Origin of the sequence: uncultured Jatrophihabitans sp. (genome assembly GCF_964252635.1) — a bacterium.
GTDB lineage: Bacteria > Actinomycetota > Actinomycetes > Mycobacteriales > Jatrophihabitantaceae > Jatrophihabitans.
Genome location: NZ_CAXUNP010000011.1, coordinates 1 through 102311 on the forward strand (window position 1 = coordinate 1; position 102311 = coordinate 102311).

Genomic DNA, 102311 nt, shown 5'->3' on the forward strand with positions numbered 1-102311 from the left:
GTCCTGGGGGTGGGTGGTCTCAGTCGTTCTCCACCTCGAAGTCCCACGAGGCGACGGTGCGGCGCCCGCCCGCCGTCCAGCGCATCAGCCCCTCGCCGGTCGGCATCACCGTCCGCAGCGAGAACGTGGTCGTGGCCCCGGGGGCGAGCTGCGCCGGCGGGGTGCGGCTGCCGGGTGCGAGACGGGTCCGGTAGACGGTGCCGAGATGATCGAGCGTGGTGAAGTCACCCAGCCGGATCGGCGTGGTGGCCGTGGCCCCGCGCAGCGTCACCGTCCAGGTGCACGTCGTGGCCTCGGTCTGTTCGGGCAGCCCCTCACCCGGGACGACCGGGCCCGTCACCGTCGCGCGTACCGTGCCGCCGGCGAGACTGACGTCGACGCTGTCGCCCTCGGTGGTCAGCGCCGGTCGTCCGGCGCTGCCGGTCAGCACGCTGTCCGGCTCGACGGTGGAGGTGGGCAGGTAGCTGGGCAGCGAGCCGTAGCTGGCGTCGGCCGCCGAGCCGCTCGCCCCACCGCGCGGTGCGGATGACGAGCTGCTGCAGCCGGAGACGACGCCGAGCACGACGCACGCACCGGCGAGGAAGGCGACGGCGCGCCGCCCCGCACGCACGGGGCGTGACGGGGCGGCGTCCGGTCCGAGGTGGGCCGTGTCGAGGTCGGCCACTCAGTGCTTCTTCTTGTGGTGCTTCTTGTGGTGCTTCTTGGGGTGCTTCGGCTTCGGGTGGTGCACGGCCCGCGGCAGGTTGTTGAACACGTCCGTGCCGAAGGGGGCCAGACCGCTCTCACCGGCGAAGCCGAGGTGGCCGTGGCCGTCGACGCCGCCCGAGACCGTACCGGCCGGCAGCGCCGCGTGGTCGTGACCCTTGCCGACCTGGAAGATGTCCTCCATCGTCCGCAGCCAGCTGTAGTGGTCGTAGAAGCGGCTGCTCGTCGTGCCCGGCTTGATCAGCGGGCTGATCAGCACGCTGCCGGTGTCACCGCCGCCCGGCGTCGCGTCCGTCGCGTCGTAGAGCGGGTCCGCCGTCTGCCCCGCGGTCAAGTAGCCCGGCGCACCTTCGGCGCTGAGCGTGATGCTGCTGACCGGCCCGGTGGGCGTCACCGGGCTGCCGGACTTGTCGACGAGCTCGAAGGAGCCGTTGACCACCGAGCCGCTGGAGCTGGTGGGGAAGTTCGGGCCGGTGTCGCTGACCGTGCCGACGAACGTGTCGGCCGGGATCGGGCTCTTGCCGCCGCTGGAGTCTGCGGTGTCGGTGACCCCGCGGCCCGTGTCGATCGCGGTGATCGACTTGTCCGAGACGAACGGCGAGCTGGTGCCCGCCGCCGCGGGGTCGGTCCGGGCACCGGGGGTGTTGCCCGAGCCGGCACGCACGATGCCCGGCACGCAGTTCGCCGGCACGTTCGGCGACGTCGAGGTGCACGTCGGCGGCCGGTCGATGAACGCGTTGTTGCCCGGACCGGGGAAGAGCTGGTTGCCCTGCGCGTCGGTCTTCAGCGTCGAGTTGACGCCGGTGGGCTCCCGGTGGACGTTGCGCCCGTTGATGTTCTCGCCGGCCGCGTCGGCCTTGATGCCCGCTGCGGCGTTCGGCTGGTCGTGCAGCGTCGGGCCGTAGGCGTTCGCGTTGTTGAAGCTGTTGCCGGTGTAGGTGAACGGCGGGTTGCCCTCGTCGAAGGTGATGTCGATCAGGCCGCCGTCCTTGAAGGCCGGGGACTTCTCGATCATCGGGATGTAGTACTTGAGGAACAGGTCGGAGGCGTAGAGGCCACCGGTCTGATTCTTCGGGGTGGTCGACTCGGGGTTCGGCGTCCCCGTCTGGTAGATCGGGGCGCCGGACGAGGTGAACGACCCGGACAGGTTGTTGCCCTTGCAGATCGCGTCGTGGGCGTCGCTGCAGTTGTTCGGCGTGATCCAGCTGAAGGCCGGCGTCGACGACGAGTGCTGCAGGTCGTGGTAGAGCCCGGTGCTCGAGCTGTCCAGGTTGGCGATGTGCTTGGCGTCGCAGTCGCTGCCGCCGCCGACCGGCTTCGTCAGACCCGCCGAGACGGTCTTGCCCGACGCGTCCTGTGTGCCGGTGATGCCGTGGAACCACGGGAACGGGAAGTGCTTGGCCACGTACTGGTCGTTGGCCTGGGCGCCGGTCAGGCTGGTGGTGCCGGCGGGCAGCGGATGGTCGGCGGTGGCGCTCATGTACGTCGGGTTGGTGGTCGGGTTGTTTGCCGCGCCGCCCGGCCCGCCGCAGACCGCGTCCTCACGACCGGGCTGGTTGTGCAGGTCCTGCGCGTAGCCCTTCCACGTCTTGCCGGCCGCGTCGAGCTGGTTGAACAGGGTGGGCGCGTCGGTGGGGTAGGTGCAGCCGTTCAGGCCGTTGGCCGCGTTGGCGCCGGCCTTCGAGGCGACCTGGCCCTTGTTGACGCCGCGCGTCACGATCGTCGAGTTGGCGCCGAAGTCCGAATCCTCGACGCTGCAGTCGGACTGCACGTCCTCCTCGGGCGCCTGGCCCGACACCATGGACAGGTAGTTGTCCTGGCTGGAGTGCCCGGTGCCGTAGTAGTTCTTCAGCAGCACCCCCTGACTCGGCAAGGTCTTCCAGAGGTAGCTGTTCTGGTTCAGCCCGGTGAAGGTCGCGTCGTAGGACTTGTTCTCGAGGATGATCAGCCAGACGTGCTTCACCTGCCCCGGCTTGAGGCCGGTGCTGGTGATGGTTAGCCCGGAGCGGCTGGCGGACTCCGGGGTCGCGGTGGCCGCGGTCGTGCCCAGGACGCCGGCGAGGAGCACGCCGGTCGCGAGGGCCGCGGTGGTCAGACGCGTACGCCGCGTCGAGGGTTTGGGGATTCGCACAGCTCATTCCTAATCGCCCGTTGCCAACCGGGCGGGCGAGTCGGGTGAACGGGAGATTGCCGACGGGCGACGTGCGGACGTCCGCCTCAGCGTTTGATCATCTCGGGTTATGCCAGGCCGGAGACCTGCACAACGCGAGTCGATGGGTCCAGAGCGTCCGATCGGTCTCGATTCGTCACAGAGCACCGGCACCGCGGGCCGGTTGTGGTCGAATGAGCCGGTGCCGATGCGTAGCGCGTTCCGCGACCAGCTCGAGGGTCTGTGGACGCAGATGACCGAGCTCGCACAGCTGCAAGTGGTGGCCATCGAGCGCGCCTCGTCGGCGTTGCTCGACGCCAACCGGCAGCTGGCCGAGCTGGTCATCACCGAGCAGGACGTCACCGAGCAGCTCCAGGCCGACCTCGAGATCAACGCCATGCAGTTGCTGGCCAAGCAACAACCGGTCGCCACGGACCTGCGCCTGGTGCTCGCCACGCTGCCCGTCTCGACCGCCCTCGCGCGGATGGGTGGCCTGGCGCAGCACGTCGCCAAGGCGACCCGGCTACGGGCGCCCGAGTCGGCCGTGGCCGACAAGGTGCGCCGCACCATGACCGAGATCGGTGGCGCGGCCACCGAGATCGCCGGCACGCTCACCCGGGCCATCCAGGAGCGTGACGCCCAGCTCGCGGCCGAGGTCGCCGCGTCCGACGACGGCATGGACGCGCTGCACCGCCAGTTGCTCACCCAGCTGCTGGCCGCCGACTGGCCGCACGGCGTCCCGGCCGCGGTCGACGCGGCGCTGCTCGGTCGCTACTACGAACGGTTCTCCGACCAGGCCGTCAGCGTGGCCCGCCGCATCCGCTACGTGATCACCGGGGCCGTCGAGGACCGGTGATCACGCACCGGCCGGCGCTGGGTACACCTGCGGGGTGACTGCCGCCGATTCGATCGCCGACCCGATCGCCGACAAGCCCAGCGCCGCTGCCCTCGTGGCCGCCCTGTACGACGACCCCGAACAGTGCGCCAAGGTGGCCAAGCTGCGCTACGTGAGCCCCGACCAGCCCGGCCTCACCCGGCTGCGCAAGGGCAAGGGCTTCACCTATCGCGACGCCAAGGGCGTCACCGTGGTCGACGTCGAGCTGCGCGACCGCATCCGCAAGATCGCCATCCCGCCCGCGTGGCAGCAGGTGTGGATCGCCACCTGGCCCGACGCGCACCTGCTCGCGGTCGGCGAGGACGAGAAGGGCCGCAGGCAGTACATCTACCACGAGCGCTGGCGCTCGATCCGCGACCAGCTGAACTTCTACCGGCTGCTCGGCTTCGGCGACGCCATGCCCAAGATCCGTGCCGACGTCGACGAGCAATTGCGCCGGCGCAGCTTCGACACCGACCGCGTGCTCGCGGCCATGCTGCGGATCATCGACCTCGCCGGCTTGCGTGTCGGCAACGAGGTGTACGCCGAGGAGAACGACAGCTACGGGCTCAGCACGCTCACCCGCAAGCACGTGCGGGTCCGTGGCGACTCCGTCGAGTTCGACTTCCCAGCCAAGTCCGGCAAGCAGGCCGACACGGCGATCGAGGACGCCGGCGTGGCCCGGGTCGTCGAGCGCCTGCTCACCCAGCGCACCCGCCGGCTGTTCACGGTCGACGGCGAGGTGATCGGCTCCGACGAGGTCAACCACCGGCTCTCCGACCTGACCGGTGCGCACTTCACCGCCAAGGACTTCCGGACGTGGAAAGGCTCCACGGTCGCGTTCGCCTACCTGCGCGCCCATCTCGACGGGCGCGCCTCCGGCGAGAACACGGTCAACGCCGCCATCGACGCCGCCGCAGAGAAGCTGAACAACACACGGACGGTCTGCCGCGCGCACTACGTCCACCCGGACGTCGTCGACGGCTACACCTCCGGCCGGCTCGCCGAGTTCCTGCAGGGCAAGCGGGTGCGGCGGACCAAGTGGCTCGATGTCGACGAGCGGCTGTTGCTGGCGTTCCTGGCCGAGACCCTCGACGAGCGGGCCGGCAACCTCGCGGTCATGTGAACGGGCGACCACGCCGTCCCGAACGCATCCAGCTGCGCCGGACGAAGGGCTGGCGCAAGCCCGCGGGCGTGATCGTCGTGGCCCGGCCTTCACGGTGGGGCAACCCGTTCCGGATCGGGTCCGACGGGATGACGAGGGCGGAGGCGGTCGCCGCGTACCGGACGTGGGCGGCCACCGCCCTCGACGCCGAGGAAGTGCGACGGGAGCTGGGCGGGCACGACCTGGCGTGCTGGTGCCCACTCGCCGAACCGTGCCATGCGGACGTCCTGCTCGAACTCGCGAACCCGTGTCGGGTATGAGGCGTGCGTGCCATGCTGGGACCTTCGTCGTGCAGAGGAGAGATCGGGATGAGCACCATCGACCACTGGGTCGCCGGGAAGCCGTCGGCACTGGCCTCGACCCGTTCCGCGCCGGTCTACGACCCGGCCACCGGCCGCCAGACCGGCGACGTGCTGCTGGCGAGCGCGTCCGACGTGGACCAGGCCGTCGCAGCCGCCCGCGACGCCTTCCGCGAGTGGTCGCAGGCGTCGCTGACCGCGCGCACGAAGGTGCTGTTCGCGTTCCGGGAGCTCGTCAACGCCCGCGCGGACGATCTCGCCGCGCTGATCACCGCCGAGCACGGCAAGGTGCTCTCGGACGCGCGCGGTGAGGTGCAGCGCGGCCTGGAGGTCGTCGAGTTCGCCTGCGGGATCCCGCAACTGCTCAAGGGCGACTACTCCGACCAGGCGTCGTCGGGCGTCGACGTGTTCTCCTTCCGCGAGCCGCTCGGCGTCGTCGTGGGCATCACCCCGTTCAACTTCCCGGTCATGGTGCCGATGTGGATGCATCCGGTCGCCATCGCGTGCGGCAACACCTTCGTGCTCAAGCCCAGCGAGCGTGACCCGTCGGGCTCGCAGCTCGTCGCCCGGCTCTGGCAGGAGGCCGGCCTGCCCGACGGCGTCTTCAACGTCGTCAACGGTGACGTCGAGGCGGTCGACGCGCTGCTCGACCACGACGACGTCGCGGCCGTGTCGTTCGTCGGGTCGACGCCGATCGCGCGCTACATCCACGAGCGGGCGTCGGCCAACGGCAAGCGGGTGCAGGCCCTGGGCGGGGCCAAGAACCACGCCATCGTCATGCCCGACGCCGACCCCGCGTTCGCCGCCGAGCACCTGGCCGCCGCCGCGTTCGGCTCGGCCGGTGAGCGCTGCATGGCCGTCTCGGCCGCCGTGGCGGTCGGCGCCGCGGGCGACGCCCTGATCGACGAGGTGGTGGCCCAGGCCGGTGCCGTCCACGTCGGGCCGGGTAACGCCGACGGCAGCGAGATGGGGCCCGTGATCACCGCCGCGTCCCGTGACCGGATCGTCGGCCTCATCCAGTCCGGCGTCGACCAGGGCGCCACCCTGGCCGTCGACGGCCGTGGGCTGGTCGTGCCCGACCACGAGGACGGGTTCTGGGTGGGCCCAACCGTCATCGACCACGTGCGCCCGGCCATGGACGTCTACACCGAGGAGATCTTCGGGCCGGTGCTCAGCGTGCTGCGCGCCGACACCGTCGACGAGGCCATCGCCCTGATCAACGCCAACCCGTACGGAAACGGGACGGCCATCTTCACCTCGAGCGGCGAGACGGCACGTCGCTTCCAGCGGGGTGTGCAGGTGGGCATGATCGGGATCAACGTGCCGATCCCGGTACCAATGGCGTACTACTCCTTCGGCGGCTGGAAGGACTCGCTGTTCGGCGACAAGCACGTCCACGGGCCCGAGGGCGTCTCGTTCTACACGCGGGCCAAGGTGATCACGTCGCGGTGGCCGCACGTCGAGATGCCCAGCGGTGCGAGCCTGCAGTTCCCCACCATGACCTGAGCCGACGACCGGTTCGACCGGTCAGGACACCAGCGCCAGGTCGAACCAGACGCCCTTGCCGGGCCGGTCGGGCGCGGTCGAGATGCCCCAGGCCGCCGCGATGGAGGACACGATGATCAGCCCGCGGCCGCCGCCGGCCGCGGCGTCGGGCGGCCCCGGCGGGCCGGGCATGGCCGGGTTGCTGTCCTCGACGACGACGCGCAGGCGACCGCCGTTCTGGGTCAGCACCATGCGGGCCGGCAGCGCACCGTGCCGCACGACGTTGCTGACCAGCTCGCTGACCAGCAGCACCGCGTCGGCGCGGGTTTCGAACGGCACCGTTTCGAGCCATTCGGCGACGAAGGCTCGGGCCCGTGCCGGCTCATCGATGGACTGACTGAGCTCCATCGTCAGCTCAGCCACCACCGTTCTCCGAGTCGGCGGCACCCTCGGGGGTGCTGTGGATGGCGAAGCGGTCGGTCAGGCCGGTGATCTCCAGCAGCCGCACAATGCGCTGCTGCGGGCAGACCAGCGCGATGCGCCCGTCGGCGTCGGCCGCGCGCTGCTGCATCTCGTCCAGGACCTTCAGGCCCGAGGAGTCCAGGAAGCTCACCTGCGAGAGGTCGATGACGACGAGCCCGGCCCGCCGGGCGATCAGCTCGTCGGCCGCGTCGCGAAGCTGCGCCGCCGTGGCCAGGTCGACCTCGCCGCTGACCTGCAGCACCGGCACGTCGCGCATGGTCTCGGCCTCGGACAGCTCCACCGGTGCCTCCTTGCAAACCGTGTCGGCGGTCGGTCACTCTCGGTCAGGCGCGCCGTGGTGGTCGCGCGCCCCGTCGTCGTGCGACAGCATGGCACACTCCCGGGGACACGCGGGTAGGGCGAGCAGAGGGGCAGGTCATGACATCGGCGCACGATGACCAGAGCGAGGCGCAACGCGCACGGGACTTCGGCGACCTCGTCAACCGCCGCGGACCCGAGATCCTGCAGGCCTGGGTGCGGCTCCAGACCGAGGGCGGCGGCGCACGCGGAGCGACCGGTGACACCAACCAGGTCACCACGCAGAGTAAGGCCATCCTCCAGGCGCTGGCCCGCGCGGTGACCTCCTCCGGCCGGATCTATGACCCGGTCGGCCGCGACTTCGAGCAGGTACGCGAGCTCGTCGCCGAGAGCTCCCGGCGCGGTGCCCGCGAGGGTGCGACGCCGGGCGAGACCGCCCACGGCGTCCTCGCGCTGCGGGAGGCCCTGCTCCAGGTGATGCAGACGGAGTACACGGACCCCATCGCCCTGAACGGTGCAGCGGTGGTCTCGGGCCGCCTGGTCGACGCCCTGGCCCTGATGACGTTCGAGACGTTCGTGCAGGGACGCGAGGAACTGATCAACCGGCAGAACCAGCAACTCATCGAGCTGTCGACGCCGGTCGTGCGGGTCTGGGACGGCATCGTGGCCGTACCGCTCATCGGCACGCTGGACAGCGTCCGCGCCCAGGTCGTCATGGAGACGCTGCTGCAGTCGATCGTCGAGGAGCACGCGGAGATCGCCATCCTCGACATCACCGGCGTTCCGACCGTCGACACGCTGGTCGCCCAGCACCTGCTCAAGACGGTCACCGCCACCCGGCTCATGGGTGCCGACTGCATCATCAGCGGCATCCGTCCGCAGACCGCGCAGACCATCGTGGCCCTGGGCATCGACCTGTCCGAGATCCCGACACGCGCGACGCTGGCGGACGCTCTCGCCACTGCCATCCGCCGGGTCACCGCCCAGACGTCCGGCAGCTGAGACGTGGACCGCGCCCACATCGTCCAGGTCGGCACGACCCTGGTCGCCACCCTGGCCGACGAGCTCGACGACCGTGCCGCGGTGACCATGCAGGAGGAGGTCGCGGACCTGGTCGTCCGGCGCCGCGCCCACGGGGTCCTGCTCGACGTGTCCGCCCTGGAGATCGTCGATTCCTACATCGCCAAGGTGCTCGGCGACACCGCGAAGATCGTCACCGTCCTCGGCGCGCAGGTCGCCATCGTCGGGATGCGTCCGGCCGTCGCCATCACCCTCGTCGAGCTCGGCCTGTCCCTCGACGGCATCGCCAAGGCCGCGAGCATCGATGCCGGGATCGCCATGCTCACCGCGGCACTGGCCCAGGCCACGGCCGCCGAGCTCGACCAGGCCGCACGACTCCGGTGACATCGTTCGTCGGGACCCAAGCCGACACCCTGCAGGTCCGCAGTGAGGGCGACGTGGTCATGGCCCGCCGACGGGTCCGTGACCGCGCCCGTGACCTGGGCCTCGACCTCGTCAACCAGACCAAGATCGTCACCGCGGCCAGCGAGCTGGCCCGCAACACCCTCGTCTACGGAGGCGGGGGTGAGGTCGTCATCGACGTGGTCGAGGACGCGTCGACCGCTCGGACCGGGCTCCGGCTCGCGTTCCGTGACAACGGGCCGGGGATCACCGACATCGAACGGGCGTTGGCCGGCGGTTGGACCACCGGACAGGGCCTGGGCCTGGGGCTGTCGGGGTCGCGCAACCTGGTGTCGGTCTTCGAGCTGACGAGCTCGTCGGAGGGCACCGAGGTCGTCGTGGTGGTCTGGCGGCGCAGCCCGTGACCGAGGTCCTCGGCGAGCGCACCCCGGTCCTCGACTCCTCGCAGGTCTCGCCCGCCCGCGCCATGGTCGGACGCGTGGCGCAGCGCTGTGGCTTCGACCAACGGCGCGTCGACCGGATGGCACTCGTGGCGACCGAGCTCGCCGAGAACCTGCACCGGCACGCCGAGCAGGGCGAACTGCTCGTGCTGCCGTCGCACGTCGGGGGAGCGACCCGTCTCAGCATCATGGCCATCGACCGCGGGCCCGGGGTGGCGCGCTTCGAGGACTGCCTGGTCGACGGTTACTCGACGGCCACCAACAGCCTCGGGGCCGGGCTGGGCGCCGTGCAGCGGATCGCCGACGACTTCGACGCCTGCAGCGAAGCGGGCCGCGGCACCGTCGTCGCGGCCGGGTTCGTCGCCGACGGCCCGGCCGGGCCGGGGCATTTCGACGTGGCCGGGGTGGGTTTCCCGATCACGGGCGAGACTCGGAACGGGGACGCGTTCACCGCCGTCCGCCGCGGGTCCAGCATCGTCGTCGCGCTCGCCGACGGTCTTGGCCACGGGCCGGGTGCCGCCGACGCGAGCGGCGCGGCCGTCGCAGCCGTGCAGGCCATGGCGGACCGGCCCCCGGCCGAGCTCGTGCGCGCCGTCAGCGAGCAGATCGCCGGCACCCGGGGCGCAGCGGTCACGGTGGCCGAACTGACGATCGACGCGGCCCGGGCGGGCGGTGACCTGGTGTCCGCGGGGTTGGGCAACGTCAGCGTCGCCTCGGTGCGACTGGACGGGGAGACGCGCCGTATCGCCACCTCGAACGGCACCGCGGGGACGGCGCTGCGCGGCTCGGTCGTCGAGCAGCGCACCGCGTTCCCTCCGCGGGGGCTGGTGGTCCTGCACAGTGACGGCCTCACCACCCGATGGAATCTCTCCGGCCGACGGGAACTGTTGCGCCATGGCGCCGAGGTGGTGGCGGCCGCGCTGTGGCGCGACCACGTCCGCGGGAGCGACGACAGCCTGGTGGTGGTGGTGCGGGCGGCACCGTCGTGACCTCGCCGTTCACACTCCTCGAGCTGGCCCACTCCGCGACGGGCGACACGGCCGCGTTACGTGCGGTCGCGTTACGGGCGGCCCGGCTGGTCGGCTGTGACGACGTCGACAGCACCCGGGTGGCCACCTCGGTCTCCGAGCTGGCCCGGTTGGCGCCGGACGGCGTGGCCGTGCAGGTGCGGGTAGCCGTGACGTCGCCGCGGCAACGGGCGGCCGGGACCACCCTCACGATCAGCTTCGCCTTCCCCGGCGCCGGTTCGGCCCTGACCCTTGCCGTGCAGGCCGCGGTCAGCCGGCTCATGGACTCGGTGCACATCGCCGCCGACGAGGTGGCCGTCAGCCGCGACCTGCCCCGGGCGCTCTCGCCCGGGCAACTGGTGGACGCCCGCGAGACCCTGGCGCGCGAGAAGCCGCAGGAACCGGAGTCGCTGCTGCAGGGCATCAACGACGAGCTCGTGGCCACCCTCGTCGAGCTGCGCGAACGCGAGGCCGACCTCGTGCAGCTCAACGGTGAGCTGGGCGAGACGAACCGCGGTGTGGTGGCCCTCTACGCCGAGCTCGAGGCCCGGTCGGCCGAGGTGCGCGCAGCACAGCGCAAGGTGTTCGAGGAGCTGTCCGACGCGCTGCGGCCACCCTCGCCGAGCGTGCAGGGTCTCGAGCTCGCGGTCACCTACCTGCCGGCGCAGGAGAACTCACCCACCGGTGGTGACCTGTACGACTGGTTCGTGCTGCCGGACGGGCAGGTGCACGTCAGCGTCATCGACGTGCGCGGGCACGGTGTGGTCGGCACCCGCGACGCCCTGCACGTGACGCACACCGTGCGCACCCTGGTGCTCGACGCGCGGCCGATCGGCGACCTGCTGGCCCAGACCCACGCCCTGGTCAGTGGCGCCGCCCAGCCGGTGGTGGCCACCGCACTGGTCGCCCAGCTCGACCCGGTGACCGGCCTGCTGCGTCTGGCCGGGGCCGGGCACCCGCCCGCGCTGCGCGTGTCGGCGGCGGGGGTGACGACCTACCTCGAGGCGCCGGGCCGTCCGGTCGGCTACGAGGGCGGTGGGAGCCGCACCGTCTCGGTCACCGCGCTCGACCCGGGCGACACCGTGCTGCTCTACACCGACGGCCTCATCGAGGTGCGGCACGACGTCATCGAGGGGATGGACCGGCTGGCGCGCGTGGCCACCGAGCTCCGGCACCTGCCCCTGCCCGAGCTCGTGCCCGCGATCGTGCACACCTGCGCCGACGGTGTGGAACTGTCCGACGACACCCTGTTGCTCGGGCTGCGCTGGCCGGGTCTGCGAACCGACACCTGACGGCGTCGTCGCGCTCGCCGTTGTCAGGGCGAGGGGCCAGGATCGACGGCATGGCACCGACCTTCCTCGAGTTGCACCGCCCCGGCGAGCCGTTGCTGCTGCCCAATCCCTGGGACGTCGGTTCGGCCACGATGCTGGCCACGATGGGTTTCCGGGCGCTGGCCACCACCAGCAGCGGTTTCGCCGCCACCCTCGGCCGACCGGACATGTCGGTGACGCGGGACGAGGCGCTCGCCCACGCGGCCGCCGTCGTGTCGGCCACCGACCTGCCCGTGTCCGCGGATCTGGAGAACGGGTTCGCCGACGATCCCGATGGCGTTGCGGCCACCGTCCGGGCCGCGGTCGAGGTCGGCCTGGCCGGGTGCTCCGTCGAGGACGCCACGGGCCGCCCCAACGACCCGATCTACGAGCCGGCTCTCGCGGCCGAGCGGGTCGCTGCCGCGGTCGAGGCCGCGGCCGGGCGGCTCGTCGTCACTGCGCGGTCCGAGAACTTCCTGCACGAGCGCCCCGACCTCGGTGACACCATCGAGCGGTTGCAGCGCTACCAGCAGGCCGGCGCGCACGTCCTGTACGCGCCGGGCGTCGTCGAGCGGGGGCAGCTGCGCAGCCTGCTCGGTGCGGTGGATCGCCCGGTGAACGTACTGGCCCTGCCGCAGGCCCCTCCGGTGCCCGAACTCGCCGAGCTCGGCGTCGCCCGCGTCTCGGTCGGCGGCGCGTTCGCGTTCGCCGCCTACGGTGGCCTGGTCGCCGCCGCGCGCGAGCTGCGCGAGCAGGGGACCTACGGGTTCTGGGCCGCGGCGGGAGAGGGTCGTCGCGTCGCCGGCCAGGCGTTCGCCGACGGCTGACCGCTCGCTCGTCAGAGCATCAGGTGCGCGCCCATGATCACGGTGCGCTCGTCGGGCAGCTTGAAGCTGTCCGCCGGGTTGGCGGCGTTGTGCGCCAGCCCGATGAACACCCGCTTGCGCCAGGTGGCCATGTCCGTGCTGTGGCCGCCGCGCAGCAGCGACAGCCGGGACAGGAAGTAATACGCCTGGTCCGGGTCCAGGTCGAGTTCCGGGCTCAGGCCGACGGCGCGGCACAGCGCGTCCGGTACGTCCCGGACGTCCTGGAAGCCGAACCGCAGGTCGAGGTGGACGATGCCGTCGTCGCTGAAGCCCAGGTCGTCGACCTCGATCTGCTCCTCCGGCGGCACGTGCGGCACGTTCTCGGTGTGCACCGAGACGAGCACGACGTGTTCGTGCAGCACGTTGTTGAAGTCGACGTTGGCCTTGAGGGCCAGCGGCGTCGTCTCCTTGCTGGGATGGGGGAAGACCGCCGTGCCGGGCACCCGCGGCAGTTTGCGCTCGTGCAGGTCGTCCACGAAGTCCTGCAGCGGCCCCTCGAGCGCGATGCGGCGCCGGGTGACGATGCGGCGGCCCAGCTGCCAGGTGGTCATCAGCACGATCAGCACCGCGGCGATCCCCAGCGGCAGCCAGCCGCCGGCCAGCACCTTGACGATGTTCGCGCCGAAGTAGGCGACCTCGATGGTGCCGACGACGACCGCGAACGTGACGATCTTCCACCGGTTCCACTTCCACACCACGGCGGCGACGATGAGGAACAACGACGTCGTCGTCAGGAACACACCGGTGTCGGCGAGGCCGTAGGCCGCGGCCAGCCGGTTCGACGACCGGAACACCAGGATCAAAATCAGCACGCCGCCGAACAGCAACCAGTTGACGGCCGGGACGTAGATCTGGCCGCCCTCCTCCTTGGACGTGTGCCGGATCGTCAGGTTGGGCAGGAAGCCGAGGCGCATGGCCTGGCGCGACACCGAGAACGCGCCGGAGATCACCGCCTGAGAGGCGATGACGGTCGCCGCGGTGGCCAGGATGACGAGGGGGATGCGCGCCCACGACGGCCCCAACAGGAAGAACGGGTTGCTGATCGCCGAGCTGTCGCGCAGCACGAGCGCGCCCTGGCCCAGGTAGTTCAGCACCAGCGCGGGATAGGCGAGCACGAACCAGGCCAGGCGGATGGGGGCTCGGCCGAAGTGGCCCATGTCGGCGTACAGCGCCTCGGCGCCGGTGATCGCCAGCACGACTGCGCTGAGCGCGACGAAGGCCAGGTACGGGTGGTCGGCCACGAACGCACCGATGTAGGTCGGCGAGAGCGCCCGCAGCACGTCCGGGTGTTTGATCACCTCGGGCAGGCCCGTGACGGCCAGCACGAGGAACCAGAGCACCATGATCGGCCCGAAGAAGCGGCCCACCACGTGCGTGCCGAACCGCTGGACGACGAACAGCACGGTCAGCACCGCGATGCCCAGCGGCAGCACGGCGTCGGTCAGGTCGGGGGAGGCGACCTTGAGGCCTTCCATCGCCGACAGCACGGAGATGGCCGGCGTGATCACGCTGTCGCCGTAGAACAGGGCTGCGCCCACGACCCCGAGGATCAGGGACACGGCCAGGAGCTTGCGGCGTCCGGACAGGAACCGGCTGACCAGCGCGGCAAGGGCCATGACCCCACCCTCGCCGTCGTTGTCGGCGCGCAGCACGAACAGGATGTACTTGCCGGACACCACGAGCGTGATGGACCAGAACACCAGCGAGATAACGCCGTACACGTCGCCCTGGTTCGGCTTGACGGCGTGCCCCTCGATGGCGAAGACGGTCTGCATCGCATACAGCGGGCTGGTGCCGATGTCGCCGAAGACGACCCCGAGCGCGCCGACGGCCACGGCGACCAGGCCGGCGCCGCGTACCGCTGGGTGCGAGGCCAGCCCCGGCTCGCACCCGGCCGGCGGGTCGGGGTCCTCGGACTTCAGCGGGGGCTGGTTGCTGTCGGGCAGGTCGTCGGCCGAACCGGCGTCCTGCTGCCCGGCGGTGCGCGCGTCGCTCATGCCCTCACTCCGTTCGGGCATGCGAAGACGCCATGCTGGCCAATCGCTCCGCAAGCGTCGCTCATGCCCTCACTCCGTTCGGGCATGCAGAGCCGCCATGCTGCCAAGTCGCTCCGCAAGCGTCGCTCATGCCCTCACTCCGTTCGGGCATGCAGAGACGCCATGCTGACAAGTCGCTCCGCAAGCGTCGCTCAAGCGATGACTCCCGTCTCGGACCCGACGGGCCGCCGTGTCACTCCGTGCTCCAGGGTCCCCAGGGATCGGTAACCGCTCACGCGCGGGGGTAGAGCGCGTCGATCCGGTCGGCGTACTTCTCGGCCACGGGACGGCGCCTGATCTTCATGGTGGGCGTGATCTCGTCACCGCCCGGTTCCCAGACCTCGGGCAGGATCACGAAACGCTTGATCTGCTCCACCCGGGCCAGGCGCGTGTTGGCCGCGTCGACACCCTCGGAGACCGCGGCCAGCACCGCCGGGTCCTCGGCCCACGTGGCGGGCGCGTCCGGGGGCAGGCCGTGGGCCTGCGCGAAGGCCGCCGCGGCGTCCGGGTCCAGGGTGATGAGCGCGACGACGTACGGCCGGTCGTCGCCGATCGCCACGACCGAGCCGACGAGCGGGCACGACACCTTGACGATGCCCTCGATGTTGGCCGGCGACATGTTCTTGCCCGAGGCGTTGATCATCAACTCCTTCTTGCGGTCGACGATGCGGACGTAGCCGTCGTCGTCGATGCTGGCGATGTCGCCGGTGTGCAGCCAGCCGTCGGCGTCGATCGTCTCGGCCGTCTTCTCCGGATCGTTGCGGTAGCCCTTCATGACGAGGGGCCCGCGGACGAGGAGCTCGCCGTCGTCGGCCAGGCTGAGCTCGGCGACGTCGAGGGCCGTGCCCACCGTGCCGATGCGGATGGCGTCAGGCCGGTTGACGGTCACCGCGCAGGTGAGCTCGGACATGCCCCACATCTCGCAGCACGGCAGGCCGAGGGCCAGCACGAACTCCAGGGCCTCGGGGTCGATGGCGGCGGCGCCGGTGGCCGCGAAGCGGACGCGGTCGAGGCCGAGCCGGGCGCGGATGGTGCCGAGCACGATCCGGTCGGCGATCCGGTGCTGCACGGCCAGGCCGCGGGGGACCGGCTGCCCGTCGGACAGCAGCCGGGCACGGCGTCGGCCCACCTCGATCGCCCACTGACCCAGGCGTCGCTTCACCGTCGAGCTCTCGGCCGCGAGTTGTGCCTCGATGCCGGCCTTGAGCTTGTACCAGACCTGCGGCACGGCGCCGAACAACGTGGGGTGCACCGACGGCAGCACGCTGATGAGCTGCTTCATGTCCGGCAACGGGATGATCTGCATGCCCCGGTACAGGCTCGTGTAGTGGGCGCCCCAGCGGTTCGCGATGTGCGCGTCGGGCAGGTAGGAGATCACCGAGTCGCGCTCGTCGAGCGGCACGATCCGAGCCGTTGCCCCCAGCTCGGTGAGCATGTTGCGGTGGGTGATCTCGACGCCCTTGGACGGCCCGGTCGTGCCGGAGGTGTAGATGATGGTCAGCACGTCGTCGGGCGTCACCGCGCGCCAGCTGGCCTCGAAGTCGAAGTCGGTGGCCGGCGTGGTCTCGACGTGGCGCAGGCTCACCGTGCCCGCGACGTCGGCGTCGACGCACACGATGGTCTCCACCGCGGTCTCGTCGACGGCCGCGGCGGCCCTGATCTGCTCCAGGAACTGCTCCTCGCACACCACGACGCGGTTGCCCGCGTTCGCGAACAGGTGCGCGATCTGCTCGGGCGCCAGGGTGTTGTAGATCGAGAACGGGGTGGCGCCTGCGTGCAGGGCGGCCGTGTCGACCAGGTGGAACTCGACCCGGTTGGTGAGCATGATGCCGACGGTGTCGCCACGCCGCACACCCAGGTTGGCCAACCCGGCCGCCAGGGCCCGGACCCGCGTGCCGTACTGCCGCCACGTCAGCCGGGTCGTACCGTCCGGCGTTGCGAGGGCGATCGTGTGCGGGGTGCGCCCGGCGGTGGCCTGGAACGCGGCGGTCAGCGTCGTCGGTGGCGTGCTCACCGGGCCAAACTACGGGTGCGGCCGCCGGCGGGCGCGTTCAACCTACGGGTGTGGCGTGCTCAGTCGACGATGAGCGGCCGGGTGTCGTGCTCGGAGCGGCGTCCACCCAGGAAGAGCACGTCGTCCAGGGCGGTCAGGTGCAGCACCCGCTCCACCAGCGCCCCGACGCCGGTGACCACCAACGTGCCACGAGCGATCAGCGCCTCGTCGTGGATCTCGCGCAACGCGGCCAGCGCGGACGCGTCGACGAAGCCCAGCGCGGAGACGTCGAGGCGCAGGAAACGGCGACCCGACCGCAGGTGACTGCGCAGCACCGCCCACAGCGGGGGCGCCGTGCCCAGGTCGAGGTGGCCGCGCGCCTTGACGGTGGCGCCCTGCGGGTCGGCGGCGATGGTCTCCACGGCCAGGGCGGTGTCGCGGCGGCGGTGGTCGAGCCAGTCGCGGTTGGGCAACGCGGAGGCAATCTTTCTGGCGTTCGTGCGGGGGACGTTCGGCGTCGCCGTTGACACGTGTTCTGCTCCCGACGGTCGGACGTCCCGCTCGCTGAGACGTCTTCGCCACCGTACCCACCCGATCGAACAAATACCGCACGATCGTTGCAGGGGCAGCTATCCGGGACGAACCGCCCGTCCGATCGCGTCGAGCACGTCGTCCGCCAGCTCGGGACGGCAGATCAGCAGATCCGGCAGGTAGGGGTGCGCGAGGTTGTACTGCAGCGCGCTGCCGTCGATGCGCGAGGCGTGCAGGCCGGCGGCCTGGACGACCCCGACGGGCGCGGCCGAGTCCCACTCCCACTGCCCGCCGTCGTGCAGGTACCCGTGCGCCTCGCCGCGCAGCACGGCCATCGCCTTGGCACCGGCCGAGCCCATGGGCACCAGCTCGGCGCCGAGTTCGGCCGCGACGGGAGCGGCCCACGCCGGCGGGCGGCTGTCACTGACCAGGAACCGCAGGCCGGGGCCGGGGTCGGCGGCCACCGCGTCGTCGCTGGCGTAGACGGCGCCGAGGGCGGGCTGAGCCACGGCGGCGTCGGTGATCGCGCCGTCCGGAGTGTCCCCGCGCTGCCAGAGCGCGACGTGGACGGCCCAGTCGGGTCGCCCCGTCATGCGGTACTCCCGTGTCCCGTCGAGCGGGTCGATGATCCACACCCGGTCGGCCGAGAGCCGGGCGGGGGAGTCCGCAGACTCCTCCGAGAGCACGGCGTCGCCGCGCCGCTCCGCGGCCAGCTCGCGCAGCAGCCACTCGTTGGACTGCCGGTCGCCGGCGTCGCCCAACTCCTTGCCGGTCAGGCTGCTCGTCCGTTGCAGGTCGAGCAGCAGCGCGCCGGCACGTTCCGCGAGCCTCGCCGCCAGCCGTGCGTCGGTCTCGCTCATTCGGCCCTCGCTCCGCAAGCGTCGCTCATTCGATTTCTCTGTTCGCTCCGCAAGCGTCGCTCATTCGGTGATGCGCTCGACGAGGTCGAGCACGAGCGTGGCCTGGGCGGCCGCGTCGCCGTCCTCGGGGCGCAGCCGCAGGTGCGGCGACTCGGGCGCCTCGTAGGGGTCGTCGACACCGGTGAAGTGGGTGATCTCGCCGGCGCGGGCCTTCGCGTACATGCCCTTCGGGTCACGGGCCTCGCAGACGGCCAGCGGGGTGTCGACGAAGATCTCGGCGAACGGCAGGCCGGCCTCGGCGTGGGTCGCGCGGGCCCGCTCGCGGTCGGCCGCGTACGGGCTGACCAGCGACACGACGGCCACCACGCCGGCGTCGGCCAGCAGCTTCGCGACCTCGCCGACACGGCGCACGTTCTCGGCGCGGTCCTCGGCCGAGAAACCCAGGTTGCTGTTGAGCCCGTGCCGTAGGTTGTCACCGTCGAGCAGGTAGGCGGGGCGCCCGGACGCGACCAGACGGCGTTCGAGCTCGGCCGCCACGCTGGACTTCCCGGACCCGGACAGCCCGGTGAGCCAGACCGTCATGCCCTGGGTGGCGCGCTCCTGGCGTTGCACCGAGCCCGAGTGCCAGACGACCTGCGACTCGCGCTGCGACGGGCCGGTGATCATGCCGGCAGCGACCGTGCTGTTCGTGGCCTCGTCGACCAGGATGAAGCTGCCGGTCTCGCGGCTGCGTCGGTACGCGTCGAACAGCAGGGGCTGCTGGGTGCGCAGCCGCACCCGGCCGATCTCGTTGAGGCTCAGGCCGTCGGCCGTCTCGTCGCGGTGCAGGGTGTTGATGTCGAGGCGGTAGTCGAGCTCACGCACCACGGCCCGCGTCGAGCGGGTGGTGTGCTGGATCGTGTACCGCGCGCCGGGCGTCAGGCGGGCCTCGGAGGACATCCACGACACCATGGCGTCGATGTCCTGGCCGACGTGCGGGCGGTTGTGCGGGCGGCAGATCAGGTCGCCGCGGGCGATGTCGATGTCGTCGCTGAGCTCGACGGTGACCGCCTGACCGGCGAAGGCCTCGTCGACGCCGACCCCGCCGGGCTTCCAGATCGCCGTGATAGACGTGGTGAACCCCGACGGCAGCACGGTGACCTCGTCACCGTTGCGGATGACGCCGCTCGCGATGGTGCCCGCGTAGCCGCGGAAGTCGTGGAGGTCGCCGTGGGCGGCCTGCTGCGGGCGGATGACGTACTGCACCGGCAGCCGGACGTCGATCAGGTTGCGGTCGGACGCGATGTGGATGTCCTCGAGATGGTGCAGCAGCGAGGCGCCCTCGTACCAGGGCATGGCCTGGCTGCGTTCGACGACGTTGTCGCCGGTCAGCGCCGACATCGGGATGAAGGTCAGGTCGCTGACCTCGAGCTTGGTCGCGAAGCGGCGGAAGTCGTCGCGGATCTCCTCGTAGCGCTCGCGGGAGAAGTCGACGAGGTCCATCTTGTTGATGCAGACGACCAGGTGCGGGATGCCGAGCAGCGCCGCCAGGAACGCGTGCCGACGCGACTGCTCGAGCACGCCGTTGCGCGCGTCGATGAGGATCAGCGCGACGTCGGCCGTCGAGGCGCCGGTGACCATGTTGCGGGTGTACTGGATGTGGCCCGGGGTGTCGGCGATGATGAACTTGCGCTTGGGGGTCGCGAAGTACCGGTACGCGACATCGATGGTGATGCCCTGCTCCCGTTCGGCGCGCAGGCCGTCGGTCAGCAACGACAGGTCCGGGGCGTCGCCCCCGCGCGACTGGGTCGTCTTCTCGACCGCGGACAGCTGGTCCTCGAAGATGGCCTTGGAGTCGAAGAGCAACCGGCCGATGAGGGTGGACTTCCCGTCGTCGACAGAACCCGCGGTCGCAAGCCGCAGTAACTGGGACATCAGAAATAACCTTCCTTCTTGCGGTCCTCCATGCCGGCCTCACTGATCCGGTCGTCGGCGCGGGTGGCGCCGCGCTCGGTGAGGCGGGCGGCGGCAACCTCGACCACCACGGCGGCGGCATCCGCGGCAACGGACTCGACACAGCCGGTGCAGGTGGCGTCGCCGATCGTCCGGAAGCGCACCGTCGCGCGGTACGGGGTCTCGTCGGGCTCGGGCGTGATGAAGCGGTTGACGGCCAGCAGCATGCCGTCGCGCTCGACGACCTCGCGCTCGTGCGCGTAGTACAGCTCGGGCAGGTCGATGCCCTCGGCCTCGATGTAGGACCAGATGTCGAGCTCGGTCCAGTTCGACAGCGGGAACACCCGGATGTTCTCGCCCTTGCGGTGCCGGCCGTTGTACAGGCTCCACAGCTCCGGACGCTGGTTGCGGGGGTCCCACTGGCCGAACTCGTCGCGGAAGCTGAACACCCGCTCCTTGGCGCGGGCCTTCTCCTCGTCGCGCCGGGCGCCGCCGAAGACGGCACCGAACCGGTTCTCGGTGATGCCGCGCAGCAGCGTCACCGTCTGCAGCCGGTTGCGGGTGGCTCGGGGGCCGGTGTCCTCGACCGAGCGTCCGGCGTCGATGTCGTCCTGGACGCTGGCCACGATGAGCCGCAGGCCGTACTTCTCGACCGTCCGGTCGCGGAACGCGAGCACCTCGTCGAAGTTCTCGCCGGTGTCGACGTGCATCACCGGGAACGGGACGGGCGCCGGCCAGAACGCCTTGACGGCCAGGTGGAGCATGACCACCGAGTCCTTGCCGCCCGAGAACAGCAGCGCCGGCTTCTCGATGGTGGCGGCCACCTCACGGAAGATCTGCACGGCCTCCGACTCGAGCTTGTCCAGGTGGGACAGCTCATAGGACACGGTCATGGTGCGCGGTCTCCTCGTCAGAACGGTCTGGTGGGCCGGGTCGGGTGCGTCCCTGGGCCAACGTCCGGAGCCGCGATCGTATTGCCTCCACCTCGGTGCCCGGCCCGTCACCTCCGGGATTCGGCGACGGGGACGCTGGGCACGCTGCTGCCGTGACGTCCGCAGACCAAGAGGCACCGCCCCTGCAAAGCCCCGTGGCCCCCGCCGGCGAGGGCGAGGGTGAGAGCAGTCTCACCGTGCTGCTCGCCCTGGGCGCCAACCTCGGCGTGGGTGTGCTCAAGCTCGCCGCCGGGCTGATCACGGGTTCGGCGGCGCTGCTGTCCGAGGCCGCCCACTCGGCCGGTGACTGCACGACCGAGATCTTCCTGCTCACGGGGCAGAAGCGCTCCCAGCGCCCGGCCGACCGCACGCACCCGTTCGGCTACGGCAAGGAGCGTTACTTCTACTCCATGCTGGCCGCCGTCGCGATCTTCGTCTCCGGCGCCGCGTTCTCCTTCTACCAGGGCATCTCGACCATCATCGACGGCGAGGAGTCGAAGATGGTGTGGATCAACTACCCGGTCCTGCTGTTCGCCGCCGTGCTCGAGGGCACCTCGTTACGACAGGCCGCGAAGCAGATGCAGGGGGAGACGCGACGGCTGCGGCAGACCGTCCTGCAGTACCTGAAGACGCCGCGGGACCCCACCGTCGAGAGCGTGCTGCTCGAGGACAGCGCGGCCATCATCGGTCTGCTGTTCGCCGCCATCGGCGTGGCCCTGCACCAGCTCACCGGCTCGGCCGTCTACGACGGTGCGGCGTCGATCGCCATCGGGCTGCTGCTGCTGACGGTCTCGGGCACGCTGACCCGGGCGTGCAAGAACCTGCTGGTCGGCGTGCAGGCCGACCCCCGGTTCGTCCGGGAGATCGAGGCCTGGCTCGAGGAGCAGCCCGAGGTCGACGACGTCGTCGACCTGTTGACCATGCTCACCGGCACCGACAGCGTCCTGCTGTGCGCCCGGGTCGACTTCATCGACGCCACCACGGGCAGCGAGCTGGAGGAGGCCTGCGTGCGCCTCGACACCGAGTTGCGCCAGAAGTGGTCGACCCTCGACGAGATCTTCATCCAACCCGCGCCACGGCTGGACGTCGGCATGCGGGAACGGGTTCAGGAGCGCTACGGACGTGCCCTCGCCGAGGAGTGAGGCGTTCCCGTCCGGGAGTGTGCGCGACGTCGGGCACCATGGGTGGGTGACCACGACCGGCCTGGCGACGCAGCTCGACGAACTGCGTGAGCGGTTGCGGCTGGGCGGCGCGGTGGTGCTCAGCGGCGCCGGGCTGTCGACGGAGTCGGGGATCCCGGACTACCGCGGGCCGACGGGCGCGCAGCGCACCAACAGCCCGATGACCTACCAGGAGTTCGTCGGCTCGCCCGCGGGCCGGCACCGCTACTGGGCGCGCAGCTTCCTCGGCTGGGCGCAGATGGCCGAGGCGCGCCCCAACGCCGGCCACCGAGCGGTGGCCGAGCTCCAGCAGCTCGGGGTGCTCGACGGGATCATCACCCAGAACGTCGACGGCCTGCACCAGGCGGCCGGGGCGCACGGCGTCATCGAGTTGCACGGCGGGCTCGACGTCGTCGTCTGCCTGGAGTGCGGCAAGCGCGAGGCGCGGCGGACGCTGGACGGCCGATTGCGCGTGCTGAACCCGGACTTCCACGCCCGCGCCACCCGGGTCAATCCGGACGGAGACGCCGAGATCGCCGACGACCAGCTCGACGGCTTCGTGATGGCGCGGTGCCGGTACTGCGACGCCGACCTGGTCAAGCCCGACGTCGTCTTCTTCGGCGAGAACGTGCCCAAACCTCGCGTCGAGGCTTGCTACGCCCTGGTCGAGAACGCCCGCTCGCTGGTCGTGCTGGGCTCGTCGCTGACCGTCATGTCAGGGCTCCGGTTCGTCCGCCGGGCCGCCAAGCTCGGCATCGACGTCACGATCGTCAACCAGGGCGAGACCCGGGGCGACCCCCTGGCCGACCGCAAGCTCGAGCTACCGCTCGGGGATTCGCTCACTGCGCTGGCCGACGCCCTGCGCTGAGGCCCGATCGGGGCTGTCCGGTATTCGGTGTCGGCGCGGAGCAGGCGCGATCTAGGGTGACGCCTGTGCTGGTGTCGATGCTCGCGTTCCTCCTCGCGGCCGGGGTGATCGTCGTGCTCCCCGGGCCGGACACCCTGGTCGTGGTGCGCAGCATCCTGGTCGGCGGACGTCGCCGCGGGGTGGCTGCGGTGGCCGGCATCCAGTCAGGGCTGGTGGTCTGGATCGTGGCGGCCGCGTTGGGCCTGGCCGCCCTGCTCCGCGCCAGCGAGATCGCCTTCGACGTGCTGCGGGTGGCCGGTGCCGTCTACCTGGTCTGGCTCGGGGTGCAGAGCTGGCGCGGCAGAGGCGACGACAGGCTCGCGGCGACCAGGGGCGGGCTGCTGGGCACCGGCTTCCGTGGTGGGCTGCTGTCCAACCTGCTCAACCCCAAGATCGGCGTGTTCTTCGTGACCTTCCTGCCCGGGTTCATCCCGCGGGGCTACCCGGTGGCGGCCACGACCCTGCTGTTCGGTGCCGTGTTCGTCGCGATCAACATCGCCTATCAGGTGCTGCTGGTCGTCCTCGCCACCCGCATCACCGGCCTGATGGGGCGCCGATCGGTGCGCCGGCGGCTCGAGCGCGTCACCGGGGCCGTGTTGATCGGGTTCGGCGTGCGGCTCGCGACCGAGGGCTGAACACCCGGCCCCGGGGCCCGAATGTCGGTGGTCACTGGCGCAACAGGCGTCTCATAGGCCACAATGACTTAACACACCCGCTGTGCGGACGGAATCGCTGGGGAAGGCGTCGCCGTCGAATCAGGGAGGTGTGCGATGTCCGATACCCGAACGGGTGTCACCGGCCACGGTCAGGGTGCTGCCCGTGGGGGTCCGTCGACCCGTGGTGTGGTGTTCATGCACTGCTGCCCGTCGGCGCTCGCCCCACACGTCGAGTGGGCGCTGGCCGGTGTGCTGTCACGCCCGGCGCGCCTGCAGTGGAGCGCCCAGCCCGCTGCCCCGTCGCACCTGCGCGCCGAGGTGGCCTGGTCCGGTCCGATCGGTACCGCGGCGGCCCTGTGCGCGGCCTTGCGCGCCTGGCCGATGCTCGTGTTCGAGGTGACCGAGGACGCGACGTCGGCCAGCGACGGCGAGCGGCTCGCCTACGTTCCCGGGCGGGGCTTCCACCGCAGCCTCGTATCGGTCAGCGGGGACGTGCTGATCGGTGAGGAGCGGCTGCGCGGGCTGCTGTCCCGCGCGCGCACCGTCGAGGACTACCAGCACGGGGTCGCCGAGCTGCTCGGCACCGCGTGGGACGCCGAACTCGAGCCCTACCGGCAGGGCGGCGACGGCGCCCCCGTCACGCTGCTGCATCAGGTCGTCTGAACGACGTCGTCTAGATCCTTCCTCTGACGCGTGGATCTTCCTGCGCCGGTGTCGTGGTGACGTACGGCACGCAGGAAGATCGTTATTCGAGCCCGCCGACGCGTGGATCTTCCTGCGCCGGTGTCGTGGTGACGTACGGCACACAGGAAGATCGCTACTCGAGTGCGCGACGTAGGCAACCGCGCAACGGGATCGCCGTCACAGCGGGATGTTGCCGTGCGCGCCGCGGCCGCTGGGCGCCTCGGCCAGGGCCTGGGCCAGCGCGGCCCGGGTGTGCCGCGGCTCGATCAGCTCGTCGACGACCCCGAGTTCCATGGCCCGACCGACGCCGCCGGCGATGCGCTCGTGCTCGGCGGCCAGCGACGCGTGCAGCGCCTCCCGCTCACCGGGCGGTGCCGCGGCGAGCTTCTTGCGGTGCAGGATGCCGACCGCGGCCGACGCGCCCATGACGGCGACCTCGGCCTCCGGCCACGCGAAGACCTTCGTCGCCCCGAGCGAGCGCGAGTTCATAGCGATGTAGGCGCCGCCGTAGGTCTTACGGGTCACCAACGTCACCCGCGGCACCACCGATTCGCCGAACGCGTGCAGCAGCTTGGCGCCGCGACGCACGATGCCGTCCCACTCCTGGCCGACGCCGGGCAGGTAGCCGGGGACGTCGACGAGCACGACCAGCGGCACACCGAACGCGTCGCACATCCGCACGAAGCGGGCCGCCTTCTCGGCCGACGGCGAGTCCAGGCAGCCGCCGAGCCGCAGCGGGTTGTTGGCGATCACGCCGACCGTCCGGCCGGTCAGCCGACCGAGCCCGGTGACGATGTTGGGGGCCCACTTCTCGTGCAGCTCCAGGAAACCGCCCTCGTCGAGCAGCGCCGCGACGATCGGGTGCACGTCGTAGGCGCGCTTGGGGTTGTCGGGCAGCAACGACTTGATGTCGTGGTCGGGGCCGAGCTGGGTGAGGTCGAAGCTGCCCTGCCGCGCCAGCAGGGAGGTGACCGACTGCGCCGCGGCGTAGGCGGCCTCCTCGTCGTCGGTGACGACGTGCACGACGCCGGAGCGCCGGCCGTGGGTGTCGGGGCCGCCGAGGGACTCCATGTCGACGTTCTCGCCGGTGACCGACCGGACGACGTCCGGGCCCGTGACGAACACGCGCCCGCCCGTCGACATGATCACGACGTCGGTCAGGGCCGGGCCGTACGCCGCACCGCCGGCGGCCGGGCCGAGCACGACCGAGATCTGTGGGACCCGGCCGGAGGCGCGGATCATGGCCTGGAAGACGAGGCCCACCGCGTGCAGGGCCAGCACCCCCTCGGCCAGGCGCGCGCCGCCGGAGTGCCAGAGCCCGATGACCGGCACCCGCTCGCGGACGGCGGTGTCGATCGCGTCGACGATGTGCCGGCACCCGGCCTCGCCCATCGCGCCGCCCATAACGGTGGCGTCGGTGCAGTAGGAGATCGTCGGGTTGCCGTTGATGCGCCCGCGGGCGGCCACCACGCCGCTGTCGTCACGCGGACGCAGCAGCTCGGTGGTGCCGACGTCGAACAGGTGCTCGAGGCGCAGGACCGGGTCGCGCGGGTCGCGTTGCTCGACGGCCGGGGGAGTGGCGAGGGCGGTCATGGGTTCTCCTGGACTCAGGCCTTGCGGAACACGAGGGACGCGTTGTGGCCGCCGAAGCCGAAGGAGTCGTTGACGGCGGCGGTGACGCGCATCTCGCGGGCCTCGCGCGGGACGTCGAGCTTGAGCTCGTCGTCCGGGTCGTCGAGGTTGATGGTCGGTGGCACGACGTCGTGGAACACCGAGAGCACGGTGGCGACCGACTCGATGGCACCGGCGGCGCCGAGCAGGTGCCCGGTCATCGACTTGGTGCCGGTGACGACGGTGTCCTCACCGAACAGATCGGCGACGGCGCCCGCCTCGCCCATGTCGCCGACGGGCGTCGACGTGGCGTGGGCGTTGACGTGGACGATGTCGTCGAAACCGAGCCCTGAACGGCGGATCGCGAGCTCGAGCGCGCGCACCTGTCCGGACTTGTCGGGCTGGACGATGTCGTAGGCGTCGGAGGTGATGCCGGCGCCGGCGAGCACCGCGTACGGCGTGCGGCCCCGTGCGGCGGCCGACGACGCGCGCTCGAGTACGAGGGCACCCGCGCCCTCACCGAGGACGAAGCCGTCGCGGCCCTTGTCCCACGGCCGGGAGGCGGCCTGCGGTTCGTCGTTGCGGGTCGACATCGCGCGCATCTGCGCGAACCCGGCGATGTTCAGCGGGTGGATGCAGGCCTCGGTGCCGCCGACGAGCACGACGTCGGCGCGGTCGAGCTGCAGCAGGTCCAGGCCGTACGCGACCGCCTCGGACCCGGACGCGCAGGCGCTGACGCAGGTGTGCACGCCGGCCTGGGCGCCGATGTCGAGCCCGACGTAGGCAGCCGGGCCGTTCGGCATGTTCATCGGGATCAGCAGCGGGGAGACACGGCCGGGTCCCTTCTCCAGCATGGTGTCGTACTGGGCCAGCAGGCTGGTGACGCCGCCGATACCGGTGCCCATGACGACCGCGACGCGGGTGGGTTCGAGCCCGGCCTCGGAGGCGGTGCCCTCGAACCCGGCGTCGGCCCAGGCCTCGTGGGCGGCGACCAGCGCGGCCTGCTCGCTGCGGTCGAGCCGGCGGGCCTGCTTGCGCGGCAGCACCTCGGCCGGGTCGACGGCCATCGGGGCGGCGATGCGCACGGTCAGGTCGGTGGCCCAGTCGTCGGTCAGGGCGACGGCGCCGGACCGTCCTTCGAGCAGGCCGGACCAGAACGTGGCGACGTCGCCACCGAGCGGCGTGGTGGCGCCGAGCCCGGTGACGACGACGTCCTCATGCGTGGCCATTGTCAGGCGTTCGACTCGATGTACTTGACGGCGTCGCCGACGGTCTTGAGCTTGGGCAGCTCGTCGTCGGGGATCTTGACGCCGAACTGCTCCTCGGCCGCCATCGCCACCTCGACCATCGACAGCGAGTCGACGTCGAGGTCGTCGACGAAGCTCTTCTCGTCGCTGACGTCGCCGGGCTCGACGTCGGCGACGTCGTTGAGGATGGAGGCGAGGCCGGAACGGATCTCGTCGGCACTGGGCACTGGGGTGGTCCTCTCTCATCGGGTGGTGCTGTCGGGTGGTGCTGGTGATGCGGGTCGGTGACGCCGTACCCGGCGGGTGCCGCGGACGTCAGGGGGCGAGCACGACCTGGCCGGCGAAGGCCAGGCCGGCGCCGAAGCCGAGCAGCAGCACGGGCGCACCGGAGGGCACCTCGCCGCGTTCGACCATGCGCGAGAGCGCGAGCGGGATGGTGGCGGCCGAGGTGTTGCCGGACGTCTCGATGTCGCGGGCGACGACGGCGTTCGGCAACCCGATGCGGCGGGCCAGTGCGTCGATGATGCGCAGGTTGGCCTGGTGCGGCACGAAGGCGGCGATGTCCTCGATGGCGACGCCGGCCCGCTCGCAGGCCTCGAGCGCGACCGGGGCCATCTCTCCGGTGGCCCAGCGATACACGGCCTGGCCCTCCTGGCGGAAGAACCGGCTCTGCTCGTCGATGGTGACCGTGTCGTACTGCGCACCGTCGCTGCCCCACACGACCGGGCCGAACCCGGGGGAGTCGGACGGGCCGACGACGGCCGCGCCGGCGCCGTCGCCGAGGATGATGCAGGTCGAGCGGTCGGCCATGTCCAGCCAGCCGGAGAAGCGTTCGGACGCGATGACCAGCGCGTGCCGGGCCTGGCCGGTGAGCACGGCGGCGGAGGCGGCGTTGACCGCGTAGACGAAGCCGGAGCAGCCGGAGTTGACGTCGTAGGCGCCCGGGGAGTCGATGCCGAGGCGGGTGGCGACGTTCGGGGCGGCGCCCGGCACCGGCGTCGGCATCGTGCAGGTGGCGACGATGACGAGGTCGACGTCCTCGGGGGACACGCCGCTGGCGGCCAGCGCCTTGCTGCCGGCCTGCTCGGCCATGTCCACGACCGTCTCGTCGGGGTCGGCCCAGCGGCGTTCGGCGATGCCGACCCGGCTCTTGATCCACGCGTCGTCGGTGTCGACGCCGCGCGCGATGAGGTCGTGGTTGGTGACGACGTTGGTCGGCCGGTAGTGGCCCAGGCCCAGGATGCGGGTGCCGGCCGGGCCGGTGGTCAGCGAGAGCGTCATGACGCCTCCGTCCCCGACGACAGCCGGGCCACGGGTAACCCCGCGGCGACGATGTCCCCGTCGTGGCGCAACCACTCGTCGAGCACGCCACTGGCCCCGGCCAGGATGACCTCTTCGGACCGGTTGGTGCGCACCGTCCCGATCTGCGTGCCGCGATCGACCTTCGTGCCCTCGTCGAGCGCGTCGGCGCGGGTGAACACGCCCTTGGACGGCATGACCACGACGCGGAAGTCGGGGGTGTGCTCGCCCTGGCCGTGCTGCGGGCGGCTGGCCACGAGCGTGCGTGCGGCGTCGAGGTCGTCGGGGGTCTTGACGGCGACCAGCTCGACGCCCTTGAGCTCGCGCTTGGCGATGCCGGTCAGCACGCCGGCCGGCGCCAGTTCGATCGCGGCGGTGACCCCGAGGTGCGCGCAGGTGGCCAGGCAGAGGTCCCAGCGCACGGGCAGGGTGACCTGACGGACGAGCCGGGCCAGCAGCTCGCGGCCCGAGGTCAGCGCCGAGCCGTCGGCGTTGGACAGCAGGATCGGGTGCGGGTCGGCGATGTCGATCGTCTCGGCGTAGGAGCCGAGGGCCTGCTCCGCGGGGGCCATGAAGTGGGTGTGGAACGCCCCGGCGACCTTCAACGGTCGGACGGCGCGGATGCCTTCGGGCGGGTTCGCGGCGAACGCCTCGAGGGCGTCGAGCGCGCCGGCGGCGACGATCTGGCCGGCGCCGTTGCGGTTGGCGGGGGTCAGCCCGGCCGCCTCGATGGCGGCCGCGACCGCGTCGGGGTCGCCGCCGCCGAGCACCGCGGACATGCCGCTGGGCGTCAGCGCGCAGGCTGCGGCCATCTCGGCGCCGCGACGGCCGGCGAAGGTGACGGCGTCGACGGGTGACAGCGCGCCGGCGACCGCGGCGGCGGTCAGTTCGCCGACGCTGTGGCCGGCGACGACCCGTTCCTCGGCGTCGGCGAGCCCGAGCTGCTCGGCGGCGATGACGCCGAGCGCCACGAGCAGCGGCTGGGTGACGGCGGTGTCGGTGATCTCGTCGGCGTCGGCGGTGGTGCCGAGCCGCTCGAGGTCGAGCCCGGTGGCCTCGGAGAATGCGGCGACCTGCTCACGCACGCCGTCGAGCTCGAGCCACGGGCTGAGCATGCCGGGCGACTGCGCGCCCTGCCCCGGGGCGAATACGGCTATCACGACCTACAGCTTCGTCCTGGTCGGGCCCGGATGGCGACCGTGACACTCACAGCGTTCCGGGGCCAGGTTTGTAGGACATCGACAGTCGTGACGGGTGGATTGCCGTCCTGTGGCCGGTCGGCGTCCGATCGGGTTGTGGATTACCTCAGCATCACGCAGTGCTCAGACAACCGCGTCGTCGAGGCGCCCGAGGACCAGGGCCACCCGCAGGGTGAGTGCGCCGCGGGCGTCGGTGGGTGCCTCGCCGCAGATCTCGGCGACCCGTCGCAGCCGGTACCGCACGGTGTTGGCGTGCACGAACAGCACCCGGGCGGTCGCCTCGAGCGCCCCGCCGGCGTCGAGGAAGGCGGCCACCGTCTCGACGAGCCCACCCCCCGCGGCGACCAGTGGGCGGTACACGTCGGTGACCAGCTGCTCGCGGGCCTCGACGTCGCCGGCGAGCGCGCGCTCGGGCAGCAGGGCGTCGGCGTCGACGGGCCGGGGCGCCCCCGGCCAGGCCGACACGGCGCGCAGCCCGCTGAGCGCGGCCCGGGTGACCCGGCCGGCCGCCGCCAGGTCGGGGGCGACCGGCCCGATCACGACAGGCCCGTCACCGAACACCGGCAGCAGCCGGGTGGCAATCTCGTGGGCCCCGGCCGCGCCGTCGGTGACGCCGCCGACGACCACGACGAGGCGGTCGGCGTGCAGGCCGGCCATGGCGTCGAGGCCGCGGCGCGCGGCGCGGGTGTGCACGGCGGTCAGGGCGACGTCGGTCGGCCCGCTCGGCGCCGGGCCGACGATGCTGACGATGGCCCCCGAGTCCTGCCAGCCCAGCGCGGCCAGCTGGCTGGGCAGCGGGTCGCCGACCAGTGAGCCGCTGACCAGGTTGTCGATGACGAGCGCCTCGAGCCGCCGGTCCCAGGACCCGCGGTTCTCGGCGGCGGTGGCGTAGACGCGGGCAGCGGCGAACGCGATTTCGCGGCTGAAGCGCAGCAGCTCGTTGCGGACCAGCGCCTCGTCGGTGGGCCCGGCGAGGTCGGGCACGTGCGCCTCGGCGACGGCGATGGCCTCGCGGACCAGCTCGACGGTCTGGGCGAGCGTGACACTGCTGGCCATGGCCTGCGGCGCGGCGGCGAACACCTCGCCGGTCAGGCGCAGCACGTCGTCCGGGGTCCGCACCCACTCGACGAACGACTGCAGGCCGGCCTGGGCCACCAGGGTCACCCAGGAGCGCTGGTCGGCGGGCAGCTCCCGGAACCACGGAAGCTTCTCGTCCATGCGGGCGACGCTCTGGGTGGCCAGCCGCCCGATCGACTGTTCGATGCGCCGCACCGTCTCCACCTCGAGACCGGCACGCGGCATCAACTCGCTGACCACGCGACCAGCCTTTCATGCCGCACTACGGTCGGGATATGCCAGATGCACGGGACCCGGTCGCCGACCTCAAGCAGATCGCCTACCTGCTCGAGCGGGCCCGCGAGCCGTCCTTCCGGGTGAAGGCGTTCCGCAACGCGGCCGACGTCGTCGAGGACCTCGGCCCGGACGAGGTCGCGGCCCGGGTCGAGGCCGGCACCATCGGCAAGGTCAAGGGCATCGGCAAGACGACGGCGCTGTGCGTCACCGAGTCGGTACGCGGCGAGGAGCCGGAGTATTTGCGTCGCCTGGAGGCCGCGCAGGCGTCGGAGAACGACCCGGCCGACGACGCGACGGCGGCGATCCGGCAGGCGCTGCGCGGTGACTGCCACCTGCACTCCGACTGGTCCGACGGCGGCTCGCCGATCCCCGAGATGGCGGCGGCCGCCCGGCGCCTCGGCCACGAGTACATGGTGCTCACCGACCACTCCCCGTCGCTGACCGTCGCCAACGGGTTGTCGGCGGAGCGGCTGGAGAAGCAGTTGGACGTGATCGCCGGGCTGAACGAGGGCTACGCGAACGACGGCGAAACGCCGTTCCGCATCCTCACCGGCATCGAGGTCAACATCAACGACGACGGCACGCTGGACCAGAAGCCGGCACTGCTCGCTCGGCTCGACCTGGTGGTGGCCAGCGTCCACGGCAAGCTGCGGATGCCGAGCGACGAGATGACCCCGCGCATGGTGGCCGCGATCGCCAACCCGAACACCGACGTGCTCGGCCACTGCACCGGGCGCCTGGTGACGGGTGAGCGCGGCACCCGCCCGGAGTCGGAGTTCGACGCCGACATCGTGTTCGCGGCGTGCGAGGCGTTCGGCGTCGCCGTCGAGATCAACTCCCGTCCCGAGCGGCTCGACCCGCCGACGCGGTTGCTGCGGCAGGCCGTCGAGGCGGGGTGCTTGGTCAGCATCGACACCGACGCGCACGCACCCGGGCAGCTCGAGTGGCAGGGCAACGGGTGCGAGCGGGCGGCCCGGTGCGAGGTGCCGGTCGGGTCGATCGTCGACACGTGGACGGCCGACGACCTGCTCGCCTGGACGGCCGATCACGACCACCGACCCGCGTGAGCGACGCTTGCGGAGCGAACGAAGGACGTCATTGCTCGGCCGCCCGAACGGAGTGAGGGCGTGACCTACGAGAGCGTGCAGCCGGGCATCGTCTCGAAGCACACCTTCTCCGCCGGCGCGCACTACGACCCCGACAACGTCGCGTTCGGGCCGATCGTCGGGCTCGACGAGCACACGGTCGACCCGGGCGCGGGGTTCGACTGGCACGGGCACCGGGGCGTGCACATCGTCAGCTGGGTGCTGGCGGGCACGTTGCGCCACGAGGACTCGAACGGCGTCGAACGTTTCGTCCGGCCGGGTGTGCTGCTGGTGCAGTCGACGGGCGGCGGCATCCGGCACCGTGAGACGAACGCGTCCGACACCGAGCCGCTGCGGTTCGTGCAGATCACCCTGCTGGGGGACGGGCCGACGTCCGTTGGTACGACGACGCCGCCGGCGACCGTGGGTGGTGTGCGGATCACCGTCGAAGCCGTGCCGAAGCGCGCCGCGCACGAGTTGGTGCACGAGCTGGGCGGCGGCCGGTATCTCGTCCTGACACTGCTCGACTGAGGCCTCGTACGGTGGACGCATGGAGCGAACGAACCTCGGCGGACTGACCACCTCGATCCAGGGCCTCGGCTGCATGGGCATGAGCCAGAGCTACGGACCCGGCGACTGGGACGAGTCGATCTCGGTGATCAACCGCGCCGTCGAACTCGGCGTCACGCTGATCGACACCGCGAACGTGTACGGCGCGGGGCACAACGAGGTGCTGGTCGGCCGCGCACTGCACGACCGTCGCGACCAGGTCGAGCTCGCCACCAAGTTCGGCATCGACAACACGCTGGGCTGGGACCGTCGCACGGTCCACGGGACCGCCGCGTACGTGAAGCAGGCCTGTGCCGATTCGTTGACGCGGCTCGGGGTCGACCACATCGACCTGTACTACCTGCACCGCCCGCCGCAGGACGCCGAGATCGAGGAGACCGTCGGCGCCATGGCCGAGCTCGTCGACGAGGGCAAGGTCCGTCACCTCGGCCTGTCCGAGGTCGACGACGACCTGCTGCGGCGCGCGCACGCCGTACACCCGATCGCCGCGGTCCAGAGCGAGTACTCGATCTTCACGCGGGACCCCGAGACGACGGTGCTGCCGGCCCTACGGGAGCTCGGGGTCGGGCTCGTGCCGTTCTCGCCGCTGGGCCGCGGGTTCCTCACCGGCGTCCTCGACCGGTCGTCCTTGGGCAACCAGGACTTCCGTGCGCGTAACCCGCGCTTCCAGGGTGACGCCGGCGACGCGAACCAGCGCATCGTCGACGTCGTCGTCTCCGTCGCCGAGCGCAAGGGTGCCACCGCGGCGCAGGTGGCGCTGGCCTGGGTGACGCAACGCGCGTCGGCGCTGGGGGTACCGGTGGTGCCGATCCCGGGCACCAAGCGGCGGACGTGGCTCGAGCAGAACGTAGCCGCCCTGGACGTCGTTCTCGACGAGTCCGACCTCGCCGAGCTCGACCCGCTCGGCGACCAGGTGGCCGGCGCGCGCTACTGAGCCGCCCCGCCTGCTGATCGGGAAAGTGGGCAGACCCAGCACATGAGTGTGCTGCAGTCGCCCCCGTCCGTGGCCGACGGCGCCGAGCAGGAGGACGTCGTGCGGTGGGTGGCCGAGCACCTCGGACATCTCGCCAGGGAAGGCGCCGACGGGATCCGTCCCGGTGCCTTCGCCGGTGGTCAGGCCGCGGCCGACGCCGCGCTGGCCACGCTCGACATCACGAACTACGCCCGCCGTCGCAGCGAGGTGCTGCCCGAGTCCCGTCGCGGCGCGTCGCGGATGTCGCCCTACATCCGGCACGGGCTGCTGCAGCTGCCCGAGGTGTGGAAGGCCGTCGGCGACGCGCCGCCCAACGACCGCCGCCGCTACCGCGACGAGCTGCTGTGGCAGGAGTACGCGCGACACCTGTACGCGCGGGTGGGCCCGTCGTTGGGGGCTCCGTTGCGCAACGAGCAGCCCGCTGCCGCCGCGTGGGAGGGCGAGCCCTGGCCGTCCCGGATGCGCTGCATGGAGCACGTCGTCGGCGAGCTGCACGAGAACGGCTGGCTGGTGAACCAGACCCGGATGTGGCTGGCTTCGCAATGGTCGGTACGCGCCGGGGCGGAGTGGCGGGACGGCGAGGACGAGTTCTTCGTCCACCTGCTCGACGGCTCGCGCGCTGCCAACCGGCTCGGCTGGCAGTGGACGGTGGGCACCGGGAGCGGCAAGCCGTACGGGTTCAGCCGCTGGCAGGTGCAGAAGCGGGCGCCGCAGCTGTGCCGCGAGTGCGCACTGTCGGACGCGTGCCCGATCGAGGATTGGCCCGACGGGTCCCGGGGGCCGTCGGTCGACGGGCCCGAGCTCGGGCGTGCGGAGACGCCGGCGGGCCCGGCCGCGGTCGACGGCAGCGGCGGCGCGACCGTCTGGCTGACCGCCGAGTCGCTGGGCACCGGCGATCCCGCGCTGGCCGCCGACCCCGACCGTCCGGCCGTCTTCGTGTTCGACGAGCCGTTGCTGCGTCGGCTGCGGCTGTCGGGCAAGCGCCTGGTGTTCCTGGCCGAGACGCTGGGCGAGCTCGCGGCGACGCGCCGGCTCGAGGTCCGGCTCGGCCGGGTCGTCGACGAGCTGGCCGACTACGAGCTGGCGACCACGTGGGCGCCGGTGCCGGGGTGGGCGACGCGCGCCGGCGCGTTGCGTCCCGTCGAGGTGCACCCCTGGCCGTGGCTGGCACGGCCGAACGGCGGTCCGGTGCGGTCGTACTCGGCCTGGCGCAAATCGCTCAAGGTCTGACGGGTCAGTTCGTCACGGCGATCTCGTAGTTCCAGACCTCGCTGTGGACGCCGACCGGTTTCGCGGGCGCGGCCTCGCCGTCGGAGCGCTCGGCGGCGCTGCGGTGTCCATGCGCGAACGCGGGTGAGTTCACCCAGGCGTCGAAGGCCTGCTCGTCGCGCCAGCGGGTGATGACGAGCCAGGTGGTGCGGTCGTCGACCGGCTTCAGCAGCTCGAAGCCCTCGAACCCGTCCTGGTCGTCGACGGCGCCCGCGCGGGCCGCGAAGCGGTGGGCGAGCTCGTCGCCGCTGCCGGCCTCGACGGTGATGGCGTTGATCTTGATGATGGTCACGCCCCCCATTCTCGCCCTTCGCGGCGCTTGTCAGCTGAGATGGTCACGATTCGAGCGCGATCAGCGACCATCTCAGCTGACAAGCTGCGCGAATCGGGGGTGTGGACAACGGCTGTCTGCGGTCGAGGATGTCCGATGCTGACGGCATGGTCGAGCTGCTGCAGGCCCGCGAACACGAGCGCTACCCCCGGACCGGGAGCACGACGCCCATCGCGGACTGGGGCCGGTTCTGGTGGGAATTGGCCGACTCGAGCGAGGTCGTCCGAGCCGCGAGTGTCCACGGATTCGTGCTCCGCGTCGCCGACCTGCGGGCGTTGGGGGTGACGCGCAGCAGGTACCGCTGGGCTGTCCGTAGTGGGGCGTGGGCGGCACCCGCATACGGGGTCGTCGCGCCGGTCGACCTGCGGCACGGGCCGGACGTCGGCAACTCCGGCGCGCATCTTGCGGCACGCCGCTACCACGCTGTCCAGGGCACAGCGGCCGCGCTGGTCCGCCCGGACGATGCCGTCTCCGGCCGAACCGCCGCGATCCTGCACGGGCTGCCCACCCTCATGGTCCCGCGACTACCGGAGCTGACGTCCCGGGCGCCGGACAGCATCGGTGTGCGACGCACCGTGCACCTGAAGGCCGCGACCCTCGACAGCTGGCAGATGAGTCGATGGTGGGGCGTCGAAGTCAGCGACGTCGCGCGCACTCTGGTCGACCTAGGACGAGAAGACGGTCGGGACGCGCTGATGGCCGCAGACGCAGCGTTGCGGGAAGGCGTTGTCACCGTGTCCGAGCTCGAGCGCGCGTTGCAGCTCGCCCGGGGATGGCCTGGAACACGTCGAGCCCGAGAGGTCTTGGACCTGGTTGACCCGCGCGCCGAGTCGCCCCTTGAGTCGCTGGTCCGGCTTGCTTTGCACGACGACGGGTTCCCGCCGCCCGAACTCCAGGTATGGCTCGGTGGCGACCGCGTCGACCTCTGCTGGCCCGACCACGGCGTGGTGCTCGAGGCGGACGGGCGGGAGAAGTACACCGCTGACGAGCGCTGGGCGGAGAAGAAGCGCGAACAGCGCCTTCGTCGACGGACGGAGGTCAGGACTGTCGAGCGGGTCACCTGGTCGGACGTCACACGAGGCTGGGCGCAGACCAGCGAACAGCTCTGGGCGTCGCTGGGCTTGGCCCCACCGCCGCCGGCTGAACCGAACAGTAGCCGGCTTGTCAGTCGAGATGGTCGTGATTTCGTGGCCGATCACGACCATCTCGACTGACAAGCGCTGCCCCCACAACGATGGGGAAGGCCGAGAATGTGAAAAGGCAAGAAAGCTACGCGGAGCCTTCCGTGTTGCCGGCCCCGGCCGCGGTCACCGAGCCGAGCTGGTAGCGGTCGAACGCCTCGCGGGGCGCCTCGCGCTTGACCTCGCCGCGGCGGGCCAGCTGCTCGAGCGTGGCGACGACGATCGACTGCGCGTCCACGTGGAAGAACCGCCGGGCCGCGCCGCGGGTGTCGGCGAAGCCGAAGCCGTCGGTGCCGAGCGAGGTGTAGTCGTTGGGCACCCACCGCGAGATCTGGTCCGGGACGGCGCGCATGAAGTCCGACACCGCCACCACGGGCCCGGTGGTGTCGGCGAGCGCGGACGTCACGAACGGCACCGGCGCGTCCTCGCCCGGGTTCATCAACGCCTGCTCCTCGCAGTCGATCGCGTCGCGACGCAGCTCGTTCCACGACGTCACCGACCAGACGTCGGCGTCGACGCCCCATTCCTCGCCCAGCAGCCGCTGCGCCTCGAGGGCCCACGGCGCCGCCACGCCGGACGCGAGCAGCTGCGCCCGCGGCCGGCCCTGGTCCTGCAGCCCGGGGGAGAACAGGTACATCCCGCGCAGCAACGCCGAGACGTCGAGGTCGGCGGGTTCGGCCGGCTGGATGATCGGCTCGTTGTAGATCGTCAGGTAGTAAAAGATGTCGTGGTCGCTGACCTCGGTGCCGGAGAACGCCCCCACGCCGTACATGCGGGCCAGGCCGGCCCGGACGATGTGCGCGATCTCGTAGGCGAAGGCCGGGTCGTAGGCCACGCACGCCGGGTTCGACGCGGCGAGCAGCAGCGAGTGCCCGTCGGCGTGCTGCAGCCCCTCGCCGGTCAGCGTCGTCCGGCCGGCCGTCGCACCCAGGACGAACCCGCGGCCGAGCTGGTCGGCGAGCTGCCAGAACTGGTCGCCCGTGCGCTGGAACCCGAACATCGAGTAGAAGATGTAGAACGGGATCATCGGCGTCGCATGCGTGGCGTACGACGTGGACGCCGCGATCAGCGAGGCCATCGAACCGGCCTCGGAGATGCCCTCGTGCAGGATCTGCCCGGTGGTCGACTCCTTGTAGGACAGCAGCAGGTCGCGGTCGACGGCCTCGTACTCCTGCCCGTGCGGCGAGTAGATCTTGGCGGTCGGGAAGATCGCGTCGAGGCCGAACGTCCGCGCCTCGTCGGGGATGATCGGGACGAAGCGCGCCCCGATCTCCTTGTCCTTCATGAGGTCCTTGAACAACCGGACGGTGGCCATCGTCGACGCCACCTGCTGCTTGCCGGACCCGCCGCGGAACTCGCTGTAGACCTTGTCACCGGGCTGCGCCAGCGGCTTGGCCCGCACGACGCGTTTGGGCAGCGCGCCGCCGAGGGCCGCGCGGCGCTCCTTCATGTACTGGATCTCGTCGGACTTCTCGCCGGGGTGGTAGTACGGCGGCAGGTCGGCCTCGAGCTCCTTGTCCGAGATCGGCAGGTAAAGCCGGTCGCGGAACGCCTTCAGGTCGGCCGCGTTCAGCTTCTTCATCTGGTGCGTCGCGTTGCGGCCCTCGAAGGACTCGAGCGTCCAGCCCTTGACGGTGTGCGCCAGGATCACGGTCGGCTGCCCGGTGTGCGCCCGCGCGGCCTCGAACGCCGCGTACACCTTGCGGTAGTCGTGCCCGCCGCGTGAGAGCTTGCGCAGCTCGTCGTCGGACAGGTCCTCGACCATCTTGCGCAGCCGCGGGTCGGTGCCGAAGAAGTGCTCGCGGATGTAGGCACCGCTCTCGACGGTGTAGGTCTGGAACTGGCCGTCGGGCGTCTGGTTCATCTGGTTCACGAGCGCGCCGTCGCCGTCACGGGCGAGCAGCGGGTCCCAGTCACGGCCCCAGACGACCTTGATGACGTTCCACCCGGCGCCCCGGAAGTACGCCTCCAGCTCCTGGATGATCTTGCCGTTGCCGCGGACCGGGCCGTCCAGGCGCTGCAGGTTGCAGTTGACGACGAAGGTCAGGTTGTCGAGCTCCTCGCGGGCCGCGACGCCGATGGCGCCGAGCGACTCGACCTCGTCCATCTCCCCGTCGCCGAGGAACGCCCAGACGTGCGAGTTCGCGGTGTCGGCCAGCCCGCGTGCGCTGAGGTAGCGGTTGAACCGGGCCTGGTAGATGGCGCCGATCGGGCCCAGGCCCATCGAGACGGTCGGGAACTCCCAGAACTGCGGCATGAGCCGCGGGTGCGGGTAGGACGACACCCCGTACGGGGCCTTGGACACCTCCTGGCGGAAGCCGTCGAGGTGCTGCTCGGTGAGCCGGCCCTCCAGGAAGGCACGGGCGTAGATGCCCGGGGCGGCGTGACCCTGGAAGTAGACCTGGTCGCCCATGGCCGGTTGCCCGGATGCGTCGGCGTAGTCCTTGCCGCGGAAGAAGTGGTTGAAGCCGACCTCGTACAGCGAGGCGGCCGAGGCGTAGGTGGCGATGTGCCCGCCCACGCCGACGGTCTTGTTCGCCCGCGACACCGCGATGGCGGCGTTCCACCGGATGTAGGCGCGGATGCGGCGCTCGATGTCCTCGTCGCCCGGGAACCACGGCTCGCGCTCGGGCGGGATGGTGTTGATGTAGTCGGTGCTGCGCAGCCCCGGCACCCCGACCTGGCGCTCGCGGGCCCGCTCGAGCAGTTTCAGCATCAGGTAGCGGGCGCGTTGCCGCCCGTCCGAGTCGATGGCCGCGTCCAGGGACTCCAGCCATTCCCGCGTCTCCTCGCGGTCTATGTCGGGCAACTGGTTGGGTAGGCCATCGGTGATGATGCCGAAACGGTCGCGGGTCACGCGCACTCCTCACTGGGTCGGGCAGTTCGACGAGGGCCGACGGGGTGGGCCGGTGCGTCGCCGATCTCCTCCAGTGAACACCCTGGGGAGCCGCTAGTGTCGGTCTACGAGTTACTCGGTGGTACAGCAGCAGCAAGGCACGCATCCGTCGAACAGAGGAGATCGTCGTCGTGAGCCCGACCGCCCCGTCCGGCAACGGACCGGGAATCGCCGAGCACCTGGGACTGAAGCCCGGCATGATCGTCATGGAGTCCGGCTACGACGACGACGTGGACGACGACGTGCGGGACAGCGTCGCGGATCTGATCGGCAACGACCTGGAGGACGAGGACACCGACGAGGTCGTCGACGTGGTCCTGCTCTGGTATCGCGACGGTGACGACGACCTGGTCGACGTCCTGGTCGACTCGATCTCCCCGCTGGCCGACGACGGCTACATCTGGCTGCTGACCCCGAAGCGGGGCCGCGGCAACTACGTCGAGCCGTCCGACATCGCGGAGGCTGCGTCCATCGCGGGCCTGTCGCAGACCTCGATCGCCACCGCCGGCGACGCCTGGTCGGCCGCTCGCCTCGTGGGCCGCAAGTCCTCCGGAGGAAAACGATGACCGCGCCCGCCGTCGGCGACAAGGCCCCCGACTTCACGCTGAAGGACCAGAACAACGAGGAGGTCACGCTTTCCTCGTTCCGCGGTGAGAAGGCGGTGCTGATCGTCTTCTACCCCTTCGCGTTCACCGGCATCTGCACCGGCGAACTGACCCGCGTTCGCGACGAGCTCGACACCTTCCAGAACGACGACGTGCAGGTCGTGACGATCAGCGTCGACTCGCCGTACACGCACAAGGTGTTCAGCGAGCGCGAGGGCTTCGACTTCCCGCTGCTGTCGGACTTCTGGCCGCACGGTGCGGTGGCCCAGGCCTACGGCTCGTTCCACGACGGGGGCGGCATGGCCATGCGGGGCACCTTCCTCGTCGACAAGGACGGCATCGTGCGCTTCGCCGAGGTCAACGGCCCGGGCGACGGCCGCGACGCGTCGGCCTGGCAGGCGGCGATCAGCGCCCTCTGAGCGCGAGCCCGGGTCCGGGCCGGCCGCACGTACGCTGAAGTCGTGCTGCGCGCCATGGTCTGGACGCTTCGCCAGCCGCGCTACGCGACGCTGGCCGCGATCATGCTGGTGCTGGCCCTCGGCTGCGTCGGGGCGGGCACCTTCGAGCTGCACCGCTTCCACGAGAAGCGCCACGACAACGGTGTGCTGCGCTCGAACGCGCACTCCGCGCCCGTGCCGCTGACGACCGGTCTGGTCCCGCTCACCGGCCGGGGTGATGCGCCGGGGGCCCTCGCGATCCGGTACTGCACGGTGACGGTCCGGGGCACGTTCGAGGCCGCGGGTCAGCAATACCTCGACGACCAGTCGCAGGGCGGCCGGCGCGGGTTCCTGGTGCTGACGCCGCTCCGCACCGCGGCGGGGATCGTGCTGGTGGGCCGGGGGTTCGTCGCCGCGACCGCGGACGAGACGCGCCCGGCCGCGATCCCGGGACCGCCGAGCGGACCGGTCACGCTGCAGGGGCGACTGCAGACCGTCTCGAACGGTACGGACCACGCCGGCCAGCTGCCCCGGGAGGAGATCACGGCGGTGAACCCGAGCCGCCAGGCAGCCCGCCTCGGCGCGCCGGTGTTCCAGACCTACCTCACCTCGTTGCGCGGCCAGCCGGGCACCGCCGGCCTGAACGCCCTGCCCGCCCCGGACCTGTCCAACCCGACCGGCGGCGCCGGTGAGCTGCAGCTGCTGTCCTACGTCATCCAGTGGTACGTCTTCGCCGTGCTGGCGCTGCTCGCACCGTTCGTGTTCGCCCGGGCCGATGCGAAAGAAGCTCGCAAACGCTTCCTCGGTCTCGACGACGACGACGTCGAGTTCGACCTGGCGGCACGGGCTGCATCGTCGGACGCGGCCCGCCCAGCGCTGCCGGGCGGCGGGGCCGACCCCGGGCCGGACCTCTCGCCGATGGTGCGACAGCGTGCTGAGCTCGCGCGCGCCGGGGCGGAGGCGCAGTGGCAGCGCGCCGAGCGGTTGGCCGACCGGTACGGACGTTCCCTGGGTCCGCGACCGGACCCGGACGCCGTGCGTCGGGCACCGGTCCTGCGCGAGCCGGCGGGCCCGGACAGCGACGTCACACCGCACCGCAGCGGGGACACCTACCACGGCTCGTACAACGACTACCTGTGGTCGCTGGCCATGGCCGACGGGCGGATCCCCGAGGGGACGCCCGACGCACCGCACGCGTCGTCGACCGATCGTCGCGGCGCACCGGACGAGACCCGAACGTCACCCCGGGTGATCGACGCCGATCCGGTCGACCCCCCGCCGGACAGGCCGCACACCGACGGGAGCGGCAAGGGCCCCGGTCGCGGGCGCTGAGCCCCGTCGTCGGTGGCCTGTACCCTCGGCGGGCGCGGCAGGGCCGTGCTGAGGGGGCGTTTAGCTCAGCGGGAGAGCACTCGGTTTACACCCGAGCGGTCACTGGTTCGATCCCAGTAACGCCCACCATCGCGCTCAGCTCGGTAAAGGGCGCGCGAGGCGGATACACCCGTCCACATGACGCGGGCAACCTTTTTTGCTTAATCGTTGCCTATATGTCACCGTCGTCGGCAGGCCGCGGGCCCTCCACACCGGAGGCTCGCCGCACCGGGCAGGGATGGTGCGACGTGCCGGCTCCGAACCAGGAGGGCCGCGCCGGGGCCGACCCGGGATCCCCGATAGCTGAACACAGGTCGCCACGAACACCCCTTCGGGGCGGCGACCGCTCGTCAGTGGCAGGCACCGAGCCCCACGACGACGGGGAACGATCCGAAAGCACGGCGCCAGGCGCCGTCGGGAAAGGCAAACACCTTCATGGCATCACGTTCCTACGTGCCTCGGCACAGCGCAGTCCCCGAGCCCTCCACCGGCGGCGTCCGCCGTTCGGTGACGGTGCTCGCGAGCTCCGTCGGGGCCGCCGCGGTGGCCACCACCGCCTTCGCGGGCACCGCCGAGGCGTCGTCCGCGCACCACACCGTCTGGGACCGCGTCGCGAAGTGCGAGAGCACCCAGAACTGGCACATCCACACCGGCAACGGCTACTACGGCGGGCTGCAGTTCGACTCGCACACCTGGAAGGCCTACAACGGCGGCAAGTACGCCGGCCGAGCTGACCGCGCCACCCGCGGTGAGCAGATCCAGGTCGCCCGTCGCGTGCTGAAGAAGCAGGGTCCGGGCGCCTGGCCGGTCTGCGGCCCGCGTGCCGGCCTGTCCAAGTCGAGCGGTCACGCCACCGGCGCACACCTGCCCGCGGACGCCGGCGACGGCATGAACGGCAGCGGCACCGTCCGCGCCGCGTCGAAGCACAAGCACGTCGCCAAGAAGCACGCGACCACCCACAAGTCGCGCGCCTCGCACCACGGCACGATCACGGTGCACCGCGGCGACACGCTCAGCCGCCTGGCCAGCAAGCACCACGTGCACGGTGGCTGGAAGGCCCTGTACCGGGCCAACAAGAAGCACCTGCACAACCCGAACGTCCTGCACATCGGTCAGAAGCTCGTTCTGCCGTGACCGTTCGGCAGCACCAGCACGGCAACAGCGTCACCGCGACGGCCCGGGCCTCATGGTCCGGGCCGTTGTCGTGTCGCTACGGTCGGGACGACACCCGAGGAGAGGACGCATCGTGGCACTGGCGACGTACGGCAGCATCGAGGACCTTGAGGCCGGGATCGGCGTCGAGGTCGGGCCCGGCGAGTGGTTCGAGGTCGACCAGGAACGCGTCAACGCCTTCGCCGACGCCACGAACGACCACCAGTGGATACATCTCGACGCCGAGCGCGCGGCCAAGGGCCCGTTCGGCCGCACCGTCGCCCACGGGTACCTGACCCTGTCGCTCGTGCCGTACTTCGTCGCCTCGCTGCGCGAGGTGCGCAACGTCGCGATGGCGGTCAACTACGGATTGAACAAGGTGCGCTTCCCCGCCCCGGTGCCCGTCGGCAGCCGGCTCCGGGCCACCAGTTCGATGGCCACCGTCGACCGGCTCGACGAGCGGTCGGCCCAGGTCGTCACCGTCGTGACCCTGCACATCGAGGGCACCGACAAGCCGGCGTGCGTCGCCGAGACCGTCGCGCGGATCTACTTCCAGGGCTGACGCGGCAGGGTCGACGCGGCTGGGTCGACGCGGCACGGCCGATACGGCTCGGTCCGTCAGGCCTCCGGGTCGTCGCGCTCCTGCTCGCGGGCCCGGCGCTGCTCGCGCATCCGCGCGTCCAGGGTCGCGAGGAACTCCTCGTCGTCGTCGGGCGAGCCCGGACGCGCCTGGGTACGTCCGGCACCGACGAGTACGCGCTGCTGCGTCCACGGCCGCCCGAACACCAGCCAGGCGATGCCCCCGATGGCTGCGAACACCACCACGATCAGCAACCACGCCAGCTTGGGCAGGGTGCGCACCTGGTCGCGGCGGGTGATGACGACGTCGATGATGCAGAACACCCACACGCCGAACGCGACCACGCCGAGAATCCCGTCGAAGAACAGCATGTGCATCCTCTCGTCGGGGTCGACGTCTCGGAGGCTACGCGACGGTATGAAGCGCCGGCTTTGAGTCCGGACGCACGGAGTAGGTTCGCCGTCGTGTCCGACCCCGGCAACGCGCCCACCCTGGGTGAGGTGAAAGCCGTCCTGGACGGCTGGTTCGACCCGCGCTGGGCCGAGTCGTGGGACGCCGTGGGTCTGGTCTGCGGAGATCCCGCCGAGCGCGTCGACCGCATCCTGCTCGCGGTCGACGCAGTACCGGCGACCGTCGCCGAGGCGGTCGACAACCGCGCCGGGCTATTGCTCACCCATCACCCGTTGCTGCTCGGCGGCGTCCACGGGGTGCCCGCCGACGACCCCAAGGGCGGCCTGGTCCACCGGATGATCCGCGGTCGGGTCGCGCACCTCGTCGCGCACACCAACGCCGACGTCGCCGACCCGGGCGTCTCGGACGCGCTGGCCGATCGCCTCGGGCTCACCGACCTCCGTCCGCTCGACGCTCAGGACGAACAGGTCGTCGACAAGCTCGTCGTCTTCGTCCCGCACGCCGACGCCGAGGCGGTGACGGACGCGCTCGCCGCGGCCGGGGCGGGCCGGCTCGGCGACTACGAGCGGTGCGCGTGGACGACCCGGGGCGAGGGCACGTTCCGGCCGCTGCCCGGCGCGAGCCCCGCCGTCGGTTCGATCGACGAGCTCACGCGCGTCCCGGAGACGCGCATCGAGATGGTGGTGCCCAGGACGGTCCGGGCCGACGTCGTGGCCGCCCTGCGCGCCGCGCACCCGTACGAGGAACCGGCGTTCGACCTGCTGGCCCAGGCGCCGCTGCCGTCACGACGCGGCACCGGGCGCCTCGGCGAGCTGCGCGACGCGACCGCGCTCTCCGCGTTCACCGAGCAGGTGGCGGCCGCGCTGCCGGCGACCGCGTGGGGCGTGCGGGCGGCGGGCGACCCCGAGCGGCCCGTCCGCACGGTGGCCGTGTGCGGCGGGTCCGGTGGCTCGCTGGCCGACGAGGCCCGCCGCCGCGGCGCCGACGCGTTCGTCACGGCCGACCTGCGTCACCACCCAGTCGTCGAGGCCGTCACAGAACGCGGCCCCGGCACGATGGCGCTGGTCGACGCCGCCCACTGGGCCACGGAGGCGCCGTGGCTCGACGCCGTCGCCGTGCGCCTGCGCGAACACTTCGGCACTACGGTGGACGTGCGGGTGTCGCGGCTCGTCACCGACCCGTGGACGGTGCACGCCCCGTCGCGTCCGACCCCCTGATCCCGACCGCACGCCGAGGAGCCCGACCGCACGTGAACGCCGATCCCGCCGACCAGCTCCGTCTGCTCGACCTGCAGGCCGCCGACACCGCGCTGGCCCAGCTCGCGCACCGCCGACGCACGCTGCCCGAACTCGCGCAGCTCGCCGCGAAGGAGAAGGACGCGGCCGAGGTCAACAACCGGGTGATCGACGCGCAGACCCTCGTGGCCGACATCGAGCTCGAGCAGCGGCGGCTGGAGAACGACGTGGACACCGTGCGCACGCGGGCGGCGAAGGACGACGCCCGGCTGCAGTCGGGCGGCCTGCCGTCGCGCGAGCTCGAGGGCCTGCAGCACGAGATCGCGTCGTTGGCCCGTCGCCAGTCCTCGCTCGAGGACGACCTGCTCGACGTCATGGAGCGTGCCGAGCAGGCCGGGGCCACGCTGGGCGTGGCGACCTCTGACGAGCAGGCCGTCCGCGCCGAGGTCAGCGAGCTGCAGGTCCGTCGGGACAGCTCGTTCGGTGAGATCGACGACGCGATCGGCCAGCGCGAACCGCAGCGCGCGGCCATCGCGAGCGCCCTGCCCCCCGACCTGCTCGCGCTGTACGAGAAGTCCCGCGCCAGCGGTGGGCACGGTGCGGCCATGCTGCGGCAGCGCCGGTGCGAGGGCTGCCGCATCGAGCTGTCGGGCAGCGAGGTGTCGGCCCTGCGCGCGGCCGCGCCCGCCGCGGTGGTGCGCTGCGAGAACTGTCGCGCCATCCTGGTCCGCACGTCGGAGTCCGGACTCTGACCACCCACGTCGTCGTCGAGGCCGACGGCGGGTCGCGCGGCAACCCGGGCCCGGCCGGTTACGGCGCGGCCGTGCTCGACCCCGCGACCGGCGCGGTGCTCGCCGAGCGCAACGACGGCATCGGCGTCGAGACCAACAACGTCGCCGAGTACCGCGGCCTGATCGCCGGGCTGGACGCGGCGCGGGAGCTGGGCGCGACGCACGTCGCCGTGCGAATGGACTCCAAGCTGGTCGTCGAGCAGATGTCCGGGCGCTGGCAGGTGAAGCACCCGGCCATGAAACCGCTGCAACGTCAGGCGGCCGAGCTCGCCCGCACCTTCGACGCCGTCGACTACACCTGGATTCCGCGCGCCGAGAACGCGCACGCCGACCGGTTGGCCAACGAGGCGATGGACCGCGCGGCCGGCATCGAACGACCGTCGCGCGCTGCGTCCGCAGCACCTCCTGCGTCCGGGTCCTGGACGCCACCCACCGGCCCGGCGACCCGGGTGCTGCTCGTCCGGCACGGCGCCACCGTCCACTCGGCCGAACGGCGCTTCTCCGGCCGCAACGACCTGCCCCTGAACGACGTCGGAACGGCCCAGGCCGTCGCGCTGGCCACGCGGGACTTCGGCGACGTCGACGTCGTGCTGGCCTCGCCGCTGCGCCGGGCGCGGCAGACGGCCGAGGCCATCGCGGCCCCGCGCGGGCTGGACGTGCAGGTCGTCGACGATCTCGTGGAGCTGGACTTCGGGACGTTCGAGGGGCTCAGCATGGCCGAGGCCCGGGCCGCCGACCCCGACGGCCTCGCGGCATGGCTCGGGTCGCCCGACGTCGCACCGCCGGGTGGCGAGTCGTTCGCCGCGCTGGCGCGCCGGGTGCGTCGTGCCCGCGACACGATCGTCGCCGAGCGCGCGGGCCAGACCGTTCTGCTCGTCTCGCACGTGACGCCCATCAAGACGCTCGTCCGCCTGGCCGTCGACGCGCCCCCGTCGGCGATGATGCGCATCCACCTCGACACCGCGAGCGTGTCCCGCATCGACTACGTGGGTGTGCACTCCGTCTCGCTGCGGCTGTTCAACGACACCAGCCACCTCTGACGCGCCGATCACCTGGGCGTCAGCAGGAGCGGAACGACGGGTCATACGCCGATGGTGCGCACTCCGAGCCACAGTGCGGTGGCGGCGAGGACGAGCAGCAGAGGGACGGTGAGCAGCCCGAGGCGATGGAACTGCGCGGCGCTCGGCTTCTCCTCGGCCGGCAGCAGCCGCCGCCAGAGCAACGTGGCCAGCGACCCGGGGTAGGTCGCGTTGGGTCCGATGTTGACGCCGATCAGGACCGCGAGCACCAGTGCCGGTTGCCCGTGCACGATCGGGATCAGGGCCAGCGTGGCCGGCAGGTTGTTCACCAGGTTGGCCAGCGCCGCCGCCACCGTGGCCAGGCCCAGCAGCGCGAGCCACGAGCTGCCGGACGGGACGAGGTGCTGCAGCCCGCCGGACAGGCCGTGCCGCGTCACGCCGTCCACGATCACCGCGAGGGCCAGGACGAACACGCAGAAACCCGGTGACGCCTCTGTGACCAGCTGCAGCGGCTTGATCGAGCGGGCATGCGGCACGAGGAGTGCGACGCATCCGACGAGGGCGGCCCAGGCCGGCGCGACGTCGATCGAGGACGTGACGACGAACAGCGCCACCGTCACGACCAGCACGACCAGCGCGTAGCGCGGGGGAGAGGGGACCTCGGTGGCGCGGGAACCGGTACCGCGCAGGTCGCGGCGGAAGAACGTGCGCAACCCGCCCCACTCCGCGACGCACACCAGCACCCACGGCAGCAGCATCAGCGCCGTGAAGTGCCCGAACGACAGGCCCGACGCCGTGAAGGCGAGCAGGTTGGTCAAGTTCGAGACGGGCAGCAGCAGCGATCCGCTGTTGGCCAGGCGGGTGCAGGCGTACAGGTGCGGGCGGGCCGGCACGCGCAACCGGGCCGTCGTCGTGAGCACGACCGGGGTGAGCAGCACAACCGTCGCGTCGAGGGTGAGAGTGGCGGTGACGCCGGCGGCCAGCATCACGACCAGGACGAGGAGTCGGCGCGGGTCGCCCTTCGACGCCGACGCGGCCACGGCACCGAGGTAGTCGAACACGCCGGCCTCGGCGCAGAGATGTCCGAAGACCAGGATGGCGGCGAGGAAGCCGACCGTCGGGCCGATCTCCCGCAGCGCGTGCAGGGCCGCGTGCCACGGGACGATCCCGAGCGCCACGACGAGCACGGCCGCGGGCACGGCCACGACGCTCTCGCTCAGACCGCGGGGGCGCGCCACCGCGAAGGCCAGCGAGGCGGCGAGCAGGATCAGTGCCACGACCTCTGCTGCGACGCCGTGCACGGCTGGAGCCTAGATCAGAGCAGTTCGACACCTTCGAACTGACCGAGCACCTCGCGGTAGAGCTCGACACCCATGCCGTTCGGGTCGCGCAGGTACAGGCTGTCGTCGGCGCCGCGGTCGGGGCCCAGGTAGTCGATGCCCGCGTCGTCGAGCTTGGCCCGGGCGGCGTCGAACTGCTCGGAGGAGACGGACAACGCGAGGTGTTGCAACGCGCCGATCGTCTCCCGGTACGGCTCGAGGTCCAGCCCCGGGAAGTCGAAGAACCCGAGCAGGTTGTCGTTGCCGAGGTCGAAGAAGAAGTGGCTGGAGCCGGCGTAGTCACGGTTCTCGACCAGCTCGACCAGGGGCATGCCGAGGAAGCCCTGGTAGAAGCGGATGGTCTCCTCGACGTCGCGGCAGACGAACGCCGCGTGGTGGATGCCGTGGGTCGTCGTTGCGGGCCGCTCACCGCGAGGACGCAGGTAGGTCGTGCGTAGCTGACGACGACGTTCGCGCACGGCCTCGAGTTCGGAACCGGTGGGTTCGGGCATGGCGTGAGCGTAGGCCGTCGGCCCGATCGGCGAGAACTCTCGACGCGGGCGCTAGGCTGTCGGGCGCGGCGGACGAGCCGACCGGACGGCCGCGTCGCACCCGCAGGGGTGCGCCGAGGAAAGTCCGGACTCCACAGGGCAGGGTGGTTGCCAACGGCAACCCGGGGCGACCCGCGGGACAGTGCCACAGAAAACAGACCGCCGGCACCTGGTTCGCCAGGAGCCGGTAAGGGTGAAACGGCGGTGTAAGAGACCACCAGCGTTGCGGGTGACCGCAGCGGCTCGGTAAACCCCACCCGGAGCAAGGTCAAGAACGGGCCGGTCCGCCGGCCCGGCGCAGGCGTTCGAGGGCGGCCCGCCCGAGCCTGCGGGTAGACCGCTCGAGCCTGCCGGCAACGGCAGGCCTAGATGGATGGCCGTCACCGTTGTCGTTCGACAGCGGAACAGGATCCGGCTTACAGGTCGACTCGTCCGTCGCCCGGCCCCGAGAATGCGGGCTGGGCCCCGTAAGTGCTGGGCTGCAGCATGGTGAGCCGTGGGGCCGTGCAGGGGCAGATGGGGAGTGAATGACGGCCAAATACGGCCATCTGAGCACCGGTGACGGCCAAATGACGGCCACGCGCAGGCGTCATTCCGGGGTTTCGTCGAACGCTCGGTCGACCGCGTCGCGGGTGCCCTCGTCGGCCGCATGCCACAGGTGGACGTAGGTGCGGAGCGTCTCCTCGAGCGTCGCGTGCCCCAGCCGCTCCTGCACCTCCCGGGGGGACCGGCCAGCCGCGATCAGCAGCGACGCGTAGAAGTGGCGAAGCTGGTGCAGCCCCTCACCCCGGGTGAGGCCCATCGCTTCGGCGGGGCCGCCGCCGGCCGCCGGCCGCCACGCCTTCCCCCACACGGTCCGGGTCAGCGGGGTGCCGCGCGCGGTCCGAAAGACGAGTTCGCCCGGCTCGGCCGGGTAGTCGGCGAGGTGCTTGCCGAGCGCGTCGACGACGTGCCGGGGCAGCGGCACAGTGCGGACCCCGGCGCGGGACTTCGGCGGCCCGAACACCGGCTCGGGCCCGCGACGTCCGGTCAGCTGCCGGTTCACCCGCACGGTCGCCGCCTCGAGGTCGACCCGGTCGCGGGTGAGCCCCCACGCCTCGGACGCACGGACGCCGGTCCCGGCGACGAGCGTGATCAGCGCCCGGTACCGGTCGGGTGTCGCGCGTTCGCCGGCGCGGACCTGCCCGACGGTGAGGGGCACGATCTCCTCGCTGACCACCTCTGGCGCCTTCACCCCGTCGAACGGCGACCCGGTGAGGATCCGGTCCCGGATGGCGTCGAGGAACGCCCCGGCGACCTGGCCGCGGACACCCTTCACCGTGCTGGGGGAGTAGCCGGCGCGCAGCAGGTCCGCCTGCCACGTCCGCACCGTCGACGGCATCACGGACGCGAGCGGTGTCGCCCCCAGGTAGGGGTAGACCATGGTCCGGAACCGGGTGCGGGTCGACGCGGCCGTCCCTGGCCGGTGATGCGCCTGCTGCTCCCGCCACGCCTCGAGGTACGCCTCAACGGTCTGCTGCCCCGCCGCCGGATCCACGTACGTGCTCGAGCGCACCTGGTGCCGCACCGACGTCGAGAAGTCCTCCGCCTCCGCCTTCCGCGCGAAACTCCGCGACCGCTCAACACCCGCCGGGTCGACATATCGGACCCGGTAAGAGACGCCACGCTTCCCCCGCCGACGCTGAATATGCGGCATGGCTAGTTGAAGTCGCCAGTCGCGATTGTGGCGATTCCTGCTGCGATGTCGCCTACCGTGTCAACCCGCGGCTGGCATGCATTCGTTACGTCGCCGACGAACGAGCGGGCGTAGTCGTCGGACTTGTCCTTCGCATCCAGGCGTCGAATCATTTCCTGCGACATGGCGAACCGTTGCGCGCCGGTCATGTCGTCGTCCCACTGCACACACGTCGTGTTCGTAATCGAGGTTCGCCACCCCGCATATCCGCCGTCACCCGAGGTCGACTTGTCTGAAGACTTCCCTACGAGATACAAGATGATCACGATGGCGACCAGCGCGACGGCCACAAGAGGGTTGCGATAGGCGTGCCGAGGTTTCGCCGCTGCAGCGCTGTCGCCGCCAGCAGTCGGAGCGGATGCACTCTGCTGTGCTCGGTGCACCGAGCACAACTGACCCTCGACCGTTACGGGAACCGGACAGCCCTCGCGCGCACATTTCATGTCACTGTTCCTCGTTCGGTTGTACACATACGGCGCTCTTAGCAGTAGTGCGTGGAGTGCACGACGGTCAGCAAGCGGTTGACGTACCACATCAGCGCGGCCGAGGGCGGGGGCCCGGACGACAGTCCGTTGACGCCGTTGACTGCTGCCGCCGAGTCGTCAAACAGCTTCTTACGAGCCGCGCTCGCTGAGTTGCCGCATGCGACGTCGGCGTCGGACACGATGTCATCGTCGGGCGTGTTCGGCGTGATCTTGTGCATCTGGTGCAGCATCTTGGATTTGGTCGACTCCGAGCTGCAGCCAGCGGCCGGAACAATTGCTAGCAGCGCGACCAGCATGCCGACAGCGCCGCGTCTAAGTCTCACGCCGCCGCCTCTTTCATACTCACGGCGCGCCATGTCAGCGCGCGTTCCCACGGCGCCATCCAGCGCCACCGCAGCTTCAGGAACGTGGGGGTGACATCGAGCTCGGCTGCGACCTCGCGGCCGTCTTGCGCCCACCGCACCACCTCGGCGAGCTGGTGGGCGTCAACGAGCCGTCGTGCGGCTAGCTTGTCCGCCGCGGATTCCATGCGTGACTCGAACCAGCAGACGCTGGTGCCGGTGTCGCCGGCGTCCATGTGGGCCAGCTCGTGCGCGAGGGCGCACCGCCGTTCCGCCTTGCTGATCGACTCGTCGACGAGGATCACGTCGGTCGACGGGCACCAGGCGGCGTGCAGAGGCGCGATCGGGTGCCACTCGATGTGGACGAGCGGGTAGCGGCGTGCCGCGTCGAGCCAGGGGTTGTACCGGTCATCGCTCATCGTCCAGTCGCCTCCGTATCGCGCGTGCCGTCTGGAGGGCACTCAGTTTCGCTGCGGCTATCACCTCGGCTCGTTCTGCCGCCCCAAGCCCCTCGAGGGCCTCGGCTGGCAGCGACGCGAGCACGGCGTCATCTTGCGGCGCGTCACCGACAGTTTCCGTGTCGTCCTGTCGCGGGTCGTCTCCGCGCACGATGAGGTCGATGCTTTCGGACGTCCAGCTGAGAGCTCGGGCGAGCTTGCTGCGTGTGGCGGATTGGGGCCAGCGGCTGCCGTTCAGAAAGTCGCCAACCGTGCCGACGTCCACCGCTGCGTTGCGTGCGAGGTCGCTGGTGTTCCAGTCGAATGCGCTCATCTGGGCCGCGACCGCCTGTCGGGCACGGTCGCGACCCGAGGACTCGGTCATGGTGGCGATCTCGCTCTCATGGGTTGAAGTGTTTCCGGGAACCAAAGGGAACAGCAAATTTCCGTTCCTGAACAGCGAGGCAGTTTTGTCCGGAAACACCGGTCTGTAGTTACAACAGGCGGGAACAAAATCCCCCGTAATCGTTGACCTTGCGAGAGTTTCTCGGGAACACCTTGCGTTGTTCCCCAAAGTTCCCTAGAGTTCTGGTCATGCCAAGGAACCCGGTCCCGCAGAGTGCGGCGCAGGAACAGGTACGTGTCGGAGCAACTCTGAAGGTGCTTCGGGAGAAGTCGGGACTCAAGCCCGATGAGGCGGCAAACCGCGTGCCCATCTCGCGGTCGTACCTCGTGAACATCGAGGCCGGTCGCAAGCCGCTGACACCCGTGCTGTGCGCGCGGTTCGCGGCGATCTACAACGCACCGCAGGCTGCCATCGTCCCGGAGGGCTACTTCCTGAACGAGCCCACCGAGGTGCCGGCATGAGTCAGCGGCCGGTTTCGGAGGAGCCGTTGATGTCGGCGCGTGACACCGCTGAGCGTCTCGGCACTCCATTGCAGACGTTCTACGACTGGCGCAAGCACGGCCGGGGGCCGAAGGGCTACCGCCTTGGCGGCCGCGTGCTGTTCCGCTGGTCGGAGGTCGAGGCGTGGCTGCAGCAGCAGCGCGAGCCGGACCGCCACCTGACTGCCGTTCGCCAGCTCCCGCGGGGGGTTGCTGGCGGACGGCGCACCACCACCCACAAGTAGCGACGGCCCGGCGCTGTCACGCCGGACCGTCCCGTGACCGACTGATTGGAGTCGATCGACATGAGTATGACCGAGAAGACCACGAACCCGCTGCACTGGTGGCTGGACGGCGACGAGCCGGCCGCGGTGAAGGCGGTGCTGTCGCTCGCGTACCTGCGTGAGGACCTCGACAACGACGCGGTGCACGACGCCGCCTGCCAGGTGTTCGGCCAGCAGGCCGACACGGTAATCGACCTCGCGACGCAGCTGAACTGGATCGAGCGCTTGGACTCCGAGAACCCGTCGGAGGTGCTGGCCGACTATTACGGGCATCGGGTGGCGGCGCTGTCGTCGATCAGCGTGTGCGAGGAGCTGCGGGACCAGCTGCGGGCCGAGGCGCTCGTCAGCGCCCAGCTCGTCGCGTCGCTGCACACCCAGGCGGTGGCGGCATGAAGATCGTCAGGCTGCAGGCCGAGAACATCAAGAGGCTCGTCGCGGTCGAGATCACCCCGGACGGCAACACGGTCGTGATCGCGGGCAAGAACGGGCAGGGCAAGACGTCTGTTCTCGACTCAATCTGGTTCGCGCTTGGTGGCGGTCCGGCCGCGAGGGGCACGACCAAGCCCATCCGTGATGGCCAGGACCACGCCGAGGTACGGCTCGACCTCGGAGAGCTGCGCGTCACCCGCACTTGGAACGCGAGCGGCAAGTCCACGCTGCGCGTCGACAACGCCGAGGGCGCTTCCTACCGGTCGCCACAGTCGATGCTGGACAACCTTGTCGGCCGGCTGTCCTTCGACCCGCTCGCGTTTGCGCAGCAGGACGACCGCACCCAGCTGGCATCGTTGCTTGAGCTGGTCGACCTGCCCTTCGATCCGGTCAAGCTGGCCGGCCAGCGGCAGGACCTCTACGACGAGCGCACCACCATCGGCCGCGCCGGCAAGCAGCTCGAAGGCCAGCTCGCCAGCATGGCTCAGCCCGCGGACGACGTCCCGAAGGACGAGGTCAACGTTGCCGACCTACTCGCTCGGCACCGCGCGGGCCGCGCCGCCGCGGACGAGCACCAGCAACTCGTCCGCCGCCAGCAGTCGTTCGCAGCCGCCGTCGACCGAGACCAGCAGGACGTAGCGCACCTCGAGCAGCAGCTCGCGGCCGCGCGCGCCACGCTGACCGATCACATCGGCGAGCTTGAACACGCGACTCGGGCCGTCGAGCAGGACCACAACCTGCCCGATGTCGAGGCGATCGAGAAGCAGCTCTCCGAGGCCGACGAAGTGAACCGTGCCGTGCGGGCCGCCCGCGAGCGCGCCGACGTCGCGGCTCACCTGGCCGAGACCAGGGCGGCCTACGACGCACTGTCCGGGCAGATCGCCGACCTCGACAGGCGAAAGACCGCTGCGATCGCCGCGGCCGCCATGCCCATCGAAGGGCTTGCGTTCGACGACACCGGCGTCACCTATCGCGACGTGCCGTTCAAGCAGTGCAGCGCCGCTGAGCAGTTGCGCGTCTCGTTGGCCATGGCCATGGCGATGAACCCTCAGATTCGCGTAGTCCGCATTACCGACGGGTCCCTGCTCGACAGCGACAACATGCAGCTCATCGAGCAGATGGCCGCCGAGCAGGACTACCAGGTCTGGATCGAACGAGTTGATGAGTCCGGGCAGGTCGGCGTCGTCATCGAAGACGGCCAGGTCGCGTCATGACCGCCGTCATCGTCACGCTGACGCTGGTCCTGGCGGTCGGCGGTGCCGGTGCGTTGCTGCTGTGGGGCCGCGACCAGTTGCGCGCAGCTGGCCGCCTCATCGACGAGGCGCCGTTCTCGTGCGACTGCGGCCACGCCGTCGGCCGGCACCCGGTCCAAGACGACGGCACCGACAACTGCGAAGCCTGCTGGTGCTCCGGCTGGCGGCAGACCGACGACGTCGTCCACGTATGGGGCCTGACCCCGCCGCGCGCCGACGCCGTCGTCGACCACACGGAGGTGCCCCGATGAACGGTCCTGATCATTTCGAGATGGCCGAGCGGCTGTTGGCCAGCGTCACGAGCGCCGACGAGGTGCTGATCGACGACGAGCACCGGATCGTGGCCAACGCGATCGCAGCTGCTCAGGTCCACGCGACGCTCGCGCTGGCCACCGCCACTGCGGTCGGCGCGACTCACGCGAACGCCGCCCGGGTGTTCGAGCCCGACACCTACGGGCAGCCGTCATGAAGCGCGCCCGCCGTCTCGTCGTGGCTGTCCTGTCGACCGCCGGTCTCGCGTCGTGGATGCAGCGGTCTGCGGAGATCCGCCGCCGCGCCGAGGTGCAGGCCGCGCTCACCGATGCCGCCCGCCCGTCGTTCCGCGACAACGGCGACAACGGCTGGACCCCCACCCGGGAGGCCCACCGATGAGCAGCTTCCTGCGCCGCCTCCAGCGCGACGCCTACCTGATCAGCCGCACGGCCGGGGATCTGAACGCCGCCAAGCGCGGACCGGACGTCCTGGCCAAGCGGCTGGCCCGCCGCGCCGCCACCCGCGAAGGCTTCACCCTGCTCCGGCGGTGGACCCGATGACCGCCGAGCCGGCCGCCGCCCCGGTCGTGATCACCGAGCCCGGCGTGTACGAGATCAGCAACCTCGACTACCACGCCGACCCGGTTCCCGGGGGGTCGCTGTCGTCGACCGGCGCGCGGAAGCTGCTCGAGCCGTCCTGCCCCGCGCTGTTTCAGTACGAGCGGCAGCACCCGCCCGAGTCGACGCGCGCGTTCGACACCGGCCATGCCGTCCACGACGCCATCCTCGGCGGCGGCCCGGAGATCGTCCGCGTCGACGCCGACAACTGGATGACGAAGTCGGCCAAGGTGCAGCGCGATGAGATCCGCGCCCGCGGCGCTGTCCCGATCCTCGCCCACGAGCACGACGTCGTGCTGGCGATGGTCGCCTCAGTCCGCGCGCACCCCATCGCCGGGCGTCTGTTCGAGCCCGGCACCGGGCAGGCCGAGGCGTCGCTGTTCTGGACCGACGAGCGAACCGGCGTGCACCGCCGCGCGCGCCTCGACTGGCTGCCAGAGCAGACCGGCCGGCGGCTCATCATCCCCGACCTCAAGACGTGCAAGTCCGCGCAGCGTGACGAGTTCGCCCGGTCGGCCATGAGCTACGGCTACCACCAGCAGGGCCCGTACTACCTCGACGGCGTCACCGCCCTCGAGCTCGGCGAGCGACCAGTGTTCGTGTTCGTCGCCGTCGAGAAGACACCGCCCTACCTGGTGAACGTCATCCAGCTCGACCACACCGCCACCGCCATCGGCGCGCTGCTGAACCGACGCGCGATCGACATCTACGCCGAGTGCGACCGCACCGGCATCTGGCCCGGCTACTCAGCCGACGTCGAAATCGCCTCCCTGCCTGCCTGGTACGAGAGGCGCTACGAACAGGACTTGCAGTCATGACCGACATCACCGAGTACGAACCCACCACCCCGGCCGCCCGCCAGGCCGACGCGATCGGACAGGCCACCGCCGTCGAGCAGGCCCGCGCGGTCGCCGAGGTCCAGGGCGCGATCGTCGTCGCCCAGCAGTGCCCCCGCTCGACCGCCACCGCTGTCGCGCAGATGCGTGACTCGTGCGCGCAGAAGGGTCTCGCCGAGCGGGCGTTCTTCCGCTACTCCCGCGGCAGCGGACAGATCACCGGCCCGTCCGTCCACCTCGCCCGCGAGCTCGCCCGCTGCTGGGGCAACATGCAGTACGGCATCGCCGAGCTGCGCCGCGACGACGCCAAGGGCGAGTCGGAGATGATCGCGTTCGCGTGGGACGTGCAGACCAACACCCGCGCCACCACCACGTTCATTGTCAAGCACGGCCGCGACACCCGGCAGGGCGTCAAGGCCCTGACCGACATGCGCGACATCTACGAGAACAACGCCAACAACGGCGCCCGCCGGCTGCGTGAGCAGATCTTCGCGATCCTCCCGAAGTGGTTCACCGAAGAGGCGCAGGACCGCTGCCGCGCCACCCTCGAGAACGGCGGCGAGAAGTCGCTCCCTCAGCGCATCGCCGACACCGTCCGCGCGTTCGAGGGTCTCGGGATCGCCGTCGACCAGCTCGAACGCAAGATCGGCCGCGATCAAGGGAACTGGAACGCGCACGACGTCGCGACCCTCACCGTCGTCGGGAAGTCGATCCGCAACGGGGAGACACAGCGCGAGGACGAGTTCCCCGACGACAAGGTGACCGCCGACGAGATCTCCGGCGGCAAGCCGAGGACCGGCGAGCGGGCGCAGGCCAACGGGCGCGCACCGGCGAGCATCCCGCCCGGCGACTCCGACCCGTGCCCGATCTGCGGTGCTGACGGCACCCAGGAGCACGACGACGCGCTGCACGAGATGGCGGGTGCCTCGTGAGCTGGCACACCGGCCCGATGACGGCGTTCGACCTCGAGACCACCGGCGTCGACGTTGAGACCGCCCGCATCGTCACCGCCTCGATCGTCCACATCGACGGCGACGACGTGCGCACCCGCGAGTGGCTCGTCAACCCCGGCGTCGACATCCCCGAGGAGGCGACCGCGGTCCACGGCGTCACCACCCTGCACGCCAAGGCGTGCGGCGACGAACCCGCCACCGCAGCGGCGCAGATCCTCACCGAGCTCGACCAGGCGTGGACCGGCGGCAAGCCCGTCATCATCTACAACGCCGCCTACGACCTCACCGTCCTCGACCGGGAGCTGCGCCGACACTGCGGCGTCGCCGTTTCTGACGTCGTCGGCCCGGTCATCGACCCGTTCTGCATCGACAAGGCGCTCGACCGGTACCGGCGCGGCAGCCGCACCCTCACCGCGACGTGCCAGCACTACGGCGTGCGGCTCGAGGACGCGCACACCAGCTCGGGTGACGCGATCGCCGCGGCGCGGCTGGCGTGGCGGCTCGCGCAGGTCTACCCGGCCGAGCTGGCCGACCTGTCGCGGGTGAACGCGTTGCAGAAGGCGTGGCGCGCCGACTGGGCCGTCGGGTTTCAGGACTACCTGCGGCGGCAGGGCAAGGACGAGCACGTCGACCCGTCGTGGCCGATGCGCCCGTACGTCCCCACCCCGGACTGCATCGGCGCTGACGCATGAAGCCACCACTAGGACCGTCGCTCACGGGAGGTAGTGCGGGTGTGCGCCACAAGCCCCGCCCGGCGGCCGGAGCCGATCTGACCGGCCCCGTGACGGTCCGTCATAGAGGAAAGGTCGCCGGCCCCGTAGCGCACGCGGGGACCGGCGGCACCTCCGTTCTTCCTGACGTCGACCTCGACCAGCGCACCCGCGACGAGCTGCAGCCACCCTGCGATGCGACGGCGGACGGCCGCGCGCTCGTCCGTGTACGGCCAAGCCGACCGCGATGCACAAACCCTGCCGAGGTCATCGTGCGTACCTGGTGCCCAAGCTGCCACGTCGGCGACTTCGCGCTGCTGTGCGCGCCGCACGTTGCATTCGCGGTCAACGCCGCGAACCGGCCTGGCACCTGCATCCCCTGCGGGCGGCCCATACCCCACCTGTGCTCAAGCACGGAGCCGTTGCGATGACCGACTGCCGCTGCGGGCATCCTGCGCACCCCGACACCGTGTGCCGCCGCTCGTGCGGCTGCCAGATCAACCGACCACGGACGGGGGAGCGATGACCAACACCAAACCCGACGCCGCGCCAGATCAGGACGACAGGCTGCGTCTGCAGATCAGCGCGACCGCCGCGTACATCCCAGACCACGACGAGGCCGACGGTCCGTGGTGCGTCGAGGTGGGCCTGCACGAGTCCGAGCCCGAGATTCAAGGCTGGGGCCCCGACCCTCTCGCGGCAGCATTCGACGCCGCTGCGAACGCCTACGAGTCCGCCCTGCGCCTCCGCGAGCACTACGAAGGCGCCCACGAGCAGCGGCTCGTTGGCCCGCTCACCTGTCCCGAGTGCCGCCACGACTTCGAGGCGCTCATGCGATCAGCCATACGACCCGCCTCACCCGAGACGGCCGCCGCCACACCCGAAGGGATCTAGCCATGACCGCCACGACCAGCAAGAAGAACAAGCCCGTGCTGCCCCAGTTCGAGCAGCAGGACGTCCACGGCGCCACCGTCCGCATCACGAACGCCGGCGACGGCCTCTCCGAAGCACTCAAGGTCGAACCCAAGGCGCTGCACCTCGGCGACGAGGTGTTCTACGTCCTCGCTGGCGACGTCTCCCAGATCAACCACGTCGACAAGGACGGCATCCTCACCCGCGTCCACACCGTCAAGGCGTCGCAGATCACCGCGGTCGACGGGGAGCTCGCCGGGAAGCTGCTTGCCGAGGCGGCCGAGGAGCTGCAGCGCAAGAAGGACGAGGTCGAGGGCCAGCAGCGGCTCGCGCTCGAGCAGGAAGCAGAAGACAGGGAGCGTGCGGACCAGGGTGCGGCCGGCGCCGCCCGCACCGCGAACGGTGGGAACGTCAAGGACGTCGACTTCTCCGGGAAGCGACCACAGTGACAGCCGCCCCACCACGCGGCCGCCGCGACTGCACCTGCCCGCGCGCCCGCCACCAGCACGGCAGCGTCGGCGCGTACCAGCGCGACGGGTGCCGCTGCATCCGCTGCTGTATGGCGAAGCATTACGCGCTGGCCAGCTATGCCGACGGCGGCGACTGGCGCGAGACCGAGCACCTGTACGTCCCACGACGCGACACCCGCCTGCGGCTGCAGTCGCTGATGGCGCTCGGCTACACCGCCAGCGAGGTCGCCGCCGCGACTGGCCTGTCCCCGTCGCACGTCTGCAACCTCCGCACCGACGTCGTCCACACCACCGTGCACGTCTTCACCGCGGACGCCGTCGCTTCCGCGTTCCGGGACCGGTGGGACAAGCTCGCCACCGGGCCGCAGGCCAACCGGCAGCGCAGCAAGGCACGCCGGCTCGGCTACCTCCTGCCGCTGGAATGGGAACCCGGCGACGTCGACACCGACGACACCACCGAGATGTTCTTGTCGGACCCGTCGAGCCCGGAGACCACCGAGAACCCGGAAGTCCTCGACTACGTCGCGATCGCCGAGGCCATCGCCGGCCGCCGCGTCACCCTCACCAGGGCCGAGCTGTCGCACGCGATCGTCACGCTGCAGGACATGGGCGTCGGGGTACACGAGACAGCCGAACGGCTTCACACTTACACGAGGCTCGTGAACCGGTACCGCGCCCGAGCCCGCCAGGACGCGGCATGACCGTCACCGTCGCGAACCTCCTCGGCGTCGACCAGCCCGACTGGTTCCACGGCGCCGCCTGCGCCTCGGTCGACCCCGACCTCTGGTTTCCCGAGAAGGGCGAGGGCACCCGACCAGCAAAGTCGGTGTGCCGCAGCTGCGACGTTCAGGTGGAGTGCCTCGAGTACGCCCTCACCCACGGCGAACGGCATGGCGTCGGGGGCGGAGCAAGCGAGCGTGAACGACACAAGATGCTGCGCAGCCGCGGCCTGTCGCTACCGCGGCCTCCCCGTGTCCAGCACGGGCCGCGCCACACCACCGTCGAGCGCGGCGACTTCCCCTGCACCGAACCGGGCTGCAGCCATGTCGCCGAGACCGCCTACGCCCGCGGGTCACACCGCCGCTACCAGCACCCGAACAGGACCGCCTCATGAGCACGACGATCGAGTGGACCGACGAGACATGGAACCCGGTCACCGGGTGCACCAAGGTCTCGGCCGGCTGCGACCACTGCTACGCCGAGACGTTCGCCGAACGGTGGCGTGGCACGCTCGGCCACCACTTCGAGAACGGCTTCGACCTCACTCTCCGGCCCGAGCGGCTTGAGATCCCGCTGCGCTGGAAGCGGCCGCGGCGGGTGTTTGTCAACTCGATGAGCGACCTGTTCCACGACGACGTCCCCGACGAGTTCATCGCCCGCGTGTTCGCCGTCATGGCCCTGTCACCACGGCACACCTTCCAGCTGCTCACGAAGCGGCACGGGCGCATGCGGTCGCTGCTGTCCGACCCCGCGTTCACCTACATGGTGCAGTACACCGCCGGCGCGCAGTTCGCGCTCGTCCGCGACCAAGACGAGAAGCTCACCGTCCGTCGGGGTCTGGACAGCTCGCACGTCGCCGACTGGCCGCTGCCGAACGTTTGGCTGGGTGTCTCGGTCGAGACGCAGCAGTGGGCCGACATCCGCATCCCCGCCCTGCTCGACACCCCAGCCGCCGTCCGATTCCTATCCTGCGAACCGCTGCTCGGCCCGGTGCGTCTCGACCCGTCCTGGCTCGTGCCGGCCGCCAACCTCTGCAGCTACACCGGCACCACCACCGAGGACCATGCCGCGCTAGCCCAGGTTCTACGCGCAGCGGTGCGCAAGATGGCCAGCGAGCAGGGCATGCCGCGGCCGGCCTACGTCGACTGGGTCATCGCCGGCGGCGAGTCCGGCCACGGAGCCCGGCCCATGGATCCCGCCTGGGCTCGCGCGCTCCGCGACCAGTGCGAGGCCGCCGGCGTGGCCTTCCTGTTCAAGCAATGGGGCGGCCGCACACCCAAGGCCAACGGCCGCGAGCTCGACGGCCGCACCTGGGACCAGTACCCGCAGACGGTGACCGTCTGATGCGCGCCGTGACGGTTCAACAACCATGGGCTGCCGCGATCTTTCACGCCAGTCCCCGGAAAAACGTGGAGAACCGCACCCGACTGTCGACGTGGCGCTGCCTCGAACGTTCCCGCGTCGCGATCCACGCCGGGCAACGCTGGTCCGACCGCGGCGCCCTCACCGTCCCCGACATCACCGACCGCCCACTCCCCACCGGGTGGGACGTCCGCGGCGCCATCATCGGCACCGTCGACGTGACCGACGTCCACTGGGAAGCCGACCAGTGCTGCGAACCCTGGGGCGAGGCTTCCTACGTCGACGCCGCCGGCATACGGCAACTCAGCATCGTCCACCTCGTCCTCGAAAACCCACGCCCCTGCCCACCCATCGACTGCCGCGGCGCCCTCGGCGCCTGGCGCGTACCCGACCACGTGGCGCTCGTGCTCGAGACGGGGCGAACGTGGGTGTGAGCTACGCCGACTTCCTCGCCGAGAAGCGATCGACGGTCCCGGAGTACGGCTTCTCGTGCTCGCCGGCTGACCTGCCCGGCAGCCTGTTCGACTTCCAGCGACACATCGTGGCGTGGGCCGTGCGCCGCGGTCGTGCCGCGATCTTCGCTGACACCGGGCTCGGCAAGACCCGCATGCAGCTCGCGTGGGCCGACCGCATGACGCCGACCGACGGCCGCGCGCTCATCCTCGCTCCGCTCGCGGTGGCACAGCAAACCATCCGCGAAGCCCACGCCATGGGCCTCGAGCTCACCTATGCCGCCGACCAGAGCCAGGCGGGCCGGCTGACGATCACCAACTACGACCGCCTCCATCTATTCGACTCCAGCACGTTTCACGCCGTCGTGCTGGACGAGTCCAGCGTGCTCAAGGACGTCACCACCAAGACGCGGGACCAGCTCATCGACGCGTTCCGCGCCACTCCGTACCGGCTGTGCTGCACCGCCACGCCCGCACCCAACGACCTGACCGAGCTCGCGAACCACGCCGAGTTCCTCGGCATCGCCACCCGCCGCAACATGCTCTCGACCTACTTCATCACAGACCTGACCCGCGGCTGGCGCGTGCGCGGCCACGCCGAGACGGCCATGTGGCAGTGGGTCGCATCGTGGGCGCTCGCATGTCGCACCCCGTCCGATCTGGGCTACCCGGACAGCGGATACGCGCTGCCCGCTCTGGACCTGCGTCCTCACCTGCTACCCGTGAACGTCGCCGGCGACGGGGAGCTGTTCGCGGCCGAGCTCGGCGGCGTCTCCGGCCGGGCCAAGGTGCGCCGCGAGACCCTCGCCGCGCGCGTCCGCACCACCGTCAACCTCGTCGCCGGCGAGCCGGACGAGCCGTGGCTGCTGTGGTGCGGCCTCAACGACGAAGCTGACGCCTTGACCGCCGCCATCCCCGGCGCCGTCAACGTCCACGGCGCAATGCCGGCAGACCGCAAAGCCGCCGCGCTGCTCGACTTCACCGACGGCCGCATCCCCACCCTCATCACTAAGCCGTCCGTCGCCGGCTGGGGCATGAACTGGCAGCACTGCGCCCGCATGGCATTCGTCGGCCTCGGCGACAGCTACGAGGCCTATTACCAGTGCATCCGCCGATGCTGGCGCTACGGCCAGACCCGACCCGTCGACGTGCACATAGTCCTGTCCGAGCTCGAGCACCAGATCGCGTCCAACGTCGCCCGCAAGGAAGCGACCGCACGCACCGCGCTCGACAAGCTCATCGCCGCCCAGCGCACCGCCCAGGAGCACCCATGAACGACACCGACCTGTACGTCACCGACGACGCGACCGGCTCCGACTGGCGCATGATGCTCGGCGACTCTTGCGAACGACTCGCCGAACTGCCGGATGACTCGATCGATTTCTCAATCTGCTCGCCGCCGTTCGCGCAGCTCTACAACTACTCACCCAGCCCGCGGGACCTGTCTAACAGCCGCGACCGCGATGAGTTCTTCCGCCACTACGGGTTCATCATCCGCGAGCAGCTGCGCGTCACCAAGCCAGGCCGGCTCGCCGCCATCCACGTCCAGCAAATCACCCAGCAGAAGGTCATCCACGGGGTAATCGGCCTCTCTGACTTCCGTGGCCAGGTCATCGCCGAGTTCCTCGACAACGGGTGGATCTACCACGGCGAGGTCACCATCTCGAAAGATCCGCAGGCCCAGGCCATTCGCACCAAGAGCCAATCGCTGCTGTTCGTCACCCTGCGCCGCGACTCATCCATGACCCGCCCAGCGCTCGCCGACTACCTGATCATGTTCCGTAAGCCAGGCGACAACGCGGTACCGATCAAGGCCGAATGCACCAACGAGGAGTGGATCAAATGGGCCTCGCCGGTGTGGCTCGACATCCGCGAGACCAACACCCTCAACACCGCCGTGGCCAAGGCGGACCGCGACGAGCGGCACATCTGCCCGCTACAGCTCGACCTCATCGACCGCGCCATCCGCCTCTGGTCCAACCGCGGCGAGACCGTCCTCAGCCCATTTGCCGGCATCGGATCCGAAGGCGTCGGCGCCATCCGGCGCGGGCGCCAGTTCGTCGGCCTCGAACTCAAACCCGAGTACTGGCGCGTCGCCTGCGCCAACCTGACCCGCGCCGCTGACGACGCCTCTGCCCCAATGCTGTTCCCGGTTGACCTCGAGAGCTCGGCATGACGCGGCCTGAGGACGACCCGGTGAGGCAGTTCAGCAACGCCCTCACCCCGGCGGCTCGCACGCACCTGCGGCTCGACTACGAATCCATCGCCCTCATCCGCACCGCATGCGAGACCCACACACCCCGGCAGCTCGCCCAGACCGTCGCCAAGGGCATCGGCTGGCGCAACCCCGCCAACGCACCCGCACTCCTCCTCTACCGGCTCCGCCGCGCAGCAGGACAGCTCGAGCAGGACACCGACCCAGAACCAGAGGAGACCCCAGCCTGATGTTCCGTGTCGACGACGGCTTCTATGACTCGCTCAAGGTCAAAAGCATCCCCCGCGGCGCCGCACGCAAGGGCGCGATCGCGCTCTGGACGTTCGCCGGCTCCTGGTCCGACAAACACTCCCAGGACGGGCTCATCCCCGCCGGCCAGGTCGAAGAGCTCGGCGGCACCCGCAAGGAAGCCGACTGGCTCCTCACCTCCGAGCTGTGGCACGACGAGAACCACCCCTGCCCCCGTGACCCGGACGACGAGAAAAAGCCGTGCCCACCAGTCCCGCGCGGCTACTACCTGTTCCACGACTACGGCGACTGGAACGACCTGAAGATCGACAAGGACAAGCGGCGAGCCGCCACCCGTGAACGGATGCGGAAGCTGCGTAACGGAGAGGGCACGAAGTGACGAACCAGCAGCGCACCGACAGCGAACGTGCGGCGTCACGTGCAACCGATGTGCGCGCGCACGAACGGGCGCAGTACGCGACGCCACCTACCTATCCCACCTACCTACCTACCGAACAACACCCATCTGACTCACCTAACGCTCGAACGAACGGTTCTGCTGACGCGCGCGAAAACCCGCCCGCCCAAGCAGCCCACCAGCCCATCCTCGACGACGATTTCGGCCCCTGGCGCGTCGGATACCGCGTCGACCGCATCACCGGAAACGCCGTCCTCCTCGGATTCAAACCCCCCATCACCGACATGATGAAACGCAAACGCTGGGCCGTCCTCATCGCAGGCGAAGGCTGGGCCGTCCCCCTTCAATACCTCGCCCACATCGAACGACTCCTCACCGGCGCGGACGTCACCCTCTTCGACATCGACGGCAACCCCACCCCAGCCCAACGCGCCGCCGAAACCGCCGAAGAACAACGCGACACCGCCGCCGTCCTCGCCGACATCCGAGCCGCACGAGACGCAGCCGAAGCCGACCCAACAGCCACCGCCCGCGAACGCAGTAACGCCCGCCAGGCGTTCCGCGACGCCCTCGCACGAACCCACCCCGACCAGCCCGACACCGCGGACGTGACCGCATGAGCCCGGAGGCCAGCGTGACCACCACACCCATCAGCCGGGCGCCGCTTTCGGCGGTCGAGGTGGAGCAGATCCGGAACACCCACCCGCTTGTCGCGGAGTTCATCGAGGGACTGTCGGAGGTGCTGGGTGACGTCACCGGGCAGCGGGACGCTGCGGTGGCTCGGGCTGACGCTGCCGAGGCACGACTCAACAAAGTGCGGGCCGAGCACTACCCGGACGACGGCACTTGCGTGACCTGCACCGAGGGGACTCAGGCGGCGTGGCCCTGTCCGACCGCCCGCGCCGCTGCTGGTTCGGGTTCTCCCGAGGACCAGACATGAACGCGTTGCGCCGTTGGTGGAATTGGTTGTCGGCGTGGGTTGCCCGTCAGCTGGGTGACCAGTGGGACGACGAGGACGAGCGATGACGGCCGCGACGTCCACGGCGATCGCGTTCGACGTCCTCGGTGAGGCGATCCCGCAGGGCAGCATGCAGGCGTTCGTGCGTGGCGACCGAGCGATCCTCACCTCGGACAATCCGCGGTTGAAGGCGTGGCGGGCCGCGGTCACCGCCGGCGCCGCGGCGACGATGCGGCTCGAGAGCGCGGTGAAGCTCGACGGGCCCGTCGCGGTCCGGCTGGACTTCTACCTGCCGCGGCCGCCGTCGATCCCGAAACGTCGCGTGTGGCCCGCTGTGCGGCCGGACGTCGACAAGCTGTCGCGTGCCGTGCTGGACGCTCTGACCGGGACCGTGATCACCGACGACTCCCGCGTCGTCGACCTCCGCGCCGTCAAGCACTACGCGAGGGCGACGGCAGGGGTGCGGGTGGTCGTCGAACCCATCGAGCAGGTGCTGTTGTGAGGGCGCACGAGATGTTCACGAAGACGGTGTGGTCACCCAGCGACGGCACCCTCGCTGGCATCGAAGCCACCTGCTCGTGTGGCGGCTGGTCCGCGTCCCGGCCGTGGCAAGCGATCGCGAACACCCTCACCCGGGCGCACCGCGACCACCAGCGGGAAGCCGCCCGCGACGAACGCGAGACCCAGCGCGCCGACGCTCTCGCCTGGCACGCCCGCACCGGCCACTGCGCCGACTGCGGACAGCCCGGCGACTGGTGCCAGTGCGTCCACCCGTGCCGCTGCCAATCCGCCCACCCGACGGGCTCCGGCATCGGACGCGACCCGGCCGAGCTGTACGCCGACACCGTGCCTGACGAGCAGGAGGTGCTCTGGTGACGGGTCACAGGATGGGTCAGCGGACGCAGCAGGAGCAGGCCCGCTCGTCGGTCGGCCGCTGCTCGAGGTGCGGGAAGCGGTCGTATCCGTCGCGGAAACTGGCGCGGCAGGCCGCCCGGAACTACCACGGCGAGGGCCGGCTCGCGCCGTACCAGTGCCCGCACAACGACCAGGCGTGGCACAACGGCCACCTGCCCGCCGCTGTCCGCGCCGGTGACGTCGACCGCGACGAATACGAGGCTAACGCCCGCCCGCGCGCCGTCTACGCCCACGCCGCCGCCGTCGGCCAACCGTTGACCGTCACCCTCATCGACCCACGCGACGGCGCCCGCATCGTCGACGCGCTCCTCACCGCCGCCGACCACGGCTCCGGCGCGCAAGGCCGGCACTATCGGCGCATCGCCGAACGCCTCGGCGACGCCCTCGACCGCACACCCGTCCCACCCTGGGAAGCCGACCATGGCGGCTGACCCGTTCACCGGCGCGCTGTGCCGCGACCCGGGCGCCGACCCGCACTGGTGGGACCACGACGCCACCACCCGGCAACGCACGATCGCGGTGTGGTTCTGCCGCGCCTGCCCCGCCCAGGCCGCGTGCGCCGCGCAGGCCGACGCGCTCGGCCCCGCAGCCACCGGCATCTGGGCCGGCCGATATCGGCCCTGGCACGCCGAGCTAGACACCCACGACGACACCATGACCGCGTTCACCGCCGTGTTCGGGCGGCTCTACTCGACACCACCCGCCATGATCGAACCAGGGCAGCTGTCGCTGCTCGACCTGATGGAGGCCTAGATGCCCGGCTGCTGCACCGTGCTGCGACCCGACGACGGGGTCATCGACAACGTTGCCGTCGACCGCGCCATGCAAGGCCAACGCGTCCAGCTGTCCAAGCGGGAACGGGCGTGGCTGATCCTCCGCCTGTCCCGCGAACGCGGATGGGGCCTCGACCGCATCAGCCAGCACATCGGCTACTCAAGGACCGAAGTCGCCGTGCTCCTCGCCAGCGCGAGGGGACGATGAGCGGGCCGCGGCGGATCCAGCTGCGCCGCACCAAGGGCTGGCGCAAACCCGACGGGGCCATCGTCGTGGCCAGACCGTCGAAGTGGGGCAACCCGTTCAAGATCGGAGAACCGGTCGGCGTGCACGGCATCGACGTCGATGGCCTCATCTTCGAGGGCACCGCACGCCTCAACGCCGAGATGGCCGTCGAGCTGTTCGCCCAAGATGTCCGAGCGCGCATCACTATCAACCCAGACGACATGCCAGCCGACCGCGCCTACGCCGAGGAGTGGCAGCGCGGTCTAGCCGAGCTCGCTGGTCACGACCTCGCATGCTGGTGTCCACTCGACCGGCCGTGCCACGCCGACGTGCTGCTCGAGATCGCGAACCAGCCATGACCGACCGACGGCCGCCCGACGACGTCCCGGTCTGCGACCGGTGCGGCCGGCAGCACCTCACCAGGAAGGGACACCAGGCCTGTACCGGTCACGTCGGGCAGAACAACGACCGCGACCCCGGCGGCCCCTGCATCAAGGACCCCATCGCCGGGCTCGAGGTGTGCGGCTCCCACGGCGGCGGATCCACGAACGCGAAAGCCGCCGCCCGCCGCCGCACCGCCGAAGCCAGAGCCGCGGCGTCGCTGGCCAAGCTGGTGCCGGACAACCCGGAACCGATCCTCGACCCCATCGCCACCCTCGCCCGCCTCGGCGGGGAAGCCGACCAGGTGCGCCGCAACATCGTCGACCGGCTCAATAAGGCGACCGACGTCGACGCCGTCATGGCCTGGTCCACGAAGTACCAGGAGTTCCTCGCCCTCACCGGCCGGTTCTGCGAAGCGCTGGTCAAGTCGAACTACCTCGAGCGGCACGCCGCCATCGAGGAAGCGCAGCTGACCGGGGTCCTCGCCGCCGTCCGTGACGGGCTCGCGCTCATCCCCGACCCCGACGTCCGCACCGAGGTCACGACCGAGATCGTCCGCCGCCTCCGGCTACTGCCCGGCAACGCGGCATGACGACGTTCTTCGACCGGCTCGCCGACCGGATGGAAACCATCACCCTCGGCAACTGGAACAGCCCCGGCCAGGTCGCCCGCGTCCTCGACCCCAACACGGTGCAGACGCCCGCGCTCGACGTCATCGACCGGCAACTCGTCCGCGTCGCCGACGGCGAGATCACCCGCCTGATCATCACCATGCCGCCGCAGGAGGGGAAGTCCGAGCGCGGGTCCCGCCGGTTCCCGACCTACCTGCTGAAGCGGAACCCGGAACTGCGGCTCGGTCTCGCGTCGTACGAGTTCACCATCGCCCGCCGGCTCGGCCGCGCCGTGCGCAGCGACATCCAGACCCACGGCCGGGACCTCGAGCTCGCGATCTCCCGCGACACCGCCGCCGCGAACGAATGGACCCTCGCCGGGCACCGCGGCGGCGTCTACTCCGTCGGCATCGGCGGCGCCCTCACCGGCCGACCGATCGACGGGCTGATCATCGACGACCCGATCAAGGACCGCGCGCAGGCCGAGTCCGAGGCGTACCGCAAGGCGGTGTGGGAGTGGTGGACCGACGTCGCCCGCACCCGCCTGTCACCCGGCGCGTTCGTCGTGCTGATCCTGACCCGCTGGCACGAGGACGACCTCGCCGGCCGGCTGCTCGCGAACAACGTCGAAGGCTGGGAGCTGGTCAACATCCCCGCGCTGGCCAACCACGACCCCGCGAAAGGCGAGGTCGACCTGCTCGGTCGTGAACCAGGGGAGTGGCTCGAGTCCGCCCGCGGCCGCACCCCCGAGCAGTGGCAGCAGATCCGCGCCTCCGTCGGGGAGCGGACGTTCGCGTCGCTGTACCAAGGCCGACCCGCGCCGGTCGAAGGTGACATGTTCAAGCGGGCCCACTGGGTCCGCTACGACCAGCCCCGCGCGGTGCTCCGCGACGACGGCACCTGGCACTGCCCCGGCGCCGACGAGGTCATCCAGTCGTGGGACATGGCGTTCAAGGACACGAAAGCGTCCGACTACGTCGTCGGGCAAGTGTGGGCCCGGTTCGGGCTCGACGCCGTCCTGCTGGACCAGGTCCGGGACCGGATGTCGTTCTCCCGCACCCTCGACGCGGTCCGTGAGATGACCAGCCGGTGGCCGCAGGCTCTGCGGAAGCTGGTCGAGGACAAGGCCAACGGGCCGGCGGTGATCAACCAGCTGCAGTCCACCGTGACGGGGCTGGTGCCGGTCGACCCGGGCCGTGACTCGAAGACCGCTCGGGCGATCGCCGTGACCCCGTTCGTTGAGTCGCGGCATGTGCTGATCCCGACTGAGCGGCTCGCGTCGTGGGTCGAGGGGTTCGTCGAGGAAGCGGCCGCGTTCCCGAACGTCACCCACGACGACCAGGTCGACGCCGCGACCCAGGCATTGACCCGGCTGCTCGGCGGGAACCGCGGCCCGACACAGATGGCGTCACCCGCCGTGCTCGCCGGTCTCGGCTCGATCCCGAACATCCCGATGCGGCTGCCTAGGTAGCTTTCGGACGCTGGTCGGGACGATCGGCGCGTGTCGATCCCCACGTGGCTGCTGGTCGTGCTGACGGTGTTCGCGGTCGCCCGCCTCACTCGGCTGGTGACCAAGGACGTCGTGACGCAGCCGGTCCGGGCGTGGATCGTCGCCCGCCGCCTCGACGGCCACGACGACCGGGACGACAGCGACCCTATCGTGTACCTGATCCACTGCCGCTGGTGCGCCTCCATCTGGCTCGCCGCCCCGGTGTCCGTGGCCGTCTGGCTGTGGCCCGGGGCGTGGTGGGTGCAGATCCCGCTGCTCGCCCTGACCGCGTCGCACGGTACCGCGCTGCTCGCCGGCCTCGAGGACGACTGATGGCCGAGCCCACCCGCACCGTCACGCTCCGCGTCCCCGCGCTCGAACGACGCCGACACCTGACCCTCGTGCCGAGCCCGACGGACACCAGCCTCACCGCCGCCGCGACCCGGCCACCGTCGAACCTCACCGCCGCCGCCGTCCACGTCGACGTGACCAACCCACCCGCGCAGCCGCTGTGGGGCGCGTCGCCGTGGCAGAACGAGGCGTGGGACCACTACGACTCCTGCCCCGAACTGCACCGGGCCGTCACCGACATGGCGGAGGCGTTCTCCCGCGCCGTCATGATCGTCGTCGACGTCGACCCGCAGTCTGGGGAGCTCGGCCAGGATCCAACGGACAACCCGACCGCCGGCGCGATCGGCGCCGCTATGTTCGGTGGCCGCGTCGGCCAAGCGCAGGCGCAGCGGGCGGCGGCGCAGCACCTCACCGTCCCGGGTGAGTACTACGTCCTCGCCTCCGAGGGCGCGGACATCGACGACGACCCGTGGCAGACCCTGTCGGCCGCCGAGGTGAGCAAGACCGGGTCGACGATCCAGGTGACCCGGTTGGACACGACCCGCCGCACCCTGCAACCCGGCGAGCTGCTGTTCCGGGTGTGGCAGCCGCACCCACGGTGGCGGTGGCAGGCCGACTCCCCGTCCCGCGCTGCGCTCGACCCGCTACGTGAGATCGCCGGCCTGTCGGCGCAGATCATGGCGTCCATCCGGTCCCGCCTCGCCACCGCCGGGGTGTGGCTGCTGCCGCAGTCCGCGCAGCTGCCGCCCGACCGTGACGAGACCGGCGCCGAGATTCCCGGCACCGGCGGCGGCGCGGACGCGTGGTTGCGGAAGATCGCCACCGCCATGGTCACCGCCATCTCGGATCCGCAGTCGCCGGCCGCGCTCGCGCCGATCATCGCGATGATCCCCGACGAGCTGCTCGACAAGATCAAGGACCCGTTCCAGTTCGTCCGCGACGTCATCACCGAAGCCCAGACGCTGCGCGACGCCGCCGTCCGCCGCCTCGCGATCGGCATGGACATGCCCCCGGAACGGCTCCTCGGGATCGGGACCACGAACCACTGGTCCGCGTGGAATCTCGACGAGTCGTTCGTGAAGGGGCCGCTGTCGTCGCTGCTGTCGGTGCCGGCCGACGCGTACACCCGGTTCTGGCTCCGCCCTGCGCTGCGGTTCGCCGGGCTGGACCCGAAGCTGTTCGCGATCGCGTTCGACGTGTCCGCGATGCTCGCCGACATCGAGGTCGACAACGCGGTCAAGGCCTACGGCGAGGGTGCGCTGTCGGAGCGGAAGTTCCTCGAGGTCCTCGGGTTCGACCCCGACCGCGACGCGGCCGGCAACATCGAACGTGCCCGCCGGCTCGTGCTGACGGTCCTCGCGCGGGGCAACCCCGACACGCTGGCCGAGCTGCTGCCGATGCTGCAGCAGCTGTTCCCCGGGTTCAAGCTGACGGTTCCGGTCGTCCCGGCCGGGACGAGCCCGGATGCGCCGGCCGCGCCTGACCAGAGCGACGTCCAGCGGGCGATCGAGCCGCCGTCCACGACCGACACGCATCAGCCGCCGCCCCGGCCCACCGCGCCGCCAGCACCCCCGGTGACGCCGTGACCGAGGCGCCGACGTTTGACCCGGATTTGCCGCTGCAGGTGCGGGCGGCCGGGACCGTGTGGGAGCGGTGCCCAGGGTGCGCGCAGCCGAACCACGACGACGGCCGCCCGTCGTGGCGGTCCGAGCCTGACGCGAAGGGCGGCCGGGCCCACGCTGATAGCGGGTCCATCCGGTCCTGGATGGACAGCACCCGCCGCGACGACGTCCTGACCGACCTGGCCCGGACCCGCGAAATCCCCGAGTGGCTGATCGGCGCCGTCTGCCTCGCGCTCGGCCTGGCTCTCGCCGCGGTCGGGCTCGCGCTGTGGGCGGTCACCTCATGAGTCCCGAGCAGGAGCGTGCGGTCCGGCGACTGCGGTCACTGTGGGCGCTGGTCGAGCATCCGGCCACACCCGAACACGAGCGGGACAACGCGCGAGAGATGATCGCCAAGCTAGAGACCAGGCACGGTCTATGCCGTGTCGACGAGCCGGAGCCAGAAGTAGCGGCGCCGCCACCTCGGCCGCGGCGACCCCCGCAGCAAGTGTTCGTGCATGTCGGCTTCACGTCCAACGGTGTGACTACGACCGCGACCATCACCAACGCTAGCTGGACGTCCTTCACATGAGCGCGCTGCTGGCCCTGTCCGACGGTCTCGTCGTCCGCGCCTTGGAGCGCGCCGCGATCCGCGGCCTACCAGGCGACCTCCGCCGACGCTCCGCCACCCTCAATATCCCGAAGCACCGCGCCTACGAGCGGTTCCGGATCCCCGCCGCCCGCCACGGCCACGTCCTCGAGGACGCGTTCCCCATGACTGCGGAGATCGCGGACCGGTGGCAGCTGCCCGTCGACGCCGACGCGTGGTCGCGGGTGCTGTACGACTACTGCCGCGGGTTGCTGGTGTCGATGCAACCTCACACGTTGGACGATCTCGCCGCTGCGCTCGAGCTGCTCGGCGCAGGCCACGCCGTCTGACCGGACGCTGCTGCGGAGCATCTGTCGCGAGCCGGCGTGACGCCGGAAGTCTCTCCGTGACGGAGGTGGGCGCGATGCCCAAGGAAACGATCCAGGACCAGGCCGGCCAGTACGACGTGCGCGTCGGGTGGCGACAGGACGGCGAAGTGCAGGTCGGTGTCGAGCAGGCAGCGGGCTTCTCGCTCGTGTCGGTGCTGTACGGCGACCCGAAGTGCATGGAACGCATCGGGACTGAGGTAGCCCGGCAGATCGGTGCGGCCGAGCCGCAGACGTCAGACGCGGCGGCGTCGTGGGGCCGAGCCATCCTCAACATCGTCGAGGCCAGCCAGCCCGTGCCTGGCAGCCCGAGCTACACCGGAGTCTGGTCAACGCTCAACCGCGAGGGCTGCAACCGGTTGATCAAGACAGTCCGGCGCGCCCGAGACGCCGCGTTCGGCCGGGACGAGTAGCTGTCACGGGCGTCCCGGCCGACTTCCCTGCGGCCGGGCCGCCCGGACGCTGCTGCGGACGATCGTGCCCGTGCCCGACCAGCCCGCCCTGACCGCCGCGAGCGACACCAGTACGTCCGCGGCCATCATGGCGGTCCTCAACCAGACGGACGTCGCGCGGCTGGTCGGGCCCCACGTCCCCGAACCCGACTGGCCCGGCTTCCACGTCACCCTCGGCTACATCGCCGACATCAGCGACGCGTCGGACACGGTGCGGCAGTCGGTGGTCGACGCGCTCGCCCCGCTCGCGGACCTGCTGCCCCTCTCGGCGGATGCGTTCGGCACCGCGGTCTTGAACGACGACGGAGACGACGAACGCGAACCCGCCGCCGTGCTGCTCGTCCAGTCCGCAGACCTCGCCAGCCTGCATGACGGGGTGTCGGACGCGATCGCCTCGCTCGTGGACGAAGACGCCGCGTTCCCGATCTGGCTCGCCCACACGACGGTCGCCTACAGCAACGACCCGGCCGTCATCCCCGACGGCGTCGTCGGCACCCAGCTCACTTTCGACCGGCTCGTCCTCAGCTGGGGCGACCAGCAGATCGACATCACCAGCAGCCCGGCACCCGCCGTGACGGCAGCAACGGAGGCACCCGTGACCACACCCACCAGCACCGTCGACGACACCGGCGCCGACGACCAGGCCGTGCCCGACACCAGCAGCTACCCCGACGGCACCCAGTGGGCCGGCCCGCTCGTCCAGCTCGACACCCAGACCGGCGACGGCCGCATCTACGCCTCCGCCGGCCTCACCATCCGCGACCTGCCGCTGCCGCTCTCGTACCAGCGGGAGGGCACCCACGGCGGGGAGGTGGCCGGCACCACCGTGGTCGTTGGCCGCATCCTCACCGCCGAGGTCCGCGACGGCGTCCTGTACGGCACCGGCGACTACCTCGACCCCGTCGCGATCTACGACGTCGTCGAGGCCGCCGCCCGCGTCGAAGGGGAGCTCGGGATGGTGTCAGGCGACACCGGCCCCACCGTCGTCACCTACGGCGCCCGGCAGCCCGACGGCACCGTCGTCGCGATCGACCCGATGCTGTACGACGGCCCCGAGGGCGACGTCATCGCCGTCATCGAAGAGTGGGAGTTCATGGGCGCCACCCTCGTGGCGGACCCGGCGTTCGGCGGCACCCGCATCCAGACGGTCGCGCCTCTGCTCGACCCCGCCGCCCAGGCGGAGCTCGAGCCCGTCCCGGCGCCGTCCATGGACCCGAAGGTCGGGACCGTCATCGCCGACGGCGCGTCGCCGCAGGACCCGACCGTCACGGCCGACGCCGTTACCTTCCCCGACGGAACGGTGGTCAAGGTGGGTGACGAGGTGACCGTTACGCAGGACGGCGGCACCGTCAACGGCACCGTCCAGTCGATCGACCCCGACGAGCAGACCGTCACCGTCGTTCCGGCCGAGGACGCCTACGGCGATGACGACGCCGTGGGTGACCCGGCCGACCCCGACCCGATTACCGTGCCCGTCACCGCCCTCGCACCCACCGGCGACGACACCGACGATGCGGCGGTCGTCGCGGCCGCGCCACTGTTCCCGGGCCTGGCCGACGAGCACGTCTACCCCGCCGCCTGGTTCGAGCCGGTCGCCCTCGACGGCCCGACCCACCTCACCATCACCGAGGAAGGTCGCGTCTTCGGCCATCTCGCCGAGTCCGGCACGTGCCACCTGTCGTTCGCCGAATGCGTCAACCCGCCCAGCTCACCGTCGGGCTACGCCTACTTCCACGTCGGCGAGGTCAAGACGGACGCTGGGATGCTGCCCGTCGGCAAGCTGACGGTAGGAGGCGGCCACCTCAACGACCTCAGCGCGGGGTGGCAAGCCGCCGTCGAGCACTACGACAACGCCGGCGCCGCCGCGGCTGTCGTCCGTGTCCACGAGGACGACCACGGCATCCAGGTCACTGGCGCGCTTGTCCCGCATGCCACCGGCTCGCAGATCGCCGCCCTGCGTCGCAACGACCTCTCGGGAGACTGGCGGCCGATCGCCGGCCAGCGGGAACTGGTCGGCGCGCTGTCCGTCAACACCGCCGGGTTCCAGCTCACCCCCCGCGCGGCCCTCGCAGCCGACGGCCGCCCCATGGCGTTGATCGCCGCCGGCATCGTGCGGGCACCCGCTGCCGAGGCGGAGCCGGAGACGACTGGGGGAGTGACGCTCCCGTCGGGGGTGCAGCTCACCAGCGTGGACGTGGCGGTGCTGGCGTCGGCGTTCGACGAGGTCGCGAGCCGCCGAGTCGACCGGCTCGCCCGCGGCGTCGCGCTGCGCGACAAGCTGCGGACCGAACGCGCGGACAAGCTGCGCGCGCGCGTCCAGGGCTGATGCGTCGCCTGCTCGCCGTGGCCCGGGCGCTGCTGCGCCGCTGCGACCACGTCCCCACCCTCATGTCGGACCCGCCGGCATGCACCCGATGCGGAAGGACCACCAGTAATGGCTGACCACGACCGGGACCGGTCATCGGCGAGCGGACAGTTCGTGTCCGACGACTTCGCCGACACCAACCCCAACACCACCGAGTCCGAGGATGTCCGCGACCTCACGGTGCGGCTCACCGTCGACGCCCGCAAAGCGCTGCGCTACCTGACTTCGACGGGCCAGACCGACCGGTCGCAGGTGGTCTCGGACGCGCTCGTCGCTGCGGCCGCTGCCGCGCTGCGGGAGGACTGACGTGGCCTGTTGCGGCCGGACGTCGACGGGCAACGCGATCGTGTTCCAGCTCCACGTCCCCGGCGAAGAGGTCCGCACGTTCGCGACCAAGACGGACGCCGAGATTGCCCGCACCAAGGCGGGCGGCAGGGGGACGATCATCCGCACCACCCAGCCGTCGCGGTGACCGACCACGCGCCCGTCGAGATCCTCGACGCGGCGCAACCACCACCCACCCGTGACCGCGGCCAGCGGCTCGACGACGACGTGTGGGCCATGGCCTACGTCGTCGCCGAGATCTTGAACGGCCGCGACCCCGCCACCGTCGTCAACGACATCCCGGTCGACGTGCGCCGCCGCGTCATCGCCGTCCAGCACCGCACCGGGCCGTTCCGCGGGCTACCGGCCAGCGACCAGCACGGCCCGCTACCCACACCACCCGCGAGGGCCAGCGTCATGCGCAACCGCGTCCGCACCATCGACGACCGCTCCAGCCTCCCGGACGCCCGCTCTTAGCCTTCCGATCACAGACCTTGCCGACTACTGGTCCTGAGCCGCGGCACCCACCCGACACCACTCGGAGTGCACCGTGGCGAAGAAGAACACCATCGACATCACCGACCTCGGCACCGCCTACGCCCCGCCCACCGACGCGTCCGCGTCCGTGCTGGCCGAGCTCGAGGCCGACGCGCGTGAGCGTGCGATCGCGCTGCTGTCGAAGGACAACTACACCGACGAGGAGTTCGCTCAGGCTGAGTGGCTCGCTGCCGCGGCCGAGACGTGCAAGGAGGCCGTCGACGGTCTCGCCGCTGTCGCGCAGGAGCGGCAGACGAAGGCCGACGAGCTCCGCAACCGGCTGACCCCCGCCGCAGCCGACACGGTCGACGAGCCCGAGGCGCCCGACGCCGGCGGGCAGGGCGGCACCGACGCCCCCGCCGCAGTCGTCGAGACAACCCCGGCCCCGGCCGAGGCGGTCGTCGCGTCCGGGAGCCAGGAGCCGGTGAAGGTGCCGTCGATCAGCGACGTCGCCAAGACGACCGGCCAGCCGAACGTCCCCGCCACCCGCACCGGCCGCGCGTCGCTCGTCGCCGCCGCCGACGTCCCCGGCTTCGCGTCCGGCCAGGAGCTGACCGAACGTCAGATCGGCGAGGCGTGGCTGTCCCGCGCCCCCGGCATCTCCGCCGCCTTCGACGGGCAGGACGGCTCCTACGGGGTCAACTTCGCCCGCGTCCGCATCGACTCCCCGGACGACGCGCTCGTGGCGTCCGGTCGCGGCAACAAGGTCGACGTCACCGAGCAGCTGAACCACGCCTGCGACGAGTCTCGCCTCGCCACCAGCAAGGGCTCCGGCTCGCTCGTCGCCGCCGGCGGCTGGTGCGCCCCCTCGCAGCCGCTGTACGACCTGCTCAACCTCATGTCCGAGGAGGGGCTCCTCTCCGTCCCCGAGATCAGCGCGCCGCGCGGCGGGCTGCAGTGGGCCACCGGCCCCGACTTCACCGCCGTCTGGTCCGCCGGGCAGATGTTCACCCAGACCGAGACCCAGGCGATCGCCGGCACCCCGAAGCCGCAGGCCGACGTCCCGTGCCCCGGTACCCAATCGGCCCGCATGGTCGCCGACGGCCTGTACCTCACCTCCGGCATCCTGCTCGAGCACGCCTGGCCGGAGGCGGTCGCCGACTTCATCGCGAAGGCGCAGATCGCGTTTCAGCACTACGTGTCGGGCAAGACGATCGCCGACATCGTCGCCGGCTCCACCGCCGTCGACCTGTCCGCGTTCGGCGGCACCCCCACCCCGCCCGCGTACGGCGCGCTGAAGACGGTCCTCGGCGCCGTCGCGCTGCAGATCGAGGACATGAAGTACAAGGGCCGCCTCTCGCGCGGCCAGTCCGTCGAGGTCAAGCTGCCGTTCTTCGCCCGCGGCATCTTCCGCAGCGACCTGTGGGCCCACGAGGGCACCGTGCAGGACATCGTCGTCACCGACGCGCAGATCGACGCCATGTTCACGGCGCTCGGCTGCTCCGTCGAGTACGTCTACGACTGGCAGGACGCGGTCGTCGACGGCGTCAACCCCACCGGGTTCGGCGGCGCCACCCCGATCCTGTCGTGGCCGCAGACGTTCAAGGTGCTGATGTACCCGGCCGGCACCTGGGCCCGCGCGATCGAGCCGGTGATCAACCTCAACGCGGTCTACGACTCGACGCTGCTGACCGCGAACAAGAAGGTCGCGCTGTTCCAGGAGCAGGGCCGGCTGACGATCAAGCGCGGGTTCGACTCGCGGATCATCAAGGTCGCCTCCAACCCGAACGGCGGCACCGGCGGCGTCGTCACCGTCTCCGGCAGCACCCCGACCCAGGTCTGATCCAGCGCCCGGCCGACCGACCCCCCGTGCGGCCGGCCGGGCGCCCCAGGCAACCGTCACGCCAGGTCAGACCCAGGAAGGAGCGCGAGGACCGTGCCGAACCCGCTGGCGCTCGTCGAAGCGCCCGACATCGAGCCCTACCGGTACGGCCTCGCCTCCGTCGCCCAGGAGCCGCCGGCCGACGGTGACCCCCACTGGCAGCTCGGCGTGCAGTACGAACCCGTCACCAGCTACCTCACCCAGGTCGTGCCGGGCGCCTGCCAGGCCGGGACGATCGCGCTGCCGTCTGGTGTCGCGACGGAGCAGGGCGCGCCGTTCAGCGTGTACGCGGGCGTCGACTGCAAGATCATGGGCTACACCGAAGCGTTCCTCGAAGCCCGCGCGCTCGCGATCCTCGAGGCGGGGTGGCAGCACGCCGCCGAGCAGATGCTGTGGCAGGGCGGCCCCACCGGATCCCCGCTGACCGGCGCCGCACCGGTCCTGAACGCGGCCAGCGGGTCCAACACGGTCGGGACCGGGCTGTCGCTCGTCGCCGCCATCGGCGCGCTCGAGAAGGCACTCGCCAGCGCCTACTCCGGCCGCGGCGTCATCCACTCCACCCGCGACGTCGCCGCCCTGGCCGACCGGTACCAGCAGCTCCACGAACGCGACCTCGGCGTCCTCGAGACCGCGCTCGGCACCCGCTGGGCGTTCGGCGGCGGCTACGACGGCACCGGCCCCTCAGCCGCCGCCCCCGCCGCGGGCACCGCGTGGCTGTACGCCACCGGCACCGTCGTCGCCCGCCGCGCCCGACCGTTCATCTCCGGTGGCCTCGCCGCCGCGCTCAACCGCACCACCAACCAGGCGGACGTGTTCGCCGAACAGCCGACCGTCCTCACCGTCGACGGACCCACGTTCGCCGTCTCGGTCGACCTCACCAAGTAGCGAAGGGACCCGCCATGAACGACGACCAGGTCGAGATCTACCCCGCCCACGACGACCTCGAGGCCACCGCGCAGGCGCTGCTCGGCGCCGCCGAGGACGCGGGTGAGCGGCCGGAGGTGGTGGAGACGGTCCACGGCCAGAACGGAATGGGGTTCCGGCTTCCCGCCGACCTCGCCGCGAAGGCGGGGTACGGCAACGCCGACGACGAGGCGCACGCCGACAGCGACGAGCTGACCGGCTACGACGCGATGACCGTCGCGGAGCTCGACGACGAGATCGGGGCCCGCAACGTGGACCGCGAGGAAGCCGACCACATCCCCACCAGCGGGAAGAAGGCCGACAAGGTCGCCGCGCTCGAAGCCGACGACGAGGCGCACGCCGAATAAGCACCCCGGGTTCGGGGCGGACGCCGCTCCATACCCTCAACCCAACATCAGAGCCAAGGGTCATGAGCCGGGCTCCACGCCAGTGGAGGAAACCCGATGCCCACAGCACCCACCGCCTACCGGTTCCAGACCGTCCGCGGCCGCACCTTGCGGCTCACCAAGCTCGACCAGTGCGGCAACCCCGTCGGCGGCGCCGGCGCCTCGTACGTCACCCAGTCCTTCGTCACCCTCAAGGCGGCGAAGAACATGGACAACGGCAACGAGATCAAGCAGAACCGCGCCGACGACACCGTCGACCTGTTCCTCAAGGGCCAGAACAGCCTCCTCGACTTCGACATGGAGATCGACTTCTCGGCCAACGACACCGCGGCGCTGCCGCTGTTGTCCGGTGACGCCGCCGTCCTGGACTGGCAGAACGCGGTCTCCGGCTGGGAGGAGCAGTCCGGCGTCCCCTCGGCCGCGGCGTTCGCGCTCGAGCTGTGGACCGGCGTCGCCGGCCAGTGCGCCGGCACGAATCAGCGGTACGGCTACTGGCTGTACCCCTTCATCACGAACGCCTACGTCGACGTCGACGACATCGACAACGGCGCGAAGCAGTTCATGATCAAGGCGAACACGCAGGTCGGGAACGCGTGGGGCAAGGGCCCGTACACCGTCGTCGCGGGCGACACGTCGAACACCCCGTCGCGGCTGCTGCAGCCGATGTCGGCGTCGGCGCACCGGCACTTCGAGGTCACGACGATCGCGCCGCCGGCTCCGACGGCCGCCGCGGGGCTCGCGTCGCTGACGCTGCCCACCCCGTACTGACCGACCCACCGGAGGACGACCGGTCTGCTCGAGAGGTGGTGTCGTCATGTCGTCTCTGATCGACGCCACCGACTTCGAGTGGCCGGTTGTCGCCGGACCCTGCGGCGCGGACGGCCCGGCGAACATCACGCCGGAGCAGTGGGCCGCGGTGCAGGACGCGGCCGTGCGGTGGCTGTGGTCGCTGTCCGGGCGGCAGTTCGGCACTTGGACCGTCGTGTGGCGGCCTGAGTGGACGAACCCGCCGCCACGGCCGGTCGGCTGCGGTCTCGGGTCGTACGCTCGCGCGTTGACCGGTACGGGTCTCGCCGCCGACCCGGCCCGGGCGGCAGCGGACCCGCGGGTGACGGTACTGCCGGGCCCGGTCGTCGACGTCTCTGAGGTGCGACTCGCCGGGGCGGTGCTGCCGAGCTCGGGCTACGAGATGCAGGGCGACCGGCTGGTCCGCATCGACGGACAGGCATGGCCGCGCAGCCAGGACACCACGCTCGTCGCGACGCAGGCCGGGACGTGGCAGGTGACATACACGCGCGGCCGCCCGGTCCCGGCGGGCGGCCAGGTCGCGGCCGGGATCCTCGCGTGCGAGCTCGCCGCCGCCATCCTGGGGAACACCTGCAAGCTGCCGGCCAACGTCACCAGCGTCGTCCGCAACGGCGTCACCATCAACCGGCAGCTCGACCAGCTGATCCTCGGCTTCACCGGCCTGTCAGCGGTCGACCAGTGGGCCCGGCAGGTCAACCCCAAGGCCCGCCCGTCCGACTCGGCCGTCTGGTCGCCCGACCTCGACCCGAACCTCTACCCGCAGCCGTTCTCCTACGGGGGGAGCTGACCATGGCGCGCCGAGCACGAGCCAGCCGCCCGGCCGCACGGTTCCGCGAGCACGAACGGGACGTCATCGACGCCGAGGTCGTCGACGAGCAACCAGCACCGGAGTCGACCGGTACGGGCCTCGCGGTGCGTGAGGCGCGGCAGCTGTTCGTTGCCCACGCCGACGGGGACACGATCTACCTGCAGCTGCTCCGCCCCGTCACCGGCTACGGCAACACCAACGACGTGCTGCAGCTCGTCCAGACCCCGCAGGTCGACGCGCTCATCGCGCAGGGCTTCGCCGTCATCGTCAGTTCCCCGACGTTCCCGCCCGTCGCCTTGGCCCCGACGTCGCTGCGGTGGCAGCCCTACACCCACTACCCAGCGAACTGGGTCGTGCTCAACCCCACCGGCCAGGTCGTCCAAGCCACCAGCGACCACGTCTCGCTCGGCACCTACACGGCTGACGCCGCCGCATGGTCCCTGCTCAACGACATCGGCGCCGGAGGCCAGGTCACCAAGGCGGCCATCACGGCGACCGGGCTGGCACCGTCGGACATCGGGGCCGCGCAGCTCCCGAACGGGTCCACCCCCGGCTTTGTCGCTACCGTCGGCAGCGACGGAAACTCGCTCGTGTACGTCACACCCCCCGGGTCCCCGGTTGCCTACGACACCGACGGTGTCCCGTACCTGACGATCTGAGGGCAGCGATGACACAGGACCCGTCGAAGCGGCTCGTCACCGAGAACGTCGGCGCCCGCATGCACCCCGTCACCGGGATGTTCCACGACATCGGGTTCGGAGTCGTCGGCGACAAGATCCACGACGACACCGCCGCCCTGCAGACCGCTGTGAACGCAGCCGCCGCCGCGAAACGGCCGCTGCTCGTCATGGGCACGCCACGGCTGACCGCCCCACTCGCGCTGCCCGCCAACACCCACCTGCGGTTCAACGGACCGAACAGCGGACTGATCCGTGACCACGCCACCACGGGCGCGGGCGGCGGCACCCTGATCAACGCCACTATGACCGACGACGGCGCCCTGCACGACAGCAACATCGTCATCGAGGGCGGCTACATTGCCCGCAAGAACGCCGCCGCCACCGGCAAGCACCTGTCGTTCATCGGCGTCCTGGGCTTGAAGATCAAGGGTCTCGACATCCGCGACGCCGACGGCGACTGGATGGCGACGCTCAAGAACTGCGCGTTCTTCTCCGTCACCGACGGCATCTGGAACTGCAACGGCGGCACCCTCTACAACGACGGCCTGCACATCTACGGCGGCCACCACTTCACCATCAGCGACATGATCATCACGGCCGGTGACGACGCCCTCGCCATCACCAACGAGTCCGCCAATGGCACCTGGCTCGAGCACTTCGAGGTCACCAACTGCGTCCTTGAATCCAACGCCGCCGGTATGCTCAAGGTCGCCGTCGGCCCCCGATCTCCCACCGGCGTCCGGCACGGTCACTTCAGCAACATCGGCGGCCGCAAGACCAGCACGACCGGGTCAATCCCCATCTGGTTCTACGACGCGTCGCCCAACGACGACAAGATGTACGACATCACCGTCGACGGGCTCACCGTTGACGTGCAGAACATCGGCGGCAACGTCGTCTGGATGCAGGGCGTCGACGGGCTCCGCCTGGACAACGTCACCGTCACCAACCCCAACGGCACCCCGATCTACGTCTCGGGCGGCACCAACGCCGTCAACCAGGTCTTCACCCTCACCGCGACCGGCGGCACCTTCACCATCCACGACCCCGTCAGCAACACCGACAGCGCCGCCATCAGCGCCACCTCCGGCACCCTCGCCGCCGACATCCAAGCCGCGATCCGCGCGTTCCCCAACATGTCGACCGCCACCGGCAACGCCAACGGCGACTCCACCGTCGTCGCCGGCGGCACAGCCGGCACCTTCACCGTCACCCTCGCCCCCGCCCCCTCCGTCCTCGGCTGGAAAGCGTTCACCTTCGGCACCGGCTCCCTCACCGGCGGCACCATCACCACCGCCACGCCCAGCCTCGCGGCCAAGAACGTGCGACTCGGCAAGCCCCGGGTCGTCGGAACCCAGACCGCGGCCACCACCGACGCCATCCGCTGCGACGACCTCACCGACGGCGGCATCATTGACGCCGAGATCAAGAACCCCACCGGCCGCGGCGTCCTGCTCAACCGCTGCACCGACGTTCAGCTCCGCGGCGGCGTCATTGACGGAGCCGCCAGCTACGGCGTCAACTTCATCGCCACCACCGGCTGCACCATGCGCGGCATGCGGGTCAAGAACAGCGCCCAACCGTTCGCCGAGTCCAACACCAGCACCTACACCGCCGTCGTGGACAACGACTTCCGGGGCAACACCACCCAGACCGTCGGCACCTACGGCGGCTCGAACATCGACGCCCGCAACAACGTCGGTATCGCCGTCGTTGGCCAACGGCACATTATGGTGCCGTACTTCGTCCCGGCCGCCGCGGTGGGCGCGTGGCCCACCGCGAACGTCGAGATCGGCATGCGGTTCGCGGTCGAGCAGACCATGACGTTCCGGTACCTCCGCACCACCATCGGCGCCGCGTCCGGGAACGTCGCCTTCACCATCCGCAAGCTCAGCGGCACCGGCGACGGCACCGCCACCATCGTGAAGAGCACCGGGATCGTGGCCTGCCCCGCCGCCGGGTCAATCCGCTACGACCTCGGCGCGTTCACCCTCGCCCCCGGGGAGTACGTCGTCTCCATCTGGGCGGACAACACCACCGTCACGTTCCCGGTGCAGACCACCGCCGCGCCGGCCAACCTCCCGGTGTCGTTCAAGAGCGGCGCTCAGTCCAGCGGCCCGCAGACCTCGGTCCCGATCAACTGGCAGACCACGGCCAACAACGTCGCCGTCATGGTGGCGCTCGAAGCCGACGTGTAGCTAGCTCGTCTTGGCCAGCACGGACCGCAGCTGAGGCGCCAACGCCCGGGCGTACTGCGGGGTAATGTGCGCCTCGTCGCGACGCATCAAGATGTTCCCGACGAACGGAGGGCATTCCCCGTCCGGGTTGCAGAACCAGGAACGGGTGTCGACGTAGGTCGCACCGGTGGTCTTCGCCGCCGCCCGTTCGGCCTGAGAGATCGAGTACCAGGTGTCGGAGATGGTGGAGATGCAGTCCCCAGGGTGGCTGAGCCGGGTGGCGCAGCTCTGGATGTTCTTGCCCTGAGACACGGGCGCGAGGACGACCGTCCTCTTCGCCGATTTCGTCAGCCGCGACAGCGTGTCGGTCATGCCCTTCTGCCACTCCGCGTTCGCCGCCTGACCCTGCGCGTGGTCACTGAGGGAGTGCACCTTTCCCTCGGTGCCGGACACCACTACGAGGTCAGGGTGGAGTTGCGCAACGCGCCCGAACGCCCACTGGCGGTGCTTCGTGCAGTTCGACAGGCCCGCGATCTGACCGGTGACGACGTTCGCTGCCGGGCAACTTGACTCGGTGACGCCCCGGACGGACCAGCCGAGCGGAGACAGGGCAGCGCGGATACCTGCGATCCACGACAGGGCAATCGAGTCACCGAACACCACCACGGTGTGCTTGGCCGTCGGCGATCCGAAGAAACACGACGTCGGGTCGGTGGTCGACGTGTCGTCGCATCCTGCCGAGTCCTCCGGCGGCCGGACCGTGCTGATGGTGTCGAGTGACGGGGTCAGCCTTTCCGGCCAGTTGTCGGCACGCAACGCGACGGTGATGGCCTTCTGCAGCGGCGTCTGCGCGGCGGTCGTCGCGCCGTCCGTCGACGCCGCGCCCAAGCCGAGGGAAGCGGTGGTCTGTTGTCCCGAGGAGTCGTTCGAGTTGATCACGACCAGGCCGGTTGCGACGACCGCGAGGGTGACGAGCACCGTCAGCGAGATGCCGAGGTCGCCCAGGATGACACCTCGCGGGTCGTGTCGCTGATGCCGGCGAGCGGGGTGCTTGGGGTTGAGCCACCGGGAGTTTTTGATCGGCTGCTCGAACAGGTAGAACGACGCCGTCGCGCCGACGAGCGTGCCGCCGAGGACCACGATGTAGTAGCTGGCCGTGTCGGGGGTCATGACGTCGGCCAGGATGATCAGCAGCGGCCAGTGCCACAGGTACAGGCCGTAGGAGATGTTGCCTAAGAACACGGCGACGGGGTTGCGCAGCGGCCAGCCGGCGACGGCCGGTTCCCGGCCGGTACCGGACGCGATCATCAGCGCGGTACCGATGACCGGGACCGCCGCCCAGGGCGCAGGGAACTGGCTGTGGTCGTCAATGATGAACGCGCCGACAAGGACTACGGCGAGCCCGGCCAGCAGCAGCACGGGACGTGCCGCGTGCGGGATGGCGGCCAACTGTGCCGCGACCAGCGCGAGGACGACGCCGACCCCGAGCTCCCAGGCGCGGGTGAACGTGGAGAAATAGGCGACGGTCGCGTTGCTGCTGGACTGATTCATCGCCCAGACGAAGGACACGACGACCAGCACCGTCACCACCGCGGCGGTTAGGGTGCGCGCCTGCCGGTGAACCAGTCGAGCGGCGGCCACGCCGCAGACCGCGAACAGGGCGGGCCACACGACGTAGAACTGCTCCTCCACGGACAGCGACCAGAAGTGCTGCAGCGGCGACGGGGCGTTCTGGGCGGCGAAGTAGTCAGTGCCGACGTCGGCGAAGTGCCAGTTGGCGCCGAACACGAGCGCCCAAAGGGCGTCGATGCCGACGTCGTGGGCTCGGGAAGCGTAGAACACGCTACGGGCCGCAATCGTGGTGCCAGCGAGCACCAGCACCGCCGCCGGCAGGATCCGCTTGATCCGGTGGGCGTAGAAATCCAGGAACGACACCTTGCCGGTGCGATCGCGGCCAATCATCAGCTGCTGGGTGATGACGAACCCGGAGATGACGAAGAATACGTCGACGCCGATGAAGCCGCCGCGGGGCCAGTCGAAGACGTGCGACAGGATGACAAGTAGCACAGCAAGCGCGCGCATGCCCTGGATGTCACGGCGACGACGCTCAACGGGCGAAGTGACGGCCGGTGCGGGCTTGGGCCGCCGCCGACGTTCCGGGGCACTGCCGATGGTGCTGTCGTTGCCTCCGAGGGCGCGGCTCCATGCGTCAGTTTGAGTCACAGCATCTCCCAGGGGGCTAGCGCACGGTCGGCGACGATCGTAAGTGATCGTCGGACGCGGCGCAGTTTGGCGGGGATAGTGAATATGATTTCGCCGTGCGCCGCGTTTCCTTTGTCTACGGCTCGGTCGTGACGGGTTTCAGCGAGCTGGCTCGCTTATACGGTAGGTACGTCGCGGCGACAGCGGTGGTTGTGGTTGTCGCGGGGGTGAGCGTGCCGCCAATACTGCATTGGGTGCCGCTACGGTGGACACTGCCCGTTGGCTTAGCGCTTGTCGCTGTTTTGGTTATCGAGGGTGCCTACAGACAGTGGTTGGACCTGCATGACGCGTCGCCACCGCCCTCCCCGCTAATACAGGAAACGCCCATCCCGCCTATGCAGTATGACGATGAGACCTTCTTTCGAGATGCGCTTGCTCTTGCCGATGAAATGGACAGTCTGGCTGGCCAGTATCCCGAGTCCAAACTGCCCGCCCGCTCGGTCGACCGCAGTGCTCGACAGCGGGGAGAGTTCATCTACCTTGCGGCGGAGATACGTGCGCGGTTCAATCTCCGAGTTCGCAGCCTCGCTGTATACGCCGTGAACGCTGGCTTCGTGGACGTCGACTGGGGCTTGCGCCTTCAGACTTACGGCATGCATAACGCATCACCCCGTGGACTTCACGAAACGGCTGACAAGCTGCGGGCCATTGTTCAGCGGCAACGGAAGACAAGAACGGATTTACCGGAATGGGACACGGGTCTCGGCACTTCTATGGGCCCACCTTAGGCGTCGTACTTGCGGGCCGCTCTCAATACGCGAACGAGGGCGGTCACTACTGATAACCTCAAATCGCCCCGGCGCATTGCGCGCAGAGTCCGCCCCGTTAGCCCTGACCGGCTGGCGGGGCGTCTTCGTCATCCACAGATGCGCACCGTCCTATAGATTGGTGCGCGTGTTCTAATCAGGGGATGGCGCTGGCGGTCCACCTGCACCAGCCGCCCGGCTCCGGGTTTCTACTCGCCTGGGGCCACCATGCGACCGGCTGGTGGGGCTGCGTCGCGATGCGCGTCCGCCTGGTCGACGTCGACGACGAACTCGAGGTCGCCGCCTGGATCCCGGCGCAGGCCCTGTCGAAACCGAATTGGGTGCACGGCAGCGGCGACGTGACCCGCATCGAGCTGCCGGCCGAGGACCGCGCGTGGCCCGGGCCGCCACGCTGGCCGTCCTGGTACGTCGGTGCGTGGGCGTCCGGGGACCTGCGGCTGCCGCCCGGGCTGCAGATGGTCACCGGGGCGGGGTGGCGGAACAAGCCGGCCCGCGGCCCTAGACCGTAGACAGGGTGGCGGCCCCCAGCTCTACCGTCGAGCACGTGGACGGCTACCAGGAACGGATCCGGCCCGGCGGCGTCATCGAGATCCTGGACGGCACCGGCCACGTCATCGGTCACGTCCGCCCGGACCGTCCCGCGACCGACAGATGGGTCGCGTCGCCGCTCGACGAGCCCAACGCGTTCCCGTCGTTCCGGGAGGCGATGGCAGCCGTCGTCGCGCGGTGGGAGTCGATGCTGGCGCTTCGCGGCCAGTACGGCCCGACCCTCGACGTCGGCGACGGCTGACCGGTCCACCCGGACGGCCCCGCCGACGATGAACCGGTGGCCGACCCGCAACCCGACCTGGCGTTCCAGCTCGCTGACCGGCTGCTCGGCCACATCCTCGACCGTCTCGCCGCGGCCGACGCGACACCCGGGCGGGCGTTCGTGTGCGCTGAACGGACCATCCCGGCCGACGACTGCTGCGACGGGCTCGTCTGGACCCGCGTCGCGTCGATAGTCCCGACGAACGGGGACGTAGCGCAGGACCGCAGCATCCGGCCCGCCGGCGACCTCCCGGTCGGGCACGCGATCCGGCTCGAGGCCGGGCACCTGCGCTGCGCCCCGTCGCCGGTCGACGAGGGCGGTGCCCCGCCCGACCCTGCCGAGTACACCGCCAGCGCCATCACGTCGTCGGTCGACCGGGCTGCGGTCCGCTACGCGATCGAGTGCGACCTGCCGGCCGATCTGCTCGAGCTGCAGTGCGACGCACAGGTCGTCGACCAGTGGGCGCCGCTCAACGCCGCCGGATGCGCCGGCGGGTTCATCACCACCTCCATCGTCGTCACGATGGTCAACTGAAGGGACGCCGTCATGGCACGCAGGAAGATCGAGATCGAGTACATCCGCGACGTCGTCGGCCACCCGAAGGCGGGGACCGTGCTGAAGGTGGAACGGACGGAGATGGTCGACGCGCTCATCGGCCAGGGGATCGTTGTGAACCTCGGCGACGACGACGCCGACGTGCCGGTCGAGCTCGACCAGGGCGAGCAGCAGAACGCGTCCGGACCCGCCGAGCCGAACGGCGACGAGGACGAGCGGCCGGCCGACGGCGGGGACCACAACGGTCCGGCAGACCCGCCGACCGACCCGAACGCCGACGTCGCACCCGACGGGTCCACCGCGGTCCCCGCAAAGAAGACGCCGGCGAAGAAGACCGCCCGCCAGCGTGGCTGAGGTCGTCCTCGACATCTCCGCCGCCGCGTTCGAAGCCTGGGCGCTGAGCCCGGACGGGCCGATCGTCGCGCTGATGGCGGAGAAGGGCGCGCTCGTCGAGGAGCTCGCGAAGAAGAACGCTCCCAAGGGCCGCACCGGTGACCTCGAGGAGTCGATTCAGATGACCCCGCCGGTCATCGTCGGGGGGCGGGTCGAGGTGACGGTCGAAGCGACCGCGCCGTACGCCCTGTACGTGCACGAGGGCACCCGGCCGCACGTGATCGAGCCGAGGACGGCGCGGGTCCTCGCGTGGGAGGGTCCGGACGGCCCGGTGTTCAGTCGCCGGGTTTCTCACCCGGGGACCAAGGCAAATCCGTTTCTTCAGGATGCTGTAGTGGCCGTCATCGCGTAGGTGGCGTCTCGGACGGTGATTTGGAAGATCTGGGGTGCCCCGGCGGTGATCAGACCCCGGGGCGTGGCCAGATCCCGGGAGATCCGACGTGACAGACCCTACGTGCAGCACGTCCGAATGCGAGCGCAAAGCTCAGATCGCAGGACGCTGCAAACTCTGCTACCACCGCGAATGGCGGGCGGCTCACCGGCCACCCAAGCCGAAGGTAATCGTGCCAGTGCTTGATCGCCTGGCGCGGCGCTCAGTCTGGCGCGGCGAATGTCTCGAGTGGACTGGTGCAACGAATCGAGGTGGCTACGGCATAGTCCATCTGTTGGATGCGCCGTCCGTATTGGTGCACCGTCTCGCGTGGATCGAGTTGCACGGTCAACCATCCGCCGAGACACCTAACGTGCTGCACCGCTGCGACAACCCGCCCTGCTGGCGCGACGACCACCTGTTTCTCGGAACCCAACCGGACAACGTCGCCGACATGGTCACCAAGGGCCGGCATGCCAACTCCCGCAAGACGCACTGCTCTCGCGGCCACAAGTACACCCCGCAGAACACCCGGGTCTACGACGGGCACCGCCGCTGCATCAAATGTTTCGGTCCAGGCGGATTTGCCCACGCGAGCTGACCCGGACGCCGATCCGGAGCATCACCCGCGACCCCATCACTGGTTCCTGAGCCGAAGAGAGTCCGATGAGCAACACGCGTAAGGCTGCGATCGCCGGTCAGCCGTCCATCACCACCACCGGGAAGCGGAAGCTGACCAGCAAGGACAAGAAACCGTTCACGATCGACGGTGACACCTACTACTTGCTGCGGCCGAAGTCGATCGTGCTGGGGCAGATCTCGAACCTGATCGACCCGTCGCGGCCGTGGGACGAGGGCGAGAACTACCGCGTGATCATGACCTACACCGGCACGATGGTGGGGTACATCGAGCAGACTCCCGCCGACCCCGACACGGGACGCCCGACTGGCCGTGAGTGGATCCAGCGGCGCCTGTCTGACCCGGAGGACGACCTCGACCTCGACGCGTTCGTGCCGCTCGTCACCCAGATTCTGCAGTCGTGGATGGACGACGCCCCCGAGGTGGGCGACGAGCGCCCTACTGGGTCGCCGGCCGCATCCTCGCCGCGGCCGGCCCGCTCGCGCTCCGGCGCATCTCGGGCCGGTACACGCTAGCCACCGGCGGCGACCTGCACGACCTGCCGCCGCGGCTGTTCTTCGACGCGGTCGAGTCGTGGATCAGGGAGCAGATTCAGACCGAGCAGCAGGCGGCGGAGTGGGAGCGGGTGCTGCAACGCCCGCACCTGTCGATCGTCCGCGCCGACCTGTCGGCGATCCTGCTGCGCGCGGCCGTCACGACGGCGGAGCAGATCGCCGCGCGTGTCGTCGACCCTGACCTCGGCGCGATCGCCCCGGCGCCGGCGGGGTGGAGCGACGACGAGCTGCTCGCCGAGTCAATGGCGGCGTTTGCCGGGGGCTGATAGAAGGGATTGTCATGGGTGAGAGCGAAGAGATCGGCGTGGTCATTGGTAGGGCCGTCGATCGACTCGTGGACGCGGGTCTGTGGGACGAGAAGCGCAGCGCGGATTACGAGGTACACAAAGAGGACGTGGTGCGAGCGAGAGCTCGGTTGAGGCGAGCTGGTGAGAAGCTCACTTCGAATCCGGGGAACCAACGGCTGGCATTACTGTGCGTGGCGGCTATTCGAGAAAACTTCCGGGCATTCGCCAACTTTCTTGAGACGGTGGGCGTGGACGGACTTGCTCGCCGGTATCGAGCCGCGGCACTGCTCGAGGATCGTGAGCTGGCCGCTGTCTGTAACGATCTCGACAGCTTGGAAATAGAGACAAACCCCAGGTTCGACCGCGGTTAGCTCGCCCGCCCGGACGCCGGTTCTGAGAATCGGCGCGTGACCAGCGGCGTAGTGGGCGGTGCGCGCGTCGTCATTACCGCGGACGTGGCTGCGTTTGGCCGCGAAGCTCGCGAGAGCGTCACCCCGGCGGTGAAGGCCCTGGGCACTGAGATCCAGAAGTCGCTGGACACGTGGCCCGCTATGTGGGGCCGCGCGGGCGCCGCCTCAGGAGAGGCGTTCGCCGAGGCCGCGGCGAAAACTGCCCTGGCGGGGATGAAGACCCTGGGCGTCGAGACCGTCGCGCAGCTGCGGGCCGTCACTGCCGCCACGGTGCAGGCCTCGGCGCAGCAGGCGGCCGCCACCGAGAGGGTCACGAAGTCCACGGAGCGGTCTACCCGCACGCGCACTACCGACGCGGACGCGGCGAAGGCGCAGGCTGACGCGAGCGCGCGGCTCAGCGGCGTCATGGGCGAGCTCGTCGGGGTGTCCGACCGGGTCGCTCAGGCGACGCTGCGTCAATCGGTCGCCCAGTCACGCGCCGCCGGGGAGACGGACGCCTCTTCGGTGGCCTACCGGCGTGCCGCGTCGGCGCAGGCAACTCTGATCGGGTCGTCCCGGTCCCTCGCCGCCGCGCAGAAGGAAGCGACTGCCTCGACGGGGCTGCTGTCCGGCCGGTTCGGCGGCCTCATCCGCTCAGCGGGCGAGCTGGGGCTGGTCGTCGGCGGGTTCGAGGCGGTCAAGAAGGCCATCGATATCGGCAAGGAGGCCGGCGACTTCCAGCAGAAGATGCTGCTGATCAAGACCAACGCGGGCGCGTCCGCCGCCGAGGTCAGCACCATGAGCAGCGCGGTGCTGAAGATGGCGGGCCCGCTCGCTACCGGCCCTGACGAGCTCGCCGACGCGCTGTACCACGTCGAGCAGAACGGGCTCCGCGGCAAAGACGCGCTCGACGCCCTCCGCGTCGGCGCCCAGGGCGCGAAGATCGGCATGGCCAGCGTCGAAGACACCACGAACACGATGACGATCGCGATGGCGTCCGGCATTCACGGTGTGCAGAACCTGCAGCAGGCGATGGGGTTCATGATCGCCACCGTCGGTACCGGCGACATGCGGCTCCGCGACCTGAATGAGGCGCTGTCCGGCGGTCTGTTGTCCACCGCCAAGGGCTTCGGGGCGTCGCTGCGCGACGTCGCCGCCGTGCTCGCCACCCTCGGTGACAATGGCATCCGAGGCGCGAACGCCGCGACCGCCGTAAGGCAGACCCTGATGGGGTTCGCGTTACCCGCGAAGGGCGGCGCTGCGGCGCTGCAGCAGGTGGGCCTGTCGATGACGAGCCTGCGCGACGCGATGCAGAAGCACGGCCTCGTGTACGCGATGAACGACCTCGAGCGGCACATGACGGCCGCCGGCGTCACCGGCAACAAGGTCGGCGGGTTCATCACGCAGGCGTTCGGGAAGCGGGCCGGCGCCGGTGTCGGCGTGCTGATGGGCGAGATCGACCGGCTCAACACCAAGTACGCCGAGGCGCAGAAGGGAGCGCAGAGCTTCGGCGCCCGGTGGGCCGCCACCACGAAGACGGCCAAGTTCCAGTTTCAGGAGCTGAGCGCCGGGTTCCAAGCTGACGCGGTCCGCATGGCGACCGCCGCGCTGCCCGTCGTCACCGTCATCGGTGGGCAGCTCGGCGGAGCGCTACACGACCTAATGCACGTCGCGAGCGAGGTCGGGTCCGCGCTCAAGCCCGTGTTCGTCGCCTTCGGCGGCGCGGCCGTCGGGGCGGCGTTCGCTCTGCACGGAATCGCGTCCGCGCTGTCCGCGATCGCGCCGGTGATCAAGGTGGTCGCCGCCGCCTGGGCCGGGCTGTTCCTGGGCCAGGTCGCCGCTCGAGCCGCGGTCGGCCTGATCTCACTCGTCGGGTCCGGGTTCGAGACGCTGCAGCTCAAGGCCGCGTACGCCCAGGACGCCATCTCGGCCGGGTGGGCCCGCATGGGGGGCTCGGCTACCGCGGCGGCCGCCGAGACGGGGGTCGCGGCCGCCAGCATCGGCGCCGAGGCCGAGGGCGCTGCGGCGACGGTCGCGGGTGCGGGCGAGGCGGCGGAGGCCGGGTGGGCTGGTCTGGCGGGCCCAATCGGCGCGGCCGCGCTCGGCGTGTTCGCGGTCATCTCGATGTTCCACAAGTCGGCCGGCGCCTCGAAGGAGGCGTCGAACGCGGTCAAGGCGTACAGCGACGTCCTGTCGAGCGCGCCGAGCCAGTCGGAACTGGTCGGCACGATCACCGACCAGCTCAAGAGCGACGGCGTCTCGAAGGAATTGATCGCCGTCAACCAGGGTCTTCGGACCGGTGCCATCACGGGCAAGCAGTTCGTCGAGGCAATCCAGTCCGGCGGCAAGCCGCTCGACCAGCTCCGCTCCCGCCTGCAGGGAGTGGTGAAGGACGGCACCGTCTGGGTCTCGGACACCAAGTCGGTCCTCACCCCGGCTGCGAAGGCGGCCGAGCAGGCGATCAAGCACCTCAACACCCAGTACAGCTCTCTCAGCGCCTCGGTCAAGAAGGAGTTCAACGACACAAAGGCGTTCGCGGGCACCGCCGCGGCGGTGCAGAAGACGACCGTCGCGACCCATCTCGGCACCGAAGCGGCGCAGCAATACGCGTCGATGGCGGGCTTCGTCGTCAGCAAGAACGGGATCGTCGCGGCCAGCCAGAGCGTCGTGAACGCCGCCGTGAACAACGTCGCACGGGCCTACAACACGGCCACCGCCAGCGGATCCGAGTTCCTCTCGGAGCTGCAGTCGTTCGCCAAGACGGCCGGCACCGCGGCGGACCGGGCGTCGCTGATCAGCGCGATTCTCAAGGCGAACGCGGGCGACGCGCTGTCCTACGCCTCCACCATGAATGCCGCCGCCACCGCGACGGCGCAGCTTGGCACCGACATCCGCAGCGCGGCGAAGAGCACTGGCAAGGGCGGCGAGTCGACCGGGACGTTCCTCCGCTCCATCGTCGACCTGAAGAACGGGACGATCAGCTACGGCAAGACGGCCGCCGCGCCGCTGATCTCGAACTTGCAGTCCATCCAGACGGCCGCGCTGAACGCCGCGTCCGGCACCTACCAGCACCTGCTGGCAACCCAGGGCGCTGGCCGCGCCTCGGCCGCCGCCGTCACCCAGTACAAGGGCGTCGAGAACAGCCTCGTCGCGCAGCTGCAGAAGCTGGGCCTGACGAAGGATGCCGCGCAGGCGCTCACGAACAAGTACCTCGGCGTCCCGTCACGCGTCCGCACACAGATTGAAGCCGCCGGCACCAACCCAGTCGTGACCGTCCTCAACAAGATCGGGACGCAGCTCGCCTACCTCACGGGTCACCCGTGGAACGCGACCGTTCACCTCGACGCCGACACCTCGGGCGCGCGCTCCAAGATCCTGGCGGTAGCCAACGGCTACTACCAGGCGACCGTCGTAGTCGACAACAACGGCATCCGCCGGCACGCGACGGGCGGCGCGATCCAGGGTGCGGGTACCGGCACGTCGGATAGCATCCTGGCGCGGTTGTCAAACGGTGAGCACGTGTGGACCGCGGCCGAAGTGCGGGATATCGGCGGCCAGGGCGCCATGTACCGGATGCGGAGCATGGCCCGCCGCGGCCTGCTCAGCTTTGCCTCTGGCGGCGCCGTGGGGAATTACACCGCGATCGCCCGCGAGCTCGCCGCGCTCGGTGCCACGAAGGCGGGAATCGCGGGGTTCCTCGGCAACACCCGCATCGAGTCCGGGGGCAGCTTGAACCCGTCCTCGGGTCCGGCGCACGGGCTGCAGCAGTGGCAGTTTGGTCGGTTCACCGAGCTCAAGGCGCTGGCCAGCCGCATGCACAAGTCGTGGACGTCGCAGGCCGTCCAGCTAGCGATGATCAAACGTGAGCTGACCGGCGGCTACAAGGGCACGCTCCACACTCTGCAGCACGCCACCAGCGCCCGCGCGGCCGCTGCCTACGTCGACCAGCACTATGAGGGCAGCGACGGGTCCGCGCGCCAGAAGCGTGAGTCGGCCGCCGCCGCGTTCCTGGGCCAGTTGAAGTCCGGGAAGCTGTCGAGCGGCCCGGTGACTGTCGGCGGCATCTCCTACGCCACGCAGCGCGCGGCGCAGAACGCGGTCGTGCGGGCCTACCAGAAGCTGGGCCAGGACATCCCCAAGTTCAACGCCACCCTCGGGAAGTCCGTCGCCACCATCACCGCCGCCGGCAACGCCCTGACCAAGGACCTCCGCACCCTCGGCGCGTCACGCAAGCAGCTCGCCGCCGTACACACCGACCTCGCGAAGCTCAACAGCGTCAGCCGGAACCGGGCGGGCCTGGCAGCGCGGCTCGGCACCCCAGCGAAGGCCGAGTCGGAGACGGCGTACCAGAAGCTGACCGACGCGATCAGCGCCTACTACGACGAGAAGTCGACCGTCACGCAGGCGCAGCTGCAGGGGTTCGACCCGCTGTCGGCCGGGCAGGGGTTCGGCGGGTTCTCTCTCGCGCAGTCGCAGACGGCGCTCGTCGGGCAGGCGTCGCTGCTCAGCCGCCGCAAGTCTCAGCTGGCGAAGCTGTCGAAGGAGGGGGTCACGGGCACGCTGTACAAGCAGCTCGCCGAGGGCGGCCCTGCCGCCGACTCGCTACTGACCGCGCTGGCGGGGGCGTCGAAGTCGCAGGTGTCGTCCTACCTGAAGTCGTTCAACTCGGTGCAGTCGCTGGCCGGCAGCGTCGGGTACACCGCGGCGCAGACGCTGAACGGCAAGCAGTGGAAGGCGGCTCAGGACCAGGTCAACCTGCTGAAACAGCAGATCGCCGGCGATGACCGCCGGTCGAAGACCCTGATCGTGCACATCGACCGGATCGCCGCGCGGGTGCGGGGCGCGGCGCATCACGCGGGCGGCGGCTGGTCCCGCGGGCCCGGCTCGTCGATCTCTGACTCGATCCTGGAGTGGCACTCCGACGGGGAGTTCACCGTCAACGCCCGCGACGCGCATCGCAACGCTCCGCTGCTCGAGGCGATGAACGCGGGTAAGACGCTCGACTTCGGCCGCACGATCCGCACCGCTCCTGTGAGCACCGCCGCCACCGCGGTCGACAACACCCCGCTGCTCGCCGAGATCAGCCGCAAGCTCGACATGCTCGCCGCCATCACCGGCATCGGCGCCGACGTCGTCGACAGCCTCAACCACGGTTCCCGCGGCGCCACCCTGCTGGGCCGCAGCCAGCCGGCCGGACGCCAGTACTGAGCATCTAGGGCGTGACCCTGCCCTGCACGTTCGACCGGTCGTCGCTGATCGTGGGGCCGTTCGACCTGCTCGACCCGACCTCGCCGGTGCGGCTCGCGACCGGCTGGGACCGCAGCGCAGCCGAACCGACCCTGTCGAGCATCCAGGCGTCGGTCCTCGACGGGGCCGCGGTGTACGGCGACGGCGCGGGGAACCGGTCACCCGCCATCCCCGTCATCGTGCACGGCGTCGACCGGGTCGACCTCGCGACCCAGGTGAACACGCTGCTGACCGCCGTGTCGTGCCGGTCGTGGGAGCTGACGTTCGTCCCTGCCGGCGGGATGCCTGTCATCTACGACTGCTACCGGGCGACCGTCACCATCACCTCCGCCGGGATCCGGCAGGAAGACGAGGGCCTGGCCCAGTCGCTGCAGATCACGTGCGCCGCGCTGCCGTTCGGCCGGTCACCGAACCCGCAGACCATCCCGCTGTCCGGAGAGTCGGTGCAGATCGCCGGGTTCAACGTCGAACCCCCGCCCGTCACCGCGACGGCGGACCCCGGTCTGGTGACGGCGGTCCACGCCGCACCCGTCCCCGCCTACGAGGGCACCGACTCGCTCGCGGTCAGCTACGTCGCCGAACCGACGGTCCTCACCGTCACCAACACGGACAGCATCTCGATCCCCGTCACGTTCCCGCCGTCGGCCGTCACGGTCCGGGTCCGCACGTCCGCGGCGCAGGCGGTGTCGGCGATCGGCGACTGGTGGCTGACGCTCATCACCGATCAAGGCACGTTCTCCGCGCCACAGTCGTCCGGCACCTCACCCGGCTCGGACACGTGGACCGCCGTCACGTTCGACATGTCCGCCGTGCCGGTCGGCGCGAACGTCACCGGCTGGGAACTCACCACCCCGCGGCTCGTACCGCGCGGCACATCGACGATCACCAAGACCTTCACCTACACAGGCGGGCCGCAGACTTTCACCGTCCCACCTGGCATCACCACGCTCGCCGCGACCGTCAAGGGCGCCGGTGGGGGCGGCAGCAGTGGCGGCGCTGGCGGGCGAGTAACCGGCACAATCCCAGTCTCACCAGGTCAACAGCTGAACGTATTGGCCGGCGGCGCCGGCGGCACTCCAACGACCTCAGCGGGCGGCGCAGGCGGCTACAACGGGGGCGGAGCGGGCGGCAACATGACGAGCGGCGCAGGCGGCTACGGCGGCGGCGGCTGCTCCAGCATCGCCGACGCCGTGTCCGGCAACCTGCTGGCCTGCGCGGGCGGCGGCGGCGGAGCCGGACGCAACCCCGTGTCGTCGGCGGGCGGCGGTGCTGGCGGCAGCACAATCGGCGCGTCCGGCGTCAACGGCACCAACGGAGCCCGAGCTGGCAGCGGCGGAACCCAAAGCGGAGGAGGCGCAGCAGGCGCAACCGGCGCCGGCCTGTCCGGTGCGGCAACCGCGGGCTCATCGATGCAAGGCGGTCACGGATCAGGCCACAACACGAGCGGCGCATTCTCGGGCGGCGGCGGTGGCGGCGGATGGTTTGGCGGCGGCGGTGGCGGTGGATCCTTGAACGGCCGGTCAGGCGGCGGCGGAGGCGGGTCGAACTACACCGACGCATCTCTGACCGGTAGCTCCAATACTCGCGGCGCTGGCGCGCCCAGCACCGCCCACGGCTCCGTCACCTTCACCTACAACACCACGTTTGCGGTCTACTTCGACGACCTGCGGATGTTCCCTGCGGCCGCTGCAGGCGTCACCGACGCCCAAGGCGGGGTGTACCTGCTGTCCGGGGTGCAGGGCACCGCACGCGCGCCCCTGAACCTGCAGCTCGCCAACGCAGGCGGCGCGTCCTACCGGTCATGGCTGGTTCACACCCCGCCGGTCGACGGGCTGACCGCCCAACCCCTCATCCCGCTCGCCGGCCAACCCTCCGGCGTCAGCTACACCACCGACCCGTCGGTCGACTACACCGGCACCTACAGCGTGTACGTCGCCACCGGAGCGACCGTCGGCGGCACCACCGGCACCCCCCGAATCGTCACCGTCACCATCGCCCAGGCCGGCCAGACCGCCACCGTGACCGCGCCGATCAGCGCGACCCCCAACACGCTGTTCTACCTCGGCGACGTCACGCTGCCGCTCGTCGCCTACCCGGCCGAATCGTCCGCCCCCGCCACCATCACCGCCACCTCCACACAAGGGTCGGACACGTTCAACGACGTGCTGCTGCTCGACACCCGCGGCCAAACCATCCTTGTCGACTCCACCGCCGCCGCCACCCCGAACAACTGGGTCGACGAACCCGACCCCACCGTCGCGCTCGGCGGCGTCTGGACCGGCACCGCCCCAGACCGCACCGACGCCCACTCCGTCGGCGCCAGCCTCACCCGCGCCGGGGTGCTGCTCGCCAACCCCGGCGACTCAGTCGTCATGCTGTTCTCCCCCGAGGGGGCGCTGCAGGGCAACGTCACCTACTACCCGAGGTGGCAGCAGGAAGCGACTTCGTGATCCGCGTCCGCGCCGCCACCCGCGACGGCACCGTCACCGCCTGGCTCGACCAGCTCGGACAGGTCGCGAACTGGCGCCACACCAAGAACAACCCCGGCGGCCCCACCTCCGCCGAGTTCGACTTCATCGCCCAACCCGACCTGCGGCACCCGTGCATGCAAGGCGGCGCGATGCTCGACGCCTACTCCGGCACGAAACGGGTGTGGCGCGGCCGGCTCGAGCAGCCCATCCCCGGCCTGCCGTGGCAATGCACCGGCACCGGCGCGGCCGCGCTCGCGAAGGACTACCAAGCCCACGCCACCAGCGGCAACATCTACGCCTCCATGAACACCACCGTCGACACCGCGATCGCCGACGGGCTGCCCTGGACCCGGCCCGCCACGCTGCTCAACCCCATCGGGGCCGGCGACTCCCTCTCTGCCAGCATCGACGGGCTCCTCGGCAGCATCGTGCAGCAAGGCCAGTACTGGAACCTCGACAACGACAGCCGCGTCACCACCAGCACGACGCCGCCGCCGGTGACGCTGCTGCTCGCCGCCACCGACCTGCCGGCCCGCACCCTAGACGGGTACGCCACCGCGATCGCCTACAGCTACACCGACGGGTCCAACACGTTCCACAACATCACCTACGCCACGGCCGCGTTGCGCGCCCGCTACGGCACCATCATGGACTCGGTCGACCTGTCCAGCCTCGGCGCGCTCACCTCCGCCCAGGCCCTGTCGGTCGCGCAAGCGCTGCTCGCCCGGCAGGCGGCGAACGGGCTGCCGTGGACGAGCGGGTTCACGATCCTCCCGGGCCAGCTGTACACCCTCGGCGGCGCCACCATCACCGACCTCGCGACCCTCGACGCGAACATCACCATCCGGGTCATCGACCTCACCCCGGGCGACGGATTCACGCCCACCTTCGACGTCCCCATCGGGCAGCTCGACTACGACGACACGACCGGCCAGGCCACCCTCACGCCCTACGCGGTCGCCGACGACAGCCTGCTCGCCAGCATCGCCCGCACGAAACACCTCGCCGGACTTTGATCACGGACGGAGGTTCTTACCGTGAACGTCATGGGCCGACTACACAGAATCGCCGACCCGATACGCCGATCAAACGCCTACTGGGCTCTCGTCGTGACCGGCATCGCGTTGATCCTCATCGGGTTCGGCGCGCCCTACCTGATCAGGGGACTCGGCGCGACCAGCGTCCCCGGCGCGTTCGCCTCCATCCAGCACCTACCAGGCGGGCAACACACCTACGGCGGCATCATGCTGGCCATCGGGCTGCTGCTCGCCCACGCAGTGTCACCCATGGCGCACCACCGGCCGATCTACTGGAACACCGTCATGGCGGCCCTGTTCCTCGCCGTCCTGTTCGCCGCGGCCGCGGTGATCGGGTTCGCGCTCTCGTGGGCCGCGACCGGCGTGCTGACCTGGGGCTCGATGATCTATTGGGCCACGGTGATGGGGTTCGCGTTCGCCTCCATCGTGCTGTCACCCGACCGAGAGGACATCGCCGTCCGACCCACGCCAACACAGATGCAGTGACGTGTGGCATGACGTCGCGCGCATCGTCGCCGAAGGCGGGGCCTCACCGACCCCGCTGCCGGCCCTCGGTGTCGTCACCGCGCTGCTACTCGCCATCGGGTCGTTCGTCGTCGCGGTCACCGGTCTGGTCAAGGTGCTGCCGAAGTTCCACCGCAACCAGCCCGTCACGACCCCCGCGCCCCCACCGATCGCGCTCAACAGCGACAGCGTCGACGCCGACGACGACTGGACCCCGCCGACCGACCTCACCGCCGCCATCCGGCAGATCCGCATGCTGCGCCGCCGCGTGAAAGCCCTCGAGGTGTTCTCCATCCGCGCGAAATACGACCCATCACGCATCGAGGACGGCCGGGAGGCGCTGACCGATGTCAAATTCTGACCTCGCGCTGCAGGCGCTGCGCGACGAGCTCGACGACCTGAGCAACCTCAAGGGGAAGTCGCCGCTGGTTGCCGAGACCCTCAGCGGCAAGTCGAAACGCAAGACGTTCTGGATGGTGATGTTCGCTGTCATCGTCATGCTGGCCGCGATTGGGTGCCTGCTGTTCTACTACCTGCTGGTGCACGTGCCGAGCGCGACGCACGTGCGGAATCAGCAGCACGACGACACGCAGCGCCAGATCCGGCAGCTGGTGTGCACCGTCATCCCGCCCGACGCCGGCAGTCCCGGCGCGCAGGCCGCGTACCGCCAGTACGACTGCGCCCACTTCACGATGCCGCGCACGCCGTAACCCGAGCGGACGGTGCTGCGGAGCATCAGCGCCGTGACCGCACGCAGCCTCGTCCGCCGCCCCCACGCCGCGACCGCCAGCCTCACCGCCAGCCAGGTCGCCCACGCCTACAACTACCCCACCGGGGTGACCGGCAAGGGCGTCACCGTCGGCCTCGTCGAGCTCGGTGGAGGGTACCGGCCATCGGACTTCCCGCACCTCAACCTGACCGCCGTTGCGGTCGACGGCGGGAAGAACGCCCTCGACGGCGTGAACGGCGCCGACGGTGAGGTGCAGCTCGACATCGAGGTCGCCTCGTCCGTCGCCCCCGGCGCCGCCTTCCGGGTGTACTTCGCCCCGAACACCGACGCGGGGTTCCTCGCCGCGATCAAGCAGGCCGCGGCCGAGTGCAACGTCGTCTCCATCTCCTGGGGCGGCCCGGAGACGTCCTGGTCGGCCGCCTCCCTCGACCAGTTCGACGCCGCGCTGGCCGCTGCCCGGGCCGCCGGCGTGATCGTGCTCGTCGCCGCGGGGGACTCCGGCTCCGACGACGGCACCAGCACCCCGACGGTCGACTTCCCCGCCTCGAGCCCCAACGTGATCGCCTGCGGCGGCACCCGCCTCACCGTCGACGCGAACGGGCAGCGGTCGACCGAGACGACCTGGGACGACGACGACACCACCTCCGCCACCGGTGGGGGAGTGTCGCGGCACTTCCCGGGCCGGCAGGTCCCCGACGTCGCCGGCAACGCCGACCCCACCACCGGCTACCAGGTCACGATCGACGGGCAACGGGCCGTCATCGGCGGCACCAGCGCGGTCGCACCGCTCTATGCCGGTCTCGTCGCGCTTCTGTCCGAGGCGATCGGGGAGCCGCTCGGGAAGCGCACCGACTTCCTGAACCTGCTGGCCACCAACCTCGGGGTGTTCTTCGACGTCACCGCCGGCGACAACGGCGCCTACCGGGCCGGCCCGGGCCGCGACAACGTCACCGGCTGGGGCGTCGTCGACGGCGGCAAGCTGCTCGCCGTCCTCAAGGACCAGGTCGCTGACCCCGCGCCCGTCCCGCCCACCGGCGGCACCCCGGCGCCGCCTTCCGGG

General features: G+C 70.7%; 117 protein-coding genes, 1 tRNA gene and 1 other RNA gene. 92 read left to right on the top strand and 27 right to left on the bottom strand.

Features of this window, described 5'->3' with window-relative positions:
• Positions 1 to 19 precede the first annotated feature (19 nt).
• Both ACFFCA_RS06930 and ACFFCA_RS06935 read right to left on the bottom strand, forming a co-directional pair.
• Positions 20 to 664 (bottom strand): hypothetical protein, encoded by a 645-nt coding sequence (locus ACFFCA_RS06930; RefSeq protein WP_375483143.1) that lies wholly within the window; start codon positions 662 to 664, stop codon positions 20 to 22.
• Positions 665 to 2836, bottom strand: coding sequence for an alkaline phosphatase family protein (locus tag ACFFCA_RS06935; protein ID WP_375483145.1), 2172 nt, complete (start codon positions 2834 to 2836; stop codon positions 665 to 667). It lies immediately after the preceding gene.
• Between the two features lie 226 nt (positions 2837 to 3062).
• Between ACFFCA_RS06935 and phoU the strand changes: the two genes are divergently transcribed.
• The 4 genes from phoU to ACFFCA_RS06955 are packed head-to-tail and all read left to right on the top strand — an operon-like array spanning position 3063 to position 6698.
• Positions 3063 to 3710 (top strand): phosphate signaling complex protein PhoU, encoded by a 648-nt coding sequence (phoU, locus tag ACFFCA_RS06940; protein ID WP_375483362.1) that lies wholly within the window; start codon positions 3063 to 3065, stop codon positions 3708 to 3710.
• A 34-nt stretch (positions 3711 to 3744) separates the two neighbouring features.
• Entirely contained in the window at positions 3745 to 4854 is a 1110-nt protein-coding gene (locus ACFFCA_RS06945; RefSeq protein WP_375483147.1) for a DNA topoisomerase IB, read from the top strand.
• Positions 4851 to 5153: a DUF4326 domain-containing protein gene (locus tag ACFFCA_RS06950; protein ID WP_375483149.1), complete on the top strand. Its 303-nt coding sequence runs from the start codon at positions 4851 to 4853 to the stop codon at positions 5151 to 5153. The genes ACFFCA_RS06945 and ACFFCA_RS06950 overlap by 4 nt, the downstream gene beginning before the upstream one ends.
• A gap of 48 nt (positions 5154 to 5201) precedes the next feature.
• Positions 5202 to 6698 (top strand): CoA-acylating methylmalonate-semialdehyde dehydrogenase, encoded by a 1497-nt coding sequence (locus tag ACFFCA_RS06955; RefSeq protein WP_375483151.1) that lies wholly within the window; start codon positions 5202 to 5204, stop codon positions 6696 to 6698.
• Between the two features lie 21 nt (positions 6699 to 6719).
• Here ACFFCA_RS06955 and ACFFCA_RS06960 read toward each other — a convergent pair whose 3' ends face one another.
• Positions 6720 to 7100 carry an ATP-binding protein gene (locus ACFFCA_RS06960; protein WP_375483153.1) on the bottom strand — a complete coding sequence of 127 codons (381 nt, stop codon included), beginning with the start codon at positions 7098 to 7100 and terminating at the stop codon, positions 6720 to 6722.
• On the bottom strand, positions 7093 to 7440 hold the full coding sequence (locus tag ACFFCA_RS06965; protein ID WP_375483155.1) for an STAS domain-containing protein: 348 nt from the start codon (positions 7438 to 7440) through the stop codon (positions 7093 to 7095). The genes ACFFCA_RS06960 and ACFFCA_RS06965 overlap by 8 nt, the downstream gene beginning before the upstream one ends.
• Before the next feature lie 137 nt (positions 7441 to 7577).
• Between ACFFCA_RS06965 and ACFFCA_RS06970 the strand changes: the two genes are divergently transcribed.
• From ACFFCA_RS06970 to ACFFCA_RS06995, 6 genes are read left to right on the top strand one after another with little or no spacing between them, the layout of a single operon-like run.
• On the top strand, positions 7578 to 8459 hold the full coding sequence (locus ACFFCA_RS06970; protein ID WP_375483157.1) for an STAS domain-containing protein: 882 nt from the start codon (positions 7578 to 7580) through the stop codon (positions 8457 to 8459).
• A 3-nt stretch (positions 8460 to 8462) separates the two neighbouring features.
• Positions 8463 to 8861 (top strand): STAS domain-containing protein, encoded by a 399-nt coding sequence (locus tag ACFFCA_RS06975; RefSeq protein WP_375483159.1) that lies wholly within the window; start codon positions 8463 to 8465, stop codon positions 8859 to 8861.
• The gene (locus ACFFCA_RS06980) at positions 8858 to 9283 is read left to right on the top strand and encodes an ATP-binding protein (protein ID WP_375483161.1); all 426 of its coding nucleotides are present in this window, start codon (positions 8858 to 8860) and stop codon (positions 9281 to 9283) included. Before ACFFCA_RS06975 ends, ACFFCA_RS06980 begins: the two co-directional genes overlap by 4 nt.
• Positions 9280 to 10308 (top strand): SpoIIE family protein phosphatase, encoded by a 1029-nt coding sequence (locus ACFFCA_RS06985; RefSeq protein WP_375483163.1) that lies wholly within the window; start codon positions 9280 to 9282, stop codon positions 10306 to 10308. The genes ACFFCA_RS06980 and ACFFCA_RS06985 overlap by 4 nt, the downstream gene beginning before the upstream one ends.
• Positions 10305 to 11618, top strand: a complete 1314-nt coding sequence (locus ACFFCA_RS06990; RefSeq protein WP_375483165.1) for a PP2C family protein-serine/threonine phosphatase — start codon at positions 10305 to 10307, stop codon at positions 11616 to 11618. Before ACFFCA_RS06985 ends, ACFFCA_RS06990 begins: the two co-directional genes overlap by 4 nt.
• Before the next feature lie 50 nt (positions 11619 to 11668).
• Complete coding sequence (locus ACFFCA_RS06995; RefSeq protein ID WP_375483167.1) at positions 11669 to 12463, top strand: isocitrate lyase/phosphoenolpyruvate mutase family protein; 795 nt, start codon at positions 11669 to 11671, stop codon at positions 12461 to 12463.
• Between the two features lie 11 nt (positions 12464 to 12474).
• Here ACFFCA_RS06995 and ACFFCA_RS07000 read toward each other — a convergent pair whose 3' ends face one another.
• The 6 genes from ACFFCA_RS07000 to cysD all read right to left on the bottom strand — a co-directional run bounded on the left by ACFFCA_RS07000 (position 12475) and on the right by cysD (position 20747).
• Positions 12475 to 14499: a potassium transporter Kup gene (locus ACFFCA_RS07000; RefSeq protein WP_375483169.1), complete on the bottom strand. Its 2025-nt coding sequence runs from the start codon at positions 14497 to 14499 to the stop codon at positions 12475 to 12477.
• 271 nt (positions 14500 to 14770) lie between these two features.
• Positions 14771 to 16552 carry an AMP-dependent synthetase/ligase gene (locus tag ACFFCA_RS07005; RefSeq protein ID WP_375483171.1) on the bottom strand — a complete coding sequence of 594 codons (1782 nt, stop codon included), beginning with the start codon at positions 16550 to 16552 and terminating at the stop codon, positions 14771 to 14773.
• Between the two features lie 59 nt (positions 16553 to 16611).
• The gene (locus tag ACFFCA_RS07010) at positions 16612 to 17061 is read right to left on the bottom strand and encodes an STAS domain-containing protein (RefSeq protein ID WP_375483173.1); all 450 of its coding nucleotides are present in this window, start codon (positions 17059 to 17061) and stop codon (positions 16612 to 16614) included.
• A 99-nt stretch (positions 17062 to 17160) separates the two neighbouring features.
• Complete coding sequence (locus ACFFCA_RS07015; protein WP_375483175.1) at positions 17161 to 17922, bottom strand: 3'(2'),5'-bisphosphate nucleotidase CysQ; 762 nt, start codon at positions 17920 to 17922, stop codon at positions 17161 to 17163.
• A 60-nt stretch (positions 17923 to 17982) separates the two neighbouring features.
• A complete protein-coding gene (cysN, locus tag ACFFCA_RS07020; protein WP_375483177.1) occupies positions 17983 to 19836 on the bottom strand; it encodes a sulfate adenylyltransferase subunit CysN in 1854 nt (617 codons plus the stop codon).
• Positions 19836 to 20747 carry a sulfate adenylyltransferase subunit CysD gene (gene cysD / locus ACFFCA_RS07025; protein ID WP_375483179.1) on the bottom strand — a complete coding sequence of 304 codons (912 nt, stop codon included), beginning with the start codon at positions 20745 to 20747 and terminating at the stop codon, positions 19836 to 19838. The genes cysN and cysD overlap by 1 nt, the downstream gene beginning before the upstream one ends.
• 152 nt (positions 20748 to 20899) lie before the next feature.
• On the opposite strand from cysD, the gene ACFFCA_RS07030 reads away from it, so the two are divergent.
• The 4 genes from ACFFCA_RS07030 to ACFFCA_RS07045 all read left to right on the top strand — a co-directional run bounded on the left by ACFFCA_RS07030 (position 20900) and on the right by ACFFCA_RS07045 (position 24172).
• Entirely contained in the window at positions 20900 to 21928 is a 1029-nt protein-coding gene (locus ACFFCA_RS07030; protein WP_375483181.1) for a cation diffusion facilitator family transporter, read from the top strand.
• A 46-nt stretch (positions 21929 to 21974) separates the two neighbouring features.
• Complete coding sequence (locus ACFFCA_RS07035) at positions 21975 to 22814, top strand: NAD-dependent protein deacetylase (RefSeq protein ID WP_375483183.1); 840 nt, start codon at positions 21975 to 21977, stop codon at positions 22812 to 22814.
• A gap of 77 nt (positions 22815 to 22891) precedes the next feature.
• Positions 22892 to 23488, top strand: coding sequence for a LysE family translocator (locus tag ACFFCA_RS07040; protein WP_375483185.1), 597 nt, complete (start codon positions 22892 to 22894; stop codon positions 23486 to 23488).
• A gap of 216 nt (positions 23489 to 23704) precedes the next feature.
• On the top strand, positions 23705 to 24172 hold the full coding sequence (locus ACFFCA_RS07045; protein ID WP_375483364.1) for a DUF3145 family protein: 468 nt from the start codon (positions 23705 to 23707) through the stop codon (positions 24170 to 24172).
• Positions 24173 to 24370: 198 nt separating this feature from the next.
• Here the strand turns inward: ACFFCA_RS07045 and ACFFCA_RS07050 are convergent, their stop codons facing one another.
• From ACFFCA_RS07050 to ACFFCA_RS07075, 6 genes are all read right to left on the bottom strand, one after another.
• Positions 24371 to 25786 (bottom strand): acyl-CoA carboxylase subunit beta, encoded by a 1416-nt coding sequence (locus tag ACFFCA_RS07050; protein ID WP_375483187.1) that lies wholly within the window; start codon positions 25784 to 25786, stop codon positions 24371 to 24373.
• Between the two features lie 14 nt (positions 25787 to 25800).
• Positions 25801 to 27033, bottom strand: a complete 1233-nt coding sequence (locus tag ACFFCA_RS07055) for a beta-ketoacyl-[acyl-carrier-protein] synthase family protein (RefSeq protein WP_375483189.1) — start codon at positions 27031 to 27033, stop codon at positions 25801 to 25803.
• A gap of 2 nt (positions 27034 to 27035) precedes the next feature.
• Positions 27036 to 27278: an acyl carrier protein gene (locus ACFFCA_RS07060; protein ID WP_375483191.1), complete on the bottom strand. Its 243-nt coding sequence runs from the start codon at positions 27276 to 27278 to the stop codon at positions 27036 to 27038.
• An 88-nt stretch (positions 27279 to 27366) separates the two neighbouring features.
• Entirely contained in the window at positions 27367 to 28332 is a 966-nt protein-coding gene (locus ACFFCA_RS07065) for a beta-ketoacyl-ACP synthase III (RefSeq protein ID WP_375483193.1), read from the bottom strand.
• On the bottom strand, positions 28329 to 29510 hold the full coding sequence (locus ACFFCA_RS07070; RefSeq protein ID WP_375483195.1) for an ACP S-malonyltransferase: 1182 nt from the start codon (positions 29508 to 29510) through the stop codon (positions 28329 to 28331). Before ACFFCA_RS07070 ends, ACFFCA_RS07065 begins: the two co-directional genes overlap by 4 nt.
• A 162-nt stretch (positions 29511 to 29672) precedes the next feature.
• On the bottom strand, positions 29673 to 30851 hold the full coding sequence (locus ACFFCA_RS07075) for a PucR family transcriptional regulator (protein ID WP_375483366.1): 1179 nt from the start codon (positions 30849 to 30851) through the stop codon (positions 29673 to 29675).
• A 50-nt stretch (positions 30852 to 30901) separates the two neighbouring features.
• Between ACFFCA_RS07075 and ACFFCA_RS07080 the strand changes: the two genes are divergently transcribed.
• Genes ACFFCA_RS07080 through ACFFCA_RS07095 form a run of 4 tightly spaced genes read left to right on the top strand, consistent with a single transcriptional unit; the run spans position 30902 to position 34760 of the window.
• Positions 30902 to 31969 carry a PHP domain-containing protein gene (locus ACFFCA_RS07080; protein WP_375483197.1) on the top strand — a complete coding sequence of 356 codons (1068 nt, stop codon included), beginning with the start codon at positions 30902 to 30904 and terminating at the stop codon, positions 31967 to 31969.
• Positions 31970 to 32029: 60 nt separating this feature from the next.
• Positions 32030 to 32518 (top strand): pirin family protein, encoded by a 489-nt coding sequence (locus tag ACFFCA_RS07085; RefSeq protein WP_375483199.1) that lies wholly within the window; start codon positions 32030 to 32032, stop codon positions 32516 to 32518.
• A gap of 19 nt (positions 32519 to 32537) precedes the next feature.
• Positions 32538 to 33491, top strand: coding sequence for an aldo/keto reductase (locus ACFFCA_RS07090; RefSeq protein ID WP_375483201.1), 954 nt, complete (start codon positions 32538 to 32540; stop codon positions 33489 to 33491).
• 42 nt (positions 33492 to 33533) lie between these two features.
• Entirely contained in the window at positions 33534 to 34760 is a 1227-nt protein-coding gene (locus ACFFCA_RS07095; protein ID WP_375483203.1) for an FAD-binding domain-containing protein, read from the top strand.
• Positions 34761 to 34764: 4 nt separating this feature from the next.
• Here the strand turns inward: ACFFCA_RS07095 and ACFFCA_RS07100 are convergent, their stop codons facing one another.
• On the bottom strand, positions 34765 to 35091 hold the full coding sequence (locus tag ACFFCA_RS07100) for an antibiotic biosynthesis monooxygenase family protein (RefSeq protein WP_375483205.1): 327 nt from the start codon (positions 35089 to 35091) through the stop codon (positions 34765 to 34767).
• A gap of 128 nt (positions 35092 to 35219) precedes the next feature.
• Between ACFFCA_RS07100 and ACFFCA_RS07105 the strand changes: the two genes are divergently transcribed.
• Positions 35220 to 36344, top strand: a complete 1125-nt coding sequence (locus ACFFCA_RS07105) for a hypothetical protein (protein ID WP_375483207.1) — start codon at positions 35220 to 35222, stop codon at positions 36342 to 36344.
• Between the two features lie 55 nt (positions 36345 to 36399).
• Here ACFFCA_RS07105 and aceE read toward each other — a convergent pair whose 3' ends face one another.
• The gene (aceE, locus tag ACFFCA_RS07110; RefSeq protein ID WP_375483209.1) at positions 36400 to 39174 is read right to left on the bottom strand and encodes a pyruvate dehydrogenase (acetyl-transferring), homodimeric type; all 2775 of its coding nucleotides are present in this window, start codon (positions 39172 to 39174) and stop codon (positions 36400 to 36402) included.
• Between the two features lie 164 nt (positions 39175 to 39338).
• On the opposite strand from aceE, the gene ACFFCA_RS07115 reads away from it, so the two are divergent.
• The 6 genes from ACFFCA_RS07115 (at position 39339) to ACFFCA_RS07140 (ending at position 43334) form a co-directional block, all read left to right on the top strand.
• The gene (locus ACFFCA_RS07115; protein WP_375483211.1) at positions 39339 to 39773 is read left to right on the top strand and encodes a DUF3052 domain-containing protein; all 435 of its coding nucleotides are present in this window, start codon (positions 39339 to 39341) and stop codon (positions 39771 to 39773) included.
• The gene (locus ACFFCA_RS07120; protein WP_375483213.1) at positions 39770 to 40231 is read left to right on the top strand and encodes a peroxiredoxin; all 462 of its coding nucleotides are present in this window, start codon (positions 39770 to 39772) and stop codon (positions 40229 to 40231) included. Before ACFFCA_RS07115 ends, ACFFCA_RS07120 begins: the two co-directional genes overlap by 4 nt.
• Before the next feature lie 42 nt (positions 40232 to 40273).
• Positions 40274 to 41581 (top strand): SURF1 family protein, encoded by a 1308-nt coding sequence (locus tag ACFFCA_RS07125; protein WP_375483215.1) that lies wholly within the window; start codon positions 40274 to 40276, stop codon positions 41579 to 41581.
• A gap of 54 nt (positions 41582 to 41635) precedes the next feature.
• Positions 41636 to 41710, top strand: a tRNA-Val gene (locus ACFFCA_RS07130).
• 345 nt (positions 41711 to 42055) lie between these two features.
• Entirely contained in the window at positions 42056 to 42754 is a 699-nt protein-coding gene (locus tag ACFFCA_RS07135) for a transglycosylase family protein (RefSeq protein WP_375483217.1), read from the top strand.
• Positions 42755 to 42872: 118 nt separating this feature from the next.
• Positions 42873 to 43334 carry a MaoC family dehydratase gene (locus ACFFCA_RS07140; RefSeq protein WP_375483368.1) on the top strand — a complete coding sequence of 154 codons (462 nt, stop codon included), beginning with the start codon at positions 42873 to 42875 and terminating at the stop codon, positions 43332 to 43334.
• A 56-nt stretch (positions 43335 to 43390) separates the two neighbouring features.
• On the opposite strand, the gene ACFFCA_RS07145 is transcribed toward ACFFCA_RS07140, so the two are convergent.
• On the bottom strand, positions 43391 to 43723 hold the full coding sequence (locus ACFFCA_RS07145) for a PLD nuclease N-terminal domain-containing protein (RefSeq protein WP_375483219.1): 333 nt from the start codon (positions 43721 to 43723) through the stop codon (positions 43391 to 43393).
• 93 nt (positions 43724 to 43816) lie between these two features.
• Here ACFFCA_RS07145 and ACFFCA_RS07150 point away from each other — a divergent pair, with 93 nt between their 5' ends.
• Genes ACFFCA_RS07150 through ACFFCA_RS07160 form a run of 3 tightly spaced genes read left to right on the top strand, consistent with a single transcriptional unit; the run spans position 43817 to position 46829 of the window.
• Positions 43817 to 44980, top strand: a complete 1164-nt coding sequence (locus ACFFCA_RS07150) for a Nif3-like dinuclear metal center hexameric protein (protein ID WP_375483221.1) — start codon at positions 43817 to 43819, stop codon at positions 44978 to 44980.
• 32 nt (positions 44981 to 45012) lie between these two features.
• Positions 45013 to 45750: a zinc ribbon domain-containing protein gene (locus tag ACFFCA_RS07155; protein ID WP_375483223.1), complete on the top strand. Its 738-nt coding sequence runs from the start codon at positions 45013 to 45015 to the stop codon at positions 45748 to 45750.
• The gene (locus ACFFCA_RS07160) at positions 45747 to 46829 is read left to right on the top strand and encodes a bifunctional RNase H/acid phosphatase (protein ID WP_375483370.1); all 1083 of its coding nucleotides are present in this window, start codon (positions 45747 to 45749) and stop codon (positions 46827 to 46829) included. The genes ACFFCA_RS07155 and ACFFCA_RS07160 overlap by 4 nt, the downstream gene beginning before the upstream one ends.
• A 41-nt stretch (positions 46830 to 46870) precedes the next feature.
• Here ACFFCA_RS07160 and ACFFCA_RS07165 read toward each other — a convergent pair whose 3' ends face one another.
• Entirely contained in the window at positions 46871 to 48109 is a 1239-nt protein-coding gene (locus ACFFCA_RS07165; RefSeq protein WP_375483225.1) for an SLC13 family permease, read from the bottom strand.
• 14 nt (positions 48110 to 48123) lie between these two features.
• Entirely contained in the window at positions 48124 to 48639 is a 516-nt protein-coding gene (locus tag ACFFCA_RS07170; RefSeq protein WP_375483227.1) for a VOC family protein, read from the bottom strand.
• A gap of 73 nt (positions 48640 to 48712) precedes the next feature.
• Between ACFFCA_RS07170 and rnpB the strand changes: the two genes are divergently transcribed.
• An RNA gene (gene rnpB, locus ACFFCA_RS07175) (RNase P RNA component class A) lies at positions 48713 to 49113 on the top strand.
• Between the two features lie 154 nt (positions 49114 to 49267).
• On the opposite strand, the gene ACFFCA_RS07180 is transcribed toward rnpB, so the two are convergent.
• From ACFFCA_RS07180 to ACFFCA_RS07200, 5 genes are all read right to left on the bottom strand, one after another.
• Positions 49268 to 50233 (bottom strand): tyrosine-type recombinase/integrase, encoded by a 966-nt coding sequence (locus ACFFCA_RS07180; protein WP_375483229.1) that lies wholly within the window; start codon positions 50231 to 50233, stop codon positions 49268 to 49270.
• 143 nt (positions 50234 to 50376) lie between these two features.
• Entirely contained in the window at positions 50377 to 50703 is a 327-nt protein-coding gene (locus tag ACFFCA_RS07185; protein WP_375483231.1) for a hypothetical protein, read from the bottom strand.
• A 191-nt stretch (positions 50704 to 50894) separates the two neighbouring features.
• Positions 50895 to 51194, bottom strand: coding sequence for a hypothetical protein (locus ACFFCA_RS07190; protein WP_375483233.1), 300 nt, complete (start codon positions 51192 to 51194; stop codon positions 50895 to 50897).
• A 23-nt stretch (positions 51195 to 51217) separates the two neighbouring features.
• Entirely contained in the window at positions 51218 to 51658 is a 441-nt protein-coding gene (locus tag ACFFCA_RS07195; RefSeq protein WP_375483235.1) for an ImmA/IrrE family metallo-endopeptidase, read from the bottom strand.
• Positions 51648 to 52160, bottom strand: coding sequence for a hypothetical protein (locus ACFFCA_RS07200; protein ID WP_375483237.1), 513 nt, complete (start codon positions 52158 to 52160; stop codon positions 51648 to 51650). The genes ACFFCA_RS07195 and ACFFCA_RS07200 overlap by 11 nt, the downstream gene beginning before the upstream one ends.
• A gap of 110 nt (positions 52161 to 52270) precedes the next feature.
• On the opposite strand from ACFFCA_RS07200, the gene ACFFCA_RS07205 reads away from it, so the two are divergent.
• From ACFFCA_RS07205 to ACFFCA_RS07430, 46 genes are all read left to right on the top strand, one after another.
• A complete protein-coding gene (locus ACFFCA_RS07205) occupies positions 52271 to 52543 on the top strand; it encodes a helix-turn-helix domain-containing protein (protein WP_375483239.1) in 273 nt (90 codons plus the stop codon).
• Positions 52540 to 52806, top strand: coding sequence for a helix-turn-helix transcriptional regulator (locus ACFFCA_RS07210; protein ID WP_375483241.1), 267 nt, complete (start codon positions 52540 to 52542; stop codon positions 52804 to 52806). The genes ACFFCA_RS07205 and ACFFCA_RS07210 overlap by 4 nt, the downstream gene beginning before the upstream one ends.
• A gap of 66 nt (positions 52807 to 52872) precedes the next feature.
• On the top strand, positions 52873 to 53238 hold the full coding sequence (locus ACFFCA_RS07215) for a hypothetical protein (RefSeq protein WP_375483243.1): 366 nt from the start codon (positions 52873 to 52875) through the stop codon (positions 53236 to 53238).
• Complete coding sequence (locus ACFFCA_RS07220) at positions 53235 to 54488, top strand: AAA family ATPase (RefSeq protein ID WP_375483245.1); 1254 nt, start codon at positions 53235 to 53237, stop codon at positions 54486 to 54488. The genes ACFFCA_RS07215 and ACFFCA_RS07220 overlap by 4 nt, the downstream gene beginning before the upstream one ends.
• Positions 54485 to 54778 (top strand): hypothetical protein, encoded by a 294-nt coding sequence (locus tag ACFFCA_RS07225; protein ID WP_375483247.1) that lies wholly within the window; start codon positions 54485 to 54487, stop codon positions 54776 to 54778. The genes ACFFCA_RS07220 and ACFFCA_RS07225 overlap by 4 nt, the downstream gene beginning before the upstream one ends.
• Positions 54775 to 54996, top strand: a complete 222-nt coding sequence (locus tag ACFFCA_RS07230; RefSeq protein WP_375483249.1) for a hypothetical protein — start codon at positions 54775 to 54777, stop codon at positions 54994 to 54996. Before ACFFCA_RS07225 ends, ACFFCA_RS07230 begins: the two co-directional genes overlap by 4 nt.
• Positions 54993 to 55178, top strand: coding sequence for a hypothetical protein (locus ACFFCA_RS07235; protein ID WP_375483251.1), 186 nt, complete (start codon positions 54993 to 54995; stop codon positions 55176 to 55178). Before ACFFCA_RS07230 ends, ACFFCA_RS07235 begins: the two co-directional genes overlap by 4 nt.
• A complete protein-coding gene (locus ACFFCA_RS07240) occupies positions 55175 to 55339 on the top strand; it encodes a hypothetical protein (RefSeq protein ID WP_375483253.1) in 165 nt (54 codons plus the stop codon). The genes ACFFCA_RS07235 and ACFFCA_RS07240 overlap by 4 nt, the downstream gene beginning before the upstream one ends.
• Complete coding sequence (locus ACFFCA_RS07245; protein WP_375483255.1) at positions 55336 to 56214, top strand: PD-(D/E)XK nuclease-like domain-containing protein; 879 nt, start codon at positions 55336 to 55338, stop codon at positions 56212 to 56214. Before ACFFCA_RS07240 ends, ACFFCA_RS07245 begins: the two co-directional genes overlap by 4 nt.
• Positions 56211 to 57164 (top strand): hypothetical protein, encoded by a 954-nt coding sequence (locus ACFFCA_RS07250; RefSeq protein WP_375483257.1) that lies wholly within the window; start codon positions 56211 to 56213, stop codon positions 57162 to 57164. Before ACFFCA_RS07245 ends, ACFFCA_RS07250 begins: the two co-directional genes overlap by 4 nt.
• Positions 57161 to 57877, top strand: a complete 717-nt coding sequence (locus ACFFCA_RS07255; RefSeq protein WP_375483259.1) for an exonuclease domain-containing protein — start codon at positions 57161 to 57163, stop codon at positions 57875 to 57877. The genes ACFFCA_RS07250 and ACFFCA_RS07255 overlap by 4 nt, the downstream gene beginning before the upstream one ends.
• 489 nt (positions 57878 to 58366) lie before the next feature.
• Positions 58367 to 58789: a hypothetical protein gene (locus tag ACFFCA_RS07260; protein WP_375483261.1), complete on the top strand. Its 423-nt coding sequence runs from the start codon at positions 58367 to 58369 to the stop codon at positions 58787 to 58789.
• A 2-nt stretch (positions 58790 to 58791) separates the two neighbouring features.
• Positions 58792 to 59256, top strand: a complete 465-nt coding sequence (locus tag ACFFCA_RS07265) for a hypothetical protein (protein WP_375483263.1) — start codon at positions 58792 to 58794, stop codon at positions 59254 to 59256.
• Between the two features lie 110 nt (positions 59257 to 59366).
• A complete protein-coding gene (locus ACFFCA_RS07270; RefSeq protein ID WP_375483265.1) occupies positions 59367 to 59978 on the top strand; it encodes a hypothetical protein in 612 nt (203 codons plus the stop codon).
• The gene (locus tag ACFFCA_RS07275) at positions 59975 to 60391 is read left to right on the top strand and encodes a WhiB family transcriptional regulator (protein ID WP_375483267.1); all 417 of its coding nucleotides are present in this window, start codon (positions 59975 to 59977) and stop codon (positions 60389 to 60391) included. Before ACFFCA_RS07270 ends, ACFFCA_RS07275 begins: the two co-directional genes overlap by 4 nt.
• Positions 60388 to 61341 carry a DUF5131 family protein gene (locus tag ACFFCA_RS07280; RefSeq protein ID WP_375483269.1) on the top strand — a complete coding sequence of 318 codons (954 nt, stop codon included), beginning with the start codon at positions 60388 to 60390 and terminating at the stop codon, positions 61339 to 61341. Before ACFFCA_RS07275 ends, ACFFCA_RS07280 begins: the two co-directional genes overlap by 4 nt.
• Positions 61341 to 61793: a hypothetical protein gene (locus tag ACFFCA_RS07285; protein WP_375483271.1), complete on the top strand. Its 453-nt coding sequence runs from the start codon at positions 61341 to 61343 to the stop codon at positions 61791 to 61793. The genes ACFFCA_RS07280 and ACFFCA_RS07285 overlap by 1 nt, the downstream gene beginning before the upstream one ends.
• Positions 61790 to 63085 (top strand): SNF2-related protein, encoded by a 1296-nt coding sequence (locus tag ACFFCA_RS07290; RefSeq protein WP_375483273.1) that lies wholly within the window; start codon positions 61790 to 61792, stop codon positions 63083 to 63085. The genes ACFFCA_RS07285 and ACFFCA_RS07290 overlap by 4 nt, the downstream gene beginning before the upstream one ends.
• Positions 63082 to 63987, top strand: coding sequence for a DNA-methyltransferase (locus ACFFCA_RS07295; RefSeq protein ID WP_375483275.1), 906 nt, complete (start codon positions 63082 to 63084; stop codon positions 63985 to 63987). The genes ACFFCA_RS07290 and ACFFCA_RS07295 overlap by 4 nt, the downstream gene beginning before the upstream one ends.
• Before the next feature lie 20 nt (positions 63988 to 64007).
• Positions 64008 to 64256, top strand: a complete 249-nt coding sequence (locus ACFFCA_RS07300) for a hypothetical protein (protein WP_375483276.1) — start codon at positions 64008 to 64010, stop codon at positions 64254 to 64256.
• On the top strand, positions 64256 to 64654 hold the full coding sequence (locus ACFFCA_RS07305) for a hypothetical protein (RefSeq protein WP_375483278.1): 399 nt from the start codon (positions 64256 to 64258) through the stop codon (positions 64652 to 64654). Before ACFFCA_RS07300 ends, ACFFCA_RS07305 begins: the two co-directional genes overlap by 1 nt.
• The gene (locus ACFFCA_RS07310) at positions 64651 to 65292 is read left to right on the top strand and encodes a hypothetical protein (RefSeq protein WP_375483280.1); all 642 of its coding nucleotides are present in this window, start codon (positions 64651 to 64653) and stop codon (positions 65290 to 65292) included. Before ACFFCA_RS07305 ends, ACFFCA_RS07310 begins: the two co-directional genes overlap by 4 nt.
• On the top strand, positions 65289 to 65612 hold the full coding sequence (locus tag ACFFCA_RS07315) for a hypothetical protein (protein WP_375483282.1): 324 nt from the start codon (positions 65289 to 65291) through the stop codon (positions 65610 to 65612). Before ACFFCA_RS07310 ends, ACFFCA_RS07315 begins: the two co-directional genes overlap by 4 nt.
• An 82-nt stretch (positions 65613 to 65694) precedes the next feature.
• Positions 65695 to 66132, top strand: coding sequence for a RusA family crossover junction endodeoxyribonuclease (locus ACFFCA_RS07320; protein WP_375483284.1), 438 nt, complete (start codon positions 65695 to 65697; stop codon positions 66130 to 66132).
• Positions 66129 to 66506 carry a hypothetical protein gene (locus tag ACFFCA_RS07325; protein ID WP_375483286.1) on the top strand — a complete coding sequence of 126 codons (378 nt, stop codon included), beginning with the start codon at positions 66129 to 66131 and terminating at the stop codon, positions 66504 to 66506. Before ACFFCA_RS07320 ends, ACFFCA_RS07325 begins: the two co-directional genes overlap by 4 nt.
• On the top strand, positions 66503 to 66976 hold the full coding sequence (locus tag ACFFCA_RS07330) for a hypothetical protein (protein ID WP_375483288.1): 474 nt from the start codon (positions 66503 to 66505) through the stop codon (positions 66974 to 66976). Before ACFFCA_RS07325 ends, ACFFCA_RS07330 begins: the two co-directional genes overlap by 4 nt.
• The gene (locus ACFFCA_RS07335; RefSeq protein ID WP_375483290.1) at positions 66966 to 67298 is read left to right on the top strand and encodes a WhiB family transcriptional regulator; all 333 of its coding nucleotides are present in this window, start codon (positions 66966 to 66968) and stop codon (positions 67296 to 67298) included. Before ACFFCA_RS07330 ends, ACFFCA_RS07335 begins: the two co-directional genes overlap by 11 nt.
• On the top strand, positions 67299 to 67526 hold the full coding sequence (locus ACFFCA_RS07340; protein ID WP_375483292.1) for a hypothetical protein: 228 nt from the start codon (positions 67299 to 67301) through the stop codon (positions 67524 to 67526).
• Entirely contained in the window at positions 67523 to 67903 is a 381-nt protein-coding gene (locus ACFFCA_RS07345; RefSeq protein WP_375483294.1) for a DUF4326 domain-containing protein, read from the top strand. Before ACFFCA_RS07340 ends, ACFFCA_RS07345 begins: the two co-directional genes overlap by 4 nt.
• Positions 67900 to 68517 carry a hypothetical protein gene (locus tag ACFFCA_RS07350; RefSeq protein WP_375483296.1) on the top strand — a complete coding sequence of 206 codons (618 nt, stop codon included), beginning with the start codon at positions 67900 to 67902 and terminating at the stop codon, positions 68515 to 68517. The genes ACFFCA_RS07345 and ACFFCA_RS07350 overlap by 4 nt, the downstream gene beginning before the upstream one ends.
• Positions 68514 to 70007 carry a phage terminase large subunit gene (gene terL / locus ACFFCA_RS07355; RefSeq protein WP_375483297.1) on the top strand — a complete coding sequence of 498 codons (1494 nt, stop codon included), beginning with the start codon at positions 68514 to 68516 and terminating at the stop codon, positions 70005 to 70007. Before ACFFCA_RS07350 ends, terL begins: the two co-directional genes overlap by 4 nt.
• Positions 70008 to 70037: 30 nt before the next feature.
• On the top strand, positions 70038 to 70358 hold the full coding sequence (locus ACFFCA_RS07360) for a DUF1360 domain-containing protein (RefSeq protein WP_375483299.1): 321 nt from the start codon (positions 70038 to 70040) through the stop codon (positions 70356 to 70358).
• The gene (locus tag ACFFCA_RS07365; protein WP_375483301.1) at positions 70358 to 71962 is read left to right on the top strand and encodes a hypothetical protein; all 1605 of its coding nucleotides are present in this window, start codon (positions 70358 to 70360) and stop codon (positions 71960 to 71962) included. The genes ACFFCA_RS07360 and ACFFCA_RS07365 overlap by 1 nt, the downstream gene beginning before the upstream one ends.
• A gap of 179 nt (positions 71963 to 72141) precedes the next feature.
• Positions 72142 to 72285: a hypothetical protein gene (locus tag ACFFCA_RS07370; RefSeq protein ID WP_375483303.1), complete on the top strand. Its 144-nt coding sequence runs from the start codon at positions 72142 to 72144 to the stop codon at positions 72283 to 72285.
• 280 nt (positions 72286 to 72565) lie between these two features.
• The gene (locus ACFFCA_RS07375; protein WP_375483304.1) at positions 72566 to 72916 is read left to right on the top strand and encodes a hypothetical protein; all 351 of its coding nucleotides are present in this window, start codon (positions 72566 to 72568) and stop codon (positions 72914 to 72916) included.
• A 56-nt stretch (positions 72917 to 72972) separates the two neighbouring features.
• Positions 72973 to 73365: a hypothetical protein gene (locus ACFFCA_RS07380; protein ID WP_375483306.1), complete on the top strand. Its 393-nt coding sequence runs from the start codon at positions 72973 to 72975 to the stop codon at positions 73363 to 73365.
• Between the two features lie 70 nt (positions 73366 to 73435).
• Positions 73436 to 75730: a hypothetical protein gene (locus tag ACFFCA_RS07385; protein WP_375483308.1), complete on the top strand. Its 2295-nt coding sequence runs from the start codon at positions 73436 to 73438 to the stop codon at positions 75728 to 75730.
• A 108-nt stretch (positions 75731 to 75838) separates the two neighbouring features.
• Positions 75839 to 76075, top strand: coding sequence for a hypothetical protein (locus ACFFCA_RS07390; protein WP_375483310.1), 237 nt, complete (start codon positions 75839 to 75841; stop codon positions 76073 to 76075).
• A 1-nt stretch (position 76076) separates the two neighbouring features.
• A complete protein-coding gene (locus tag ACFFCA_RS07395; protein WP_375483311.1) occupies positions 76077 to 76241 on the top strand; it encodes a hypothetical protein in 165 nt (54 codons plus the stop codon).
• The gene (locus ACFFCA_RS07400; RefSeq protein WP_375483313.1) at positions 76238 to 76570 is read left to right on the top strand and encodes a hypothetical protein; all 333 of its coding nucleotides are present in this window, start codon (positions 76238 to 76240) and stop codon (positions 76568 to 76570) included. The genes ACFFCA_RS07395 and ACFFCA_RS07400 overlap by 4 nt, the downstream gene beginning before the upstream one ends.
• A 73-nt stretch (positions 76571 to 76643) precedes the next feature.
• The gene (locus ACFFCA_RS07405) at positions 76644 to 78413 is read left to right on the top strand and encodes a major capsid protein (RefSeq protein ID WP_375483315.1); all 1770 of its coding nucleotides are present in this window, start codon (positions 76644 to 76646) and stop codon (positions 78411 to 78413) included.
• 93 nt (positions 78414 to 78506) lie between these two features.
• Positions 78507 to 79337 (top strand): hypothetical protein, encoded by an 831-nt coding sequence (locus ACFFCA_RS07410; RefSeq protein WP_375483317.1) that lies wholly within the window; start codon positions 78507 to 78509, stop codon positions 79335 to 79337.
• Between the two features lie 14 nt (positions 79338 to 79351).
• Positions 79352 to 79723: an SAP domain-containing protein gene (locus tag ACFFCA_RS07415; protein ID WP_375483319.1), complete on the top strand. Its 372-nt coding sequence runs from the start codon at positions 79352 to 79354 to the stop codon at positions 79721 to 79723.
• Between the two features lie 96 nt (positions 79724 to 79819).
• The gene (locus ACFFCA_RS07420) at positions 79820 to 80530 is read left to right on the top strand and encodes a hypothetical protein (protein ID WP_375483321.1); all 711 of its coding nucleotides are present in this window, start codon (positions 79820 to 79822) and stop codon (positions 80528 to 80530) included.
• A gap of 46 nt (positions 80531 to 80576) precedes the next feature.
• Positions 80577 to 81356 (top strand): hypothetical protein, encoded by a 780-nt coding sequence (locus ACFFCA_RS07425; protein WP_375483323.1) that lies wholly within the window; start codon positions 80577 to 80579, stop codon positions 81354 to 81356.
• Between the two features lie 2 nt (positions 81357 to 81358).
• Positions 81359 to 82036 (top strand): hypothetical protein, encoded by a 678-nt coding sequence (locus ACFFCA_RS07430; protein ID WP_375483325.1) that lies wholly within the window; start codon positions 81359 to 81361, stop codon positions 82034 to 82036.
• Positions 82037 to 84255: 2219 nt separating this feature from the next.
• Here the strand turns inward: ACFFCA_RS07430 and ACFFCA_RS07435 are convergent.
• Positions 84256 to 86316: an acyltransferase family protein gene (locus ACFFCA_RS07435; RefSeq protein ID WP_375483327.1), complete on the bottom strand. Its 2061-nt coding sequence runs from the start codon at positions 86314 to 86316 to the stop codon at positions 84256 to 84258.
• A 236-nt stretch (positions 86317 to 86552) separates the two neighbouring features.
• Here ACFFCA_RS07435 and ACFFCA_RS07440 point away from each other — a divergent pair, with 236 nt between their 5' ends.
• The 17 genes from ACFFCA_RS07440 to ACFFCA_RS07520 all read left to right on the top strand — a co-directional run.
• Positions 86553 to 87224, top strand: coding sequence for a hypothetical protein (locus ACFFCA_RS07440; RefSeq protein WP_375483329.1), 672 nt, complete (start codon positions 86553 to 86555; stop codon positions 87222 to 87224).
• 182 nt (positions 87225 to 87406) lie between these two features.
• Entirely contained in the window at positions 87407 to 87772 is a 366-nt protein-coding gene (locus ACFFCA_RS07445; RefSeq protein WP_375483331.1) for a hypothetical protein, read from the top strand.
• A 35-nt stretch (positions 87773 to 87807) separates the two neighbouring features.
• Positions 87808 to 88053, top strand: coding sequence for a hypothetical protein (locus ACFFCA_RS07450; protein ID WP_375483333.1), 246 nt, complete (start codon positions 87808 to 87810; stop codon positions 88051 to 88053).
• A 36-nt stretch (positions 88054 to 88089) separates the two neighbouring features.
• Positions 88090 to 88608, top strand: a complete 519-nt coding sequence (locus ACFFCA_RS07455; RefSeq protein WP_375483335.1) for a hypothetical protein — start codon at positions 88090 to 88092, stop codon at positions 88606 to 88608.
• A 12-nt stretch (positions 88609 to 88620) separates the two neighbouring features.
• Positions 88621 to 88983, top strand: a complete 363-nt coding sequence (locus ACFFCA_RS07460; protein ID WP_375483337.1) for a hypothetical protein — start codon at positions 88621 to 88623, stop codon at positions 88981 to 88983.
• A complete protein-coding gene (locus ACFFCA_RS07465) occupies positions 88976 to 89374 on the top strand; it encodes an HK97 gp10 family phage protein (protein ID WP_375483339.1) in 399 nt (132 codons plus the stop codon). Before ACFFCA_RS07460 ends, ACFFCA_RS07465 begins: the two co-directional genes overlap by 8 nt.
• Before the next feature lie 313 nt (positions 89375 to 89687).
• Positions 89688 to 89993 (top strand): HNH endonuclease, encoded by a 306-nt coding sequence (locus ACFFCA_RS07470; RefSeq protein ID WP_375483340.1) that lies wholly within the window; start codon positions 89688 to 89690, stop codon positions 89991 to 89993.
• A gap of 65 nt (positions 89994 to 90058) precedes the next feature.
• Entirely contained in the window at positions 90059 to 90547 is a 489-nt protein-coding gene (locus ACFFCA_RS07475; protein WP_375483342.1) for a hypothetical protein, read from the top strand.
• A gap of 110 nt (positions 90548 to 90657) precedes the next feature.
• Entirely contained in the window at positions 90658 to 90852 is a 195-nt protein-coding gene (locus ACFFCA_RS07480) for a hypothetical protein (RefSeq protein ID WP_375483344.1), read from the top strand.
• Between the two features lie 14 nt (positions 90853 to 90866).
• Positions 90867 to 91244, top strand: a complete 378-nt coding sequence (locus tag ACFFCA_RS07485; RefSeq protein ID WP_375483346.1) for a hypothetical protein — start codon at positions 90867 to 90869, stop codon at positions 91242 to 91244.
• Positions 91245 to 91280: 36 nt separating this feature from the next.
• Entirely contained in the window at positions 91281 to 96470 is a 5190-nt protein-coding gene (locus ACFFCA_RS07490; RefSeq protein ID WP_375483348.1) for a phage tail tip lysozyme, read from the top strand.
• 11 nt (positions 96471 to 96481) lie between these two features.
• On the top strand, positions 96482 to 98959 hold the full coding sequence (locus tag ACFFCA_RS07495; RefSeq protein WP_375483350.1) for a glycine-rich protein: 2478 nt from the start codon (positions 96482 to 96484) through the stop codon (positions 98957 to 98959).
• On the top strand, positions 98956 to 99996 hold the full coding sequence (locus ACFFCA_RS07500; protein WP_375483352.1) for a hypothetical protein: 1041 nt from the start codon (positions 98956 to 98958) through the stop codon (positions 99994 to 99996). Before ACFFCA_RS07495 ends, ACFFCA_RS07500 begins: the two co-directional genes overlap by 4 nt.
• A gap of 93 nt (positions 99997 to 100089) precedes the next feature.
• Positions 100090 to 100503 carry a hypothetical protein gene (locus ACFFCA_RS07505; protein ID WP_375483354.1) on the top strand — a complete coding sequence of 138 codons (414 nt, stop codon included), beginning with the start codon at positions 100090 to 100092 and terminating at the stop codon, positions 100501 to 100503.
• Between the two features lies 1 nt (position 100504).
• Positions 100505 to 100882 carry a hypothetical protein gene (locus tag ACFFCA_RS07510; RefSeq protein ID WP_375483356.1) on the top strand — a complete coding sequence of 126 codons (378 nt, stop codon included), beginning with the start codon at positions 100505 to 100507 and terminating at the stop codon, positions 100880 to 100882.
• Positions 100869 to 101231, top strand: coding sequence for a hypothetical protein (locus ACFFCA_RS07515; RefSeq protein ID WP_375483358.1), 363 nt, complete (start codon positions 100869 to 100871; stop codon positions 101229 to 101231). Before ACFFCA_RS07510 ends, ACFFCA_RS07515 begins: the two co-directional genes overlap by 14 nt.
• Before the next feature lie 33 nt (positions 101232 to 101264).
• Positions 101265 to 102311, top strand: a 1047-nt coding sequence (locus ACFFCA_RS07520; protein ID WP_375483360.1) for a S8 family serine peptidase, incomplete at its 3' end; no start/stop codon positions are given.

Excerpts from the sequence above, each read along its gene's own strand:
- ACFFCA_RS07425 (WP_375483323.1), top strand. The coding sequence starts at position 80,577 with ATGTCGTCTCTGATCGACGCCACCGACTTCGAGTGGCCGGTTGTCGCC.
- ACFFCA_RS07375 (WP_375483304.1), top strand. The coding sequence starts at position 72,566 with ATGAGCGCGCTGCTGGCCCTGTCCGACGGTCTCGTCGTCCGCGCCTTG.
- ACFFCA_RS07055 (WP_375483189.1), bottom strand. The coding sequence starts at position 27,033 with ATGGCCACGCATGAGGACGTCGTCGTCACCGGGCTCGGCGCCACCACG.
- ACFFCA_RS07475 (WP_375483342.1), top strand. The coding sequence starts at position 90,059 with ATGAGCAACACGCGTAAGGCTGCGATCGCCGGTCAGCCGTCCATCACC.
- ACFFCA_RS07265 (WP_375483263.1), top strand. The coding sequence starts at position 58,792 with ATGACCGCCACGACCAGCAAGAAGAACAAGCCCGTGCTGCCCCAGTTC.
- ACFFCA_RS07045 (WP_375483364.1), top strand. The coding sequence starts at position 23,705 with ATGCACTGCTGCCCGTCGGCGCTCGCCCCACACGTCGAGTGGGCGCTG.
- ACFFCA_RS07305 (WP_375483278.1), top strand. The coding sequence starts at position 64,256 with ATGTTCCGTGTCGACGACGGCTTCTATGACTCGCTCAAGGTCAAAAGC.
- ACFFCA_RS07275 (WP_375483267.1), top strand. The coding sequence starts at position 59,975 with ATGACCGTCACCGTCGCGAACCTCCTCGGCGTCGACCAGCCCGACTGG.
- ACFFCA_RS07460 (WP_375483337.1), top strand. The coding sequence starts at position 88,621 with ATGGCACGCAGGAAGATCGAGATCGAGTACATCCGCGACGTCGTCGGC.
- ACFFCA_RS07270 (WP_375483265.1), top strand. The coding sequence starts at position 59,367 with ATGGCGAAGCATTACGCGCTGGCCAGCTATGCCGACGGCGGCGACTGG.
- terL (WP_375483297.1), top strand. The coding sequence starts at position 68,514 with ATGACGACGTTCTTCGACCGGCTCGCCGACCGGATGGAAACCATCACC.
- ACFFCA_RS07250 (WP_375483257.1), top strand. The coding sequence starts at position 56,211 with ATGACCGACATCACCGAGTACGAACCCACCACCCCGGCCGCCCGCCAG.
- ACFFCA_RS07075 (WP_375483366.1), bottom strand. The coding sequence starts at position 30,851 with ATGCCGCGTGCCGGTCTCGAGGTGGAGACGGTGCGGCGCATCGAACAG.
- ACFFCA_RS07285 (WP_375483271.1), top strand. The coding sequence starts at position 61,341 with ATGCGCGCCGTGACGGTTCAACAACCATGGGCTGCCGCGATCTTTCAC.
- cysN (WP_375483177.1), bottom strand. The coding sequence starts at position 19,836 with ATGTCCCAGTTACTGCGGCTTGCGACCGCGGGTTCTGTCGACGACGGG.
- ACFFCA_RS06970 (WP_375483157.1), top strand. The coding sequence starts at position 7,578 with ATGACATCGGCGCACGATGACCAGAGCGAGGCGCAACGCGCACGGGAC.
- ACFFCA_RS07215 (WP_375483243.1), top strand. The coding sequence starts at position 52,873 with ATGACCGAGAAGACCACGAACCCGCTGCACTGGTGGCTGGACGGCGAC.
- ACFFCA_RS07420 (WP_375483321.1), top strand. The coding sequence starts at position 79,820 with ATGCCCACAGCACCCACCGCCTACCGGTTCCAGACCGTCCGCGGCCGC.
- ACFFCA_RS07050 (WP_375483187.1), bottom strand. The coding sequence starts at position 25,786 with ATGACCGCCCTCGCCACTCCCCCGGCCGTCGAGCAACGCGACCCGCGC.
- ACFFCA_RS07145 (WP_375483219.1), bottom strand. The coding sequence starts at position 43,723 with ATGCTGTTCTTCGACGGGATTCTCGGCGTGGTCGCGTTCGGCGTGTGG.
- ACFFCA_RS07095 (WP_375483203.1), top strand. The coding sequence starts at position 33,534 with ATGAGTGTGCTGCAGTCGCCCCCGTCCGTGGCCGACGGCGCCGAGCAG.
- ACFFCA_RS07430 (WP_375483325.1), top strand. The coding sequence starts at position 81,359 with ATGGCGCGCCGAGCACGAGCCAGCCGCCCGGCCGCACGGTTCCGCGAG.
- ACFFCA_RS07280 (WP_375483269.1), top strand. The coding sequence starts at position 60,388 with ATGAGCACGACGATCGAGTGGACCGACGAGACATGGAACCCGGTCACC.
- ACFFCA_RS07000 (WP_375483169.1), bottom strand. The coding sequence starts at position 14,499 with ATGAGCGACGCGCGCACCGCCGGGCAGCAGGACGCCGGTTCGGCCGAC.
- ACFFCA_RS07225 (WP_375483247.1), top strand. The coding sequence starts at position 54,485 with ATGACCGCCGTCATCGTCACGCTGACGCTGGTCCTGGCGGTCGGCGGT.
- ACFFCA_RS07320 (WP_375483284.1), top strand. The coding sequence starts at position 65,695 with ATGACGGCCGCGACGTCCACGGCGATCGCGTTCGACGTCCTCGGTGAG.
- ACFFCA_RS07245 (WP_375483255.1), top strand. The coding sequence starts at position 55,336 with ATGACCGCCGAGCCGGCCGCCGCCCCGGTCGTGATCACCGAGCCCGGC.
- ACFFCA_RS07295 (WP_375483275.1), top strand. The coding sequence starts at position 63,082 with ATGAACGACACCGACCTGTACGTCACCGACGACGCGACCGGCTCCGAC.
- ACFFCA_RS07345 (WP_375483294.1), top strand. The coding sequence starts at position 67,523 with ATGAGCGGGCCGCGGCGGATCCAGCTGCGCCGCACCAAGGGCTGGCGC.
- ACFFCA_RS07350 (WP_375483296.1), top strand. The coding sequence starts at position 67,900 with ATGACCGACCGACGGCCGCCCGACGACGTCCCGGTCTGCGACCGGTGC.
- ACFFCA_RS07170 (WP_375483227.1), bottom strand. The coding sequence starts at position 48,639 with ATGCCCGAACCCACCGGTTCCGAACTCGAGGCCGTGCGCGAACGTCGT.
- ACFFCA_RS07220 (WP_375483245.1), top strand. The coding sequence starts at position 53,235 with ATGAAGATCGTCAGGCTGCAGGCCGAGAACATCAAGAGGCTCGTCGCG.
- ACFFCA_RS07435 (WP_375483327.1), bottom strand. The coding sequence starts at position 86,316 with ATGCGCGCGCTTGCTGTGCTACTTGTCATCCTGTCGCACGTCTTCGAC.
- ACFFCA_RS07230 (WP_375483249.1), top strand. The coding sequence starts at position 54,775 with ATGAACGGTCCTGATCATTTCGAGATGGCCGAGCGGCTGTTGGCCAGC.
- ACFFCA_RS07190 (WP_375483233.1), bottom strand. The coding sequence starts at position 51,194 with ATGCTGGTCGCGCTGCTAGCAATTGTTCCGGCCGCTGGCTGCAGCTCG.
- ACFFCA_RS07390 (WP_375483310.1), top strand. The coding sequence starts at position 75,839 with ATGGCTGACCACGACCGGGACCGGTCATCGGCGAGCGGACAGTTCGTG.
- ACFFCA_RS07090 (WP_375483201.1), top strand. The coding sequence starts at position 32,538 with ATGGAGCGAACGAACCTCGGCGGACTGACCACCTCGATCCAGGGCCTC.
- ACFFCA_RS07210 (WP_375483241.1), top strand. The coding sequence starts at position 52,540 with ATGAGTCAGCGGCCGGTTTCGGAGGAGCCGTTGATGTCGGCGCGTGAC.
- ACFFCA_RS07235 (WP_375483251.1), top strand. The coding sequence starts at position 54,993 with ATGAAGCGCGCCCGCCGTCTCGTCGTGGCTGTCCTGTCGACCGCCGGT.
- ACFFCA_RS07135 (WP_375483217.1), top strand. The coding sequence starts at position 42,056 with ATGGCATCACGTTCCTACGTGCCTCGGCACAGCGCAGTCCCCGAGCCC.
- ACFFCA_RS07205 (WP_375483239.1), top strand. The coding sequence starts at position 52,271 with ATGCCAAGGAACCCGGTCCCGCAGAGTGCGGCGCAGGAACAGGTACGT.
- ACFFCA_RS06955 (WP_375483151.1), top strand. The coding sequence starts at position 5,202 with ATGAGCACCATCGACCACTGGGTCGCCGGGAAGCCGTCGGCACTGGCC.
- ACFFCA_RS07080 (WP_375483197.1), top strand. The coding sequence starts at position 30,902 with ATGCCAGATGCACGGGACCCGGTCGCCGACCTCAAGCAGATCGCCTAC.
- ACFFCA_RS07065 (WP_375483193.1), bottom strand. The coding sequence starts at position 28,332 with ATGACGCTCTCGCTGACCACCGGCCCGGCCGGCACCCGCATCCTGGGC.
- ACFFCA_RS07120 (WP_375483213.1), top strand. The coding sequence starts at position 39,770 with ATGACCGCGCCCGCCGTCGGCGACAAGGCCCCCGACTTCACGCTGAAG.
- ACFFCA_RS07445 (WP_375483331.1), top strand. The coding sequence starts at position 87,407 with ATGGCGCTGGCGGTCCACCTGCACCAGCCGCCCGGCTCCGGGTTTCTA.
- ACFFCA_RS07340 (WP_375483292.1), top strand. The coding sequence starts at position 67,299 with ATGCCCGGCTGCTGCACCGTGCTGCGACCCGACGACGGGGTCATCGAC.
- ACFFCA_RS07315 (WP_375483282.1), top strand. The coding sequence starts at position 65,289 with ATGAGCCCGGAGGCCAGCGTGACCACCACACCCATCAGCCGGGCGCCG.
- ACFFCA_RS07370 (WP_375483303.1), top strand. The coding sequence starts at position 72,142 with ATGGACAGCACCCGCCGCGACGACGTCCTGACCGACCTGGCCCGGACC.
- cysD (WP_375483179.1), bottom strand. The coding sequence starts at position 20,747 with ATGACCGTGTCCTATGAGCTGTCCCACCTGGACAAGCTCGAGTCGGAG.
- ACFFCA_RS07105 (WP_375483207.1), top strand. The coding sequence starts at position 35,220 with ATGTCCGATGCTGACGGCATGGTCGAGCTGCTGCAGGCCCGCGAACAC.
- ACFFCA_RS07485 (WP_375483346.1), top strand. The coding sequence starts at position 90,867 with ATGGGTGAGAGCGAAGAGATCGGCGTGGTCATTGGTAGGGCCGTCGAT.
- ACFFCA_RS07240 (WP_375483253.1), top strand. The coding sequence starts at position 55,175 with ATGAGCAGCTTCCTGCGCCGCCTCCAGCGCGACGCCTACCTGATCAGC.
- ACFFCA_RS07015 (WP_375483175.1), bottom strand. The coding sequence starts at position 17,922 with ATGAGCGAGACCGACGCACGGCTGGCGGCGAGGCTCGCGGAACGTGCC.
- ACFFCA_RS07195 (WP_375483235.1), bottom strand. The coding sequence starts at position 51,658 with ATGAGCGATGACCGGTACAACCCCTGGCTCGACGCGGCACGCCGCTAC.
- ACFFCA_RS07365 (WP_375483301.1), top strand. The coding sequence starts at position 70,358 with ATGGCCGAGCCCACCCGCACCGTCACGCTCCGCGTCCCCGCGCTCGAA.
- ACFFCA_RS06995 (WP_375483167.1), top strand. The coding sequence starts at position 11,669 with ATGGCACCGACCTTCCTCGAGTTGCACCGCCCCGGCGAGCCGTTGCTG.
- ACFFCA_RS07515 (WP_375483358.1), top strand. The coding sequence starts at position 100,869 with ATGTCAAATTCTGACCTCGCGCTGCAGGCGCTGCGCGACGAGCTCGAC.
- ACFFCA_RS07040 (WP_375483185.1), top strand. The coding sequence starts at position 22,892 with ATGCTCGCGTTCCTCCTCGCGGCCGGGGTGATCGTCGTGCTCCCCGGG.
- phoU (WP_375483362.1), top strand. The coding sequence starts at position 3,063 with ATGCGTAGCGCGTTCCGCGACCAGCTCGAGGGTCTGTGGACGCAGATG.
- ACFFCA_RS07335 (WP_375483290.1), top strand. The coding sequence starts at position 66,966 with ATGGCGGCTGACCCGTTCACCGGCGCGCTGTGCCGCGACCCGGGCGCC.
- ACFFCA_RS07415 (WP_375483319.1), top strand. The coding sequence starts at position 79,352 with ATGAACGACGACCAGGTCGAGATCTACCCCGCCCACGACGACCTCGAG.